Origin of the sequence: Flavobacterium silvaticum, assembly GCF_012911565.1 — a bacterium.
In the GTDB taxonomy this organism is placed as follows: domain Bacteria; phylum Bacteroidota; class Bacteroidia; order Flavobacteriales; family Flavobacteriaceae; genus Flavobacterium; species Flavobacterium silvaticum.
The window spans coordinates 1-115,343 of sequence record NZ_JAAMPU010000105.1; the positions used below are offsets into that span (position 1 = coordinate 1).

General features: G+C 44.7%; 91 protein-coding genes, 2 tRNA genes and 3 pseudogenes (1 of these 96 running past the window's edge). 61 read left to right on the plus strand and 35 right to left on the minus strand.

Annotation, left to right across the window (positions count from 1 at the left end; translation table 11 throughout):
• From G6047_RS09165 to pth, 3 genes are all read left to right on the plus strand, one after another.
• Positions 1–234, plus strand: a 234-nt coding sequence (locus G6047_RS09165) for a T9SS type A sorting domain-containing protein (RefSeq protein WP_169527314.1), incomplete at its 5' end; no start/stop codon positions are given.
• A gap of 710 nt (positions 235–944) precedes the next feature.
• Entirely contained in the window at positions 945–2,681 is a 1,737-nt protein-coding gene (locus tag G6047_RS09170; protein ID WP_169527315.1) for a T9SS type A sorting domain-containing protein, read from the plus strand.
• A 238-nt stretch (positions 2,682–2,919) separates the two neighbouring features.
• Complete coding sequence (pth, locus tag G6047_RS09175) at positions 2,920–3,540, plus strand: aminoacyl-tRNA hydrolase (protein WP_169527316.1); 621 nt, start codon at positions 2,920–2,922, stop codon at positions 3,538–3,540.
• Between the two features lie 227 nt (positions 3,541–3,767).
• Here the strand turns inward: pth and G6047_RS09180 are convergent, their stop codons facing one another.
• A complete protein-coding gene (locus tag G6047_RS09180) occupies positions 3,768–4,634 on the minus strand; it encodes an AraC family transcriptional regulator (RefSeq protein WP_169527317.1) in 867 nt (288 codons plus the stop codon).
• Between the two features lie 205 nt (positions 4,635–4,839).
• Between G6047_RS09180 and G6047_RS09185 the strand changes: the two genes are divergently transcribed.
• Positions 4,840–5,439 carry a hypothetical protein gene (locus tag G6047_RS09185; RefSeq protein ID WP_169527318.1) on the plus strand — a complete coding sequence of 200 codons (600 nt, stop codon included), beginning with the start codon at positions 4,840–4,842 and terminating at the stop codon, positions 5,437–5,439.
• A 357-nt stretch (positions 5,440–5,796) separates the two neighbouring features.
• Here G6047_RS09185 and G6047_RS09190 read toward each other — a convergent pair whose 3' ends face one another.
• Entirely contained in the window at positions 5,797–7,035 is a 1,239-nt protein-coding gene (locus G6047_RS09190) for a T9SS type A sorting domain-containing protein (RefSeq protein ID WP_169527319.1), read from the minus strand.
• Between the two features lie 188 nt (positions 7,036–7,223).
• Here G6047_RS09190 and G6047_RS09195 point away from each other — a divergent pair, with 188 nt between their 5' ends.
• The 5 genes from G6047_RS09195 to G6047_RS09215 all read left to right on the plus strand — a co-directional run bounded on the left by G6047_RS09195 (position 7,224) and on the right by G6047_RS09215 (position 12,315).
• Positions 7,224–8,150, plus strand: a complete 927-nt coding sequence (locus G6047_RS09195; protein ID WP_169527320.1) for a bifunctional riboflavin kinase/FAD synthetase — start codon at positions 7,224–7,226, stop codon at positions 8,148–8,150.
• On the plus strand, positions 8,147–9,481 hold the full coding sequence (locus G6047_RS09200; protein WP_169527321.1) for an HTTM domain-containing protein: 1,335 nt from the start codon (positions 8,147–8,149) through the stop codon (positions 9,479–9,481). The genes G6047_RS09195 and G6047_RS09200 overlap by 4 nt, the downstream gene beginning before the upstream one ends.
• 130 nt (positions 9,482–9,611) lie before the next feature.
• Entirely contained in the window at positions 9,612–10,064 is a 453-nt protein-coding gene (locus G6047_RS09205; RefSeq protein ID WP_169527322.1) for a hypothetical protein, read from the plus strand.
• A gap of 125 nt (positions 10,065–10,189) precedes the next feature.
• Positions 10,190–11,278 (plus strand): biotin synthase BioB, encoded by a 1,089-nt coding sequence (gene bioB, locus G6047_RS09210; protein WP_169527323.1) that lies wholly within the window; start codon positions 10,190–10,192, stop codon positions 11,276–11,278.
• A gap of 161 nt (positions 11,279–11,439) precedes the next feature.
• On the plus strand, positions 11,440–12,315 hold the full coding sequence (locus tag G6047_RS09215) for a cupin-like domain-containing protein (protein ID WP_169527324.1): 876 nt from the start codon (positions 11,440–11,442) through the stop codon (positions 12,313–12,315).
• A gap of 49 nt (positions 12,316–12,364) precedes the next feature.
• On the opposite strand, the gene G6047_RS09220 is transcribed toward G6047_RS09215, so the two are convergent.
• Together G6047_RS09220 and G6047_RS09225 are read right to left on the minus strand one after the other, a co-directional pair.
• Positions 12,365–16,564, minus strand: a complete 4,200-nt coding sequence (locus G6047_RS09220; RefSeq protein ID WP_169527325.1) for a choice-of-anchor D domain-containing protein — start codon at positions 16,562–16,564, stop codon at positions 12,365–12,367.
• A 166-nt stretch (positions 16,565–16,730) separates the two neighbouring features.
• Positions 16,731–22,484: a choice-of-anchor D domain-containing protein gene (locus tag G6047_RS09225; protein WP_169527326.1), complete on the minus strand. Its 5,754-nt coding sequence runs from the start codon at positions 22,482–22,484 to the stop codon at positions 16,731–16,733.
• A 159-nt stretch (positions 22,485–22,643) separates the two neighbouring features.
• Between G6047_RS09225 and G6047_RS09230 the strand changes: the two genes are divergently transcribed.
• Positions 22,644–23,114 carry a regulatory protein RecX gene (locus G6047_RS09230; RefSeq protein WP_169527327.1) on the plus strand — a complete coding sequence of 157 codons (471 nt, stop codon included), beginning with the start codon at positions 22,644–22,646 and terminating at the stop codon, positions 23,112–23,114.
• Here G6047_RS09230 and G6047_RS09235 read toward each other — a convergent pair.
• The 6 genes from G6047_RS09235 to panC form a co-directional block, all read right to left on the minus strand.
• The gene (locus G6047_RS09235) at positions 23,111–25,087 is read right to left on the minus strand and encodes a transglycosylase domain-containing protein (protein ID WP_169527328.1); all 1,977 of its coding nucleotides are present in this window, start codon (positions 25,085–25,087) and stop codon (positions 23,111–23,113) included. The genes G6047_RS09230 and G6047_RS09235 overlap by 4 nt on opposite strands.
• 46 nt (positions 25,088–25,133) lie before the next feature.
• A complete protein-coding gene (radA, locus tag G6047_RS09240; protein ID WP_169527329.1) occupies positions 25,134–26,495 on the minus strand; it encodes a DNA repair protein RadA in 1,362 nt (453 codons plus the stop codon).
• Between the two features lie 60 nt (positions 26,496–26,555).
• Positions 26,556–27,707 (minus strand): alpha/beta hydrolase, encoded by a 1,152-nt coding sequence (locus G6047_RS09245; RefSeq protein WP_169527330.1) that lies wholly within the window; start codon positions 27,705–27,707, stop codon positions 26,556–26,558.
• Between the two features lie 66 nt (positions 27,708–27,773).
• On the minus strand, positions 27,774–28,706 hold the full coding sequence (locus G6047_RS09250) for a lysylphosphatidylglycerol synthase transmembrane domain-containing protein (RefSeq protein WP_317168281.1): 933 nt from the start codon (positions 28,704–28,706) through the stop codon (positions 27,774–27,776).
• A 32-nt stretch (positions 28,707–28,738) separates the two neighbouring features.
• Entirely contained in the window at positions 28,739–29,089 is a 351-nt protein-coding gene (panD, locus tag G6047_RS09255) for an aspartate 1-decarboxylase (RefSeq protein WP_169527332.1), read from the minus strand.
• Positions 29,090–29,157: 68 nt separating this feature from the next.
• Positions 29,158–30,003, minus strand: coding sequence for a pantoate--beta-alanine ligase (panC, locus tag G6047_RS09260; RefSeq protein ID WP_169527333.1), 846 nt, complete (start codon positions 30,001–30,003; stop codon positions 29,158–29,160).
• 152 nt (positions 30,004–30,155) lie between these two features.
• Here panC and G6047_RS09265 point away from each other — a divergent pair, with 152 nt between their 5' ends.
• From G6047_RS09265 to G6047_RS09320, 12 genes are all read left to right on the plus strand, one after another.
• Positions 30,156–30,962: a glycogen/starch synthase gene (locus G6047_RS09265; RefSeq protein WP_169527334.1), complete on the plus strand. Its 807-nt coding sequence runs from the start codon at positions 30,156–30,158 to the stop codon at positions 30,960–30,962.
• 11 nt (positions 30,963–30,973) lie between these two features.
• Positions 30,974–32,533 (plus strand): DUF4270 domain-containing protein, encoded by a 1,560-nt coding sequence (locus tag G6047_RS09270; protein WP_169527335.1) that lies wholly within the window; start codon positions 30,974–30,976, stop codon positions 32,531–32,533.
• A gap of 10 nt (positions 32,534–32,543) precedes the next feature.
• Positions 32,544–34,391, plus strand: a complete 1,848-nt coding sequence (glmS, locus tag G6047_RS09275; RefSeq protein ID WP_169527336.1) for a glutamine--fructose-6-phosphate transaminase (isomerizing) — start codon at positions 32,544–32,546, stop codon at positions 34,389–34,391.
• A gap of 276 nt (positions 34,392–34,667) precedes the next feature.
• Positions 34,668–37,454: a carboxypeptidase-like regulatory domain-containing protein gene (locus G6047_RS09280; protein ID WP_169527337.1), complete on the plus strand. Its 2,787-nt coding sequence runs from the start codon at positions 34,668–34,670 to the stop codon at positions 37,452–37,454.
• Between the two features lie 18 nt (positions 37,455–37,472).
• The gene (locus G6047_RS09285; RefSeq protein ID WP_169527338.1) at positions 37,473–39,095 is read left to right on the plus strand and encodes an SGNH/GDSL hydrolase family protein; all 1,623 of its coding nucleotides are present in this window, start codon (positions 37,473–37,475) and stop codon (positions 39,093–39,095) included.
• A 268-nt stretch (positions 39,096–39,363) separates the two neighbouring features.
• On the plus strand, positions 39,364–40,872 hold the full coding sequence (gene atpD / locus G6047_RS09290) for a F0F1 ATP synthase subunit beta (protein ID WP_169527339.1): 1,509 nt from the start codon (positions 39,364–39,366) through the stop codon (positions 40,870–40,872).
• 116 nt (positions 40,873–40,988) lie between these two features.
• Positions 40,989–41,270, plus strand: a complete 282-nt coding sequence (locus G6047_RS09295) for a F0F1 ATP synthase subunit epsilon (protein ID WP_169527340.1) — start codon at positions 40,989–40,991, stop codon at positions 41,268–41,270.
• A 150-nt stretch (positions 41,271–41,420) separates the two neighbouring features.
• Positions 41,421–42,899, plus strand: coding sequence for an ankyrin repeat domain-containing protein (locus tag G6047_RS09300; protein WP_169527341.1), 1,479 nt, complete (start codon positions 41,421–41,423; stop codon positions 42,897–42,899).
• Positions 42,900–42,902: 3 nt separating this feature from the next.
• Positions 42,903–43,385 (plus strand): DUF2271 domain-containing protein, encoded by a 483-nt coding sequence (locus G6047_RS09305; RefSeq protein ID WP_211165418.1) that lies wholly within the window; start codon positions 42,903–42,905, stop codon positions 43,383–43,385.
• A 6-nt stretch (positions 43,386–43,391) separates the two neighbouring features.
• Positions 43,392–45,572, plus strand: a complete 2,181-nt coding sequence (locus G6047_RS09310; protein ID WP_169527342.1) for a PepSY domain-containing protein — start codon at positions 43,392–43,394, stop codon at positions 45,570–45,572.
• A 166-nt stretch (positions 45,573–45,738) separates the two neighbouring features.
• Complete coding sequence (locus G6047_RS09315) at positions 45,739–46,263, plus strand: hypothetical protein (protein ID WP_169527343.1); 525 nt, start codon at positions 45,739–45,741, stop codon at positions 46,261–46,263.
• A complete protein-coding gene (locus G6047_RS09320) occupies positions 46,256–47,404 on the plus strand; it encodes an aminotransferase class I/II-fold pyridoxal phosphate-dependent enzyme (protein ID WP_169527344.1) in 1,149 nt (382 codons plus the stop codon). Before G6047_RS09315 ends, G6047_RS09320 begins: the two co-directional genes overlap by 8 nt.
• A gap of 8 nt (positions 47,405–47,412) precedes the next feature.
• Here the strand turns inward: G6047_RS09320 and G6047_RS09325 are convergent, their stop codons facing one another.
• Complete coding sequence (locus G6047_RS09325) at positions 47,413–48,483, minus strand: AI-2E family transporter (protein WP_169527345.1); 1,071 nt, start codon at positions 48,481–48,483, stop codon at positions 47,413–47,415.
• Between the two features lie 281 nt (positions 48,484–48,764).
• Here G6047_RS09325 and bioD point away from each other — a divergent pair, with 281 nt between their 5' ends.
• Both bioD and bioA read left to right on the plus strand, forming a co-directional pair.
• The gene (bioD, locus tag G6047_RS09330; RefSeq protein ID WP_169527346.1) at positions 48,765–49,385 is read left to right on the plus strand and encodes a dethiobiotin synthase; all 621 of its coding nucleotides are present in this window, start codon (positions 48,765–48,767) and stop codon (positions 49,383–49,385) included.
• Complete coding sequence (gene bioA / locus G6047_RS09335; RefSeq protein ID WP_169527347.1) at positions 49,382–50,656, plus strand: adenosylmethionine--8-amino-7-oxononanoate transaminase; 1,275 nt, start codon at positions 49,382–49,384, stop codon at positions 50,654–50,656. The genes bioD and bioA overlap by 4 nt, the downstream gene beginning before the upstream one ends.
• Here bioA and G6047_RS09340 read toward each other — a convergent pair.
• Positions 50,653–51,639, minus strand: a complete 987-nt coding sequence (locus G6047_RS09340; protein ID WP_211165419.1) for a hypothetical protein — start codon at positions 51,637–51,639, stop codon at positions 50,653–50,655. The genes bioA and G6047_RS09340 overlap by 4 nt on opposite strands.
• A 150-nt stretch (positions 51,640–51,789) precedes the next feature.
• Between G6047_RS09340 and G6047_RS09345 the strand changes: the two genes are divergently transcribed.
• The gene (locus tag G6047_RS09345; protein ID WP_169527348.1) at positions 51,790–52,380 is read left to right on the plus strand and encodes an SET domain-containing protein; all 591 of its coding nucleotides are present in this window, start codon (positions 51,790–51,792) and stop codon (positions 52,378–52,380) included.
• Positions 52,381–52,431: 51 nt separating this feature from the next.
• Positions 52,432–53,592 carry a beta-ketoacyl synthase N-terminal-like domain-containing protein gene (locus G6047_RS09350; protein ID WP_169527349.1) on the plus strand — a complete coding sequence of 387 codons (1,161 nt, stop codon included), beginning with the start codon at positions 52,432–52,434 and terminating at the stop codon, positions 53,590–53,592.
• 4 nt (positions 53,593–53,596) lie between these two features.
• On the opposite strand, the gene G6047_RS09355 is transcribed toward G6047_RS09350, so the two are convergent.
• Positions 53,597–53,962, minus strand: a complete 366-nt coding sequence (locus G6047_RS09355; RefSeq protein ID WP_169527350.1) for a winged helix-turn-helix transcriptional regulator — start codon at positions 53,960–53,962, stop codon at positions 53,597–53,599.
• A gap of 105 nt (positions 53,963–54,067) precedes the next feature.
• Between G6047_RS09355 and G6047_RS09360 the strand changes: the two genes are divergently transcribed.
• From G6047_RS09360 to G6047_RS09370, 3 genes are all read left to right on the plus strand, one after another.
• Positions 54,068–54,811, plus strand: coding sequence for an SDR family oxidoreductase (locus G6047_RS09360; protein ID WP_169527351.1), 744 nt, complete (start codon positions 54,068–54,070; stop codon positions 54,809–54,811).
• An 88-nt stretch (positions 54,812–54,899) separates the two neighbouring features.
• Positions 54,900–55,322, plus strand: a complete 423-nt coding sequence (locus G6047_RS09365; RefSeq protein WP_169527352.1) for a VOC family protein — start codon at positions 54,900–54,902, stop codon at positions 55,320–55,322.
• A complete protein-coding gene (locus G6047_RS09370) occupies positions 55,322–56,035 on the plus strand; it encodes a phytanoyl-CoA dioxygenase family protein (RefSeq protein WP_211165421.1) in 714 nt (237 codons plus the stop codon). Before G6047_RS09365 ends, G6047_RS09370 begins: the two co-directional genes overlap by 1 nt.
• Positions 56,036–56,155: 120 nt before the next feature.
• Here G6047_RS09370 and G6047_RS09375 read toward each other — a convergent pair whose 3' ends face one another.
• Positions 56,156–62,230, minus strand: coding sequence for an Ig-like domain-containing protein (locus tag G6047_RS09375; protein ID WP_169527354.1), 6,075 nt, complete (start codon positions 62,228–62,230; stop codon positions 56,156–56,158).
• Between the two features lie 426 nt (positions 62,231–62,656).
• Here G6047_RS09375 and G6047_RS09380 point away from each other — a divergent pair, with 426 nt between their 5' ends.
• Positions 62,657–64,033: a PQQ-dependent sugar dehydrogenase gene (locus G6047_RS09380; RefSeq protein WP_169527355.1), complete on the plus strand. Its 1,377-nt coding sequence runs from the start codon at positions 62,657–62,659 to the stop codon at positions 64,031–64,033.
• A gap of 88 nt (positions 64,034–64,121) precedes the next feature.
• Here the strand turns inward: G6047_RS09380 and G6047_RS09385 are convergent, their stop codons facing one another.
• The gene (locus tag G6047_RS09385; protein WP_169527356.1) at positions 64,122–64,652 is read right to left on the minus strand and encodes a DUF1877 family protein; all 531 of its coding nucleotides are present in this window, start codon (positions 64,650–64,652) and stop codon (positions 64,122–64,124) included.
• 2 nt (positions 64,653–64,654) lie between these two features.
• Complete coding sequence (locus G6047_RS09390) at positions 64,655–66,706, minus strand: M13 family metallopeptidase (protein WP_169527357.1); 2,052 nt, start codon at positions 66,704–66,706, stop codon at positions 64,655–64,657.
• A gap of 110 nt (positions 66,707–66,816) precedes the next feature.
• Between G6047_RS09390 and G6047_RS09395 the strand changes: the two are divergent.
• Positions 66,817–67,479, plus strand: a pseudogene (locus tag G6047_RS09395) (SCO family protein); the annotation flags it as partial.
• Here G6047_RS09395 and G6047_RS16975 read toward each other — a convergent pair.
• Positions 67,363–67,656, minus strand: a pseudogene (locus tag G6047_RS16975) (hypothetical protein); the annotation flags it as partial. The pseudogenes G6047_RS09395 and G6047_RS16975 sit on opposite strands and share 117 nt — an antisense overlap.
• On the opposite strand from G6047_RS16975, the gene G6047_RS09400 reads away from it, so the two are divergent.
• Entirely contained in the window at positions 67,541–67,948 is a 408-nt protein-coding gene (locus tag G6047_RS09400) for an SRPBCC family protein (protein ID WP_394352500.1), read from the plus strand. The pseudogene G6047_RS16975 and the gene G6047_RS09400 sit on opposite strands and share 116 nt — an antisense overlap.
• On the opposite strand, the gene G6047_RS09405 is transcribed toward G6047_RS09400, so the two are convergent.
• Together G6047_RS09405 and G6047_RS09410 are read right to left on the minus strand one after the other, a co-directional pair.
• Positions 67,937–68,854: a helix-turn-helix domain-containing protein gene (locus tag G6047_RS09405; RefSeq protein WP_169527360.1), complete on the minus strand. Its 918-nt coding sequence runs from the start codon at positions 68,852–68,854 to the stop codon at positions 67,937–67,939. The two genes, G6047_RS09400 and G6047_RS09405, sit on opposite strands and share 12 nt — an antisense overlap.
• A 59-nt stretch (positions 68,855–68,913) precedes the next feature.
• The gene (locus G6047_RS09410; protein ID WP_169527361.1) at positions 68,914–69,744 is read right to left on the minus strand and encodes an SDR family NAD(P)-dependent oxidoreductase; all 831 of its coding nucleotides are present in this window, start codon (positions 69,742–69,744) and stop codon (positions 68,914–68,916) included.
• Between the two features lie 173 nt (positions 69,745–69,917).
• Here G6047_RS09410 and G6047_RS09415 point away from each other — a divergent pair, with 173 nt between their 5' ends.
• From G6047_RS09415 to G6047_RS09425, 3 genes are read left to right on the plus strand one after another with little or no spacing between them, the layout of a single operon-like run.
• Positions 69,918–70,151: a FeoA family protein gene (locus G6047_RS09415; protein WP_169527362.1), complete on the plus strand. Its 234-nt coding sequence runs from the start codon at positions 69,918–69,920 to the stop codon at positions 70,149–70,151.
• The gene (feoB, locus tag G6047_RS09420; protein WP_169527363.1) at positions 70,148–72,250 is read left to right on the plus strand and encodes a ferrous iron transport protein B; all 2,103 of its coding nucleotides are present in this window, start codon (positions 70,148–70,150) and stop codon (positions 72,248–72,250) included. Before G6047_RS09415 ends, feoB begins: the two co-directional genes overlap by 4 nt.
• Positions 72,250–72,366 (plus strand): FeoB-associated Cys-rich membrane protein, encoded by a 117-nt coding sequence (locus tag G6047_RS09425; RefSeq protein ID WP_169527364.1) that lies wholly within the window; start codon positions 72,250–72,252, stop codon positions 72,364–72,366. Before feoB ends, G6047_RS09425 begins: the two co-directional genes overlap by 1 nt.
• Before the next feature lie 57 nt (positions 72,367–72,423).
• Here G6047_RS09425 and G6047_RS09430 read toward each other — a convergent pair.
• From G6047_RS09430 to rseP, 3 genes are all read right to left on the minus strand, one after another.
• Positions 72,424–72,495 (minus strand) — tRNA-Arg (locus G6047_RS09430).
• A 41-nt stretch (positions 72,496–72,536) separates the two neighbouring features.
• Positions 72,537–72,610: transfer RNA gene (locus G6047_RS09435), tRNA-Asn, on the minus strand.
• Positions 72,611–72,683: 73 nt separating this feature from the next.
• Entirely contained in the window at positions 72,684–74,024 is a 1,341-nt protein-coding gene (gene rseP / locus G6047_RS09440) for an RIP metalloprotease RseP (protein WP_169527365.1), read from the minus strand.
• Between the two features lie 148 nt (positions 74,025–74,172).
• On the opposite strand from rseP, the gene G6047_RS09445 reads away from it, so the two are divergent.
• Genes G6047_RS09445 through G6047_RS09470 form a run of 6 tightly spaced genes read left to right on the plus strand, consistent with a single transcriptional unit; the run spans position 74,173 to position 79,448 of the window.
• On the plus strand, positions 74,173–75,216 hold the full coding sequence (locus tag G6047_RS09445) for a Gfo/Idh/MocA family oxidoreductase (protein ID WP_169527366.1): 1,044 nt from the start codon (positions 74,173–74,175) through the stop codon (positions 75,214–75,216).
• A 1-nt stretch (position 75,217) separates the two neighbouring features.
• On the plus strand, positions 75,218–76,168 hold the full coding sequence (locus G6047_RS09450; RefSeq protein WP_169527367.1) for an aldo/keto reductase: 951 nt from the start codon (positions 75,218–75,220) through the stop codon (positions 76,166–76,168).
• 1 nt (position 76,169) lies between these two features.
• On the plus strand, positions 76,170–77,144 hold the full coding sequence (locus G6047_RS09455; protein ID WP_169527368.1) for a 2-hydroxyacid dehydrogenase: 975 nt from the start codon (positions 76,170–76,172) through the stop codon (positions 77,142–77,144).
• An 11-nt stretch (positions 77,145–77,155) separates the two neighbouring features.
• Entirely contained in the window at positions 77,156–77,671 is a 516-nt protein-coding gene (locus G6047_RS09460) for a cupin domain-containing protein (RefSeq protein ID WP_169527369.1), read from the plus strand.
• The gene (locus G6047_RS09465; protein ID WP_169527370.1) at positions 77,671–78,453 is read left to right on the plus strand and encodes an SDR family NAD(P)-dependent oxidoreductase; all 783 of its coding nucleotides are present in this window, start codon (positions 77,671–77,673) and stop codon (positions 78,451–78,453) included. The genes G6047_RS09460 and G6047_RS09465 overlap by 1 nt, the downstream gene beginning before the upstream one ends.
• 8 nt (positions 78,454–78,461) lie before the next feature.
• The gene (locus G6047_RS09470; protein WP_169527371.1) at positions 78,462–79,448 is read left to right on the plus strand and encodes an alpha/beta fold hydrolase; all 987 of its coding nucleotides are present in this window, start codon (positions 78,462–78,464) and stop codon (positions 79,446–79,448) included.
• Here the strand turns inward: G6047_RS09470 and G6047_RS09475 are convergent.
• The 3 genes from G6047_RS09475 to G6047_RS09485 are packed head-to-tail and all read right to left on the minus strand — an operon-like array spanning position 79,442 to position 82,590.
• Complete coding sequence (locus G6047_RS09475) at positions 79,442–79,747, minus strand: hypothetical protein (RefSeq protein WP_169527372.1); 306 nt, start codon at positions 79,745–79,747, stop codon at positions 79,442–79,444. The genes G6047_RS09470 and G6047_RS09475 overlap by 7 nt on opposite strands.
• The gene (locus G6047_RS09480; protein WP_169527373.1) at positions 79,747–80,649 is read right to left on the minus strand and encodes a T9SS type A sorting domain-containing protein; all 903 of its coding nucleotides are present in this window, start codon (positions 80,647–80,649) and stop codon (positions 79,747–79,749) included. Before G6047_RS09480 ends, G6047_RS09475 begins: the two co-directional genes overlap by 1 nt.
• Before the next feature lie 24 nt (positions 80,650–80,673).
• Complete coding sequence (locus G6047_RS09485) at positions 80,674–82,590, minus strand: M1 family aminopeptidase (RefSeq protein WP_169527374.1); 1,917 nt, start codon at positions 82,588–82,590, stop codon at positions 80,674–80,676.
• A gap of 162 nt (positions 82,591–82,752) precedes the next feature.
• Between G6047_RS09485 and serS the strand changes: the two genes are divergently transcribed.
• From serS to G6047_RS09545, 13 genes and pseudogenes are all read left to right on the plus strand, one after another.
• On the plus strand, positions 82,753–84,024 hold the full coding sequence (gene serS / locus G6047_RS09490; RefSeq protein ID WP_169527375.1) for a serine--tRNA ligase: 1,272 nt from the start codon (positions 82,753–82,755) through the stop codon (positions 84,022–84,024).
• Positions 84,025–84,090: 66 nt separating this feature from the next.
• The gene (locus G6047_RS09495) at positions 84,091–85,869 is read left to right on the plus strand and encodes a tetratricopeptide repeat protein (RefSeq protein ID WP_169527376.1); all 1,779 of its coding nucleotides are present in this window, start codon (positions 84,091–84,093) and stop codon (positions 85,867–85,869) included.
• Positions 85,870–85,984: 115 nt separating this feature from the next.
• On the plus strand, positions 85,985–86,305 hold the full coding sequence (locus G6047_RS09500; protein WP_169527377.1) for a DUF4286 family protein: 321 nt from the start codon (positions 85,985–85,987) through the stop codon (positions 86,303–86,305).
• 3 nt (positions 86,306–86,308) lie between these two features.
• A complete protein-coding gene (rsmA, locus tag G6047_RS09505; protein ID WP_169527564.1) occupies positions 86,309–87,088 on the plus strand; it encodes a 16S rRNA (adenine(1518)-N(6)/adenine(1519)-N(6))-dimethyltransferase RsmA in 780 nt (259 codons plus the stop codon).
• Positions 87,078–88,427, plus strand: coding sequence for a magnesium transporter (gene mgtE / locus G6047_RS09510; RefSeq protein WP_169527378.1), 1,350 nt, complete (start codon positions 87,078–87,080; stop codon positions 88,425–88,427). The genes rsmA and mgtE overlap by 11 nt, the downstream gene beginning before the upstream one ends.
• A 167-nt stretch (positions 88,428–88,594) precedes the next feature.
• Positions 88,595–89,251, plus strand: a complete 657-nt coding sequence (locus G6047_RS09515; protein ID WP_169527379.1) for a hypothetical protein — start codon at positions 88,595–88,597, stop codon at positions 89,249–89,251.
• A 30-nt stretch (positions 89,252–89,281) separates the two neighbouring features.
• A pseudogene (locus G6047_RS09520) lies at positions 89,282–90,217 on the plus strand (2-hydroxyacid dehydrogenase); the annotation flags it as partial.
• Positions 90,218–90,259: 42 nt separating this feature from the next.
• Entirely contained in the window at positions 90,260–90,625 is a 366-nt protein-coding gene (locus tag G6047_RS16980) for a VOC family protein (RefSeq protein WP_394352501.1), read from the plus strand.
• A gap of 46 nt (positions 90,626–90,671) precedes the next feature.
• On the plus strand, positions 90,672–91,010 hold the full coding sequence (locus tag G6047_RS09525; RefSeq protein WP_169527380.1) for a TM2 domain-containing protein: 339 nt from the start codon (positions 90,672–90,674) through the stop codon (positions 91,008–91,010).
• Positions 91,011–91,014: 4 nt separating this feature from the next.
• Positions 91,015–91,419 carry a DUF2752 domain-containing protein gene (locus tag G6047_RS09530; RefSeq protein ID WP_169527381.1) on the plus strand — a complete coding sequence of 135 codons (405 nt, stop codon included), beginning with the start codon at positions 91,015–91,017 and terminating at the stop codon, positions 91,417–91,419.
• Positions 91,416–91,841 carry a DUF4870 domain-containing protein gene (locus tag G6047_RS09535; RefSeq protein WP_169527382.1) on the plus strand — a complete coding sequence of 142 codons (426 nt, stop codon included), beginning with the start codon at positions 91,416–91,418 and terminating at the stop codon, positions 91,839–91,841. The genes G6047_RS09530 and G6047_RS09535 overlap by 4 nt, the downstream gene beginning before the upstream one ends.
• Positions 91,838–92,629, plus strand: a complete 792-nt coding sequence (locus G6047_RS09540; protein WP_169527383.1) for a M48 family metallopeptidase — start codon at positions 91,838–91,840, stop codon at positions 92,627–92,629. The genes G6047_RS09535 and G6047_RS09540 overlap by 4 nt, the downstream gene beginning before the upstream one ends.
• 7 nt (positions 92,630–92,636) lie before the next feature.
• Complete coding sequence (locus G6047_RS09545; RefSeq protein WP_169527384.1) at positions 92,637–93,026, plus strand: energy transducer TonB; 390 nt, start codon at positions 92,637–92,639, stop codon at positions 93,024–93,026.
• Positions 93,027–93,077: 51 nt separating this feature from the next.
• Here the strand turns inward: G6047_RS09545 and G6047_RS09550 are convergent, their stop codons facing one another.
• Complete coding sequence (locus tag G6047_RS09550; protein WP_169527385.1) at positions 93,078–94,883, minus strand: GNAT family N-acyltransferase; 1,806 nt, start codon at positions 94,881–94,883, stop codon at positions 93,078–93,080.
• Between the two features lie 141 nt (positions 94,884–95,024).
• On the opposite strand from G6047_RS09550, the gene G6047_RS09555 reads away from it, so the two are divergent.
• Both G6047_RS09555 and G6047_RS09560 read left to right on the plus strand, forming a co-directional pair.
• Positions 95,025–95,786 (plus strand): exodeoxyribonuclease III, encoded by a 762-nt coding sequence (locus tag G6047_RS09555; RefSeq protein ID WP_169527386.1) that lies wholly within the window; start codon positions 95,025–95,027, stop codon positions 95,784–95,786.
• A 313-nt stretch (positions 95,787–96,099) separates the two neighbouring features.
• Positions 96,100–97,062: an OmpA family protein gene (locus G6047_RS09560; RefSeq protein WP_169527387.1), complete on the plus strand. Its 963-nt coding sequence runs from the start codon at positions 96,100–96,102 to the stop codon at positions 97,060–97,062.
• Positions 97,063–97,263: 201 nt separating this feature from the next.
• Here G6047_RS09560 and G6047_RS09565 read toward each other — a convergent pair whose 3' ends face one another.
• From G6047_RS09565 to G6047_RS09575, 3 genes are read right to left on the minus strand one after another with little or no spacing between them, the layout of a single operon-like run.
• Positions 97,264–98,145 (minus strand): cation diffusion facilitator family transporter, encoded by an 882-nt coding sequence (locus G6047_RS09565; protein WP_169527388.1) that lies wholly within the window; start codon positions 98,143–98,145, stop codon positions 97,264–97,266.
• On the minus strand, positions 98,146–100,587 hold the full coding sequence (locus G6047_RS09570) for a M20/M25/M40 family metallo-hydrolase (protein WP_169527389.1): 2,442 nt from the start codon (positions 100,585–100,587) through the stop codon (positions 98,146–98,148).
• Positions 100,584–100,952 carry a hypothetical protein gene (locus tag G6047_RS09575; RefSeq protein WP_169527390.1) on the minus strand — a complete coding sequence of 123 codons (369 nt, stop codon included), beginning with the start codon at positions 100,950–100,952 and terminating at the stop codon, positions 100,584–100,586. Before G6047_RS09575 ends, G6047_RS09570 begins: the two co-directional genes overlap by 4 nt.
• A gap of 217 nt (positions 100,953–101,169) precedes the next feature.
• Between G6047_RS09575 and G6047_RS09580 the strand changes: the two genes are divergently transcribed.
• Positions 101,170–101,496, plus strand: coding sequence for a single-stranded DNA-binding protein (locus G6047_RS09580; RefSeq protein WP_169527391.1), 327 nt, complete (start codon positions 101,170–101,172; stop codon positions 101,494–101,496).
• 12 nt (positions 101,497–101,508) lie between these two features.
• Here the strand turns inward: G6047_RS09580 and G6047_RS09585 are convergent, their stop codons facing one another.
• The 3 genes from G6047_RS09585 to metG form a co-directional block, all read right to left on the minus strand.
• Entirely contained in the window at positions 101,509–103,014 is a 1,506-nt protein-coding gene (locus G6047_RS09585) for a hypothetical protein (protein WP_169527392.1), read from the minus strand.
• Positions 102,929–103,618 (minus strand): HAD family hydrolase, encoded by a 690-nt coding sequence (locus tag G6047_RS09590; protein ID WP_169527393.1) that lies wholly within the window; start codon positions 103,616–103,618, stop codon positions 102,929–102,931. Before G6047_RS09590 ends, G6047_RS09585 begins: the two co-directional genes overlap by 86 nt.
• Before the next feature lie 120 nt (positions 103,619–103,738).
• Positions 103,739–105,814: a methionine--tRNA ligase gene (metG, locus tag G6047_RS09595; RefSeq protein ID WP_169527394.1), complete on the minus strand. Its 2,076-nt coding sequence runs from the start codon at positions 105,812–105,814 to the stop codon at positions 103,739–103,741.
• A 108-nt stretch (positions 105,815–105,922) separates the two neighbouring features.
• Here metG and G6047_RS09600 point away from each other — a divergent pair, with 108 nt between their 5' ends.
• The 3 genes from G6047_RS09600 (at position 105,923) to G6047_RS09610 (ending at position 109,698) form a co-directional block, all read left to right on the plus strand.
• Entirely contained in the window at positions 105,923–106,885 is a 963-nt protein-coding gene (locus tag G6047_RS09600) for a S66 peptidase family protein (RefSeq protein ID WP_169527395.1), read from the plus strand.
• Positions 106,886–107,051: 166 nt separating this feature from the next.
• Positions 107,052–107,411 carry a YraN family protein gene (locus tag G6047_RS09605; RefSeq protein WP_169527396.1) on the plus strand — a complete coding sequence of 120 codons (360 nt, stop codon included), beginning with the start codon at positions 107,052–107,054 and terminating at the stop codon, positions 107,409–107,411.
• A gap of 85 nt (positions 107,412–107,496) precedes the next feature.
• The gene (locus G6047_RS09610) at positions 107,497–109,698 is read left to right on the plus strand and encodes a M12 family metallo-peptidase (RefSeq protein WP_169527397.1); all 2,202 of its coding nucleotides are present in this window, start codon (positions 107,497–107,499) and stop codon (positions 109,696–109,698) included.
• A gap of 66 nt (positions 109,699–109,764) precedes the next feature.
• Here G6047_RS09610 and mfd read toward each other — a convergent pair whose 3' ends face one another.
• Both mfd and G6047_RS09620 read right to left on the minus strand, forming a co-directional pair.
• Positions 109,765–113,085: a transcription-repair coupling factor gene (mfd, locus tag G6047_RS09615; RefSeq protein WP_394352502.1), complete on the minus strand. Its 3,321-nt coding sequence runs from the start codon at positions 113,083–113,085 to the stop codon at positions 109,765–109,767.
• 47 nt (positions 113,086–113,132) lie between these two features.
• Positions 113,133–113,798: a hypothetical protein gene (locus G6047_RS09620; protein WP_169527399.1), complete on the minus strand. Its 666-nt coding sequence runs from the start codon at positions 113,796–113,798 to the stop codon at positions 113,133–113,135.
• 184 nt (positions 113,799–113,982) lie between these two features.
• Between G6047_RS09620 and G6047_RS09625 the strand changes: the two genes are divergently transcribed.
• Positions 113,983–114,918 (plus strand): L-threonine 3-dehydrogenase, encoded by a 936-nt coding sequence (locus tag G6047_RS09625; protein WP_169527400.1) that lies wholly within the window; start codon positions 113,983–113,985, stop codon positions 114,916–114,918.
• A 235-nt stretch (positions 114,919–115,153) separates the two neighbouring features.
• On the opposite strand, the gene G6047_RS09630 is transcribed toward G6047_RS09625, so the two are convergent.
• Positions 115,154–115,343, minus strand: the 3' end of a protein-coding gene (locus G6047_RS09630; protein ID WP_169527401.1) for a nuclear transport factor 2 family protein. Its footprint extends 296 nt past the window's final position; the window shows 190 of its 486 coding nt (coding positions 297–486); its start codon lies beyond the right edge, outside the window; it ends in the stop codon at positions 115,154–115,156.

The following is a 115,343-nucleotide window of genomic DNA, read 5'->3' on the forward strand; positions in this document are numbered from 1 at the left end:
ACGGTGTTCCCGAACCCGTATGCCGAGAGCTTCTCGCTCGACCTGGATTCCACTTCGGAGGAAGCCGTGCAGGTACGTGTGTACGACATGATAGGTAAACTGCTTGAGGAAAGATCCTTCGGGGCAAGCCGGATCGAACTGGCGCAGTTCGGGGAGAAATACCCGAGCGGTGTCTACAACATCGTGCTGACACAGGGAAGCAACGTGAAGACGCTGCGTGTGATCAAACGGTAAGTAACGATTAATAATTAACAATTAAGCCCCGACTTGCGTCGGGGCTTTTTTATTGGGTAATGGATGACACGAAGGACGGGTGATCGCCTACGGCGCACTTCGTAGCATAAAACCCAGTAAATCCGTGTTGGGAATCTTTGTGGCAATCCAACGTGTGGACTTTTTAAAATCCACACGTTGGATTGCCACAAATTCAAAGGCAGTCAGCAAGGCCTGAACGCGCGTACGCTTTGCGGAATGTCCGTGTAATTAATTTCCCGGCATCACCGCTAAATGGGAGAATGACCGCATCATCCTGATTTGTTTTTAGATGTCCATGTAAAGCGCAAAGCCGGTGCTGACAGGAAAAACCGGACAGATGAATTTTAACAAAAAGTACAGAAAAACTACAGCAAGGAAATCTGCGGATTTCGTAGGGAACACCATTGGCCCCTCCCCGGTGCCAAGGTACTCCCTGGCGCGATAGGTCAGGTACATGAAAAATGTATAAAAAGTTAAATGATCAGGTGAAAGGCCCTAACCTGGAATAGGAATTTCAGCGGCAATCCAAGGTGCGGACTTTTAATCCACGGTTCCGATCTTCACAAAGCGACACAAGCGTATTCTAAATTGCTGGCATCGGGGCAAAAAATCCCATGCATCAAATTATCCGAAAGAAAAAACAATATATTAGCGAAGTGACAACCAATGCGTAAACTTTAAAACTCCGTATGAAGAAACTTTACCTGAGTCTTTGTATCATGGTCGGCGGAATCCTATCTGCCCAAAGCCTTACTCCGCAAATCATCCAGTCTGGAGGCCCCGTATGTTCCACTGGCGGCTGTACCGAATTTACCCTCGATTACACTCCCGCACATGAAACCACTTCTTATACCGTGTCTTCTATTCCATACCAACCTGCCTTTCCATTTACGGGTGGCGTGGAACTTGACGCAAACACAGATGATATCTGGAGTTCGCAATTCAACATTCCGTTTTCGTTTTGTTTTTACGGTCAGACCTATGCTTCTATTTGGGTGGGTTCCAATGGTGTCGTCACTTTTACGCAACCTTCCGCCACGGGTCCGGGAAGCTGCCCATGGAACTTTGACTGGGAAATACCGTATTCTGAATTTCCCATAAAAAATGCTATCTATGGCGTATACCAGGATATTAATACTGCCATTACGACTCAGTTTGGCGAGGCGTCCAATGTCAATTACTTTATCTCAGGCATGGCTCCGAATCGTGCGGTAATTATAAATTACAATCAGATTGCGTCATTTAATTGTGATGAACAGCTGCAAACCAGCCAGATTGTGCTACATGAAACCACAAATGAGATAGAGGTATTTGTACTGAGCCGAACTCCATGTACTACCTGGAATGATGGTTTTGGCTTGATTGGAATACAAAATACGAGCGGAGATTCCGCCGTAGTACCAGAAGGCAGAAACAGCGGTGCGTGGACAGCAACCAACGAAGCATGGAAATTTTCACCAAACGGCAATCTACTATCTACAGTGAGCTGGTCTCTTAACGGCGAAACAGCTGCTTCAGGTAATCCGGTAACACTTTGTCTGGACAATCCCGAAAACACAATCTCCGCAACGGTTGCCTACACCGGATGCGTTCCCGTAGTTGTTTCCCAGAGCATAAATGTCACGTTGGGTAGTTTTGCTTCGGCCGCGCCGGAAGATCTATATCATTGTTCCGATACCGGAACGGCAGTATTTGACCTTACTGCAAATACTGCTAATGTACTGGCTATGCTTGATCCGATGGAATATAATGTGACCTACTTTACTTCTCTGACTGACGCCGAGTTGTTTGCCAATCCAATTGTCAACCCGAGCGTATTCATGGGATTTGGCGGACAGGTAATTTACGCTTCCATAGAATCATTGACAACCGGATGCTATGCAATTGCCGGCTCTTTCACCTTACACGTAGACATTCCTCCAACGGCACCGGTTGGCGCTACGGCCCAGGATTTTACGCTGGGGCAGACGCTTGCCGATCTTGATGTTACCGGAATTGAAATTCAATGGTATGCAGATCAAGAACTTACGCTTCCTATTTCTTTGTACACATTGTTGGAAGACGGCGTTACCTACTACGCACTTGAAACGTATGTTCCACCTGGATGCATAGATTATACAGATCGTGCTGCTTTGAATCTCAACAATGTACTTGCGGTAACAGTTCACGCGGTCCTTTCGACATCAGATTTCGATTCGGCTTCCGTTAGAATATACCCCAACCCGGCTTCCGGTATTATAACCGTTTCTTCTGACAGAATTATTGATGCTGTTTCTGTTTATTCCATCCAGGGACGTTTGCTACTGCATAAAGATTTCCACACGGAATCTGCGGTTATCGATTTGACCGGATTCGCTTCGGGGACTTATTTGCTTAAGGTTTCCGGACAGGACGGGACTCAGGTCGCCAAAGTCGTGAAGCGATAACAGCGTTTGGTGCCCCGCGCTAAGGATGTGAGTGAGATATCCTTTTAACCAAATCCTTTTTTTGGTTAAAAGATATGAGCGGCAGCCTGACGGCGGGTTTACAAAACAAGGTATCGCCGTAGTTTTGTTACCCGGCGGAGCGCCCAAAAAATTAAAAAGCCTTGTCGTTTGATGAGGCTTTTTATTTATGTACGAACGTGCGAATACCAGTAAGTGACGAATTGCCTAAATTCGCCGGATGAAATCCTTCTTCAAACTCTTTTCAAAAAAGACGGAACCTGAAACTGACCCAATGAAAAAATACCTAATCGCCGGCCTGGGAAATATTGGGGCCGAATATGTAAACACGCGCCACAACATTGGTTTCAAAGTGCTTGATTTTTTGGCGAGGGCCGAAGGCATTCCGTTTGAAACGGCCAAACTCGGATTGGTTGCGGAATACGGTTTAAAAGGACGCAAATTCATTTTGCTGAAACCGAATACTTACATGAACCTGAGCGGGAAAGCAGTTCAGTATTGGATGCAGAAAGAAAACATACCGCTCGAGAATTTGTTGGTGATTACAGACGATCTGAACCTGCCGTTCGGAACCATCCGCATCAAACCGAAAGGATCTGACGGCGGACACAATGGCCTTAAAAACATCAATCTGGTTTTAAATACCCAGAATTACACGCGGTTCCGGTTTGGCATATCGGATGAATTCAAAAAAGGCCAGCAGATCGATTATGTGCTTGGTGAATGGAGCGCCGATGAAGAGGCCAAACTGCCGGAAAGACTCGAAAAATCTGTAGAAGTGATTAAGTCATTCGGAACGGCCGGATTGGAAAATACGATGACCGGATTTAACGGAAAATAAAGTCTGTGACTCCGATTGAAATCAGATTGAAACTTTCTTTAGCCGTAATTCCATTTGTGTTGATTGCTGTTTAAAAAAACGTTTAACACATATTCTGTGTTAAATGGATCTCAAATTCAATTTTAACACAGAGAATCACGTGTTAAATGATGCCCGAATTTGAGTTTAGCACACTTCTCATCATGCCTTTTCAAAGGATCGACATTCCTGAAAAATGCTACTTAACCTTAAGCGCCAATCATCGTTTTATATTCCTTGCGGTATTCCGATGCGCTTTTGCCCGTTAATTCCTTAAACGTCTTATTGAAGTAGCTGAAATTGTTGAAGCCGCTTTCAAAACAGATTTCGGTGATGCCGATTGGTTTTTCGGCCAATAGTTTTGACGCATGCACTACACGGTATTCATTGACAAAACGCGTAAAGGTCTTGTTGGTTATCTTTTTGAAATAACGACAGAACGACGGAACAGTCATGCTGACCAGATCTGCGATTTCCTCGAGTGTAATCTGTTTCTGGAAATTATCCTTTACAAAATTGAAGATCAGGTTGATCCTGTCATTGTCCTGCATTTGGGTTTCGACAGCGAATCCGTCGGCGTTAAGGATCTTGAAATCCTCTGAATGCTGGAGTTCATTCAAAACGCCAAGTACGCCGAGCAGTCTGTCAAATTCCGATGCGTCTTGCAATTCGGTTAATTTTACACCTATTTTCTTTCGGGTTTCCGGGCCATAAGCGATTCCGCCTTTTGCCTGGTGGAATAATTTCCTGATGTTTTTGGTTTCGGGTAGATCAAGGAATTGTGTTCCGAGAAAATCGGGTTTCATCTGGATCACCGTTTCATCTATGTTTCCGGTCGTATCACTCGTGAAGCCGCAATGAGGCAAATTGCTGCCAATCAATATAAGGTCGCCATCTGTATAATACGAAACATGGCTTCCTATCTGACGCTTTCCGTTTCCTCCGTTTACAAATACAAGTTCGATTTCCGGATGATAATGCCAGACATGCGCCTTTTGGTTCTGGTTGTTCGCATACTTGCTGAACGAAAACGAACTACCGAACGATGGTTCTATGACTTCAAGTGCAGCTTTCATATATCAAAATTACACACATTAGCGATTGCAAAATTGCGCAATATTACCTTAGAAGTGAACTATTTTAACCTACATCGTTTTCTTTGTGGCATTTGATGTTAAAATAACACACAAACCTGAAAATATGGGTGTAGCGAAAACAGGATGACGCAGGTAATTTTACATCGTCAATTGAAACTATTGTGTATCCTTAAATCTTGACATTATGAAAAAAATGATGAAATTCGGTTTGGTAATGGCGGCTCTTCTTGCTATGGCTGTTACGACTTTTGCAAATACGACAGATTTTTCTGTGCGTGTGAATGATAATATAGGAAAGACGATCCGTTTTTCTGTAGTTGATGCCCCGACTGTTCATTTATCTCTGGTTTCAGATCAGGACGAAATTCTTTTTGAAGAAAATGCTTTTGGTACAGGAGCTATTTCACGTCAGTACGATTTGAAAAGTTTTCCAGCCGGAACGTATTTCCTTAAAGCGGAATCGGCCTCAAAAATATCTGTCTATAAAGTAGATGTAACTGCAGACGACGCCATCATTACTAAAACACCTGCAACGGAAGTGGTGAAACCTGTGGTTGCCGTAAAAGACGCTAAAGTCAGCATCAGTATAATCAACAGTGCCGTTACTCCAATCAGCATTACGTTGCTTGACGCTTCGAATGTGGAACTTTTTACTGAAACGACACCTGAGAAATTAAGCCACATTAAAATGTTTGATTTCAGCAATGTGCCATACGGTGAGTATACTTTTATCACAAAATATGGTGATGAAACATTTATGAACCGGGTTGTTGCCGGTAATTAATCAGCACACAAACAACAAACAACCTCCTTTTGGAGGTTTTTCTTTATGTTAGAGATAAAGAAAAAGCCCTTCTTGAAGATAGAAGGGCTTTTGTTTTTTATTGGTATAAGACAAAATATTTGTGTAGTCTTTTTTTCTGTTACTTTAAGACCTGCGGCTTTACCTGTGTGCTTTAGTTAATCCATGAATTATGATGCTTACAGAGATGTCGATTCTAAATTCAATCAGATTAAATTTAAAGTCTTTTTATCACAGGCCTTACAAGAATATTTATTTCTTTTAAGAACACATAAACAGAAAAAAAGAAGCCGTCTCAGTTTTGAGACGGCTTCTTTTTTCAGATATCTTGCTTTAAGATTATTTCTTGATGAGCTTTTCAGACTTCAGCAACTTTGTTCCGTTGTAGAATCTGGCAAAGTAGATTCCGGCTTCAAAACCGTGCATATCCACTTTGGCTTCGGTTCCGTTCAGCGCTTGTGTCAATACCAATTGCCCGGCAATATTGAACAACTCAACCTTAGTCAATTGTTGGTTGCTTGAAATCACTGAGAATTCGTCAGATACCGGATTCGGATATACTTTGATTTGCGCGGCGGCATGCAAGTCCGGAGTTCCAAGCACACTTGCACGAGGGCCGGCAATGGCGGCGTTGGTCAATAATTTTTGTCCGTTGGTAAAGAAAGCCATACACGCATCGTTGACATAATCCATATAGTTCATGAACATGGAACCGTTTCCTGTAAGTGAACATGCCTGATCATAATCTGGAAAATCAGGGCAAAAATAAGTTGGTCCGCCTACCTGAGGCGTATCGGCAACACCGTCGCTGTTGGCTACTGTTCCGCAAGCTGATCCATCATCACCCCAAGGATGTTCCAATCCGAAATAATGACCAATCTCGTGGGTTGCTGTGCGGCCTTTATTAAATGGAGCCGTCGCTGAAGTACCGATTGTACCGAAATTATTAAAATCAATGCACAAACCGTCAAACGGATAACCGGCAGCGGCAGGCGGATAGGCAAAACCTAAAAGGCTTGTATCACTGAAATTTCCAACCCATATGTTCAGGTATTCGTCCGGATCCCAAGCTGGTTCACCCGTGGTGGTATAATAGTCGTCTTCAAATACATAATCTGTAGCTGTTATGTTTTTACGTGTGATTCCGGTAGTGGCATTTCCATTCGGATCCACAGAAGCCATTACGAAATTGATTTCCATATCGGCCCCAAGCGGTTGCCATACAGCTGGTACCACAGTCGCAAAATCTGCATTGAGTTTTCTGTAATCGTTATTTAAAACGGTCATTTGTGATGCAATCTGGGCATCGCTGATGTTTTGGGCTGAAGTCTTATATAAGATATGGACAACCACAGGCACCGTAACCACAACTGCTGGCTGAGCCACAGATTCAGTAGCCATTGTCTGATTCAGGTTTGAGCCTGCCTCATGCAACTGTTGCCTTACAGCGTTGTAATGCGTTTCAAAATTGGAATCCTGCGCAATAAGCTGTTGGATTTTTTGCGGCGTTCCGCACGTACGTTGGGCCTGGATGAACAGGCTTCCGAAAAGTGCGCTGATAAGTAGTGCTTTTTTCATATAGGTTTTTAAGGACGCTAAATGTAACCATTTTATTTAGAATTATAGCCCAAATTGAGAATTTTCTACTGATTTTGAGGCAGTCACATTGAATGGCTGAGAATTATCGTATAAATGGCCTTGCTTTGTCCAAACCAAAACCGCATGCAATAGCCAAAGTTGCTTACCTTTGCCGAATAGCATTCAAATTGGACTTATTTCCTTCAATATCCGATTATAAAAAAACTGGCGGAACCGTTGTCACGCTTGGCACTTTTGATGGTGTCCACATTGGCCATCGCAAAATAATCAGTCGTTTGACAGCGGCTGCCAAAGAAGAATCGGCCCAAAGCCTTGTCCTTACCTTTTTTCCGCATCCCAGAATGGTTCTTAAATCTGGCGAAGGCGTCAAATTGCTGAGTACTATGTATGAAAAAGCCCGATTACTCGCAGATTTGGGTCTGCAGAGTCTTGTCGTGCATCCATTCGATGCCGATTTTTCACAAATGAGCGCTGAAGAATTCGTATCGGAAGTCCTTGTAAAATCTTTCGGCACAAAAAAAATCATCGTCGGCCACGATCATCGATTTGGAAAAGACAGAAGTGCCAATTTTGACGATTTGGTCCGTTTTGGCGAGCAATTCGGTTTTAAAGTAGAACAGATTCCGGCAGAACAGATAGACGATATTTCAGTCAGTTCCACCAAAATCAGGAACGCATTGGCCCAGGGCGATATTCCGCTGGCGAATTCCTATCTGGGTTATGAATACCTTATTGGCGGTACAGTCGTCCACGGCAAAAAACTCGGGCGCACCATAGGTTTTCCGACAGCGAACATTTCTCTGAATGATTCCGGAAAACTGATTCCTTCCAATGGCGTCTATGCCGTGAAATCAAATATCGACGGGCGTGAGGTTTTGGGAATGATGAACATTGGAAACCGACCGACCGTAGACGGAAACAATCTGTCCATAGAAGTGAATTATTTTGATTTCGATGCCGATTTATACGATAGGGAAATCGAAGTTTTTTTTGTGGAACGCTTGCGTGATGAGCAGAAATTCGCTTCAATTGATGCCCTGAAGGAACAATTGCACGCTGATATGTCATCTGCCAAAAAAATCCTGAGCAAATGATTTCCACGACCAGGCGGCTTTTCAAACCTGTAGATATCGCGCCACTGGTTGTCTTTCGTATATTATTTGGCTTTTTACTGTTCGCCGAAACTTTCGGTGCAATCCTTACCGGTTGGGTTCAACGCAATTTGGTAAAGCCTTCGTTTACCTTTTCACATATCGGTTTTGAATGGCTGCAACCGTTTCCGGGGATGGGCATGTATTTCTATTTTGGGCTGATGGCCGTTTTGGGAATTTGCATCATGGTTGGTTTCAGGTATCGGTTCTCATTGGGATTGTTCACACTATTATGGGCCGGCGCTTACCTGATGCAAAAGGAATCGTACAACAATCATTATTATTTGCTGTTGCTAGTTTGCCTCATCATGCTGCTGTTGCCTGCAAACGGTTATGCTTCTGTCGATACGCGAAGAAATCCCCATATAAAGCGATTGTCGATGCCATACTGGTGTTCGCTGCTCATGATTGTCCAAATCAGCATTGTTTATTTTTTTGCGACGGTTTCCAAATTTTATCCGGGATGGATCAACGGCGATTTTATCCGGATCGTGCTTTCGGGAAAGACACATTACCCAATCGTGGGTCAATTCTTTGACAAGCACTGGTTCCATCTTTTTATTTCATGGACCGGGATTTTTTTTGACGGATCTATTGTCTTGCTGCTTCTTTTTAGAAGGACACGAACCATTGCACTGATTCTGTCGCTCATTTTCCACCTGTTCAATTCGATGGTGCTGCAAATTGGGATCTTTCCGTTTTTCGCCCTAAGTTTTGTATTGTTCTTTTATCCGTCAGATGTTATCCGGAAACGATTCTTCCCTAAAAAACTTCCGATTATTTCAGACACACCTGATTACTTTGGAAAGGATTTGCTAAAATGGATCGTGCTTCCGTATGTGTTGATTCAGCTTTTGCTCCCGATTCGGCATTGGTTCATCAAAGGCGATGTGTTGTGGACAGAAGAAGGCCACAGGCTCAGTTGGCGCATGATGCTTCGACAACGGAATGGGTTTGCACAATTTGAAGTCGTTGATGTGAAAACCGGCCAGACACATATCTATCCGCTGTCAAAACTCGACCAGAAACAAGTAGATTTTGCGACTTCCAAACCCGACGGAATCTGGCAGATGTGCCAACGCATCAAATCGGAATACAACCAAAAAGGAAAAGACGTAAAGATTTTTGTGAAGGCAAGGGTTTCTATAAATTCTGGGCCCTATCTGGAATTCATCGACCCAAAAATTGACATGGCACAAGCTTCATGGAATTATTTTGGCCACGCAGACTGGATTTTACTTTATGATGATCAGGGAAAACGCATAAGCCGATAGATAACGCTTGTTATTAAAGTTATATTAAAACAATACATTCACTCAGATAACCGTAATTTTTTAGTAAATTTATAGTAGAACACCTATTGTCTAACACTTTTCCTGCGTTGGAAAGACAAAAACTACTGTCATGAAATTTACACGAGAACTAACGAACGGAATCATAATTTTCCTCGGAATCGGGGTTTATTTTATCATACTTGAATTACTTGGGCTGTCAGATGAATTCCTGCTTCGGATTTTCAACGTGGCCTTTGTGATTTACGGTGTAAACCGAACCATCAAAGCGAATCAGGCAGACGGCATCCGCGGATACAATACAAACTTGTTGTCTGCCATAATCACGTCAATGATTGGCGCTTTCCTCAGTATCGGTACGCTTTTGGCCTACATCAAATTCAAAGGAGGCGAATCTTATTTGAAAAACCTTGCGGATAATTTCATCTTCGGTGGTGGACATTTGACCATCCAACAATATTGTATAGGACTTTTGTTCGAAGCAACTGCCGCTTCGCTGATTGTTTCATTCTGCCTGATGCAGTATTGGAAAGATAAGGTTGAAGTAATTAATCGGGTTGACTAAAATCCAGTAAACCAGCTCTATTTCCGCAGCAAAAACTGCGGGTTTTTTTTGTCGGTAACTTTGGCGTAATGTAGCACCCGAACTTCGGCAGGAAATCTTTATTTTTGACAGGTAAAATGCAATCCATGAATAACCTCAGACACGACTGGACCCAACAGGAAATAATTGACCTCTACAATAAACCTTTGATGGATCTTCTTTTTGAAGCGGCATCGGTACATAGAAAATCACACGACCCGAATGTAGTCCAGGTTTCAACGCTACTCTCCATAAAAACCGGCGGCTGTCCTGAAGATTGCGGGTATTGCCCACAGGCCGCCAGATATCACACCAACATAGAAGGAAACGATTTAATGAGCGTTTCACAAGTTAAAGCCCAGGCGTTACGTGCCAAATCAAGCGGTTCATCGCGGGTTTGCATGGGTGCTGCGTGGCGGAATGTGAAAGACGGACCTGAATTTGACCAGGTACTCGAAATGGTGCGGACAATCAACAAACTCGATATGGAAGTGTGTTGTACGTTAGGCATGATCACCGAAAACCAGGCGATGCGTCTGGCCGAAGCCGGATTGTATGCCTATAACCACAACCTCGATACATCTGAAGACTATTACAAAGAAGTAATTTCTACCCGCGGATTCGAAGATCGTTTGCAGACGATAGAAAACGTGCGTAAGACCAATGTCACGGTTTGCAGTGGAGGAATCATTGGAATGGGAGAGAGCATAGCAGACCGCGCCGGAATGCTGGTTGCCTTGAGCCGCTTGAATCCTCAGCCCGAATCTGTGCCAATCAATGCTTTGGTTGCCGTAGAAGGAACTCCGATGGAAGATGAAAAGCCTGTTGAAATCTGGGAAATGATCCGGATGGTTGCCACAACACGAATCGTGATGCCGGAAACACAGGTACGCCTTTCTGCCGGACGAAACGGAATGAGCCGCGAAGGCCAGGCCATGTGTTTCTTTGCGGGTGCCAACTCAATTTTTGCAGGAGACAAATTACTTACCACGCCAAACCCTGATGTGAATGAAGACATGAAGATGTTTGCCGCTTTGGGTCTGGAGCCTCAAAAACCGTTCACTAAGATGGTTCAGCCGCAAACGGTAGAAGCTGAAGATTCTGCTTTTGCATCATTGGGCGAAAAACCAAAATGGTCGCGTCCGGGACATAACATAGAACGTAACCTGAATGCTTCCGGAAAGAAAGCAGTTTAAAGAAAAAAACATATTTATGTTTGGGGCCATATTTTTGCGAATATGGCCTTTTTCATTTGTGAAAATTTTAGCAAAACATAGAATTTACAATTTCCCAACACTTCCTAAATTTATATAGGAATCTGATAAAAAGGTTCTGAAAAGCTCAAAACAACACACATATGCCATTAGACCTGACCGAAATTGAACGCGTAGCGATCCTATCCAAAAAAGACTTCTTAGAACGTTACGTAAAACCACAAAAGCCAGTAGTTATTGAAAAATTGACCAGTGATTGGCCCGCTTATAAAAAGTGGAATTTTGAATATATAAAGAATGTGGCCGGAAATCAGACTGTTCCTTTGTACGATGACAGACCCGTTTCCCACAGGGATAAATTCAATGCAGCACACGCTGAAATGAAAATGTCAGATTATGTCGACCTGCTACAGAAACAACCTACCAATTATCGCATTTTTTTATATAATCTGGTGAAAGAAGTCCCTCTTTTAAAACGGGATTTCAAATGGCCTAAAATTGGTTTAAGATTGATCCATCAGTTGCCATTATTGTTCTTCGGAGGAAAAGGATCGCGTGTTTTCATACACTTCGATATTGATTATTCCAACATTCTTCACTTCCATTTCCAGGGTGAAAAACGCTGTATTCTCTTCGCGCCAGACCAGACACCTTATCTATACAAAGTTCCCCACGCTCTTATTTCGAGAGAAGATATCGATTTTGATGATCCGGATTTCCAGAAATTTCCTGCCTTGAAGAAAGCAAAAGGACTGGTCACAAACCTTAAGCACGGTGAAATGCTATATATGCCTGAAGGATATTGGCATTATATGAAATATGTCACGCCGGGATTTTCAATGAGTCTACGGGCATTACCCATACATCCGGCGAATTTGGTTCGTGCAGTATATAATATTTTTATCATGCGTCACTTCGACAATTTAATGCGCCGATGGAAAGGTCAATCCTGGATCGATTACAAAAACGATCTCGCGTTGAAACGAACACACAGGACACTCGGAATACAAACTGCATAAAACAAGAAATCCCAGCCTTGTGCCGGGATTTCTTGTTTTTTAATTTCGTTTAAAACAGAATCTTTTTGGTGACTTTGGTTCCATCAGCGAGTTCAATATTTACCATCAATGCTTGCTGTTGTGCCGCCAATGTGTCAATGCTGTAATCCGTGGTATTCAATCCGGACTTCTGGAAAAGCTGGCGCCCGGTGATATCGTAAATCGTTACCGATGCAATTTCTTGGGAATTCCGGATAGATATGACCTGGTCTTTTACCGCAATCTGCAATCCGGATTGATCGAATTCCGGTTGACCCAATGCTTGTGTTGTGTATACGATTTCAAAACGGTTGTCGAATGTTCCGACCTCTGTGGTGAAACTGTAGGGTGAAGCTTTGATATCGTGTTCAATCTGAAGTAAATTATCTTTCAGATATACATCCTGGTTTTCAAAAAGGCCGTCCATTCCTTCGATTGAAATCGAATACTGTCCGGAAATCGAAGCCTGATAACCCAACAGGAATTTATCTTGTGTACTAAACGGAAGCCCGTGACCTTCAATTACCATTTTTTCGGCATTGAGCAACGAGTAAAAACTAAGGCTTGTATTGACGGAATATATTGCTCCATCATAATCGCGGTCAACGTCATTCGTAGCTCCATCGGCATAACCCAAAAGAACCTGTCTGAATAATCCGTCGGCACCTGCCAAATCAAGCCATAATCTGTGCTTTGCAGCGACGACAATATCATCCCCAACACTCGAAGCTGTTATCGCTGCGTGTCGGTAGAACTGCAAATTAGAAGTGGTTTGACGCATGCTATTGTTGAATGTGACAGTCCCTGGTGTATTTGCTACCACAAAAAATCCCTGGCCGGAAGCTATATCACCAGAAGGAATTGTGTTGTTGACCCCAATATTTGCTGCAGATGCTGTTCCCGAACCTCCAAGTAAATTATAAGATGCATAATCTGAATTCGTGTAAGCATTGTTTGTCATCGCCGTATTGTGCGTCCAGAAATAAAGTGTGCCTCCAATGATATTATTACTGGTCAATTGGAGGAATTTATCTGCATCTATGGAGCTGGCATATGGATTCCCAAGCAAGTTCCACGTCCCGATTGTATTGACTACCGGCTGAGTTATAAAACCATTGTTCGCAGGGCCTGAAAATTGAGCCATATAGACTTGTGGCGTGACGATATCAAAAGTCTGTGGCGCCCGTACAATATATCCTTTACCTGGTACCATTACCGTGGTTACAGGTGGAACACCCTGCCAGGTATTGGCGGCTGTATTGAATTGGTAGAATTTATCTGAAAGGGTCAGCGGAGAAAGGTTAAACAGAGTCTGGTTGGCTACCGGAGATGACCAGTAGGTGTAGTCATATCTGCGTACCGGAGTTGTATTCCGCTTGACAACGATATTTCCGGAGTTTGTAGCGTAGTCGTTTTTCTGGACCAAGCTTCCTCCGTTCTCAATTACAATTGATCCGGCATTATCCAAGTCGCTTTCCACGCTGATGAATTGGCCTGAATTGATTGTAAGTGTGCTTCCTGCATTGACCTGGATTTTACAAGCCTGAACATTACCGTTGGCCGCAGTGCTGTAATTACCCGCAATAATGGCTTTCACACTTGTAGTTGGCGTACCATTGCTCCAACTTGAAGTCCATGTGGTTGTGACTTCTTTTCGCCCAAAAAGGGAAACATCATCAATAGCCCATATCTCGGCGGCATTATTGTTTAAAATAGAAATCCGTACCTGAAGTGCTGTAGATTTAGGCAATGATGACAGCCTGATTGTACTGTTCCCGTCCACGGTCACATAACCTACAGATGGTGTACTCACAGATGAAACGAGGTTATCTCCGTCATACGTTCTGGAAAGAGTTCCGGTTCCCGATGTAAAGCTCCATTTTGAATTGGTATTACCGACCAGTTCCACTTCGTCCGACCAGTTGGTTCCTCCGTTGGAACTTACTGATATAAGAATCCTGTCAGTTGAATCTGAGCCTTCTGCCGTTGTGGTGGAAAGCGATGCCACGCGGACGCTGAGTTCAACATCACTATATGCAGAAGTATTGATTGAACCAAACGTAGTTGTAGAAGTAGCATTATTCACCTGCAGACTCCGCGCTCCCACATATCTGGCAGAGGCGCCTGAATCTCCACTCGCCCCAAAAGCAGTTCCTCCTGCCACTGTTGAACCAGAAGTAGTGTATGCCCACGTAGGCGTTGCCGGAGCGGTTTCAAAATCCTGTATCGCGATGGTTTCGACCGGCAAATAAGAACATGGTGTATAGTCTATACCATAACCGCGAACGGCAAAAGTATATGGGTTTTCATTAAAATCATTATTGGTGAAATTAATTACTGCATCTCTGACACCAGTAGCCGAAGGGTCGAACCGCACCGTAAAAGTAGTCGTCCCATTTATGGCAACAGATGCCGCAGGCGGGGTCAGAATGACAAAATCTGCAGCATTAGGTCCTGTAATAGTTGGTGTGCCGACAGTAAGAGCTACATTGCCAGTGTTTTTAATGGTATAGGTTCGAGTGAGTGTTGCCCCAGTTATATTCAGATAATCAAAAAAGGTATGGTTGACGAGTGTTGGAAGTGTACTTCCACTAACAATGGGTTGATTATTCCCAAAAACATCGGCCTCCGGACTGACCCCTGTACCCTGAATTAAAAACGTATACGGGTTTTCCGGCAAGGATGTAAACGGGTCATTGACGGTGTCATTGTTTAAGATAGTGACGATTGCCGTTCGTATCCCGACAGCAGTCGGTGTAAACGTAATGTAAAAATTAGTACCGAATCCGGCATTGATGGATGTTGCGGTAGGCTGTGTCGTCACTACAAAATCACCAGGATTTGCTCCACTGATACTTACAATCGGAACACCTGTCAATTGTAATAATGCTCCAACATTTCCGGTGTTCTGTATTCTGTAATCTTTAACTACACTTGAGCCCACTACGGTTCCTGCAACCGGCCATAACGTATTGTTAAACGTAGAAGGAATCATGTTCCCACTTGAGATATTACTTGTTCCGCCAGTAAGTCCTTTGACATTTATATCAGGCTTGGGAACGAATCCATAACCACGAATGTCAAACCAATACGGATTCTCATTACTGTCTGTATTGTAGATATTTACCCTGGCAGTATGCAGTCCTTCTATACTCGGATCGAATATTATCGTCAACTCTCTTGTGGATATTACAGAACCGGAAACGGCAGCAATACTTCCGACAGGATTTGAGCCTCCACCTGTATAAACGGTGAAATTCGCAGCATTTGTTCCCGTAATCACGACACTCGATACATTCAAAACCGCCCCTCCTAAGTTTTGGATCTTAAATGTGGTAGAAAGCGTGGCCGCATTTGTAGAGATTGGAGAGCCGATTGGGGCAAAGTCTGTAGATTCGGCTACAGAGGGAGTCGTATCGCCACTTAATACAGTGACTCCTCCAACATTCTGAACGTTGATTTCCGGAGCTGGGGCACCATATGATCCGGTAATGACAATATCGTCCAGACCAAATTCATCCCTGTCACCTGTTCCGGCAACATCTTCTATACTCCATCTCAAATAATAAAATGCCCCGGGAGCAATGTTAAGGCCGGTAATGATTATAGATTTAGTTGGTGTTACACCAACCTGGCCCCATTGAAATGCATCGGCGACATCTGGAGAAACAAAATCCAGCGAAGGTTCATCCTGATAGGTGACATCATCCAGTGAATGTGAAAAATTAAAGCTTGAAGACCTTCCTTCGTCATTCCTCATGTAAATATTATAAGAAACTTCAAGTTGGGTCAAATTGGATGTCCCGTTATTCTTTACCCGTAACACCAAACTTCCGGGATTAAAATCACCAGCAGGCCCGGATTGGATCATAAGTACAGGATTTGCTACGGAACCAGGAGAATCCGTATAGGCATAAAGACCCGGAGTAAGAACAGGGCTTATAACCGAACCGCGTCCAAAATCATCAACAGTTTGCGTGCCTCCGAAAGCCAGTGTTCCGAAATCGAATCCGCGTACACTCCAGGCATTTGAATTAAGCCTGCCGGAAATAGTCGGTGCCGGAGAAAAACCATTACCTGCAAATGCGGAACCAGGGGATGTGCCTACGGTTGCTGGTGTTGTGGCGGAAAAATCAATCGTAACCGGTGTGCTGTTAGACAACATTACCTGAGCGAATGTTTTCTGGAATAGACAGCCTAACAGTATAAAAAAGAGTAATTTTAATCTCATAGGGAAAGTAGGTTTATCTCAGACGTGGTAAATCTGAATTTCCAAACATACAAATAAAAGATTTACAGTGTTTTAGCCGATGTTTAAAATTCGATTAAATGTTGATAATTTCGGTTAAATAATCCTACAAATCCGATTAACTTCATCAATCTCAAATACTTCAGGCTTAAATACGCACCTTTTTAGTCACCTGAGACCCGTCAATCAAATCAATTTTGACCAAAACTACCTGGTCTGAAATCCCGTTTATCGTACTTTCAAAAACTAATGCGTCGATAGATCCGGATTTAAAAACAGACCGACCCAAAACATCATAAACTTCAATATTCTCTATGTTTTGGCCCGAATAAACCTGAAGCCAACCAGGCCTACTGCTGACAATCACATCGTTTTGGCTGGAAATTCCGGGACTTGACAACGGCAGATTATACCTCAACTGGAATCTGGTGTTGAACTCCCCCGTTCCTGAAGAAAAAACATATGGTGTTTCTTTCAGGTTGTGGATAATCCCGAGCAATTTATCTTCGAGATAAACAGGTTGTTCCTCATTGTCGAATACACCTTCGGAATGATCAATTGTAATGGAATATTCCGATGCATATCCAGTCGAAAATCCCAACGGTACAATGTCGGATGAATCAAATGCCGGTCTTCCCTGAATCCTGTATTTTTCATCGTCGAAAACAGAATAAAACGATACTGCATTCTGTGTCGTACTGACCCGTCCGTCATAGCCCCGATCGAATCCTAACGAAGCATCAGGCGTGTAGACAATTAGTTGTTGGCTGAACAATCCGTTTTCATGCATCAGATTAATCCATATCCGGTCCCGCAATAATTGAGGATCGGCTGCAGACATTCTGTAAAAATTCGTATTGGTGGCCACCACATCGCGCATGCTGTTATTGAAAGTGACAGGCGTAGCCGTGATGGCTTCCACAAAGAATCCCTGGCCGCTGGCGACGAATCCGTTAGGTGCCGGCCCTCCGTTTATGCTTGCTGTTCCTCCTCCCAAATTGTACATGGCATAATCGGAAGTGATGAATTGGAACGTTCCGCCAGACGGTGAAATTGGTGTTTTATGCGTCCAGAAATATAAAGTCCCTGAAGTGTTCGTATTGAGGTTGATGAAATCATCCGCCTGTAATGCGGAAGGATATGGATTGCCGATCAGATTGTAATCGTCAGTCGCATTTCCGGTATTTGCACTTAGTGACAGAGGCTGTGTAATAATTCCGTTATTATAAGTTCCGCTAAAAGTCACTCCGGGATTTATAGGATAAGAAGGTGCCGTCGTAGGCCCCATTATCGCATATCCTTTACCGGGCTGCAACAGTCCACTGGCAAGGGTCCAGACGTTTCCGTCATCGTCATATCCATCAGCAGGTCCGCTTCCGCCAGGCCCCGTCATATCTGAAAAATTCGCTGTATTGAACGTAAAGGCATAATCTGTTCTCCAACCGGCAAATGGAGTCGCAAGCATCGCACTTGTGACCGGAGAAGACCAGTAGGTATAATCATATTTGAGGAATGGTGTCGGCGTGCGTTGCATATCCATTGTGCCATTATTGGTCACGATACCAGTATCTTCAACCATAATCAAAGACCCACTGTTCAACACATGCATTATGGCTCCGGAACTTACGGTAAGATCATTCTGGACAGACACGTAGTTTCCACTTGCCACATTTAAAGTCCCGGAAGCAACCGTGAGGCTACAGGCCGAAAAACTGCCATTAACAGCTGTGTTATAAGAGCCATTCAAAACCACAATTGATGTTGAATCAGGTCCCGAAACCGGATTCCAGGCTGACCCATTCCATGTTACCACATTAGCAGCGCTTACTTTGATCGCATTGGTCGCCGTGTAACAAGTCGCTGTATTTTCATTTACCTGACAATAGAACTGGTAACCCGCGAGGGTAGAAACATTGGATATAGAAAGTACGGCTGTATTAACCCCGCTGTAGAGACCTGCATTGGTAAGTAGTGTCCAACTAGCGGTATTTGGCGGTACTGCATACCACTGATAGGTCAGCGCGTTACCGCCTGCATAACCCTCATTCGCAGCAACTGTTATGGTAGCTCCTTTACAACTTCCGGCAACTACAGGCTGTTGGGTTATCACTGGCGGATTACCTGATGGAAAATCATAACTGCCGATATTGGAATAATCGTTCACGGAACAACTGCTGAGCCCGCTTCCGAGCCAATCGCTCACGTTCCAGTCGCTATTGGAATACGTCGGATTCGGTACGGTAGCTGTGTTTTTTCGGCGGAAATCGGCTCCCCTGTCACCTATATTAAGCGGAACGGCCCACGACTGGTTCATATATGTTCCCCAACTGTCTATTTTGACGGCGCTTTTGAAAAGAGCGATATGATCATGTCCAACAGTAGTATCACCCGTAGAGGTATCTGAAAAATTAACCCCCGAAATACTTGTCGCAAGCGTTGCCAATGACCCATTACCTCCCGTTACGGGACATTCCGAGCCGCTGGTCGAGGTGCTGACAACATATGTCTGCCCGTTATTCAATGTTCCGGATAACGCCTGGCTGGAATAACTCGTGCTGTTGCCGTTCGCAAAGAATTGAAGCGAATACGAAGACAGGTTGACCGCAGCACCCGTTCCGTTATAAATCTCTATATAGCTCAATCCGCCGTAAGAGGCATCGGTAACTTCACTGATGAATAATTCAGATGCTGTGTTGGTTCCCTGACAGCCGTTGGTAACATTATTTATAACCGTAAACGGATTGGACGCCTGACACCCCTGGGAATTTGTCGTAATCAACGTACCTGTCGTCGCGCCTGCAGGCACAATCACTTTTATCTGGGTTGAGGAAATTTGAGTTACAGATGCAGAAACCCCATTGAAAACAGCTGTCGCTCCCGTGAGGTTATTTGCAGAAGCTGTAATGGTAACCTCCGTGCCGACAGGTCCTGATGTTGGCGTAATCACATTCGTTGAAGTATTGCAAGTCGCATTTCCGTCAATCTTGAACGTATACGGGTTTTCGTCGCTGTCATTATTGGAAATCGAAACCGTAGCCGTGCGATAACCCTGTGCCGTCGGGTTGAACGTAATGGCAAAAACCGTATTTGCGCCAACTGCTATACTTGACACGGGTGGTTGCGTGCTGACCGTAAAATCCGATGCATTCGTCCCCGAGATACTCACTAACGGTACGCCGGTCAAATTCAGCGCGGCCGTACCTGTATTGCTTATGCGGAAATCTTTAGTGACCGTCGTAGCCAATGCTATCGTACCAAAAGCTGTATTGTTAAGTCCCGAAGTTGTCGTGCTTCCGCTTGCAATCGGATTGGTTCCTGTAGTCGCCCCGTTAAGACCGATTTCCGGTGCCGGATTGTTTGCTGTAACCGTAAAATTGATGACATATGGATTTTCAGATCCGTACGAATCATTGGTCGTAAAGCTGACCGATCCGGAAAAACTCCCCGGAGTAGCCGTTAGAAAACGAACCGTGAAAGTTCTGCTTCCGCCTGGTGCGATGTCCGGTGTCAATGAAAATGCCGGGTTGAAAGAAAAACCGGTTCCTGAAACCGTGCACGGATTTGAAAAGACCAAGTTCTGTCCGCCGAGGTTTTCTATCGTAAAGGTCAGATCGACAGGAATTCCGGTGAGCTGTGTCGGAATTGCATACGCACTGCCTGTGAGGTAAACCGTAGAGGTTAAAGTCTCTTTGATGTTGATATCGGGCGATCGCAACCCTTTGGCAAAATCACTTACGGTCGGATATGTATTGGCACTGTAGGTAAAGAAATTGGTTTGTGCCGATGTTCCGGAATTGACCCAATTGCTGCCGTTCCATTGATTGGACTGCATGGTGCTTTCAACGCCCGTGACATCTGTAGCAAAATAAGTTGCATTGATGGAGTAAGCGGCCGATGGAAACGTACCACTTGAACTTGCCGACCAATATCTGCTGACCAAAGCCGATCCGTCAAAACTTGGATGTGCCAAATCCTGGACACGCAATCCGTACATCGCAGACGTATATGTTCCTGATGGGAACGTCATGCTCGCTGGTGAATATTGAGATCCGTCGGCTGACGAAGCAGCATCGCCTATAGGAAACAAATAGGTTCCCGCGCCCGGAATCTGGCGTTGCAGTTTTCCTCCCGACGACAAATCTGCAATGAGATAACTATTTACAGATCCTGATGCGGCAGCTGGAACGGACGAACCCAAAGTCATCGTCTGCGAGCCCAGATTAATGACTCCCGAGGTCAGTGTAAGTGTATTGTTCACGGTCAAATCTGTACCCAATTGACAGAAAATGGCTGTTGTGCTCCGATTGGCGACAAGGCTTCCCAAAAGCTGTGAACCCGAAGTGAAAGATAACGTTCCGATAGTTCCTGATCCGGTCAGGTTCAACGAGGAAGAAGCACTTCCTTTGAATGTCCCTGAGCCTGTGACCTGGTTTGTTGCAATCGAGGTATTCAACGTCAATGCGTAGCCATTTATATCGAGGATATCGGACGCACTAGCAAAACCGACTTCCCGGTTTATGGTAAGGTTGTTTATCAATTGGACCGTCCGGTTTCCGGTGCTCCCGAATTTGAAATAGTCCAACGCCGATGTGGAACTGACGGTCTGCGTACCTGAAGTTTTTGAGAATACGACAGCTCTTGTATTTGGGTAAAAATTGTTCGTGCTGGTGAAGTTTCCGTAGAGAATCAAATCATCACCGATTCCGGAACCGAGGCTAAGGTTGCCGCTATTAACAACATTTCCGGCAACGGTCAAAGGGCCGTCATTTGTCGCTCCGCCATAATCCATAAAGAAAGAACTTCCTGCATCTATGGTCAGGTTTCCTGCAAGCGCTTTATCATCTGCAGTTCCGCCATTGTTGTAATTTACGGTGGTATTTCCGGTGACCCTGACATTATTCGGATAGCCTGACGTTGTCCCTAAAGTCCCAACTCCCAAAGCACTCCATTCATAGCCGCGGCCGTATATGGTTCCATTGCTGTAAAACAAGGTCGATGAAGCTCCGTAAGTTGGCGAACCGACAAGGAAATAGCCTCCGGAATTTAAATAGAAATCTCCATTTATACGAAAGGTCGAGCCACCGCCCATCGTTATGGAATTTTTGACGAATGCGCTTCCGTCGAATGTCGTTGTCCCGTTGCTCGTATAAGCATTCTGCATATCGAGTGAAGCGGTAGATGAAATGGTAGTGGTTGTACCTGAATTCCTTGTAACAGGCACATCAAGTACCACCGCATGATTAACGGTTACGAGCGCATCGGAAGCTACAGGAACAACACCTCCAACCCATGTGGCTGTATTAGACCAGTTTCCGGGTTGTGCCGTGACGAAACCCACTAAAGTTCCAATAACCTGAACATCATCTAACCTGAAATTATTTGAAGCGTTGTTATTGGCAACAATCGAAAAACGTACGCGAAGATTGGAAACGTTGGCCGCCCCTGCGGGAAGACTGACGGCATATCCTGCCCAAGTTGTCCCAAGGGTGACTGTTCCTGCAGAGGTAAAAGAAGTGCCATCGGTGGAATATGAAATATCAAGATTTGGAACCGTTCCCGATTTTATCCCGCCAAACCGAACTATGATTGTATTATAACCAATAGTAGAAAGCGAATTGTCGTAAGTCAACGTCTTGGTAGCCGTATTTGTACCTAGATTCGTAAAAACATTAGCCCCGCCTGATGCCGAAGCAGTAGGATTTGTCCAACTATAACCGGAACTGGCAGTTGTTGTCCTTAAATCCCAAGCCGAGCCACCCGCAGCATTAGATACGAAACCCGGCGTTGTCACAGTACTTACCGTAGCAGTGCCGAAATTCGTGGAATATAGAGAAACCTGCGCCTCAATCTTAATCGTGAAAAAGATGGCACAAATAAGAAACAGTTGAAATCTTAATTTCATTCGTGGTATTTTAGTTAGACTCGATTCAGGCTACGGCGTATATTCGTAAAAAAATAAAATTTAGATTTTGGGGCTGACAAAGTTAAGATAACATTAAGTTATTAGCCGATTTTAATCGACTAAATTATAAACATTTACAACCACTACATCGTTTTCGTTATGTCCAAAGTATATTCTGTTGAGGAAGCGCGCAAAAAAATGGAGTATTTCTGTTCCTATCAGGACAGATGCCATGCAGAAGTTTCAGCCAGGTTACGCGATATGGGAATGATATCCCAAGCCATAGATGTCATCATGACCAAACTGATCCAGGATAATTACCTCAACGAAGAACGCTTTGCCCGAAGTTTCGCCAGAGGAAAGCATCGCATCAAAGGCTGGGGAATTCCGAGGATAACTTCAGAACTGAAACTAAGAAGCATTTCTTTGGCCAACATCAAAGCTGCATTGACTGAAATACCAGCTGACGACTATCACGAAAACTTTGATAAGCTGGCAGAAAAAAAGTGGCAAACGACACTGGAAAAAGATCTGCTCAAAAAGAAAAAGAAAGTCGCCGATTTCTTATTGCGAAAAGGTTTTGAATCCCAGCTCGTCCTCGACAAAATCCACCAATTGGGAAAATCCTAAAAATCGAATTCGTCAATCGAAAGCGTATCCAGATCGATGGTTTTTTCTTCTTTTTCTTTCTTAACGAAATTCCTTGCCGAACCGTACAACACCACTTTTTTAGTCTGGGCTACCGTATCTTCGGGCGAAATCAGCCCGCGGCGCATCATGATATTCTTGAGGTAGGAATTGTGCTTCACCAGGTAAGGTTTGAGTGTCGCTTCGCCATCGAATTGCCACATGAATTTTTTCGGTTTCGGGACGATGCTCGCCAGAAATAAAGACTCATTCAGGTTGAGCTCTGACGGATGCTTAAGGAAATAAAACAACGACGCTTCACCGATTCCGTAGACATTCGGCCCCCATTCTATAATGTTGAAATACACTTCGAGCATCCGGTTTTTACTCACGATATGGTTGTTCTCCATGATATAAACCAACAGGATTTCCTCGAGTTTTCGCGACAGTGTCTTCTCACGTACAAGGAACACATTTTTTATCAGCTGCATGGAAATCGTACTGGCGCCACGTGCGAAACGCTTTGTCTTGATATTCTGGACGATAGACTGTCGGAATGCATCATTTATAAAGCCACGGTGCGAAAAGAACGACGGATCTTCCGTAGTCAGAACCGCCTTTCGCAAATAAGGGGAAATCTGATCCAGAGGCGTGTAATATATGTTTACGGGCGACACTAAAATAGGCCGTTGCAATCGTCCGTTCTCGACCGCGCGATACGTAAAACTTCCGTTGAGTTTGGCAAGGTTCGCTTCTCCGTACTTGATGATTTTGAGACCTTCTTTATGCAACGAACTATTGAAAACCACCTTATTTGGTTTGTTTTTGTTGTATTCGAAAACCAGGTTGTAGTCAAAAGCACCTTCGGCTTCCATTCCTTTGAAATGCGTGAAAAGTCCGTCAGGCAGCGACGTTATGAAATCCTGGGCCTGCATTTTCGGGATGTTGACGCGAAGCTTGTAAATCGTATCCTGCTCGACATTGTATTGGGCGAACGGATGGAATTTTATTTTGTTCAGGCTTGCTGTGGACGAACTGTCGACCTGCATGAAATCGGCGCCAAACATAAGCTTGTATTTGAAATCGGCATTTTTGATGACGACAGGTTGTGACGCGATACGTCTGTGCTCGACCATTAAATTGGTAATCGAACTGAAACCTTCCACGTGCATTTCGTCTCCATCGAGATCAATGTCTGTTACTTTTAAACGAATGGAATCGAAGCCCGATTTGAGGTTCCAGCGCTCATCAACATAGGGCAAACGGATGCCGCCGGAATCGCGGCTGAAGAAACGGAGATCGGTTTGTTTTTCACGCGGATCGGCAAAACCGGAAATATTCCAGTTCTGAGCCATTGTATTGGTTGTGACGCGGATATCGGAATTGAACTTTTTGTCTGCCAGGCGCAATTTGCTCAAATCCATTGTCAGTTTCCGATCCATATCGAACAACCTGAGCTGGACGTTGTCGATCTGCATATCGGTCGGAATCAGATTGAGTGCCTGGGTCAGTAATTTGTATCCTAATTTGGCGTAATTGGTACGTTCTCCCGGCGTTTTTTCAACCGGTTTTTCTTCGTTCTTCGGATGCAGGAACGCATCGAAATTCTTCCCTTCCTTATTCTTTACCAATTGCACGAAACCGTTGCTGACATTGAGTTTCCCCAATTGCAGGTTTCCGGTAAAGAGTTTCCACAGGTTGACTTCGGTACTGAAATTTTTGATGCTGACCAAGGTATCGCCAGATTTAGGAACCAGCACGATATCTTTCATTTCAATCGAATTCAGGCTCGTGAAATGGGCGTTTTTGACGGAGAATTTACTCTCGTAATCCGTCCGCATTTTATCGGAAACCTTCGCTATCGCTTTCTGCAGCAAGGCATCCCTGAAAATTAAAATCCCGGCCAACGCGAGTACGATTACCGTAAGCAGCGATGCCAGGACTATGAGGATTCTTTTTTTGGCGCGTGGACTCATTCAGGGGCGGTATAAGTGGGGAAGTTACGGTTTTAATATGTTAAATTCAACCGAAAAGTCCTTCGGCCACATCTTCGATACGCGAAACATACCGGATTTCAATTGCCGGATTTTTGATGGCAACTTTGGTATATCTGGAAACGAATATGGTCGAAAAACCCAATTTCGCCGCTTCCTGTATGCGTTGCTCAACGCGGTTCACCGGACGGATTTCTCCCGAAAGCCCTAATTCTCCGGCAAAGCAGCAATCTTTTTTGACCGGAATATCTTCATTTGAAGACAAAATCGCGGCCGCGACAGCCAAATCGATTGCCGGATCGTCTACATTGATCCCGCCTGTGACATTGAGGAAAACATCTTTGGCGCCCAAACGGAAACCGGCGCGTTTTTCAAGGACGGCGAGTATCATGTTCAAACGTTTGGCATTGAAGCCGGTCGTGCTTCGCTGGGGCGTTCCGTAAACAGCGGTACTGACCAACGCCTGTATTTCGATCATTAGCGGACGCATACCTTCAAGGGTCGATGCGATTGCCGTTCCCGACAATTGTTCTTCGCGGTGCGAGATAAGTATTTCCGACGGATTGGCAACTTCACGTAATCCGCTTCCTAGCATTTCATAAATGCCCAGTTCGGCAGTAGATCCAAAACGGTTTTTCAGGGAACGAAGGATTCGGTACACATGGTTTCTGTCGCCTTCAAATTGCAAAACGGTATCGACCATATGCTCGAGGATTTTTGGCCCGGCGATGCTTCCGTCTTTTGTGATGTGTCCGATTAAGATTACCGGAACATTGCTTTCTTTAGCGAATTTGATGAGTTCGGCCGTACATTCGCGAATCTGGGAAATGCTACCCGGCGATGCTTCGATGTATTCGGTGTGGAGTGTCTGGATGGAATCGATGATAAGCACATCCGGGCTCACTTCTTCTATCTGGCGGAAAATATTCTGGGTTTTGGTCTCGGTTAGGATGTAACAGTTCTGGCTGTCCGGATTGATCCGTTCCGCCCGCATCTTGATTTGTTTCTGGCTTTCTTCTCCTGAAACATAAAGACTTTTAAATGGTAATTTGAGTGCAATCTGAAGCAGCAACGTACTTTTACCTATTCCGGGTTCGCCTCCCAAAAGTGTCAGGGATCCGGGAACGATGCCGCCGCCAAGAACACGGTTCAGTTCATCGTCTCCACTATTCAATCGGGCTTCCTGTGACGAATCGATTTCGCCAATAAGCAACGGTTTTGCAACGCGTTTGCTCTCGGTTGAATTGCTTCTCCATATTGGCTTTTCTTCCTTCTGGACAATTTCTTCGACTATGGTATTCCACTCACGGCAGGAAGTGCACTGGCCTTGCCATTTTGGATATTGGGTGCCACAATTCTGGCAGAAAAAAGAGGTTTTGACTTTGGCCACTTTAAAAGATTAAGGACTCAAAGGTAACTGAGGTTGGACTATTTTGAAAGCTTTTTAAGATTACTTCGAGGCTTTGAGTTCATCGGCCTTATCGATCATCATATCCTTTGTCAAATCACCAATCGGCTCCATTTGATAAGCATGCATGTAGGTTTTTATGGCTTTGTCGATCATCTCTTTTTTCTCGTACATCTGTGCCATTTCATAGTCAGCAAGCATTGTTTTAGGATAGTATTTATCGGCAAGCTGTGCGAGTTCGTCGAATTCGTTGTAAGCTTTGTTTTTGATGATGGCCGCTTCGATGGCCTTGAAATCACTGATGCGTATCTTCATCTTCATGCCCATCGCCTGTTCGATTTTGTTGTATTTGTCAATCAGGTATTTAACGTAACCTTCCGGCAAAGGGGCGATTTTTTCATTGTATTCCAGCATGGAAATAGGCTGATATACCGAGAAGAAATAATACAACGCATTCGGGATGGCAAACAAAACCTGCGAATAATGAGAGGCACCTTTGAACTCGTCGAACCTGTAATTAAGTGTCGGCTTGCTTACTTTTTTGGCATCTTCATCGAGTTTTTTGATACGGGCCGTCATCTTCTTGAGGTCGCCATCGGCAACACAGTGATAATACCATATTGGCTTTTCGATTTTCGAAAGCCTGTCCGGAACCTGTTCTTCCATCCCTTTTGGATATTCTGGAGAAATGATGATGTACGCATCGAACAACGGCTGGTCTTTATACAGGAAGTAATTGGCATACGCAGCGGTCACGTCTAATCCCGCGATGATTTTCAATGGTGCTATGCGATATGATTTCTGGATGGATGGCATGAGTTCCATTCCGATAAAATCAAAAAAGTCATTTCCTTTTCCGTCAGGAAGTCCGGTTTCTTTGTCAAATTCCGTATCGGTTTCGCGTTCGTTGTTGGCGTTTTGGTTGATCCCGACGACTATCATTTCCGGAATATCTTCCCAATACGTGCCATATTCGAGCGCTCCGTTGAATGCCGGAACCATGAATTCGCCGTCAAGCAACAACAGCAACGGATACTTTTTGTCTTTTTCCTTTCCGTAAGATGCCGGAAGCGAAATAGAAATAACGCGGTCTTCCTTTAGTCTTTTGGAAGATATGGTATCGATTATAGTCTTTTGGGAAAAGGCGGCCGTCGCCAAAAAGAGACAACAGCATATAGCAAAGATATTTTTCATAGTCAGGCGTTTTGGAAAAGATGCAACCATGGAAACCAACGGGTTGCGGAACGCCAATATAGAAAATTATTTGGTACGATTGAGAATCGGCAAAAGCAAAAAAGAACCAAGTCCAAGTGCGAGCACCACAAGCATTTGGGATGTCCAGACGATCCAGCCGAATGCATTGCCAACCGTTTCCGGTATAGCATAGAAAAGTAAGATCTTGGCAATCAGGAACGGATACGACCCAAAACCTGAATTCGTAAACGCAATGGCCATGCTTCCGACCACGAATGCAGAAATCGTAGCGCCAACGGAAAGGCTTTTAGTCGGCTCAAAAACAAAAAGCGTCACATAAAACGTAAGGATAAAACTGAACCAGATAAATACGGTATGCGCCAGATATTCCCATTTGTGTTCCATTTTCCAGAGACTGAAAAGACCTTCCTTGAGGCCGGAAACTTTTTCTTTCAACGCCAGGATGAACTTTGATTTGGAATAGGCGTAAACCCATAACCCAACGGTACAAAAGCCAATCCCGATGCCGCCATAAAGCAATAATTTATTGAGTGGGATCTGATCGAGTATGAATGCCTTTACAATATCGAACTGAAGAAAAAAGGCGACAAAGATGAACAATAATAATATGATCATATCGACGATGCGTTCGGCTACGATGGTACCGAAACCTTTGTCGAAAGGCACATCTTCATATTTCTTGAGAATCACCGCACGCGAGATTTCACCCGATTTCGGAACGGTCAGGTTGAGCAGATAACCCGCATTCACAGCCATAAAACAATTGGCAAAACTGACTTTGTAGCCCATTCCGGCAAGTGGATATTTCCAGCGCCAGGCGCGTGAAGCATTGCTCAGGACCGAAATGAAACCAGCCAAAAGGATAAATGAATAATCAGCGTCTTTAAAGTAACCCTTGATTTCGTCTATCTGTTCAGGCGTGAAACCGGTATAAGTGTAATAAATAAGGTAAAACCCCAGGCCGATGGGAAGCAGCACAGACAGCCATTTACTTATCTGTCGCTTCAAAATCAGGTAAGGGTGTTATTTGTTTCGTTAGGGAAAACCAGGGTTGGCTTGAACGATTTGGCTTCCTCGAAGTCAAGGATTCCGTAAGAAATGATAATGATGATATCACCTTTATGGACACGACGCGCAGCCGGTCCGTTAAGCGTGACATCCCCGCTGTTCCTGTTGCCTTTTATGGCATAAGTCTCAAGGCGTTCTCCATTGTTTACGTTTACAATAGATACTTTTTCGCCTTCAATAATGTTGGCGGCTTCCATGAGCGCTTCGTCAATGGTGATGCTGCCAATATAATTCAAATCGGCGCCGGTAACGGACACGCGATGGATTTTAGATTTAACAACTTGGATTTGCATGGGACAAAGGTAAATTAATTTGGAACTTCTTTATACTTTTTTGGGCAGATGCGAAAAGCATAAACATATTATAATGATATGGTATCGATGAGCCTTACTCCTTCACAATGGACGGCAATAAAAAACCGATACTTTTTTCCGGGGTCGAATTCCGGTGCAGGTTCTAAGGTTGATTCATTCGCTATTTCAAAATACTCGAGTTCGATATCCGGTATGTTGTCAAATTCTGTTTTTACGAATTCGCGGACGGCGTTGGCATTTTCTGTGCCACTCAGGGTTTTGGCAGATAGCAACGTCTTATATATGACAGCCGCTTTGTGACGCATTTCCGGCGAAAGCCTTTCATTGCGCGAACTCATGGCAAGTCCGTTTGGTTCACGAAGGATTGGGCATTCTACGATACTGACAGGAAGCTGACAGATTTCGACGAGTTTGCGGATAATCTGCAATTGCTGGAAATCCTTTTCGCCAAAATAAGCCTTATCCGGTTCAACGATTTCAAACAGTTTCTTAACGATTGTTCCTACACCGTCAAAATGTCCGGGACGGAATTTACCTTCCATCTGGTTTTCCAATCCGCCAAAATCAAAATGTTCCGATACCGTATTCTCACCGTACATTTCAGATACTTCCGGAGCAAATATGACAATGTCCGGATTGACCGTTTGGATCTTGGCGCTATCGGCTTCAAGCGTACGCGGATATTTTTTTAAATCGTCCGGATTGTTGAATTGGGTCGGGTTGACAAAGATGGAAATCACGGTCACATCAGTATCCGTGACAGACTGTTGCAGCAAAGACAAATGGCCCGCGTGAAGTGCGCCCATGGTAGGAACGAATCCGACGGTTTTTCCATCCTGGCGCAACGGCCACAGAAAATCCCGAAGCTGTTTGCGATTAGTAAATGTCATCATACAGATGCTATTGGCGGTGCAAACTTAAGATTTTAGAATTTATCACCGTAATTTTTAGTACTTTTGCAAAAGTTTTATGCCTTAGCCCATTACCTGTCTGGTTTATGAAGCGAACGGTTAAAAAAACAGCCTAAGAAAAAGACATTTACCCTATGGAGGACAAGAGGATATTGTATGTATCATCAGAAGTGGTACCATATCTTGCTGAGAATGAAGTTTCAATGATGTCTTACGATGTCCCTAAAATGGTCAATGACCAAGGCGGACAAATCCGGATATTCATGCCCAGATACGGCAATATCAACGAACGCCGTCACCAGCTTCACGAAGTGATACGCCTTTCCGGCATGAACCTGGTCGTCAATGACCTTGATATGCCGTTGATCATTAAGGTTGCATCTATACCTAAAGAACGTATACAGGTTTATTTTATAGATAACGACGAATATTTCAAGCGTAAAGCTACCTTCACCAATGAAGACGGCGAACTGTATCCGGACAATGACGAACGTTCCATCTTTTTTGCAAAAGGTGTAGTAGAAACCGTAAAGAAACTCAATTGGGTTCCGGATATCATTCACGTTCACGGCTGGCTCGCATCGATGCTTCCGGTTTACATGAAGCATTATTATAAGGACGAGGCGCTTTTTGCAGATACCAAGATTGTAACCTCTGTGTATTCACAATCTTTTGATGGTACGCTCGACCCGGAAATGATCAACAAAGTGAAGTTCGACAACGTTCCGGAAGAATCGGTTGCGGATCTTGCTTCACCAACTTATGAAAACATCATCCGCACAGCAGTGGCGCACTCTGACGCTGTGATTATTGCATCGGAAAACGTATCTCCAAGTTTAACAAAATATATAGAATCGTCCGGCAAACCTTTTCTACCTTTCGCGCCGAAAGAAAAAGTTGCTGAGGAATACACCGCTTTCTACAAGAATTCGGTTCTATAATTTACACAAACATGCATATCAAGAAGTTTCTATTTTGCCTTGGGGCTATTGCCGTTTTACTGGTTTCCTGTGACCGCGATTATAATGAATTGGGTTCTGACATCCTTGGCGGGGAAAATTATCAGCTAGGTACAAGACACGATTTTAATGTTACCGCATCAACTTTTGCAACCGGAGCAGTGCAGTCAAATAACCTTGCGACCAATCCGCTTGGCGTATACACCGATCCTGTATTCGGAAAAGTCACAGCCAATTTTGTTACCCAGGTTGCGCTTGCTACTGAAGCACCTACCATTGGCACAGATCCGGAAATCGATGATGTAATCCTTAAAATCCCATATACGAGTACTGCGACAGGCGAGACAGATAGTGATGGGAACAATGCTTACACGATTAATTCACTTTACACCAGAGGTACGGGTAAATTCAATCTTGAAATATATCGGAACGGTTATTTTTTAAGGGATAATGAGGTCGACGGATCCAACGAAATTACGAGCCAATATTATTATACCGATCAGAATCAGGATATTGACAATGTCAAGGTCGGTTCCAAGCTGAACGATTTGGAAACGACGGACCATGAGGAAAACACGGCTTTCTTCTTTAATCCGAAAGAAATCGTTACAAACGAATATGCGGACGACGGCGTCACCGTGACAAATACGACACGTGAAGCTCCAGCCATGATAATCCATTTAAATAAGGAATATTTTGCAGAAGCGATCCTGAATACGAATTCAGCCAACCTGGCTTCGAATAATGCGTTCAAGGAATATTTCCGCGGATTGTACTTTAAAGCTACCGGAAACAATGACGACGAAGCACTTAACCTGCTTAATTTCACTGCCGGCACCATCACTATTTCCTACACAGCTGGAGAAACCGAAGATACACGTACCGACAGAACCATCACGCTGAACCTGACCGGAACAACCATAAGCCTGCAGGAAAGACAAAACGCCTTTGCTGTTCCACAGGGAAGATTGGCTGTGTTGGGCGGCCCCGGATATACGTCTCAAATCGATATCCTCAACCCGTCCGACCTTGAAATGATGCGCAATGAAAAATGGATGATCAACGAAGCAAGTCTTTCTTTTTATGTTGACGAATCGATTACGGGAATGCAGCATGCAGATCATACGAATCCGCAACGGATCTATCTGTACGACATGAACCATAAACAGGCCGTATTGGATTATCTTTACGACAATACAACACTGAGTGATGCATCGTTGAACAAATATGTTTACGGCGGAATTTACCTCAAAGACAGTTTGAGCCCAACCGTCATAAGGCATAAATACAAAATACGGCTTACCAACTATTTGAGGAGTCTTATTTCAGACGATTCGACGAATGTGCGCCTGGGTCTTGCCGTGAGCCAGAGTATTGCGAATTCTACCATGAACCGACGTAAATCCGGGGCACCTGATTTTTCTGAAGGCTCAGATTTTATACCTCAGGCATCCGTAATCAGCCCATTGGGAACCGTTTTATACGGAGCCGATGCCACCGATGAAACAACACGACTGAAATTGACCGTATATTACACCATACCTAACCCATAATACCTAACCTATGTGTGGAATAGTTGGATACGTAGGATATCGCGAAGCCTATCCTATTATTATTAAAGGACTCAAACGGTTGGAATACCGCGGATACGACAGTGCCGGAGCCATGATTTATGATGGTGAATCACTCAAACATTCCAAAACTAAAGGAAAAGTAACCGATCTTGAATCCCGTGCCTCTGCCGAAATTTCCCTCAATGGAAGCATCGGGATGGGCCATACGCGTTGGGCTACACATGGTGTTCCTAACGATGTAAATTCCCACCCGCACTTTTCAAACAGCGGAGAAATTTCGATTATCCACAACGGAATCATCGAGAACTACGAACCGTTGAAGAAAGAATTGATCAATCGCGGTTACACGTTTACATCTGACACTGACACGGAGGTTCTGGTAAACCTGATTGAGGAAGTACAACGCAAGGAAAACCTCAAAATCGGGAAAGCCGTACAGGTAGCGTTGAACCAGGTTGTCGGCGCTTATGCCATTTGCGTTTTCGATAAAAAATATCCCGATCAAATGGTCGTTGCCCGTTTGGGAAGCCCATTAGCTATCGGTATCGGGAAAGACGAATTCTTTGTGGCTTCAGATGCATCGCCATTTATAGAATACACTTCCAATGCTATTTATCTTGAAGATGAGGAAATGGCAATTATCCGCAAGGATAAACCTGTAAAAGTGCGTAAGATCAAAGACGATACCTTGGTCGACCCGTACGTTCAGGAACTTCAGATGAATTTAGAGCAAATCGAAAAAGGCGGATACGACCATTTCATGCTCAAGGAAATCTACGAACAGCCTAACGTGATAAAAGACACCTATCGCGGTCGTCTGCACGCCAACGAAGGCATCATCCAGATGGCAGGTGTAGAAGACAATCTTGAAAAATTCACCAATGCCGAACGCATCCTCATCGTAGCCTGCGGAACTTCTTGGCATGCCGGCCTTGTGGCTGAATATATTTTTGAAGAATTCACCCGTATTCCGGTAGAAGTGGAATATGCGTCTGAGTTCCGTTACAGAAACCCGATCATCAATAAAGGTGATGTGCTTATCGCAATCTCACAATCCGGAGAAACGGCAGATACATTGGCCGCCATCAAACTTGCCAAAGAAAAAGGCGCGTTTGTTTTTGGCGTCTGTAACGTAGTCGGATCTTCTATTTCCCGTGAATCTCATGCCGGTGCTTATACACATGCCGGGCCTGAAATCGGGGTGGCATCCACCAAAGCCTTCACCACGCAAATCACGGTCCTGACTATGATCGCCTTGCGTCTGGCAAAAGCAAAAGGAACACTTTCGAATTCAGATTTCCACAGATATCTGCAGGAACTCGAAGTAATCCCGGAAAAAGTAGCCGATGCCTTATTGACCAACGACGTGAGCAAAGAAATCGCCGCCAAGTTCAAAGATGCTCCGAATTGCCTGTATCTTGGAAGAGGTTACAATTTTCCGGTAGCGCTTGAAGGTGCCTTGAAACTAAAGGAGATTTCATATATTCATGCCGAAGGTTATCCGGCTGCGGAAATGAAACACGGACCAATCGCGCTCATAGACGAATCGATGCCCGTTGTAGTAATCGCTCCAAAACAAGGTCATTATGATAAGGTTGTAAGTAACATTCAGGAAATCAAATCTCGTAACGGTAAAATTATTGCGATTGTGACCAAAGGCGACATTCAGGTTCGTGGGCTTGCCGATTTTGTAATTGAAGTTCCCGATACTACAGAAGCATTGACACCCTTATTGACGACAATTCCGCTTCAACTGCTATCTTATCATATTGCCGTAATGCGGGGTTGTAATGTGGATCAGCCTAGAAATCTTGCCAAATCTGTAACGGTAGAATAATTTACTTTTACAGCATCATAATAGTAACGGGGTTTATAGCCCCGTTTTTTATTTTTTTTACTTTCTGTCACTTTTATTGAAAACACAAAATTTTATATGTACGCATACTATTTTCAATAAAGAATGGAGTGAATCAGCCAAAAGCCAAAAAAAAGTTAAAGGAATTTCGTGATATACTGAGAACCTTCTATCTGTAAAAAACGAAAACGATTTAGTTGCGGTTAAAAAGGAAGTCTTTTCTTATTACATTAGCGATATAATCAACTCCTAACACAAATGAAGTTCTACATTTTATTGATCGCGTTATGCACCGGAACCCTTGCATTTGCGCAATCGACACTCAAAGGAACGGTTACCGACAAGGATAATCTTCCGCTGCCAGGCGCCAATGTAAAAGTTGTTGGAACGACTACGGCGACCAGTTCAGATTCAGATGGAAAATTTATACTTCCCGTCACCCAAAACCCACCATTCACCATTGAAATCAGCAGCGTCGGTTTTACTACCCAGACCATGCGCGTCACAAGCCTTTCTGATGTAACCGTGAAAATGGCATCGGAAGACACCAAACTCGATGAAATCGTCATCTCGGCATCAAGAACACCGGAACGAGTCTTGGAATCGCCGGTCACCATAGAACGGATGACGCTTCAGCAAATCAAAAACACAACGTCCCCAACTTTCTATGACGGACTTGAAAATATGAAGGAAGTGCATTTCAACACCAGCAGTCTTTCATTCAAATCCATCAACACCCGTGGATTCTCTACAGTGGCAAACACCCGTTTCCTTCAATTGGTTGACGGTATGGACAACTCATCGCCTGCACTCAACTTTGTTCTCGGGAATCTCGTTGGGCTTTCAGAAGTCGATGTGGCTAACGTAGAATTGCTTCCCGGAGCGTCATCGGCACTTTACGGAGCCAACGCTTTCAACGGAATTTTGTTTATGAACAGCAAAAGCCCGTTTACTAACGAGGGCATCTCAACGTATTTCAAATACGGAAAAACCAGCCAGGACGCAGCCGGTACGAATGATTATTATGATTTCGGAATCCGGATGGCAAAAGCGTTCACCCCTCATTTTGCAGCCAAAGCGAACTTTTCATGGTTGCGCGCTACGGAATGGATTGCCAATGAAACCAGCAGTGTGACCGGCGGTACGAGCCACGCGGACAATCCAAATTATGACGGATTAAACACCTATGGAGATGAAGTGACTACGTTCCTTCCGAATGTGGGCCAGGTAAGCCGTACCGGTTATCGCGAACAGGATGTGAACGAGAATAAGATTGAAAGTGTAAAGGCTGATATTTCGATCCATATCAAGCCAATGGCCGATGACCTCGAAATTATCTTTCAGGAAAAAGTCGGTCTCGGAAGCACGATTTATCAGGGTGCCAACAGATATTCACTCAAGAATTTCCTTATGAACCAGGTTCGGCTTGAGGTCCGTAACCGCAATTTCTTTGTCCGCGGATACATGACTTCTGAAAGCGCCGGTGATTCGTACGATATGCGATTTGCCGCCTGGAATGTGAACCGGGCCTGGAAAACGGATACCCAATGGTTTACAGATTATGCTACGGCTTTTGCTTTGTCACAGGCGAATTTCGGATACCTTCCTCCTCAAGCACATGCCTATGCCCGACAATTCGCAGACTACAACGACTCTCCGGGAATTCCATTGAACCCAAGCGGTGCCTCACGCTATATGCCCGGAACTCCTGAATTCGACCAGGCACTCGCATCGGTAACCGCTAATCCGGATTTGACCCAAGGTGCCAAGTTCAAGGATAACTCAAAACTCTACCATGTAGATGCGAATTACAACTTCAAGGAATTGATCAAATTTGCAGAAATACAGCTTGGAGGTTCGTTCCGTCAATATGCGCTGAATTCAGACGGAACCATTTTTACAGATTACGATGGCATTATCCGTTACAACGAATACGGCGCTTATACTCAGGTACAGAAGAAATTCCTTAAAGACGAACGTTTGAAATTCACAGGTTCTGTACGTTATGACAAGAGCGAATTGTTCGACGGCTTTTTCTCGCCACGTGTCGCCTTGGTCTATTCGGCAGGCGCGAATAAAGTACACAATTTCCGTGCTTCGTTCCAGACCGGTTTCCGTAATCCGACGACACAGGATTTGTTCATCGGGCTGGACCTTGGGCCGTTTGCTCTTATCGGATCGGCCGCAGAAAACCTCAATCGTTTTGTAGAAACACAGCCAGTCAGCGCCGCCGGACAACAATTGCCGGGCGTTACGCCAACGGTGACACTTGACGGAAACGATGCTTATAACAATTCATACACCTTGGCATCGGTACAGGCTTTTGCCCAATCACAAAATCCAGCCGATTTACAGGTTGCCAATATCAAACTGGTAAAACCGGAACGTGTGAAAGCTTTCGAAATTGGTTATCGTGCGGTACTTGAAAGCGGTTTATCAGTTGACATAAATGCTTACTACAATATCTACAATGATTTCCTGAACCAATCGCGTGTCATCACTCCTTATTATGGTCATGTAAACGATGGAACCGCTTCACAAGATCAGGTCAACCTGGGTTATCAGGCACTTGCTTTCGGTGATCGTCGGGTGTATCAAATCTATACCAACTCACAAACCGAAGTGGAATCTTACGGTGTCGGTATCGGGCTTTCCAAAAAAATCTACAAGAATTTTGAACTTGGCGCCAATTACAATTATGCCGGTTTTGAATATGATGCCAGTGAAGATCCATCGTTCATTCCAGGCTTCAACACGCCAAAACACAGGGTAAAGGCCATGTTTGGAAATCCGAATGCCATTGCGAATTTCGGATTCAACCTTAACGTAAGATGGAACACGGAATACCTGTGGCAATCTTCTTTCGGAGACGGTATGGTTCCTGAAAATACGGTTTTCGATGCGCAGGTCAGCTACAACATCCCTGTCATAAAATCAGTCGTAAAAGTGGGAGGTGCAAACCTTTTCGGAAAAGATTACATTCAGGTAATTGGTGCCGGACGCGTAGGCGAAATGGTGTATGTTTCCTTTACTTATAATCCATAATTGCTAAAAAGAACTATCATGATAAAGAATTATAAAGGACTGTTTTTAGCATCGCTCACCATTTTCGCGGCATGCAGCGATGACGATACGGTTGCCACGGTACCAGATGAACCAATTACGGCGGGTTCTGCCGACTTCTCCAAATATGTTTCCGTAGGGAATTCGCTTACTGCAGGCTTTAGCGACAATGCGTTGTTCAAGGCAGGCCAATTGAATTCCTATCCGAACATCCTGGCTTCACAATTCACGCTAGTCGGTGGAGGCGAATTTAAATTACCGCTTTTGGGCGATGACAATAACGGCGGGTTGACTTTGGCCGGAACACCGATACAAGGATTGCGTTACGCGATACAGGGTTTCAACACGTGCCCTTCTGTTACTCCAATAATCGGCCCGATTCCGGGAGTTCCCACGAATGAAATCGGCGTTCCGTTGACTGGTCAGTTCAACAACATGGGTGTTCCGGGAGCAAAAGTTTTCCATTTACTGGCTCCGGGTTACGGTAATGCTGCCGGCGTTTTGACCGGACAGGCGAACCCATATTTTGTGAGGTTTGCTTCTTCTCCAACTACAAGCGTTATTGCAGATGCGGTTGCACAAAATCCTACTTTCTTTTCATTGTGGATCGGGAATAACGATGTGTTGTCTTATTCTACTTCAGGAGGAACAGGTTTGAACCAGGTCGGAAATATGAACCCGGCCACATACGGATCCAATGACCTTACCGATCCGACCGTTTTTGGTGGCGCGTACAACCAACTGGTAACAGCTCTTACGGCTAATGGTGCTAAAGGTGTAGTTGCGAACATACCTTATGTTTATACAATACCATTCTTTACTACGGTTCCTGCGAATCCATTGACATCTGCGCTGATTGGTGGCTGTTCGGAACAACCAGATGGCACAACGGCTCCAAATATCCCTGTTGGAGATGCCACTATCGATCAGTTGAACACGTTATTATACGGGCCGCTTAAAACGGCGTTGACCGCTTTTGGAGCCGGTGATCGTATTGAATTGTTGAGCAAGACTTCGGCTAACGGATTATTGATCAAGGATGAAAGCCTCCCTAACCTGTCGGCTCAATTGACGGCGGCATTCACACCTTCACTCGGTGCTGCAACGGCGGCTTTCTACGGACAGGTATACGGACAGGCGCGTCAGGCCAAAAAAACGAGTTCGGTAGCAACGACAGATTATATTTTGCTGACTACTCAGGGCGTTATCGGGACTAATGCTCCTAGTATTCCGGCTCCGGTAAACGTGTATGGAATTACATATCCGTTGCAGGACCAACACGTTCTGGTTCCTTCAGAAGTAGCCGAAATACAGACAGCGACAGATCAATTCAACCTTGCCATCAAAGCAGCCGCCGATGCACACGGCTTGGCATTCATGGATGCCAATGCACTATTGCAACAATTGCGTTCCACTGGAATCAGGGCAAACGGATTGCAGCTTGGAGCGGCTTATGTTTCGGGTGGAGCATTCTCTCTTGATGGTGTCCATCCGGGCGCAAGAGGGTATGCTTTGATTGCAAACAAATTCCTTGAGGCTATCAATGCGACGTACGGATCGAATTTCAAGGGCGTCGATTTGAACAATTATCCTTCCCAATATCCTGCCACACCATTGAATTAGTTTTTAGTTCGGAAGTTCTTGGTTCGGAAGATCAGAATATCGGAAAACAATATCAGGAAAGCATCTTTAAACTGCTTTCCTTTTTTATTTAAACACCTTGTCATTGAACTTCCGAAGCAGGAACTTCCGATCTGGTTTCGAGACGCTCAAAACACCGAATATTTTTCCGTTAAACTTTTTGGGAATCTCTATTATAAGCCTATCTTTGCACTCGAAAAAAATAAGGTTCGCAAAAAACCTAATCAGCTATAATTAAATTACATAAGCAATGTCGAAAATAACAGGAAAAGTTGCGCAGATCATTGGCCCGGTGGTTGACGTAGTGTTCAGCGGCGAGTCGGCTCTCCCGAAAATTTATGACTCACTGGAAATCAGGAAAGAAGATGGAACGCTGTTGGTTCTTGAAGTGCAATCGCACATTGGGGAAAACACGGTTCGTACGATCTCTATGGATTCCACTGACGGATTGAGCCGCGGATACGAGGTTACCGGAACCGGAAACCCTATCAAAATGCCGATTGGTGCCGATGTTTACGGACGCCTTTTCAACGTTATAGGAGACGCAATTGACGGTCTTGGTGACTTGCCACGCGATGGCGAGAACGGAATTTCGATTCACCGTCCGGCTCCGCGTTTCGACGAGCTTTCCACATCTACCGAAGTTCTTTTCACCGGTATCAAAGTAATCGACCTTATCGAGCCTTATGCAAAAGGTGGTAAAATTGGGTTGTTCGGTGGTGCAGGTGTTGGAAAAACGGTTTTGATCCAGGAATTGATCAACAACATTGCTAAAGGCCACGGTGGTCTTTCGGTATTTGCAGGAGTAGGTGAAAGAACCCGTGAAGGAAATGACTTGCTTCGCGAGATGCTTGAGTCTGGCATTATCAAATACGGTGAGGAATTCATGCACTCTATGGAAAATGGAGGATGGGATTTGTCCAAGGTTGACAAAGCAGGCATGCGTGATTCGAAAGCTACTTTTGTTTTCGGACAGATGAACGAGCCGCCAGGAGCACGTGCACGTGTGGCGCTTTCAGGACTTTCCATCGCTGAGTATTTCCGTGACGGAGCTGGTTCTGACCAAGGGAAAGACGTTCTTTTCTTTGTGGATAACATTTTCCGCTTTACACAGGCTGGTTCAGAGGTTTCGGCACTTTTGGGCCGTATGCCATCTGCCGTTGGTTACCAACCTACATTGGCTACAGAAATGGGTGCGATGCAAGAGCGTATCACCTCTACGAATAAAGGATCGATCACATCTGTACAGGCGGTTTACGTTCCTGCGGATGACTTGACCGACCCGGCTCCGGCAACTACATTTGCCCACCTTGATGCTACAACTGTACTTTCACGTAAGATTGCTGAACTTGGTATTTACCCAGCGGTTGACCCGTTGGATTCGACTTCACGTATCCTTACGCCGGAAATCCTTGGTGACGAGCATTACGATTGCGCTCAGCGTGTGAAAGAAATCCTTCAGAAATACAAGCAATTGCAAGATATCATTGCAATCCTTGGTATGGAAGAATTGAGCGAAGAAGATAAACTGGCCGTATCACGTGCCCGTCGTGTGCAACGTTTCTTGTCTCAACCATTCCACGTAGCGGAGCAGTTTACAGGTATTCCAGGAGTTTTGGTTGATATCAAAGACACTATCAAAGGTTTCAACATGATCATCGACGGAGAACTGGATCACCTTCCGGAAGCAGCGTTCAACCTGAAAGGAACCATTCAGGATGCTATCGAGGCAGGAGAGAAAATGTTGGCGGAAGCTTAATAATTAATAATGAACCCCTGAGCCTGAAGGGCGACAATAACTTCCCGAATAATTAACAATTAGGCTCTCGGTTATCGCGCTCCTTAATTATTAATTATTAATTATTAATTGAACTCATGACTTTAGAAATAGTTTCACCAGAAGCCAAACTTTTTTCCGGAACGGTAACTTCGGTTACATTGCCCGGAGTTGACGGAAGCTTCCAGATACTCAATCACCACGCGCCTATCGTTTCTATCCTGAAAGAAGGTGTCATTAAGATTGTTGCCGATTCTTTTACGTTCGCGAAAGAAGTTTCGAAAAAATTTGTCAAGGTTGACGATAAAACGCAGACACTTGCAATCAACTCAGGAACCATCGAGATGAACGATAACAAGATTATTGTTTTGGTAGATTGATATATCAACACAAATAAAAAAGCCGGACTAGCGTCCGGCTTTTTTATTTGTGGCTGTTTTTCATATCGGTGTAATAAAATGCTAAACTTTTCTCAGCAAATAACTTTATTTAGAATCAGTCTTAGTAATTTTGCAATCCAAACAATCATTATGATCCGCAAAACTCTTATCTGCTTATTGGTTGCATCATTGCCTGTTCTTGGCATAGCACAAAAAAATGTTTTCCTTGATCGTGCTTATTGGAAAACCAAACCGAATGTCGCCACGATAGAAGCCGAAATCAAAAAAGGCAACAATCCATCGGAACTGGATAAAAATGCTTTTGATGCAACAGTCTTCGCCATACTCGAAGATGCTCCAAAAGAGACTATTGAATTCCTTCTTTCCCAAAAAGGAAACGATGTGAATAAGATCACCCACGATGGAAGAACCTATATTTTCTGGGCAGCATACAAAGGCAATGCAGATTTGATGCGCGACCTCATCAAAAGAAACGCAAAAACCGATATCATTGAAGATCACGGTTACACCATCATGAATTTTGCGGCTGCAACCGGGCAAATGAATACTCAGGTTTATGACATATGCCTTGAACAAGGCGCCGATCTTAAAAAAGATGTAGACCATGACGGAGCCAACGCCCTGCTTCTTTCTGCAACCTACTCCACCGACTTCAAGCTCCTCGATTATTTTTCAAAAAAAGGGCTTGACATTGACGGTACCGATAGTAACGGAAACAGTGCATTCAACTATGCTGCAAAAACCGGAAATGTCGCATTCCTTGGAGCATTAATCAAAAAAGGCGTCCCATTCAACAATAATGCGTTCCTGTTCGCAGCTACCGGAACACGCGGAACATCGAACAAACCCGAAACCTATCAATTCCTGGAATCGTTAAAACTAAAACCTTCAGTAATAGGAAAGAACGGCGAAAATGCCCTGCATATCCTGGCCAAAAAAGAAGGCCAACTGGATATAATCAAATGGTTTTTAGACAGAGATGCGAAGGCCGACCAAATGGACAAAGATGGCAATACGCCTTTGTTATTTGCGGCATCCTCGGGTGAAATTCCAGTTATTACGTTGTTTGCCGAAAAAACCGGAAACGTTAACCTGGGAAACAAAAAAAAGGTTATGCCTGTAGCATTGGCCATCAAAAACAATAGCGCGGAAGCTGTGGAATTGCTTCTTTCCAAGGGCGCAAAACCAAATGTAATGGATTCGGATGGAAACAATCTTGTCGCTTACCTCATCCAATCCTATGATGCTAAAAAGAGCGATGTTTTTGATGCAAAATGGAAGCTCCTTGAAAAAGCAGGAGTAAATCTCACGGCAAACCAGCAGGATGGAAACACGTTGTATCATTTGGCAGTGTCAAAAAACGATCTGGATTTACTCAAGCGTCTGTCCAAATATAAAATCGATGTCAATGCCAAAAACAAAGAAGGATATACAGCACTTCATAAAGCAGCGATGATTGCAAAAGATGATACCGTACTCAAATACCTCATTTCAATCGGGGCCAAAAAAGACATCACGACCGACATGAAAGAAACAGCGTTCAGCCTTGCCTCAGAAAACGAATTTCTTTCCAAAAACAATATCTCTGTACAATTTCTCAAATCGTAACACATGAATTATTTACGCCTATTCTTTCTGCTGACATTGCTTTCTACAGTGATGAATGCCCAGAAAACAGGAACCACAAAATACAAATGCATGGTCCAGATGACCAATTATCCGGGTGAAGGCGCTTATGTCGTGGCCTCATTGATAGATCCGAAAGGTGCTTATGAAAAGACACTTTTGGTTTTAGGACAGGATAAAAAATGGTATCACGATTTAACGGAATGGCATAAAAACCTCGGCAAGAAAACACCTCCAACGAGCGCTATTACAGGTGCGTCTGCGGCTGGAGGCGACCGAAAAATCCAGGTTGTTGAAATTGACAACGCACAACTTGACGCAGGTTATACTATTCGCTTCGAATCGGCAGTAGAAAACCAGGACCACCATATCAAAGACGTAGAAGTTCCGTTGACGACCGAAAATGTTTCGGGAAAAACCGACGGAACTGGCTATATTCGCTACGTGCGATTTATGCCGAATAATTAATAACCCATGACGATTTCGATCTGGAGATACAGCCATCTCGCGTTGGCCGTATCTTCTTTTCTATTTATAACGCTTGCCTCCGTGACGGGCATTATCCTGGCTTTCGAACCTGTTTCCGAGAGCCTTAAACCATATGCTGTTTCCAATCTGGGCTCGGTTACGCTTTCGCAGACGATAACCTCGGTCCAAAAGGAATACGATGAAATCCTTGAAATCAAGGTAGGTGATAGATTTGTTTCTGCAGATGTCATAACCAAAGACGGCGACAGCAAACACGTTTACATCAATCCAAAAACTGGAAAATCGCTTGGGGAAGTCCAAAAGAAAGATGCGTTTTTCGAATGGGTGACTACGTTGCACAGATCGCTTTTCCTTCATGGTTTCGGCCGGTTTTTTATGGGCCTGACGGCATTTTTACTCCTGCTCATCGCGCTCACCGGAAGCATTCTGGTCATCAAACGGCAACGCGGCATCAGACACTTTTTCTCCAAAGTCATCCGCGAGGACTTCTTTTCATTTTACCATGTGCTTTTCGGACGGTTCTGGTTGGTCCCGATACTCATCATTGCACTCACCGGAAGTTTCCTGACACTCGAGGAATTCAACCTGTTTCCCAAACAAAAAATTTCACATAACGTCGATTTCGAGAAGATAAGGGAAGTGCCGAAACTTGCCATTAAAGATTTTCCAATCTTCAACAACACCGAACTATCTCACGTAAAAGCTGTCGAATTCCCATTCTCACCAGATCCGGAAGATGCATTCACCATAAAGCTTGATGACCGCGAAATAGTCGTCAATCAATTCACCGGCGACATTCTGAGCGACCAGAAAACACGAGCTGTTTCCTATTGGAAAAACCTCAGCCTCGATTTACATACAGGAAGAGCCAACACAATTTGGGCACTTGTCCTCGCAATTGCCGCACTGAATATCTTGTTCTTTATCTACTCCGGATTTGCCATGACGCTTAAACGGATTGGCGGAAAAATCAAAAACAAGTTCAAAAAAGACGAATCGGAATTCATCATATTGGCCGGATCTGAAAACGGCAGCACGATGCAATTTGCAAAATCGGTGCATCTGGCATTGATCAAAGCCGGCAAAAAATCGTTCTTGGGCGAACTCAACAATTACGATGCATTCCCAAAAGCACAGCATCTGTTGTTCTTCACGGCGACGTACGGAAACGGTGAGGCGCCGGCAAACGCCACAAAAGCCCTGAACCAGATTTCTAAGATAACACAGTCTAACCAGCCTAAATTTTCAGTCGTCGCTTTCGGTTCGCATGCGTATCCTGATTTCTGCAAATTCGGGTTCGATCTATTCAACAGGCTTTCGAACCGTGAAGATCTCGAGCCGTTCCTTGAGATAAAAATCATTAACGACAAATCGATACAGGCGTTCGGGGAATGGGTCGCCGATTTCTGTGCCAAGACCGGAATCGCACTTGATGTCGATTTCAAACAACTGTCGTCGGCACCAAAAAAACGTACAGAATTTACCGTCGTTTCAAAGACGGAAGCAAGTGTCGAAGAATCATTCCTGATTCGATTAAAAGCTAAAAACGTCAAATTTCAATCGGGTGATTTGTTCAACATTTATCCGGCGAACGATCACAGGTTACGGCAATATTCGATAGGTAAAATTTCAAACGAAATCCAGCTCAGCGTCAAATACCACAAAAACGGATTGGGTTCTGAGTTCCTGTATAACCTGAATATCGGCGACACTATTTTGGCATCCGTCGACAAAAACCCGAACTTCCATTTCCCCAAGAAAGCTACTTCTGTCGTACTCATTTCAAATGGAACCGGAATCGCGCCTTTTCTTGGAATGATTAGTGAAAACCCGAATATCCCGACTTCGCTTTACGCCGGTTTCAGGGATGGAAAATCGTTCAGTCCGTACCGAAACGATTTGGAAACGTATCGCGAAAATGGCAAACTCGAATTCCTGAACCTCGCCTACTCTCGTGAAAAACAACGGCAATACGTGTGGGAACTGGTTTCACGCGATATGGAAAAACTCACGCTGCAATTGCACAACGGAGCCGTTTTCCTTATTTGCGGTTCGCTTTCGATGCAGAACGACGTGCTCAAAATATTCTCTTTAATGGCCGATGAACTCGGTGAGCCGCTGAGTCATTTCCAGGCAAACGGTCAGATAAAGATGGATTGTTATTAGAAGCTTGATCCCGCTGCCCACTTCCAGCTTTTTCACCGGCCTTTGTTTTTGCAACCGCCGCAAAAAGCTTCTAAAGTCGCTTTCCGCATCGGGCAAAAACCGCGGCCGGTTTCAAAAGGCTAACCGCTCGCATCGGGGCTAAAACTACTTTTGCTACATTTACCCAATGGAATCAAAAACCATCGTTGTTTCACAAGGCAGGCTCCCTATTTGGCGCGCCATATTGGCCGCGGGTTGTTTTTCGTGGATACTTTATATTTTAGGACTGGACGCCTGGGCCATTTATCAGGTAGGCTATGACGAAAAACTTTGGACAGCGTGTGCGAAGTCAATGAATAGTGTGGGTTATTTTTTTGCAGCCGGCGTATTGCTTTCCTTAAGGCGCACTGTGCGGATCAGTCCGGCAGAAAACCTGTTGCAAACAGATTTACAAGTAGGACCTTTTAGAAAAACTATTACACAATCTGCTCCCGAACTTGAATACATGTCGGTCTTCAAAAATCAAAAAGAACAGTTTGAGGCCAATTTGTGGTATAAAGGCAACAAACACTATAAGATGTGTGCGTTCGACAAACCGGCCGAGGCATTTTCTTTTGCAAGAGACATTGCCAAAAAGCTTAACATCGACCTTCTTGACGCCACCCGAAAAGGCGATTTCACCTGGATTGAAATGAACGAGACGAATGCCTGATTTCCCTAAAAAATTGTCGGCAAAATTGGAACAGCGCGCTACTTCGAATGCATTGCGTAGCTTTAAACCGCAATCAAATCTTGTTGATTTCTCGAGCAACGACTACCTTGGATTTTCACAATCCGAAACCATCTTCCAAAAAGCCCATGAGCTTCTTACGGAAACCAAAAATACCAAAAACGGTTCCGGCGGATCGCGTTTGCTTACCGGTAATTACGCCCTCATAGAAAAAACGGAAAAACACATTGCTGCTTTTCACAACGCACAATCGGCATTGATATTCAATTCGGGTTATGATGCCAATGTGGGTTTCTTCCAGTCGGTTCCGCAACGCAGTGATGTGATTCTTTTTGATGAATTGTGCCACGCTTCCATACGCGACGGCATTGGTCTTTCCAACGCGCGTTCGTTCAAATTCGGGCATAACGATGTGGAGGAACTTGAGAAATTGCTGGAGAAATTTACCACTGATGGAATCGACATCTATGTAGTGACCGAGTCGGTTTTCTCCATGGATGGTGATTCGCCAAACCTCGAAGAACTTGCAAAAATCGGAAGAACACACAACGCGTTTTTGGTCATTGATGAAGCCCACGCCCTTGGTGTTTTTGGGCATCACGGTAACGGTTTGGTCCAGGCACTTGGCCTCGAAAACGAGTTTTTTGCCCGGATCATGACCTTTGGCAAAGGCCTTGGCTGTCATGGATCGGCTATTTTGGGATCGATTGAATTACAATCATACCTTATCAATTTTGCCCGAAGTTTTATTTATACCACGGCTTTGCCGCCTCATTCCGCTGCCGTGATTTCATGTGCGTATCGTCAGTTGGAAATCGATGGGGAATCTTTGGGGAAACTTCGCGAAAACATCTTGCATTTCAATCGTGAAAAGAATCGGCTTGGCCTGAAACCGATTTTCGTCTACAGCAAATCGGCCATCCAATGTGCTGTAATTCCCGGAAATGATTCGGTGAGATCTGTAGCCAAATTGCTTCAGGAAAAAGGTTTTGACGTTCGTCCCATCTTGTCTCCTACAGTTCCTGAAGGCCAGGAAAGGCTGAGGATTTGTATTCATGCATTCAATTCCGAAGACGAAATAACAAGGCTTTTAATTGAACTATCTGCTAAATTATTTGGCTGATTGGACAATTAATTATCACTGTGCTTTCGGAACCATCGCAAATCTTCTTCTCCGAATAAGTAAGCATAAGGCTCTGTTTCGGGACTCAATTCGAATAATTTCTTCAGGATGGCTATCGTTGGAATTATCAGTATCATTCCCACGATTCCCCAAATGGCGCCTCCAATCAACAAGCCCAGGAATGTGATGAACGCATTCAAATGTACATTCGCACCCGTAATTTTAGGCGTCAGATAAGCACTTTCAAGAAACTGAATAAGCGTGAACGAAACGACTATTGCGAACGGATAAAACAAACTGTCTTTCGTTACCAGTGCAAATACGAACGGAAGCGTTGCACCCAAACCGGGCCCGAGATAAGGAATGATGTTCAAAAAACCGGCGAGCATTCCAAAAAAAATGGCGTGTTTGATCCCGAGGGCGAACAAAACACCTGTATTCACGACACCCAGAATCAACATGACCTTTCCGGCTCCGGTCAGGTAGGAATGGATGACTTTTCGGATAGATCCCATTTGATCGAGAAGCTCTGAATTTTGTTGCTTTTTGAAAACTTTGGTTACGAAAATGGCAAAATGGTCGCGGTAGATCAACAGGAAAAACACAAAAACCGGAAGCAGGATTACGTTGGAAAGTGTCCCAAGCGCCGTAATGACAAAGCCTATTTCATTTTCACCATTAGAAATCAATGTCATGACTTTTGGAATATCGAAGCCTTTTTCCATGTGGAGATCGAACGCGATGTTGCGTTGACAGAATGCATCTGCGTTTATTGCAAAATCATTTAGTTTTTGGGCTAACCCACCTTTGAGATCATCGCTGAAATTTTTGAGCTGGCTCACTACAAACCACACAAATGCCCCTAAAATTACCGTCATCAGCAATAATGCAATAAAGGCTGCCAGCGATCTTGGAACCTTAAATTTCTCAAGCCGGTTACAAAATGACGTAAGTAACATGGCAATATATCCGGAAACCATCAACGGAACCAAAATTGGCTTTGCCATGATCATTACGAAAATAATGATGATAATGAGCAGTGAGAGAAAAACCGCTTTGATGTAGCCGGGAATAACCATCGTTAATCTTTACTACAAATTAGGGAATTAATTTGACAATTTCAGATAAGGAAGATTTTGAAACAGACGAATTTCATTGAAATAAGAAGTATGTTAATTAACAAAATATACATTTTTTATGTACCGTTGATGTGTTTTTTTGCTTGACTTTTACACCTAACAAGTTTTGAAAACTTGTTAGGTGTAAAGCCAGCAATTTTGATGGGGTAAAACAAACTTCATTTCTTTCCAAAAAGCACATTCTATTTGTTCCGTATCTTTACATCACCAAAAAACTACGCATGCCCACCTATTTCATCACCGGAATTTCTACCGATGTAGGCAAAACCATCGCCTCCGCCATCCTAACCGAAGCTTTACAAGCCGATTACTGGAAACCAATCCAAGCCGGCGATCTCGATAATTCAGATACGCATAAAGTCCAGAGATACATCAGCAATAAAAAAACCGTATTCCACCAGAATGCTTTTTCGCTGCATACACCAGCAAGCCCGCATCTCGCTGCAGAAATAGACGGGATTACAATTGAGGCCAAAAACATAACAGTCCCAAGCACTAAAAACAATCTGGTGATTGAAGGTGCCGGCGGATTACTGGTTCCGATAAACGATTCAGAAACCATCGCAGATTTGATCCAACCCAATTATAATGTAGTAGTTGTTTCGCGACATTATCTGGGCAGCATCAGCCATACTTTGCTGACGATCGAGGCTTTGAAACATCGGAAACTCAACATTGCAGGAATCATTTTCTCGGGAAACGAAAACGCATCTACGGAAAAAATCATCCTTGAGAAAACCGGCGTTCCCTTAATCGGACGCATTGAAGAAGAACCGTTTTTCGACAAAAGCGTAATCTTGGAATACGCCGAACTCTTTCTGCCACAACTCAAAACCACATGACACTCCAGGAAAAAGACGCTGCCTATTTATGGCATCCATACACACAACATAAAACCGCTGCGACACCAATTGTGATCTCAAAAGCCGAAGCTGCGTTGGTTTGGGACGAGAACGGAAAAGAATATATAGACGCCATCGCATCGTGGTGGGTCAATCCGTTCGGGCACAGCAACCGGTTCATTGCAGATGCGATCTACAAACAGTTGACATCTCTCGAACACGTTCTTTTTGGCGGATTCACGCACAAACCGGCGATTGATGTTGCAGAGAAATTGTTGCAGATGCTTCCGTCGAACCAGCAAAAAGTCTTTTTTTCAGATAACGGATCAACTGCGGTTGAAGTCGCTATCAAGGCATCGTTGCAATATTTTTACAATAAAGGTGAATCAAGAAAGACGATAATCGCGTTTGAGGATGCATTCCACGGAGACACTTTTGCCGCGATGGCAGCCAGCGGAATTTCGTTCTACACATTGGCTTTCAAAGGTATGTTCATAGACGTAGTCCGGATTCCGGTTCCGGTTGCAGGGCGTGAAGAAGACAGTATTTCGACTTTGAAACAAGTGATTTCTGAACATTCGTGCGCCGCGTTCATTTTTGAACCGCTTGTGCTTGGTGCCGCCGGAATGGTGATGTATGAACCGGAAATTCTGGATCAATTGATTACCATCTGTCGGGAAAATAACGTGCTGACGATTGCCGATGAAGTCATGACCGGCTTCGGAAAGACAGGAAAGACTTTCGCCTGCGATTATCTCAGCGTTTCGCCAGATATTTTCTGCCTTTCCAAAGCACTGACCGGCGGAACGATTCCCATGGCGATTACAACTTTTACTCAGGAAATTTTTGACGGATTCTATTCGGATGACATCAACAAAGCGCTTTTCCACGGACACACTTTTACGGCAAATCCGACAGGTTGTGCGGCGGCATTGGCGAGTTTCGAATTATTGGGTTCAGATGAGATGCAGGCAAATATCGCTCGGATCCAAAATAATCACAAAGCCTTTCTTTCCCGAATTGGAAATCATCCGCGTGTAAAAACGTCACGTACACTCGGAACGATCCTGGCTTTGGAAATCAAGACGGAATCCGAAGAAGCTTATTACGGTACGCTTCGAAACAAACTGTATGACTTTTTCATAAGCAACGGAATCATTATGCGGCCTGTGGGAAACATCGTCTACATTTTACCTCCTTATGTCATTACTGATTCGCAATTGCAGACCGTTTACCAAACCATAGAAAAAGCATTGGCCGAAGTCTATTAATGCTTGGTTTTTTGCAATGGAGACCAATCACCCGTATCGCCGTGATTCGGATTGGCCGACGCATCGTTCGTCCCCAGGATCTGTCCTTGCTTATTGCTCCAATAGTATTGGTATTTAGTCGATAATTCTACTGTCGGAGTTGAGCTGTTTGGATTATCGTATGTTTGGACAGCGCCAAGATTTTCACGGAATTCCGTATTCTGCCTGTCGGTTACGGCATTTTTGTCATCGGTGACCTGTTGCCAGTTCTTTTGCGACCAATCGCGGTATTGTTTGGCGGCATCGGCATAAGCCATCGAGTTACGAAGATTCTGCTGCATCAACCCGCGCATCCCGAAAGCCGCACCGTTCGTAGCCGAAACCTGTTGTGACACCTGAGGCAACCATTGGCTATATTCAGCCCATTGTGAACTTTCTGAGATCGCGGCCGTCATTGCCATCACACAGCCGTCATAATACGGTATGATTTGAGCAGTCGCCACACCGCGATAGGAATTCCCATTCGATTGGTAGTGCAGCTCCATCGCATAGGCCTGTTTGAAACCGTTAATCGGATTGATTTGCTGCATCTGCCCAAGCTGAAGGTTCTGGACCTGCATGGCACTTAATTTCTGGTAGACGAATTGTGCCGGATTGGTATTCGGCATCAAACCGGAATTTCCTACCAAGATAGTCAATGCCTGGTTATCCGGAGCGAGAAGCGTCAATGCGAATTGCCCGTCTTCACCTACACGCCAGCCCGGAGGCAAAGCGTAGGAAAAGAACTGGGTTTGGGAAATTTGCAATTGGGCCGGGGATGTGCGGTTTTCGTGATTTTGATTTGAATGATTTTCATTCGACCGAATCGGTTCCGCTTCGACCAAAAACATATTTTGAGGAATTTCCATAGCATCAGGTTTTTGAATTTCAGCTTTTGGATCCTGCTGTTTACAGGAAGTGATTGTCAGGGCTGAAAGCAGGAGAAAGACAGACTGGATTTTCATATCGGTTAAAATTATCATTCTCCGAAAATACCTTATTACAATCGAAAAAAGTCCGCAACAACAACTATCCGTACCTTTTGTAAATATTCGGGACGTTTTGCTGAGCATTTTCAAAAATTGGATACCTTTAAGTAAGAAATCCTCAGGCTTATGATTCATCCGGATACTGAACTTCGCTTTATTTCTGACACCATAGGCTATGGTGTCGTGGCCAAAAAATTCATTCCGAAAGGAACCATAACCTGGGTTCAGGATGATCTCGACCGGATTTTTACGCCACAGGACGAAAGCCAGATCAGCGACCGCATGAAGGTGTATCTCGAAACCTATTGCTTCACCAACCACGACGGAAACAAAGTACTGTGCTGGGACAACGCCAAGTATGTAAACCACAGTTTTCGCCCCAGTTGTATGTCAACGGCTTACGATTTTGAGATTGCGATCCGCGACATTTATCCAGGAGAAGAACTGACCGACGATTACGGGTATTTGAATGTAGAAGAACCGTTTGCCGCCGCCGATGAAAACACGTTCCGTAAAGTGGTCTATCCGGACGACCTGATACGGCATTATGAGGAATGGGACGAATTGATCCGCCAAAACCTAAACAATATCAATACGGTAAGCCAGTCGCTCAAAGCCTTTATCCCAAAGGAAACCTGGAAAGAATTCCAAAGCGTGATTGACGGGGAAATTCCGTTGCGGTCGTTGCTGCATTGTTACTTCGATCGTTCGGCCTGATGGAAATATTGGCGTATTTTTGCGGCGTTGATTCCTTTAAGATTTTCCTCCGTGGCTCAAATTGTTTCCATACGTTCCATCGCTTCCGTTTCTTCATTAGGCGACAATCCTGAAAAGATTTGGACGGAATGGCAAAAACAAAATCACTTATTTCAGTTCAGGCACATTGGAAACACGAAAGCGTGGGGCGGATTTCTTGATTCAAATGCACGCGAACAGATTGAAATATTGCGTGAATCAAGCGATACATACAAACACCTTGACGATTCGGTTTTGCTTGCCATTGCGGCTTCACGCCAGGCTGTCGAAAAAGCCGGTTGGAATTCAGCCGATACTTTTGGAATAAACATTGGTTCTTCGCGTGGTGCAACATCACTTTTCGAGAAACATCACGAAGAATTCCTGCAAACGGGAAAAGCGCCTTTACTCACCTCACCCGTCACAACCTTAGGAAATATTTCGTCCTGGGTCGCTCAGGATCTAGCATCAAACGGCCCGGAACTTTCTCATTCGATTACGTGTTCGACTTCGTTACACGCCTTACTTAATGGTGTGGCCTGGCTTCGTTCGGGAATGGCCGATAAATTCCTTGTCGGAGGAAGCGAATCCCCATTGACAGCGTTTACGATTTCCCAGATGCAGTCGCTCAAAATTTATTCACGCGAACCTGAAACCGCTGAATTTCCCTCACGTGCCTTGGAGTTTGATAAGAAATTCTCATCGATGATTTTGGGAGAAGCGGCCTCGATGTGTTGTCTGGAAAGCGGGGTTTCAGATGAATCTATTGCAATTGTGGAATCGGTCGGATATGCCACTGAAACATTGGAAAGCAATACCTCGATTTCTGCAAACGCCGATTGTTTACAGCGTTCGATGAAGATGGCTTTATCTGATATACATCCGTCTGAAATCGATGTGATAATCATGCATGCACCTGGAACGGTAAAAGGAGATTTCTCTGAATTCAGGGCCATTGAAGCGGTTTTCGGAAACCACAAACCGTTGCTGACGACGACCAAATGGAAGAACGGGCATACGTTTGGTGCATCCGGAATGATCAATGTGGAACTGGCTGCCTTGATGTTGCAGCACCAATATTTTATCGGGTCACCATTTGGACCGGAATCAAAACCGGTGTCGCTTAAAAAGATTCTGGTGAACGCGGTTGGATTTGGCGGGAATGCGGTGAGTGCGGTGATATCAATCTTTTAAAAACTTACACAGCCATTTCAGTTTCCCCAATAATCACTTTCCGGTGTTGCTTTCCCCATTCCGAAAGCTGGTCGATAATGGTTTGCAGTGAACGCCCGTATTCGGTGAGCTGATACGTTACCGTTACCGGATGTGTATCTTGTACTGTCCGTTGTATCAACTTGTTTATTTCGAGTTCCTTCAATTCCTTGCTTAACATCTTATTCGAGATTCCGTCAACATCGGTCAGTATATCTGTAAACCGTCTTTTGTTGTAGAAACAGATGGACGAAATGATGTTGATCCTCCATTTGCCGCTCAACACATACATGGCGTCATGAACCGCCCGAAGCTCTTTCTTGTGGCAAGCCACGCTGTTAATTTCTGTCATAAGTTACCTTGTTACCCAAACGTTACTGTTACTTTTGGTTACAAAGTTACCAAAATAAATTACTTCGCTGTAGCTTTGCATCACAAAATGATAAAAAATCATAACATGAACTTCACAAATAAAAATGTAGTTATTACTGGCGGAAGCACCGGAATTGGATTTGCATCTGCCAAAGCATTCATCAACGCAGGCGCAAACGTCTGGATTACGGGCAGAAACGAAGCAAGCCTTCAAAAAGCAGCAGCCGAGATCAACAGCCCGAAATTGAAAACGCTGGTTTCCGACACTTCGAAACTAGAAGACATCGCTATTCTCGAAAAAGCGATTTCAGATAACGGACAGAAGCTTGACGTACTGTACCTCAACGCCGGAATTGCCGTATTCGCTCCTTTGGCACAAGCTACCGAAGCCGATTTTGACAGCCAGTTCAACATCAATGTCAAAGGACCTTACTTTACATTGCAACGATTGCTTCCACATTTGAACGATGGCGCTTCGGTACTGTTCACTTCATCGACAGTGGCAACCGCTTCTATGTTGGGCGGCAGCGTATATTCCGCAACAAAAGGCGCATTGAATAAAATCGCGACGATTGCAGCGAATGAATTTGCCGAAAGAAAAATCCGTGTGAACATTGTAAGCCCGGGCCCGATTTCGACACCTGGTTTGGAAAATGCCGTCCCTGAAGAATTCAAAGGACATTTGGCAGCGGCAACGGCTTTGCAAAGAATCGGGCATCCGGATGAAGTGGCAAAAGCGGTTTTGTTTCTGGCTTCTGAAGATGCGAGCTTTATTTCCGGAACCGAACTTTTGGTTGACGGCGGATACATTTCGTACGGCCTCAAATAAACCAAGCCACAACATATTCCAAGTTTAAATAAAAGCGGTCTAATGCCGCTTTTTTCATTTTCGCTACTTTTACCTCAAACAGCAAAAAATGGAAGAGCAAAAAAATCCAGCAGGTCAATCAGCCGAAGACACAACACCTAAAGTCACCGGAATAGGCGGTGTTTTCTTTTATTCAGACAATCCAAAAGAAACCAAAGACTGGTATGCCAAGAACTTAGGTTTTGAATTCAATGCCTGGGGTTCGTCTGGCTTCGATTCGAGAAATATGGAAAAACCGGATCAGGTCGACTCGCTTCAATGGAGCCTTTTCAAAAACGGGGACGATTATTTTGCCCCATCCAAAAAGGAATTCATGATCAATTACCGCGTGCAGAACCTGGAAGGGCTTATTGAAAAATTCAAACAGAATGGTGTCACTATCCTGGATGATGTCACCACGTATGACTTTGGCAAATTCCTGCATATTATGGATGCGGATGGAAACAAGATCGAGCTTTGGGAACCGGCGTGATGGAACTGGAAAAACATAAAGAGCAAATAACTGAAATCGGTTTTTCCATTATCCCGGATATCTATTCCCGCGAGGAAACCGACACCCTAATTTCAATAATAGAAGATGTTGATACTTCTAAAGAGAATTTTAGGAAATCTGCCAATTTATTCGCCATTAGACAATTCCTTAAAGAAGTTCCCAAAGTTGAAAATCTGGTATTCACCGACGCTTTAAAACAAGTGATCACGGACATTTTTGGAACAGATTTTTTTGTAGTCAAGAGCATTTATTTCGACAAACCCGAAACCTCGAATTGGTATGTGGCTTATCATCAGGATTTGACGATTTCTGTCGACAAAAAAATAGGGATCGACAACTTTGGCCCATGGACCGTTAAGCAAAATCAGTTTGCTGTGCAGCCGCCGATTAAAATCCTGGAAAACAATTTTACCATACGGATCCATCTTGATGATACCAATGAAAACAATGGCGCACTTAAAGTCATTGAGAAATCCCATTCACAAGGCATTTATCGTCCTGAGACTATCAATTTTAAAACGGAAACCGAAACCATCTGCTCTGTTCCTGCGGGCGGAATTATGATTATGAAACCATTACTCCTTCATGGTTCAAACAGGACTGCGAACCAAAAAAAGAGACGTGTCATTCATGTGGAGTTTTCGAATGTGGAGTTGCCTGGCGGATTGAAATGGTCTGAACGATTGAATTAACAGCTATTCCCGAATTACCGAAACAGTTCCCTTAAATCCTTTCCTGGAGTCTCCCTAAAAAGAAAAAAGCCCCGGATCTCACATTCCGGGGCTCATTCTCAATAACATTTATAACAAAATCTAGAAACTTACTTTTTTGGTGACGATCACGTCGTTTTCGAGTTCGATCTTGACGATGACGACCTGGCTCGCGATGTTGATGTCTTTTGAAACGAACAGATTGCTGTTGATGTCTGATTCCCAATAGATTTTCTTGCCCGTTACATCATACAGCGTCACCGATTTCATTGGCTGGCTGCCGGAACTGATTTCGATATGGTCAGCATTTTTGATGACGATGACGTTGTTTTCATCGGCCACATGACTTCCGGTTCCCAAAGTCGATTCCGTGTAATGGATTTCGAAACGATCATCGAATTGACCGGTTACAGTAGTGAACGTGTAATCTGACAATTTGAGGTTGTGGTAGGTATTGTCCGCTTTATCCAGAAGGAATACATCCTGGCTGTCGAACAAACCGTCAAAGTGCTCCAACGCAATATGGAATTCTCCGGCAACGGTCACTTTATAACCCATTGGCACCACATCCTGGTTGCTGAACGGCAGTGTGCGTCCCTGTATTGAAAGTTTATCCGGACCGAGTATCGAATAAAGGCTTGCGGCATTTCCGGCAGGGAACGTGGTTCCGTCAAACAACGGATCTTTTTCGTTCGTAGCTCCGGCGACATAACCTACAAGGGCTTCGTCATACGCTCCGGTTGCATTGGTCAGGTTTACCCAAATGCGGTGCTTTTCGATTTCCTGATCGGCTGGCATTGCGGTGGATTCATCTGTTTGCGCCATACGGAAGAACTGGTTGTTGTTGTTCGCCACACGCATGCTGTTGTTGAATCTTGCGGAATACGTTCCGTTGGCAAGACCGGTGCGGCCTTCAATAAAAAATCCTTGTCCCGATGCAATTTTACCTGTTGGCTCCGCACCTCCCGTAATAGCGGCTGATGCTGTTTTGACACCCCCGGTGAGGTTGTATTTTGCATAGTCATTATTCGTGTAGGTGTACACTCCGCCCGCCGGGTTCAATGGTGTATTGTGTGTCCACAGATAAACGGTTCCGTTTACGACGCCCTGGTTTACGGCATCTGTAATGAACAGGTCTATGTCGATAGCAGACGGATACGGATTCCCAATCAGGTTGTATGGGCTTGCACTCTTTATGATTGGCGTATTGATGACACCGTTGTTCGGCACTCCCTGGAATTGTCCTGTATAGACACCGTTGCTGGTGTTCGTCAAAGCCCAGCCTTGAGGTGCACGTATGATGTATCCGACACCCGGTGCCATTACCTGGTTTCCTCCCGCAATGGAAGACCAGTTTCCGATTGTTGGGTTAAAGCTGTAGTACTTATCACTTAAGGTGTTTGGCGAAAGAGAGTTCAGCGTAAAGTTTGTAACCGGAGACGACCAGTAGGTGAAATCATACGTACGCATTGGGGTTGTGTTGCGTTTGGCAATTACATTTCCGATATCTGTAGCATCATCATCAACTTGTACAAGACTACCTTTATCTTCTATGATGAAAGTTGATCCGGCATTTACTTTCACTTCCCTTTTCACGATAAGGCTTGCGTTGTTATTGATGGTTATGATTGCATTATTGGCTAATTCACAAGCACAAACAGTAAGGTTCGTATTCAGGGCCAGGTTTGAATTTATGAGTACCGGTGTGGTAGCAGTTGGTGTTCCGCTCCAGGTTCCGTTGTAGGTTACCGCAGCCGGAACAGTAATGGTCAGTACATTGGTGTATGCAACTGCACAGCTTCCGCTTTGGACTACGGCACGATAGTAACGCGTCGCCGGTACAGACCCGATTTGAGCCCCGCTTAGTGTGGCTGTCGTCACAGCGATATCGGTAACACCGGTTGTAAAAGCCGCATTGGTAGCATATTGCCATTTTACGACAGATCCTGTCTGGCCGGTCAACGTAAATCCTGAATTCGGTGTTGAATTACGGCAGATTTCATTCAATGACGTACTGATAGTTCCTGCCACAGAAGCAGATACGGTAACGGTCATGGAAACACCTGATGTAGTGGTCCCACAGAATGAATCCAGGAATCTCACCCAGTATGTTGTAGTACCCGTTGGTGAAACACTGTATGTGTTTACAGTCGAAGTACCAAGTATGGTTGATCCTACGGCTCCTGTTCCCCACTGATACACACCGTTGGTTCCTTTGGTTCCACCGTTGGCAGTAAGCGTAACTGCAGTTCCTGAGCAGGTAGCTGTGGTTCCGGTAACAGATGTAGGAGCGACTGAAGCAACATCTGTCTTAACAATAGTCATGGCCATGTTTGAATTTCCGGTATTTTCACGGATACGGATTTCGATCTGGCTTGATGAATCGAGGTTATAACTTCCGATAAGTGTAGTTGTGGTTCCATATGATCCTTGCGAATGAATCAGTGTTCCGTTAAGATACACCTGAAGCACATCGTCCCAGTTATTCATGGTAAGTGAATACGTTCCGCAAGGGAAACCTTGTCTTTTATAAACGAATGTATGGGTATCGTTATTGACCGTACAACCGTTCCATCCTGCTGAAGCCGATGGTGAAAGCGAGCTGCTCCAGCCGTTGTTCGCCGTATCCTGAGAGTTCGGGCTAAGTGTGTTCTGTACATAGTAACCACGGTAGACCAAAGATGATCCCAAGTTGATATCGGCACCATTGTATGCGTACACATTCCATTGATTTGTTCCAAAGACAGACGGTGTTCCCGGAGCGGCACCCACAGTAACCGTAACATAAGCAGCAGCCGTATAATTACAAGGAGCGGCATCTACGCGACGTACCCAGTATGTTGTAGTGGTGGTTGGAGATACGTTCAAGGTACTTCCGGTACCTGCCACAGCATTTGTTCCTGCAACACTTCCGGTTCCCCATTGGAATGTATTCGATCCGCTTCCGCCTGATGCCGTTAGGGTTATGGCTGTTGATGGACAAGTTGTTGAAGCTGGTGCTCCCGTAATGGAAGTCGGTGCCACAGATGGTGTATTGACAGTAATGGTAACAAATTGTGCCGATGTGTAGGCATTACAAGGCGATCCGTCATATCGGCGAACCCAGTAGGTTGTGGTTGAGGTCGGGCTGACGCTGATCGAAGCTGTGTTGCCTGAAATCGTATTTGACCCGGCACTCCATCCGGTTCCCCATTCGTAAACGGAACCTGTTGCAGCATATCCTCCAGTTGCTGTTAGCGTAGTTGACGATCCTGAACATATGGTTGTGGCTCCGGCAGTGATTCCGGTTGGTGCCGTAGACGAAATCCCCTGGGTAAATGTCACTCCAGATGTATAGGTGTTACAAGTAGAATCATAGGCACGTACCCAATAGGTCGTTGGAGTTGTCGGCTGCACCCACAATGTCTGGCTGTTGCTGTTTGCAATTGGGTTTGTCCCCACGACAGATCCGGTTCCCCATTGGTATTGACCGCCTCCGTTGCCAAACGAAATTCCGTTGGCCGTCAGGTTTTGTCCCGAACCATTACATAAGGTCGCGTTTCCGGAAATAGATGTCGGAGGGGTAGATGAAGTGTACACTTGCAGATTGTAGGTTATGTAATTTGAATTCCCGCACGTTCCCGCCCCTACAATCCTTACCCAATATGTAGTTGTTGCAGATGGAGCAGTTACCGTAATTGAATTGGTAGTCGCACCAGAAATAATATTCGATCCGGATGAACCAGTTCCCCATTGATAGCTTCCAGCTCCGGGAGTTCCGTCGGCAGTAAGCGTCACACTTGAACCGGCACAAGACATCCATGGGCCTGAAATATTGTATGGCCCTGCACTTCCTTTGTAAACTGTTACCGTAACTCCGCCAGTGTAATTGTTACAGCTCGAATCGTAACGGCGTACCCAATAGGTTGTAGTTGTAGTCGGGTTTACATAGGTACTTTGATTGGTCTGGCCGCTTATTGGGTTTGTCCCGATGACAGATCCTGTTCCCCATTGGTATTGTGCGTTAGGCGCGCTGGTTCCTCCGTTGGCATACAGATTTATCCCGTTGACACTGCAAAGTCCGTTGTCCCCTGTTATTGATGTCGGAGCTGTAGACAGACTGTAAATATCTACGTTGACCGATACGGCATTTCCTGCCGGGCAGCTTCCTCCGTTTATGATGCGTACCCAATACGTCGTGTAAGCCGTTACTGCAACCGTTCTGGTCGTAGCAGTTCCTGTACCTAAAACAGTAGCTCCAGCCGAGGCTCCGGTAGACCATTCATATACACTGCCTGTAGGTAGATTTCCTGCATTGATAGTCAGGGTCACATTTGCACCAGAACAAACCTGAGAGGCGGAAGAAGACAAGCCCCAAGGTCCTGTCCCAACCGGATAAATTGTTATGGTCTGTCCTGTCGTATAATAATTACAGGTTGAATCGTAACGACGAACCCAATATGTAGTCGCAACCGTAGGATTTACCCACATATTCTGGTTTGTCTGTCCGCCTATTACGTTGCTTCCCACGGTAGAGCCTGTTCCCCATTGAAAAGTCCAGCCGTTACCTCCGTTTGCATATAGGTTTGTACCGCTAGTGCTGCAAACTGTATCTGCAGTCAGGGATGTCGGGGCCGTAGCACCACAGGTTGTATAGGTAAATGAAACACGTGAATCTGTAGCATTTTCGTAATATTCAAGCACAAAATTTGTATTTGCATTCAATGTCACGGCCGCAGAAGTAGATGTGGTGTAACTGTGGTCGCCCCAGTTGTTGATGAGCCAGGTAGCACCGCCGTCAATACTCAATCTATATCCGTCATCACCTCCAACCGTAAATGTGAAAGTTCCGGACATATATTTCGTCATTTTATAGCGAATGGCAAATTTATCTGCATAAGATCCGCAGATGTTTGCTCCAGAAACCGAACCGGTAGCGAGATTCTGGTCAAACGTTTCAGATTGGGTCAGATATCCCCGATATGTTGTGGTAAATGCATCTGTAGGAGGCGGGCCTGCTGTCCATGAAGCATAAACGTAGCCTATCCACGAGCCTGAACCGTAAGAAACTTGATCCCCGGGAGGTGGTGTCACTGTAACCTGGACTGAAACACCGCTAGTTGCCCCACATGAATTCGCACTCACACGGCGCACCCAATAGGTTGTTGTTGTCGAAGGTGTAACAGTAATAGAAGCTCCCGTTTGTCCAGATATGACATTAGAACCTACAACGCTTCCCGTTCCCCATTCATATGAAGACCCAGTGGCCGTAGAGCCGCCGGTGGCCGTAAGCGTCGTACTTGCACCTGCACAAACAGATGTCGTACCGCTTATGGAATCAGGAGCCGTAGGCATAGGTGTTACAGAAATGGTACGTGTAGCAGCATTAGTTGTCTGTGTACAAACTCCGGAATCTACGCGCCGAACCCAATAAGTTGTGTTGGCAGTAGGATTGACTGTTATGGATTCTGTAGTATCTGGCAGGATATTCTGGCCTGTAGTTCCTGTTCCCCATTGGTAGGTTCCGGTTGTCCCGAGAGTTCCTCCGGTTGCCGTAAGCGTAGTACTGCTTCCACTACATACTGTGGTTGCGGTTGCAGTTATTGAACTCGGTGCTGTAGACGGTGTACCGGGACAAGAATTATAGGCGAAAGATATGCGGAAATCGCCGCCCTGATCATAAGTCTCCAGTACCATATTTTGTACGCCGCTCAGGTATATTACAGCTGTAGTTGTTTGGTAAGAATGGTAATTCCAGTCTGAAATTGCCCAAGTTGCTCCACCATCGGTACTCAATCTTACACCATCATCTCCTCCAACTGTTATGCTGTAGTAGCCTGCAGGGTAATTCCGTTGCATGCGAAAGCGTATGGACATTCGGTCGCTATAGGATCCACAAACATTAGTTCCAGATACGGCACCCGTTGCAAGATTGTAATTGAACTGTTCTGTTTGAGTAATATAGCCTTTGTAGTTAACAGAAGCCAGAGCATTCTGTGGCGGGTTGTTTCCGTCAAGATCAGAATAGACATATCCAATCCAGGAATCGACTCCGTAAACTGTAGGATCACCCGGTGGTGTAGGACATTGTGCCTGCGCAGCCGTTCCTATGACCACAAGGATCAAAAAGACCAGTATTAATTTCAGGCGTAATCTAAAACGAACGGATTCCTCATTTCCGTAGTACAGATTTTTCATAGTGGTTAAATGTTTTGTTTTTTGGGACAAGTAAATTTGTTTTGTTTCTGACAATGCTCAAACGATGATTCGTTTAAAACATCGACCAAATGTATAAAAACATCGATTAAGTGCACAAATAAAAATGCATCATATTTTTTTTCCTACAAATAAAAAAATGCAGTTCGTCGATGAAAGTCAACAAATAGAATTGAAAATCAGATAGTTAAGTATTAATATTTTTTTTATAAACAAACATGGGAATTGTGTAAAACATATGAATATTCCTACTTTTAATTTTTGTTAAAATTCATTCTGCTAGAGACTTAGCGAATTTTGAATGAAACTGCAAACATGAATGTCTTACATATTTTAAGCAGAATTGAGTAATCTACATAGTGTAAAAATTCCTACTTTTAGAAACATAAACCTTTAATAACGAATGCTATGAAACGACTTTACCTATTTTTATTTTCAACTTTAGGCCTTTGTTCGCAGGGACAGACCATAGCGGTCACTTCTTTTGCAACGGGCTTCTCAAGTCCCGTGGAAATCACTCACACCTCAGATGACAGATTGTTTGTAGTCCAGCAAGGCGGAACTATTAAGATCCTGAATGCAAACGGCACGACGAATACAACACCTTTCCTTACACTTGGGCCTTCTGTCATCGATTCCGGAGGTGAACAAGGTTTGCTTGGCCTGGCATTCCATCCGGATTACGCCAACAACGGATATTTCTATGTTAATTACACCCGTGATGGTGATGGAGCAACCAACATTGCACGCTACTCCGTAAGCACGACCGACCCTAACGTTGCTGATGCCACAAGCGGAGTCGTCCTGCTTACCATAAGCCAGCCTTTCAGTAATCACAATGGAGGTACGCTTCGGTTTGGTCCGGACGGTTACCTATATATAGGAATGGGTGATGGTGGAAGCGGTGGCGATCCTGGAAACCGTGCACAGAATCTTTCGCAGAATTTGGGTAAAATGCTTCGGATTGATGTAGATTCAGCCTCACCATATGGAATACCTGCTACGAATCCGTTTGTGGGAATTGACGGAAACGACGAAATTTTCTATTACGGAGTCCGCAATCCTTGGAAGTTTTCATTCGACAGGCTCAACGGGGATTTATGGATTGCAGATGTTGGCCAGAATGAAGTGGAAGAAATCAATAAACTTACGGCTCCGTTGACTCCGGGTCTCAATCTTGGATGGCGTTGTTATGAAGGCACACAACCATATAATATTTCAGGTTGTCCGGAAGAATCTACCATTACGATGCCTTTCGCCGAATATACGCATGCAGCCACTTCCGGTTGTTCCATAACAGGTGGTTACGTTTATCGTGGTGCCATGTACCCGAATTTCTACGGAAACTATTTCTTTGCCGATTACTGTAAAAGCGAATTGGCAACCGTTGTACCGGACGGAACGCTTACGTTTACCACGAATCTTTCGTTTGCAGGAAACATAACCACTTTGGGCGAAGACAATTCTGGAGAGTTATATGTAGCAGGCGGCGGAACGATCTATAAGATTTCAGACCTGGACTTATCATCGGCAGATTTTACGCGCAATGGAATCAAAATGTATCCGAATCCATCAAACGGCGAGGTTTTCCTTGATGCACCAGATAGCATGTATCCGCTCAATTTCACTATTATCGACGATGCCGGACGCGTTGTCTTCAACCAAAAAATCGAAGCCACTTCCGGAAATCACTTCCAGACATCAGACTTGGCCCGCGGTGTCTATTTGGTTAAAATGACAGATAAGGAAGGCAAACAATTCAGCAGCAAACTCGCCATACAATAAGTTGCAACCGAATACAAAAAGCCCCCATTAGTGTCCAACTTTTGGGGGCTTTTTAAATACGGGTTCCATATCAAAAGAATTATCTCAATCAGCCAATAAAATACAGAATGTAATTGCCTTTTGAATCGGCATCGGCAAGGGTCTTTTTCAATAAATCGAATCCTTCGGCCAAATGTCGTTTGTTGAACGCCTGATCCGGACTTTCATTAGTGTGCCACACAGTCGGATAAATATCGTTTTTGTTGAAACTGTCGGCATCATACAATCGGAGCACATCATCAGCATCAAGCGATTCGAGGATTTTATTCGCGTGGGAAATCACCTCCGGTTTTAGAAAATACGTCGCCGTCGATTCCGGAAAATCTTCAGGATCTTCAAAGTCAAGTGCATCGAACTCTATTTCCTCACCCACAAATTCCGTCGGATAAAAAACCTCTTCCAACGATTCCGGGAATTCGCCTGCAAAATACGTCTCGAGCAAAAAATTCAAGCCTTCGTAATTCTGGTCGAAAACCGCTGAATTAGTGTCGTCGAACTTAAAATCATAAGCTTCCTGATTTGCCGAAAATTTCCTGAATTCCACAGCATCTATCTGATACAAATTTACACTTTGACTCATCCTTACCAGATTTTTACGCGTTTCTCAGGAACAACATATAGTTTGTCGCCAGGCTTGATGTCAAACGCCTGATAAAACACATCCACATTCTGCAACGGTACATACGAACGGTACATTCCTGGTGAATGAGGGTCAGTCTTAACCTGATTTTTGATAGCTTCGTCACGCATTTTGGTACGCCAGATGGTTCCCCACGAAATGAAGAAACGCTGTTCCGGTGTGAAACCGTCGATTTTTCCGGGATTTCCATTTTCTTTCAAATACAGTTCAAGGCCGTCATATGCCGCAGTCACACCGCCTAGATCACCTATGTTTTCACCAAGCGTGAATTTACCATCCACAAAAATCCCGGGCAACGGCTCAAGTGCACTGTATTGTGCCGCCAGATCGTCACCTAGCTTGGTAAATTTTTCCAAATCCTGATCGCTCCACCAATTCACCAGGTTTCCGTCTGCGTTATAACGCGCACCCGAATCATCAAATCCGTGCGAGATTTCATGCCCGATTACAGCTCCAATACCACCAAAATTCACGGCTTCATCCGCTTTATAATCATAAAACGGAGGTTGCAAGATGGCCGCAGGGAACACAATTTCATTGAACGACGGATTGTAATAGGCGTTGACGGTTTGAGGCGTCATGCCCCAACGTGTTTTATCTACCGGTTTTTTGAGGTCTTTGAGATCTTCATTGAACCGCCATTTGGCCGAAGCCTGAGCGTTTGAAAAGTAAGATCCGCCTGCTGTCGGCGACTTCAAATCCAGTGCTGAATAGTCACGCCATTTGTCCGGATAACCTATTTTGATGCTATACTTTTTGAGTTTTGCAATGGCCATGGCGCGGGTTTTTTCATCCATCCAAGGCAGTTCGTTGATACGTTTTTCATAGGCGCGGAACACATAGGAAATCATCTTTTCACATTTTGCCTTCGCTTCCGGCGGGAATTTTTCAGCCACATATAGTTTACCGAGTGCTTCGCCGATTGATCCGTTTACGCTTTGTAACGCGCGTTCGTCACGAGGTCGTTGCTTGATGGCACCCGTGAGTGCTTTTCCGTAGAATTCCCAGTTGGCGTTTTCGAGATCTGTCGATAAGGTTCCTGCGTAACGGTTGAGCAACGTCCATTTCATGTAGGCCTTCCAGGTATCGACATTGTTTTGAGTGAATAAATCCTGAAGTGCCTTCATGTATTTCGGTTGAGAGACATTAAGCGAATCGAGGTTAGTCAATCCGATGCCATCGAGATACATTTTCCAGTCGATTGCAGGTGTCATGGCCTGTAAATCCGAGACCTTCATCGGGTTGTAACTTTTGCGTCGGTCGCGTCTTTCGACCCGGTCCAAACGAGGCTCGCTCAACTTGGTTTCAAATTCGAGGATCGATGCTCCGTCTTTGGCAGCAGCATCTTTGGAAACGCCGACCATTTCAAGCATACGTGCCACATGGTCTGTATATTTTTTACGTTTTTCCTGTGAATCGGCATCCGAAGAAACATAATAATCCCGATCGGGCAATCCGACCGAACCTGGCCCGACACTGACTATATTGCGATTGCTGTTCTTGGAATCAGGTCCAATCCCGACCCCAAAAAAACCAATGCCGCCAAGCGGTTCCATTTCGGTCAACAACTTTTGAAGGCCTTTGATGTCTTTAACTTCGTCTATTTTTTTGAAATACGGTTTAAGTGGCGCATATCCGTTCTTGTTGCGCGAAACCGTGTCCATTATGGTTTGGTAAAGCCCAATGGCTTTTGCCTGGTCGGTTCCGGTTTTGTACTTACCGGAAGCGGAAGCCGCTTTCAGGATATTCAGTGCATCAGTGTCTGTATTCTGACGCAATTCGTCGAAGCTGCCCCAACGCTGGCGGTCGGCGGGAATTTCAGTATTGTCGAACCAGGTTCCGTTTACGTATCTGAAAAAGTCGTCTCCGGGTTTGACTTTGATATCCATGAGAGACATATTGATTCCGGGTTTTGTCTGTGCTTTTTGGGCGGAAAGACTGCCGGAAGCGAAAATGGGCAACAGCAGTAATAAAGATCTTTTTGAGTTTTTCATCTGGATTGTAGTTTTCGGTCATTGTAAAGCCGGATTTAAATATACGCCTTTTGCACATTTTTAACCTGATTAAATCAACTGCGCTGCACAAAACACGGTATTTTTGCCGCATGATTTTGTTCTTTAAAAAGTACAAGCCGTTTTTTATTGCCATGTTCGTGGTTTCGGCTGTGGCCATTACGCTGTTTTATTTTGCACTGAGGCCCCAAAAGATGCTTCCAATCTATAATCCGGCCGATGTGAATCCGGAAATGGTCGACAGCACCGTTCAGCACATTGGCAACAAACACCATATTGCCGATTTTTCACTAACGAACCAAAACGGCAAAACCATCACTCAAAAAGATTACGAGGGAAAGATTTATGTAGCCGATTTTTTCTTTACGACCTGCCAGTCGATCTGTCCAAAAATGACGCATAATATGGCTGAAATCCAAAAAGCGATCAAGGACAATCCGAAAGTTTTATTACTTTCTCATACTGTAATGCCAGAGGTCGACAGCGTACCCGTCCTCAAAAAATACGCTCTGGAAAAAGGTGTGGATGACACAAAATGGAACCTGGTCACGGGAAGCAGGAGGGAAATCTACGATCTGGCAAGAAAGTCTTATCTGGCGGTCAAAATCGGTCGGCCGGAAGAACAGGACGATATGGTCCATACTGAAAACTTTGTGCTCGTCGACCAAAAAAGGCGTGTCCGCGGATTCTATGACGGAACGAAAGAAGAAGATATCAAACGCCTGATAGAAGATATTGTCTGGCTCAGTGAAAAATCTGATGACTAAAATCGAACTTTCCACGGCTATCGATGCGCCTTTAGAACGCTGCTTCGATTTGGCGAGGAATGTCGATTTCCATAAACTTTCTGTAGCAAATACCAATGAAGAAGCTGTTGCTGGCCGAACTTCAGGATTATGTGAATTGGGCGACAGAATTACCTGGGAAGCCACACATTTTGGAATCCGTCAGCGATTATCCGTTGAAATCACCAAATTCGAAAAACCGTATTTTTTTGAAGACACCATGACCAAAGGCGCCTTCAAAAGCATGAGGCACGAGCATCATTTCTCTTTCGAAAATGGTCTGACTGTAATGAAAGATGAATTCTATTTTGAAGCACCTTTTGGAATCATTGGTAAGATTTTCAATGCCTTGATCCTTAAAAAGTATATGATGACGTTTTTGCTTCAGCGAAATGCGTTGCTAAAGGAGCTTGCCGAAAAAGACACATCAATTAAATGATTTCCGGAATTCCAAAGGCGACAATTGCGTCTTGGCCTTGAATAATTTACTGAACGATTGCGGGTGCTCGAACCCAAGTTCATAAGCGATTTCACTTACCGACAGTTGCGTCACCGATAATTTTTCCTTCGCCTTTTCAATCAATTTGTTGTGGATGTGTTGCTGTGCGTTCTGGCCTGTGAGTGACCGCAACATATCACTGAGATAACTCGCAGAAATATTGAGTTTTTCAGACAGAAAATGAACTGTTGGAATTCCGTTTTTTACAGATTCCGATTCAAAAGATTCATCAAGCAATTCTTCCATTTTGACCAATAAATCATTGCTAGCGACCTTTCGTGTGAGGAATTGGCGTTTGTAAAATCGATTGGCATAATTGAGCAATACCTCGATTTGGGATATGATGACATCCTGGCTGAAATCGTCTATTCGGCTGTTGAGTTCTTTTTCGATGATCCTGAAGATGGAAATCACGGTTTCTCTTTCTTCTTCGGACAAATGCAATGCTTCATTGGCCGAATAAGAGAAAAAACCGTATTGCTTGATTTTTTTGGCAAGCGGATAATTCCACAAAAAATCCGGATGGATCAGTATCGTATACATCGAACTGTCCTGCCGACCGGGCTCGTTCGGGCTTCCGATGACCTGATTGGGAGAAGCGAACATCAATCCGCCTTCGTCGAAATCATAATAACCCTGGCCGTATTTGAGTTTTTCGCTGACCGTTGATTTATATGAAATCTTGTAAAAATGAAGTACATGCGCGCCTTGCGGCAGACAAATCCGGATGTCGTTGTCAATACCGTTGAGCAGGCTGATGAGCGGATGCTGCGGATTTGGCAAACCTAAAGTGCGATGTACTTCCGTCAGCGAATTTACCTGAGTTTGCACGGGATCTTTTTTCATACTTAAATATAAGAATGAAGACCGATAGTTTTGATATCGGTCTTCCGGATTTTACTTCATCAATTCTGGGCTGCATTGGAAACGGTTGCCCATTCTTCCCAGATAGCCAAACGTTCAGCGTAATCTTTTTTGACCCATGGCAGGTTTTGGTTTCCGAGGAAAAAACGCAACGGTGGATTTTCGGCATCGGCGATTGCGAAAATGGCATCAGGCGTCGCTTCCGGATTTCCTCTTTCGAGATTCTGGAGCGTTCCGAAGAATTCATTTTTGAAGTCGTTGTAAATATCGAGGTTGTTTGAGAATTTGAGCGATTCCTGGCTTCCAAATTCGGTGGCATACGCACCCGGCTCAATTATGGTAACGTTGATTCCGAATTGTTTCACTTCCAGGGCCAGACTTTCATGTATGGCTTCGAATGCCCATTTAGAAGAGCAATAGTAACCGATGACGGGCAAAACGACGTGACCTAAATTGCTCGATGTGCCCATGATGTGGCCGTAACCTTGTTTACGCAACAACGGCAGTGCGGCTTGTATGACCGAAACAGGTCCTAAAACATTCGTTTCATAAAGCGCCCGGATTTCTTCGGGTTTGGCTTCCTCGATGGTTCCGACGAGTGAATAACCTGCGTTGTTCAGGACTATGTCCAATCTTCCGAAATGATCGTAGGCTTGTTGGACGGTTGTTTTGACTTGTTCCGGATTGGTGACATCGAGTTCGAGCGTCAGGACATTGTCGCCGAATTGTTCTTTCATGTGTGAAATGCCCGACAGATTTCGGGCTGTTGCGGCAACTTTATCACCTCGTTCCAACGCGGCCTGTGTCCAGACTTTTCCAAAACCCCTTGAACTTCCTGTTATGAACCAGACTTTTTCTTTTTGTTGTGACATGATTGTTTTTTTTATGATGAAGCAAAGTTCCGGACATCATAGATTTTGGCCGAAGCCGAATTGAGGTACTTTGTAGCCAAAACGAGAAAGCAGCTTCTTATAATAACAACTTAAAAAGCCGGCTAACTCAACAATAAACCTTAATTTTGCGCTTTATTCAATCTAAATAAGCGTTGCATACAACTGTCGGTCAACTCAGGAAAGGGGAAAAAGGCATCATCACGGAAATCGATGTCGATTTGCTTCCGTTGAAACTTCTCGAAATGGGTTGCCTCCCCGGAAATACGGTTGAACTATTGCAGATTGCGCCGCTTGGCGATCCGGTTTATCTTGATATCAACGGAGCGCGCCTGGCAATCCGCAAAGAAACGGCCCAGCTGATCCAAATTGAAAGAGCGCCCAAATGAGCAACGAGAATATCAACGTAGCCCTGATTGGGAATCCGAATACCGGAAAGACATCTGTTTTCAATGCGCTGACCGGCCTGAATCAACAGGTTGGGAATTATCCGGGAATTACCGTCGAGAAGAAAATCGGGTTCTGTAAACTTCCAGGAAATGTCCGAGCGAATATCCTGGATTTGCCCGGAACGTATAGTTTGAACGCGAGTTCGATGGACGAAAATGTCGTGATCGAATTGCTGTTAAACAAGAACGACAAATTGTTTCCGGATGTCGCCGTCGTGATTACCGATGTCGAAAACCTCAAGCGTAACTTACTGCTTTTCACCCAAATCAAAGACCTTGAAATCCCGACGGTGCTGGTCATCAATATGGCTGACCGCATGGATTACAAGGGAATTTCACTTGACATTCCATACCTGGAGGAACGTCTGAATACAAAGATTGCACTAATCAGTACGCGTAAAAATTCGGGCATTGACGAACTGAAAAATTTAATTGCTTCTTACAAGACGCTTTCGGCTGAACCTTGCCTGAATGCTTCGTCAATCGATCCGGAATATTTCGATAATCTCCGAAAAACGTTCCCTAACCAACTCGTCTATAAGCTTTGGCTTGTGATTACACAGGATGTGAATTTCATGTTGCCGGAGAAAAAACAAATCCAATCGACGTTTACCAAACCGAATTCCGAACTCAAGCGGATGCAGCAAAAGGAAACGATCAAACGCTATCAATTCATAAACGATGTGCTTCGCATCGGTCAGGTCGTAGACAGTACAAAAGCAAAAGATTTCGGTAGCAGATTAGACAAAATACTCACGCATAAAGTCTGGGGTTATGTAATTTTCCTGGCTATTCTGTTCCTTATTTTCCAGTCGATATTCTCGTGGTCGAGTTATCCGATGGATTTTATCGACGAGCAATTCGCCAACCTGAGCCAAATGGTTTCCGAGAGTTTTGCACCAGGAATCCTGACCGATCTGGTTTCCCAGGGAATCATTCCCGGAATTGGTGGCATCGTGATTTTCATTCCGCAAATCGCCGTGCTGTTCTTGTTTATCTCGTTACTTGAAGAAAGCGGTTATATGAGCCGTGTGGTATTTTTGATGGATAGGATCATGAGACGGTTCGGGCTCAGCGGAAAAAGCGTCGTGCCTTTGATTTCAGGGACGGCTTGTGCCATTCCGGCGATTATGGCGACACGTAATATTGAAAACTGGAAGGAACGACTGATAACGATACTTGTCACGCCCTTTACGACTTGTTCAGCGCGGTTGCCGGTATATTCGATTATTATTTCTTTGGTGATTCCGGACAGACGCATCGGTGGTATCATGAATCTTCAAGGTCTGACGCTGATGCTATTGTATCTCGCCGGATTCTTTATGGCGGTGGTTTCTGCCTGGCTTTTGGACAAAATTTTAAAGCTCAGGACCAAAACGTATTTTGTGGTCGAAATGCCGAATTACAAATTGCCGCTCGCCAAAAACGTCGGCATCAATGTACTTGAAAAGACCAAAGCTTTTGTGGCCGGCGCCGGAAAAATCATTTTGGCCATTTCGATTGTGCTGTGGTTTCTGGCATCGTTCGGGCCGGGAAATGATTTCCATAACGCGGAAACTATCGTAACCCAAAAATTCGAAAAGACAGGTACGTTGCCGGAAGGCGAAACGTTGGAAAGCGAAATTGCGTCATACAAACTGGAAAGCTCCTACATTGGGATTGCCGGAAAAGCCATTGAGCCCGTAATTAGCCCATTGGGTTATGACTGGAAAATTGGGGTAGCGATTATCAGTTCATTTGCAGCCCGTGAAGTTTTCGTCGGCACTTTAGCCACTATTTACAGTGTTGGCGATGCAGATAATGATGCTACGATCAAGTCTAAAATGGCTTCTGAAACCTGGCCGGACGGAACCAAAATCTTCAATCTGGCAACCGGAGTTTCATTGCTGTTATTTTACGCCTTCGCATTACAATGTGCGAGTACATTGGCCATCGTCAAAAAAGAAACGAATTCGTGGAAATGGCCGCTCATCCAATTGGTATTCATGAGTGCATTTGCCTATCTCACCGCGTTCATCGCCTATCAAACCTTAAGCTGATGCAGACTATAATCGCCATAGGATTGCTTGTTGTTGCCGTTGTCTTTCTGGCTCGGAAGTTCGTATTCAAACCTAAAAAGAAAGACGGTTGCGGACCGGATTGCGGATGTAATTAGCGTTATGATTACGATATAAAAAACCGGACAATCCATAAGTTTGGTTTGTCCGGCAAGTAGCCCCGCCAAGAATCGAACTTGGATCTAGAGTTTAGGAAACGCCTATTCTATCCGTTGAACTACGGGGCCGATAAAAAAAAGCCACTCGTGAGAATGGCTTTCGTTTTTTGCTCCCCCTCTTGGGCTCGAACCAAGGACCCTCTGATTAACAGTCAGATGCTCTAACCAACTGAGCTAAGGAGGAAGATGTTTTATCTTTTAAGCGGTGGCAAAGATAACTCGAAAAATCATCTGTGCAAATAAAACTTTAAAAAATTTTACTTCGCTATGGCCTTATAAATATCGTTGCCGTTTGCGAACAATACCAGTCCAATCAGCATAATGAAACCAGCCAATTGTGCATACTCCAAAAACTTGTCGCTCGGCTTGCGTCTTGAAATCATTTCATATAACAAAAACAGCACGTGTCCGCCGTCTAATGCAGGAATCGGAAGCAGGTTCATCACGCCAAGCATGATCGAAAGCAAGGCCGTAATGTTCCAGAATGCTTCCCAGCTCCACGAATGCGGGAAAATGTCGTAAATGGCCTTAAAACCACCAACGCCTTTGTATGCACCGGTGCTTGGGGTAAAGATTGCTTTAAGCTGGCGTCCGTAAGAAGCGATTTGTTCTTTTCCGTGAGAAAGCCCAACCGGAATCGCTTGGAAAAACCCATACTTCTCCTCACTGATTTTATACAATCCCAGTTTTTCAAGATTGTCCACAGGCAGTTTCCACGGATAAACCACACCTAATTTTGCACTGTCGTTTACCTTAAGATTCACTGCAACCTGTTTTTCATCGCGAAGCACGATCGCCGGAATCGTTTTGCCTTTATTGGCTTCGAGTTCCGCAGGCATCTGGTCGGCGTATTGGAGTGCTTTTCCATTTACAGATTGAACGATATCGCCAACTTTCAGCTCTTTGTTCTGGGAAGATGCCGGAATATCTGAAACCACGAACGGAATACGCAGTTCTACTACGGAACGTTTGCCTTCGTCAAGCAATTGTGAAATGAAATTCACCGGAAGGTTGATGGTTTGGTTTTGTCCGTTCCGATTGACCTCGACCGTTTTGGCCATTGAAATCGCTTCGTTCAAATCATGGAAATGTGCAATTTTCTGGCCGTCGACAGATACGATTTTGTCTCCCGTTTTAAGCCCGATTTTCTCCACGGCAGGATTTGTCACCCAAATTCCGTCTTTCACTTCATCGTTCGAAATATACAAATCACCATAAGCGAAAGCCATCCCAATATAAATCAGGAACGCCAATATAAAATTCACGGTAACGCCGCCAAGCATGATAATGAGACGTTGCCAGGCTGGTTTGGAACGGAATTCCCACGGTTGGGGCGGAAGCGACATTTGTTCCGTGTCCATGCTTTCGTCTATCATTCCCGAAATCTTTACGTAACCGCCAAGTGGCAGCCATCCGATTCCATATTCCGTTTCACCGATTTTTTTCTTGAGCAGCGAAAACTTCACGTCAAAAAACAGGTAGAATTTCTCCACACGTGTCTTGAAAAGTTTTGCCGGTATAAAGTGCCCGAATTCGTGCAAAACAATGAGCAACGAAAGGCTCAGCAGGAATTGGGAAAGCTTGATTACTATGTCCATTAGATATTTTTACTGAATCGCGGACAAAAATAGAGATTTAAAACCAACGTCGGTTCGAGTAGCGCAAATTCAATTGTAAATGTTTGTTAATAGTTCTGATTCTTGGGCGGCTCAGGGGTAAATTTACAGGAAACCGAAACAAGCACTCATGCAGAAAATCGCTACAGCACTCTTATCTTACGGAATGTCTGGAAAGGTTTTCCACGCGCCTTTCCTCGAACTTCATCCCGGATTTGAATTGATTGGTGCCTGGGAACGATCGAAAAAGAAAATCCACGAAGATTATCCGCTGGTCAAATCATACGGCACTCTGGATGAGGTTCTCGCCGATCCCGAAGTAGAACTCATCATAGTCAACACGCCCACAGAAACCCACTTCGATTACGCCAAACAAGCGCTTCTCGCCGGAAAAAATGTCCTTGTCGAAAAAGCGTTTACCACAACTGCCGCCGAAGCCGAAGAACTTCGCGACCTCGCCATAGAAAGCAAACGCAAACTCACCGTTTTCCAGAACCGCCGTTGGGACAGTGATTTCAAGACCGTCAAAGATATTTTCGACAAACAAATCCTCGGCTCAATAGTAGAGGCTGAAATCCATTTTGACCGTTTCAATCCCAATTTAAGTGCAAAACCGCATAAGGAAGTCAAAAGCCCCGGATCTGGCGTTCTCAAAGATTTAGGCCCGCACATCATTGATCAAGCTTTGGTGCTGTTTGGTTTTCCGGATAGTTTGTTTGCCGATGTCCGAAGCACCAGGCAAAATTCTGTTGTCGATGATTGGTTCGATATTACTTTGTTTTACGACACATTCCGCGTCCGTGTCAAAAGCAGTTATTTCGTTCGGGAACCGTTGCCGTCTTATATTCTTCACGGCAAAAAAGGTTCGTTCCTCAAAAGTCGTGGCGATGTCCAGGAAGATGATCTGAAGGCAGGCAAAAAGCCGATGGTGACCGATTGGGGCAAAGAACCCGAATTCCGCTCCGGTGTGCTCCATACGGAAATCGAAGGCCTTGAAGTACGCGAACATGTCCCGACGCTCCAGGGAAATTACTATCACTTTTTTGAAGAGTTATTCCAATACGTCAAGAAAAGTGGCAAGAATCCGGTTCCGGCAGATGATGCTGTGAAGACCATGAAAATCATAGAAGCGGCCATAGAAAGCAGCGAAACCAAAACACACATCACTTTTTAAAATGGAAAAAAGACAACTCGGAAATTCCGATTTACATATTTATCCCGTCGTTTTTGGCGGAAACGTTTTTGGCTGGACGATTGACGAAAAACAATCGTTCGAAATTTTAGATCATTTTACCGGTTCAGGTTTCGATGCGATCGATACGGCCGATGTCTACTCGCGATGGGCGCCGCAAAATTCCGGTGGCGAATCTGAAACCATCATCGGCAACTGGCTTTCCAAAAGAGGCAAACGCCAGGATTTGGTGCTCATGACAAAAGTCGGTTCCGATATGGGCGACGGCAACAAAGGCCTCAAAAAAGAATACATCCTCAAAGAAGTCGAAGCATCACTCAAAAGACTCAAGACAGATTACATCGATTTGTATCAGACCCATTTCGATGAAGAAGCCACGCCGGTCGAAGAAACGTTGTCGGCTTACGACGAACTCGTAAAGTCAGGCAAAGTCCGTTTCATCGGAACTTCGAATATGTCGCCTGACAGAATCTCGGAATCGCTACAGACAAGTACCGACAAAAACTTCCCGCGTTACCAGACGCTTCAGCCGCATTACAATCTATATGCCCGCGAAAAATACGAAACTCAATATGAACCTTTGGCATTAAAGGAAAACCTGGGTGTCATTACGTATTTCTCACTCGAAAGCGGCTTCCTGACCGGAAAATACCGAACCAATGCCGACCTTGGCAAAAGTCCGCGCGGTGGCGACATGAACAAATATTTCGACAAACGCGGCCTTGCGATTTTAGATGCACTCGATAAAATTTCTGTTAAATACAATACAGATCAGGCAGCCGTTTCCCTGGCGTGGCTTATCAATCGGCCATCGGTCACGGCGCCAATCGTAAGTGCCACGAAAGTCCCGCAACTTTCGAGCATTATATCGGCTCCGAACCTGAACCTCGATACGGAAGACATCAACCTGCTCAACTCCGCAAGCGCTTACTGATATGAACGTTTTCTCGACCCGCATTTTACCGCAAAAAGGAATCGAGGTTTTCGAAAAGGCCGGGATTATGGTAAACTGCTGGCGTAAAGAAAGATCGCCGACAAAGCAGGAATTGTACGACGGTAGCAAAAATGCCGATGGTTTACTCGTTCTCGGACGGACGGAAATAGACCGTGAATTCCTCGAGGCCAACCGGCATTTAAAGGTCATTTCATTGTTTTCCGTCGGATATGATCATGTCGATATCAAAACTGCAGACGAACTGGGAATTCCTGTCGGACACACGCCTGATGTCTTGAGCAAAGCCACAGCCGACACCGCTTTTTTGCTGATGCAGATGACGGCGCGCAAAGCCCTTTTCCACCACAAAAGAATCCAGAAAGGCGATTGGGCTGTCTTTGATCCTGAAGCCGGATTGGGCCTGGATCTGAAAGACAAGACCATCGGGATTTTCGGGTTGGGAAACATCGGATATGAAATGGCCAGATCCTGCCGTGGTGCCTTCGACATGAAAGTCATTTACCACAACCGCAGCCGCAATGAAAAAGCAGAACACGCATTTCAGGCCGAATTGGTATCGTTTGATGAACTGCTTCAAAAAAGTGACGTGATTTCGGTCCATGCCAATTTATCATCTGAAACTAAAAACAAATTCAACCGTGAGGCATTCTCCAAAATGAAACCGTCAGCCATTTTCATCAACACGGCCCGCGGCGGAATCCACAATGAGATCGATCTGACCGAAGCATTGCGATCCGGAACAATTTGGGGCGCCGGTCTAGACGTCACAAATCCTGAACCCATGCAGCCAGGAAATCCATTGCTCGAAATGGAAACGGTTTCGGTACTGCCACACATCGGCTCTGCCACCAGGGAAACAAGGGATGCCATGGCGATTCTGACTGCCCAAAATGCCATTGCAGGTTTGAAAGGCGAACCGCTTCCGGCTCGGGTAACATTTTCACGAACAAACTAAAACACAACTATATGGAACCGATTCAATTGACATTCAAAGACGACGGGAAAATCCCGAACAGTAAATTGCCGCTACTTATTTATCGCGGCGTTTTCCTTGAAGATAAAGCCGATGCCGACGCCATGATTGCCCATTTCAAAAACTACGGATGGCGCAATGCCTGGAAAAACGGCGTGTACGACTATCATCATTACCACAGCATCACGCACGAAGTCATTGGGATTTACCAGGGTTATGCGACACTACAGTTTGGTGGAGAAAATGGCGAACGCGTCTCTGTTGAAGAAGGCGACGTAATCGTGATTCCGGCCGGCGTGGGGCACAAACGCGTCGATCAGTCTGAAGATTTCGCCGTGGTAGGTGCTTATCCGAATGGCTGCGATTACGACATCATGAAAGGTGAACCCGGCGAACGTCCGAAAGCCGATGAAAATATAGCTAAAGTCGAATTGCCCGAAAACGATCCGGTCTACGGAAAAATGGAAGGCTTGCTTTACATCTGGCACAATCAATTACAACTACACTGATGGATTTACAATTAAAAGGAAAAACCGCTTTGGTCACGGGATCGACGGCGGGAATAGGTTATGCCACTGCAAAATCATTATTGGCAGAAGGTGCTATAGTCTACATCAACGGACGCAAACCTGAAAGTGTCCAAAAAGCAATCGAAAAGCTAAAATCGGAAGTGCCAAATGCGGATGCACGTGAAGCAGCCTGTGATTTTTCTGATGTTTCAGATATCGATGCTTTGTTCAAGAAAGTTCCGAAAGTCGACATTCTCATCAACAACGTCGGGATTTTTGCTCCTGTTCCTTTTACGGAAATCAAGGACGAAGACTGGTTTAGATTTTTTGAAATCAATGTGATGAGCGGCGTTCGGTTGTCGCGTCATTATTTCCCACAGATGATTGAGCAAAATTGGGGGCGTATTATTTTTGTCTCGTCTGAAAGTGCACTCAATATTCCTGAGGAAATGATTCATTACGGTATGACAAAAACGGCTCAGTTGTCAGTCGCAAGAGGTTTGGCAGAACTTACAAAATCTACCGGAGTCACCGTGAACAGTGTGCTTCCCGGCCCAACGGCATCCGAAGGATTGGTCGATTTTATCCAGCTCGACGATGCCTCGAAAGCCCGGAAAGAGAAGGATTTCTTTGACAACGCGCGCCCGTCATCATTGATCCGTCGTTTTGCGGAACCGGAAGAAATCGCGAACCTGATTGTCTATGTCGCCAGCCCAAGATCGTCCGCTACTAACGGGGCTTCGCTACGTGTTGATGGCGGCCTTGTGAAAACCATCGCTTAAATATCATCATGAAGTATCTGTTCTTTTTGCTGACTACACTAGCTGCTTTTGCTCAATCGGGCAAAGTCAACGGACTGCAGTTGGAGAATATCACGTATCCGTTTCCCGTATCTGAAATCACCATCGATTCACAGGGCCAGAAATTACAGATGGCCTACATGGATGCCAAACCACAAAAGGCGAACGGGAAAACCATCGTCTTACTTCACGGAAAGAATTTCGCGGGTTATTATTGGGAACAGACGGCCAAAGATTTGAACAAAGCCGGTTATCGCGTGATCATGCCGGATCAGATCGGGTTCGGGAAATCGGGCAAGCCGACGAATATCCAATACAGTTTCCAATGGCTCGCTCAAAATACCAAAGCTGTTTTAGACAAACTTAAAATTGATAAAGCGATCATTCTGGGTCATTCAATGGGCGGTATGCTGGCGACACGTTTCGCATTGATGTATCCGGAAACGACAGAGAAACTGATCCTTGAAAATCCAATCGGGCTCGAAGACTGGAAAACCGTCGTGCCGTATCCGTCGATAGATGATTGGTATGCGAACGAAATACACCAGACAGCCGAATCCATCAAGGAATACCAGCTCAAATTCTACTTTGACAACAAGTGGAAACCGGAATACGACAAAGGTGTCGAAATGCTTGCCGGCTGGACACGCAACAAGGATTATTCCATCATCGCCAAAAATTCGGCATTGACGTACGACATGATTTTCACGCAGCCGGTCGTATATGAATTCCAAAACATCCAAGCACCGACGTTGCTTATCATTGGCCAACGTGACCGCACGGCTTTAGGCAAAAGCAACGCGTCGAAGGAAGTTCAGGCCACATTAGGCAATTATCCGAAGCTTGGGAAAGAGACCCAACAAAAGATCAAAGGCTCCAGACTCGTTGAAATTGAAAATGTCGGCCATTTGCCTCATATTGAAGCGTACGAAAAATTCATTGCGCCTTTGCTCGAATTCCTAAAAGTTGGTCAATAGATTGCCCGATAAATCTCTATGGCATTTTTTACGATGACGGCAATGAAAAGCGAAGGGATCGAAACATTCAGGATCAAACCGAAGATTTTTTTGAACGTATTCGGTTCCCTGATGCCTTTGACCGAATAAACCAAGCCAATTACAGCCAGTATTGGGGAAATCAGCATTGGGAACAGAAAAAATTTTCCCGCAGAAAAATACCTGTTCAACATCAGCACTATAAAAAGAAACCACGATATCAGCAGCAATAGCAAAGCGAATATAGCATAGCTGAAACCGTGGTTTGTTTTTGAACTCATTACTGCTTCGAGAATTTTTTGGTTCCGGCAGATCCGTCTTCAAACTTCATCTGCAACACATAAGTGCCTGAAGCCAAATCTGACGTATTTATTTTATTCCCGGAAAGCAAACCAGCTTTTATCTTTTGTCCGGAAAGCGAATAAATTTCAGCTGATTGGACATTTGACGGCGCATCTATAAAAAGCTCATTCACGACCGGATTCGGATACAGGGAGATTTTATTTTCCGAAGTTACGTTGGAAACGGCCAGGTCTTCAAAGTTCAAGGTAATGATTGGCCGCGTTGTTTTGGCCTGTACCGATTCCGCCGCAAAACCGCCCGTGTAATTCAACGGTGGGTTCAACGGATCGGCATTGTCAGCTGCCTGATCGGTGCGTATCATGATGCATTTCACGGCTGGATTTGACGCTCCTTGAAGAAAAAGAATCCCGCTTCCGTCATCGCCCGGTTCGTTCGCGTCAACGGTGATCACAAGGTTGTCTGTCCCATTGTAGGCAAACGGTTGTGAAAAGGTAAATTTGACGGTGCTTCCGGTTTGTGTCAGGCTTCCGTTGGCAAGCACTTGCGTATGATCTGCGACACTGACCCAATCGGCACCGCTCGCACTGATTGTTGGTGTGTATGCCGATTTTGTCGAATGTCCGACCCAAACACTGATCATGTCATTTGAATTGGTCAGTGCGGTGGTTCCGTTGAGCTTGAATTCAATCGAGGTCAGATTTCCCGATGTATTTATTTCCGATGCCAGGTAAATCATCTGCGCCAGAGAGGAAGCATACCAGTTTGAAATAGGTGTCGACAATCCGGCGTTTGAATCGACCGCCGTACCGCTGCCTATGGTGACTTGCCCAAACGACATTCCGGTCATTATCATTGCTAAAAAGAGTAGTGCTTTTTTCATAGGTTCCGATTTTAAGATTTGTGTTTATTCCTTGATGAACTTGAATGTTCGTTGGCGCCCATCGGCAAAAACCGTCAGGAAATGCACGCCGGTACTTAGTGATGAAACATTTATCTGTGAGGTTTCCCCAACCAATAGTTCCGTTTGTCCCAAAACATTGGTAATCTTTATTCCAGAAACAGAAAAACGTTGCGGAACCGAGATGTTGATTTGGGCCGATGCCGGATTCGGATAGACCGAAATGCCACTCAATCCGTTCGCTGTGGAAATGCCTAATGTCGCCGAATTATCCAAAGCCAGGATATGTTTGTCCGGATCGAATTCCAAAGATGTCACCACGAACGGAACGGCAACGTCAAAGCCTTGTCCGTTCACCGTATTTTCAAGGACGACATCCAATTGTTGTCCGCCGGCACCAAAAACCCGCACCGGAACCGGCATTTCAAAAAACGTCACTGAGGGATGCGATTGGGTTTGGTTTACCGTAAAATGAACCATTCCCGGAGCCGTGTTATGGGCGGTGATGTCATAAGACGGATAGCCCTGGTTGTAGATCCAGTCGCTGAAGAATTCATCGAGTTCCATGCCTGAAGCCGCTTCCAAATGGGTTTTAAGATCTTCTGTCAGCGCATAACCGTACGCATGGTCCGGATCTGTCAGGTAAGCCTGAAGGCCGGCAAAGAAATTGGTGTCGCCGAGTTTCCATCGCAGCATCTCGATTGCCATGGCACCTTTATAATAGCTGAGCCGGCTGCTGAAGATACGATCGGTGTTCAGGGCTTCGGAATCAGTCATGTAAACGGATCCGCCGGGTTGGGAACAGATATAATTGATAAGCCCGTCTTTGTAATTTACGAAAGCGTCGGCCCCGTCGAAACTTTCAATGATCATGGCGGCCATATAGGTAGCAAAACCTTCGTTAAGCCAAATGTCTTTCCAGGTTCCGCACGTTACTTTATCGCCGAACCAATGATGGCCAAGTTCGTGGGCAATGAGTTCGCGGTTGAACCCGCCCATGAACGAAACGGTCTGGTGTTCCATTCCGCCGCCCCAACCGAATTGGGCATGGCCGTATTTTTCATCGGAAAACGGATACGTACCGAATGTCTGTTCATAAAAATCCATGATATCCGGCGTAATGGCGATGTTGTTTTGTGCCGAACCCAGATTTTCAGGATATACATAGTTAATGATCGGGAATTCATTCGGAGCCGTTCCCGCGTTGACCGTAAACACAGAATAATTGGTGACGGCAATCGCAACCAGATAAGCTGCAATCGGGTGGCCGTGGTGGAAATGCGTGGTTTTGTTCGTGCCTGAAACCGTCTGTTCGACTTCGAGGCCGTTGGAAACACTCACATAATCGGAAGGTGCTGTGATGTAGACATCAATCGAATCTGCCTTATCGTTCAAATCCTGTTTACAAGGCCACCAATCCTTGGCACCGAAAGGTTCCGACAATGTCCACAAAATTGGAGAACCGTTATGCGAACTCGTCGAAAATCCCTGATTGTCGAAAGGAGGCATTCCGGAATAGGTTATTTCCACTGTCGCCGAATTTCCGGTTGTAAGTGTCGATGGTAACGTGATGACGAGTTCGTCCTGGAAATTCTGTGTGAACGTCAGGTTCGTCGTGCCTTGTTTGACCGAACTTACATCGAGTGCATCGGCCAGATCAAAAATCACCTGGTTCATGTTTTCCAAAGCCGTGAATGTCGTAGTGACTTTTCCGGAGATGAAATATTCGTTCGGATCAACGGTAAATTCCAGTTTGTGGTACGTGACATCGTAATTGTACGTATCCGGATTTACCTGTACGAACAGGACTTGGGAGGCCGATCTTCTTTCTGCTTCGGCAATCCCGAAAACACCGTCGTTGTGTTTTTGGGCAGCAAGCGGCAATGCGGCAAGAAGTAAGGGCAAGAGGTATTTTTGGAACATGATAGCATTATTTTTTGGCGAATTTAATCAATATAAAGGCAGCCAATTGTTAATCTGTTGCATAGCAGCTGAAAAAAGGGCTTTGATTGCGAAATTTGGCTTGTCCGGATTGCTTGAAGCACCAAACATTTTAGCTATTTTTGCGACTTTAAAAAACACGCCATGTTACAAATCGCCTACATACGCGAGAACCAGGAAAAAGTAATTGCAGCGCTTGCCAAGCGGAATATAGATGCTAGCCAATTGGTTGCAGATGCCGTTTCGGTTGACGAAAAAAGACGCCACACACAAGTCGAACTGGACAATATCCTGTCTGAATCGAACAAACTTTCCAAAGACATTGGCGAATTGATGAAAGCCGGCGAAAAACAAAAAGCCGCCATCCTCAAGGAAAAAACGGTTTCGCTTAAAGAAAAAAGCAAGGAACTTTCAGAACAACTCGAAGTGTATGCTTCAGATTTGCTCCACAAATTATACGCAATCCCGAATGCGCCGGCGGATATCGTCCCGAACGGAAAATCTGCCGACGACAACGAAAATGTCTTCCAAAGCGGGGAAATCCCCGAATTGCATGGTGAAGCGTTGCCGCATTGGGAGCTTGTCAAAAAATACGACATCATCGACTTCGAACTGGGGGTCAAAATCACGGGTGCGGGTTTTCCGGTGTATAAAGGAAAAGGTGCGAAGTTACAACGTGCGCTCATTTCGTATTTCCTCGATAAGAATACAGATGCCGGTTACAAGGAATTCCAGGTGCCGCATTTAGTCAACGAAGCATCCGGTTACGGAACCGGACAATTGCCTGATAAGGAAGGGCAGATGTATCATGTTGGTATCGATGATTTATATTTGATTCCGACCGCAGAAGTTCCGGTGACGAATCTATATCGCGACGTGATTGTTGCTGAAAACGAACTTCCGGTTCTCATGACCGGTTATACACCGTGTTTCCGTCGTGAAGCCGGTTCTTACGGAGCACACGTTCGCGGGTTGAACCGGCTGCACCAATTCGATAAAGTCGAAATCGTCCGTATCGAAAAACCGGAAAATTCATACGCTGCCCTCGACGGAATGGTCGATCACGTAAAAAATATCCTTGACGAACTCAAATTGCCGTATCGCGTGTTGCGTCTGTGCGGAGGCGATATGGGCTTTGCATCGGCACTGACCTATGACTTCGAAGTGTTTTCTACGGCTCAGGACAGATGGCTTGAAATATCGTCTGTTTCCAACTTTGAAACGTTCCAGGCGAATCGTCTCAAATTGCGTTACCGCGACAAAGACGGGAAGAATCAATTGGCCCACACGCTCAACGGAAGTTCATTGGCCCTGCCTCGTGTGCTTGCCGGAATCCTTGAGAACTACCAGACACCGGACGGAATCGAAATTCCCGAAGTGCTGCGCCGTTACACCGGTTTCGATCGCATCGATTAATAGTTCTGCCATAATTTTCAGGGGAAAATTGTGTTATCTTGTTGAGGTTTAAAAAGTACCCCGAATATGAAGTTGGTTTTTTCATTCATCCTGTCATTTTTCTCTTTGGCTTTGTTTGCGCAGAACGAGCAATTGGCGCAGAATTATTTCGATAAAGGTGATTTTGAAAAAGCCAGACTCATCTATGAAGACCTGCTTAAGGGGCAACCTTCAAATACCGTTTATTTTCAGCGGGTCGTAGAATCAAACCAGCAGTTGCAGCAATTGGATGTAGCCGAAAAACTACTTTTGGATCGATATTCCAAATACAAACAGGCCGGTTTGCTGGTGGAGATCGGGTATAATTACCAACTCAAAAAAAACGAGGCCGAAGCCAAAAAGAAATACGAAGAAGCCATTGAACGCATCGGTACAAATGCAGGCGAAGTCTACTCCGTTGGGCCGGCTTTTGAAAAACACAGTCTTTTGGATTATGCCCTCCGTTCGTATCAACTTGCCAAAGAAAAGGAACCAAAGTTGAACTTCAATTTCCAGATGGCACTCTTATATGGCCAGCAGGGAAAGACAGATCAGATGATCAATATGTTCCTCGATGAAGCGTTTGCAAATCCACAGAATTCCATCATCATCCAAAATAGATTGTCGCGTTTCATGGCCGAGGACGGAAGTCCTGAGTTCAATGAAACGCTCAGAAAAGCATTGCTCATTCGTGCCCAAAAGGATCAGGATATTTTCTGGAACCAATACCTGAGCTGGTTTTATGTGCAACAGAAAGAATACGGGAAAGCATTCATCCAGGAAAAGGCGGTGTATCGCAGGAATCAGGAAACGTTTGCCAATATTGTCAACCTGGCACAATTAGCTGTTCAGGAAGGCGATTCAGATACGGCGAAGGAAATCTATCAGTTCGTACTTGAAAACACCCAGGATCTTGACATTCGCATTGATGCCAATTACAACCTGATGAAAATCCGGATAGCCGTTGCGACTTCAAAGGATAATGCGCTCATCGAATCGGATATGAAGAAACTGCTGGACGAATTCGGCATCAATCCGCAGACGCTTCCGTTGCAATTACTCAATGCACATTTCGCTACGTTCAACCTGTCGAATCCAGAACTCGGAAAACAGATTATCCAGGATGCATTGAAGCTGAACCTGAACAAATACCAGCAAGCCGACCTCAAAATGGAACTCGCCGATATCTATCTGTTCGAACAAAAATTCAACCAGGCATTATTGTATTATTCGCAGATAGAGGACGAGTTGAAAAACGATGCCGTCGGCCACCAAGCCAGTCTCAAAGCGGCAAAAACCAGTTATTTCAAGGGTGATTTCGATTGGGCACAGGCACAGTTCACGACGCTTAAATCGGCTTCGACACAACTAATCGCGAACGATGCACTCGAATATTACCTGCTTATAAACGACAATACGGTTGCCGATTCCACACGCGTTGCCCTGACCCAATTCGCCAAAGCCGATTACCTAATGTACCAGAATAAAGTGTCGGAAGCCAAACAGAAATTCTCTGAAATCCTGACCCAATTCAAAGGCAATGAAATCGAGGCCGTAACCGAATTGCGTTTGGGTCGCATCGATGAAAAACTGGGCGATTACAACGGCGCTTTACAACGCTACAAAAACATTCTGGATTTCCATAAGGACGGCATTTATTCAGATGAAGCGCTTTATTTTTCAGCCTGTATTTACAGTGAAAAACTAAACGATCCCGAAAAAGCCAAACCGTTGTTCGAGAAAGTCATCTTCGAGCATCAGGACAGTATTTATTTTGTCGAAGCCAGAAAGAAATACCGGACTTTAAGAGGAGATTCTAACCTTTAAGACTAAAGTCGTAATGAGTAATGATGAAGGACTGGACACCGTATTTTAAAAATTAATATCCCTCAAAGAACGCCGTTTGTCTTTTGTCATTCGTCATTCATAAAATTTCTATCACATGATCATCTACAACGTCACCATAAACATAGACGATTCGGTTCACGAACAATGGCTGAACTGGATGCAGCATAAACACATAGCTGATGTTCTGGCGACAGGCAAATTCACCGGCGCCCGAATGGTCAAAGTGCTGGTAGAAGAACAAATGGGCGGACAGACCTATTCGATCCAATATACGGCCGAGAACCACGATTTGCTCAAAAGATATTATGCCGAAGACGCACCTCGACTGCGCGAAGAAGGCATCCGGTTATTCGGGGATAAGATGCTTGCTTTCCGTACGGAGCTGGAGCATATTTCAGATCATTCAATCATCTAAATGATGGATCAGGTAAAAGCCAAAAAGCACCTCGGGCAGCACTTTTTGACCGATGAGAACATTGCACGTAAAATAGCCGAAACGTTATCTGGGGAAGGTTATGACGACATACTTGAAATCGGGCCCGGAATGGGTGTCCTGACCAAGTACCTGCTTGAAAAAGACTGGACGGTGCATGTGATTGAGATCGATACGGAATCTGTCGAATACCTGAACGGGCATTATCCGAAACTCCATGGGAAAATCGTTTCGGAAGATTTCCTCAGATATGATCTTGGAAAGACTTTCGGCGACAGGCCGTTTGCCATCATCGGGAATTTTCCCTACAATATTTCATCCCAGATCGTATTCCGGATGCTCGACATTCGTGAACAAGTGCCCGAATTCTCAGGTATGTTCCAAAAGGAAGTAGCCGAACGGATCTGTGAGAAAAAAGGCAGCAAAACCTATGGAATCCTTTCGGTTCTGGTTCAGGCATTCTACAAAGCCGAGTATTTGTTTACCGTAAGCGAACAGGTTTTCAATCCGCCGCCAAAAGTCAAATCGGGCGTGCTTCGTTTGACCAGAAAGACTGATTTTGAATTGCCTTGCGACGAAAAACTGTTCTTCAAAGTCGTAAAAGCGGCATTCCAGCAAAGACGAAAAACAATCCGTAACAGTTTAAAAACCTTCGGACTCAGTGATAAGTTGCGTGAAGATACTATCTTTGACCTGCGTCCGGAACAGCTGGACGTGGCCCAATTCATAGATTTGACCCAAAAAATCCAGGCCGATGGAGTTTAAAATCAGCAAGCAACTTATAGCGGAAATCGAGCAGCTTATCGAAAGCGGCCAGGACGGGCAACTCGAAACCCTGCTCAATGATTTGCACCACGCTGATATTGCGGAGATTCTCGATGAGCTCGATGTAGCCGACGCGACCTACATCTTCAAAATTCTCGATACCGACAAAACGGCCGAAATACTGCTTGAACTCGACGAGGAAACGCGCGAGGATATCCTGGAGCAGCTTTCGCCAAAGGAAATCGCAGAAGAACTTGACGCGCTTGACACGAACGATGCGGTGGACATTATCTCCGAACTTCCGCAAAGTATCAAAGAGGAAGTAATCCTTGAACTACAGGACGTCGAACATGCCAAGGATATCGTTGAACTTTTGCGTTACGACGAACATACGGCCGGTGGTTTGATGCATAAAGAGCTCGTGAAAGTCAATGAGAACTGGAACGTGCTGACTTGCGTAAAGGAAATGCGCATCCAGGCCGAAAATGTCACACGCGTGCATTCGATTTATGTGGTAGATGATGAAGACCGTTTGAAAGGTCGTCTGTCACTCAAAGATTTGTTGACTACATCTACAAAAACCGCAATCGGCGATATCTACATCCGGAAACTCAATTCGGTCAAGATCGATACGGAGGACGTTGAAGTTGCCCGAATCATGCAGAAGTACGATTTGGAAGCGATTCCCGTAGTCGATGAAATGGGAATTCTCGTGGGTCGTATCACTATTGATGACATCGTGGACGTAATCAAGGATGAAGCCGATAAAGATTACCAGTTGGCGGCGGGTATCACCCAGGACGTCGAAGTAGGCGACAGCGTCCTCGAGATGACAAAGGCGCGTTTGCCATGGCTTTTGATTGGCATGGTCATCGAACTGATCGCCTCTGTCGTGCTCAAAGACAATGAAACCGCGTTCAAAAAATACGAGACACTTATCCTTTTTATTCCGTTGTTGTCTGCAACGGCCGGAAACATTGGTGTTCAGGCTTCGGCTATCGTGGTTCAGGGATTGGCAAACGGAAGCGTGAAGGAATTCAACCGCAATTATTTCAGCAAAGAAGTAACCGTCTCGATGATTTCAGGAATCATCATCTCACTTTTGCTGCTTGCTTATCACAGCTTTATGTTCGGGGAATATATGGTTGGGATAGCGATTTCCATTTCGATGATCTCCGTCATTATGATTGCGGCGACATTGGGCACTTTGGTTCCGCTGATCCTGAATAAATACAAGATCGATCCGGCCATCGCGACCGGCCCGTTCGTAACCACGACCAATGATGTGGTGGGAATCATGCTTTACTTTTTTATAGCCCGGACGATTTTGAGCGTCTGATACAATCACCTCAAAAAATCGACAGCCCATCGACGTTTTTGCCTGTTTAGGTTAATACTATGTGAATTCGTTTTTAAAAATCCCACACCCATTTTACTTTTACGCCCGAAGCAGCTCGGTAAACCAACTTTTTTTACCTTGCAACTTCCTGAAATTTCGATTCATAGATGAAAAAATTGCTTCTGCTCGTGTTGCTTCCGTTTTACATGACGGTTTCCGCCCAATTCGATACAGGCAATAATTCGTTGAATCTTCCCCCTATCACAAATACGCCTCCGGTTTCGGCATCTGTTCCGCTGCCGGAAACGCCAAAGGCAGATCCGCGGGATGTACCGCCTTCTATTTTCGGTGCGCCGTCCGAAAGCAAATCGCTAGTCATTGAAAACGATAATGCGTTCACTTCCAAAAAACCGGAATTCGTCAATCCGGGCGATGCCGTTGCCAAAAAGCTCAACAAGCGAGGCGATGGCGAATTGTATAAAGTGTTGCGACAGAACCAGTATTTAGGCGATTTCAAGACGACTTCCGGTACGGTTTCGGTTTCGTATCGCGACCATGAATTCGTAGACGGAGACATGATTCGGGTTTGGGTCAACGATCACGTTTTCCGTGAAGTCATTTATCTCGACGGCGCTTTCCAGGGTTTTGATCTGGTGCTGCAGCCGGGCTTCAACAAAATAGATTTCGAAGCGCTGAACCAGGGAACTTCCGGCCCGAATACAGCCGAATTCCGCGTCATAGACGAAAAAGGCAAACTCATTTCCTCAAACAGATGGGATTTGGCGACCGGATTCAAAGCGACAATCATTGTCGTAAAAGAATAGCTTAGTACCTTTGGGAAAACGCATCACGTGATTCCTTCCAAAGTTCTTCATCTCGACAACAACCATCCTGTTTTACTGGAACAACTGGCCGCGGCCGGATTTGAAAACAATGAAGATTATTCGTCTTCGAAACAGGAAATCGAGGCTAAAATCCACCAGTACCAAGGCATTGTCATCCGCAGCCGGTTCAAGATAGACCGCGAATTCATCGACAAAGCCGTTAACCTCAAATTTATCGCACGAGTCGGTGCCGGATTGGAAAGCATCGATATCGATTATGCCGAATCCAAAGGCATCGCATTGATCGCGGCGCCAGAAGGTAACCGGAATGCCGTCGGCGAACATTCGCTGGCTATGTTGCTGTCGTTGTTCAACAAACTCAATATGGCAGATCGTGAAATACGTTCCGGTCATTGGAACCGCGAAAAGAACCGTGGCCTGGAACTCGACGGAAAAACGATCGGTATCATCGGTTACGGCAATATGGGAAAATCGTTCGCCAAAAAACTGCGTGGGTTCGATGTCGAGGTATTGTGTTACGATATCCTTCCGAATGTGGGCGATGCCAATGCGAAACAAGTCTCATTCGAAGAACTTCAATCGAAAGCCGATGTATTGAGCCTTCATATTCCGTGGACGCCGCAAACCGATAAAATGGTAGATTCGGCTTTTATAACCGGTTTTGCCAAACCGTTTTGGCTCATTAATACATCACGTGGAAAAAATGTAGTGACCGCTGATTTGGTTGCTGCACTCGAATCTGGAAAAATCCTGGGAGCAGGCCTCGATGTACTCGAATATGAAAAGCTGTCTTTTGAAAGTTTGTTTTCAGATGACATGCCTGATGCGATGAAGTATTTGATTCAGTCTGATAAAGTGATCCTGTCGCCACATATTGCGGGCTGGACGGTCGAAAGCAAAGAACGGCTCGCGCAAGTCATCGTCGATAAGATCAAGGCACTTTTCTTTGGCCCATCGGAACAACCTGAACCCAAGCGTGTAACCGGAATTGGAGGTTTTTTCTTCAAATCAAAAAATCCCGATGCACTCAAAGACTGGTATCACAAACATTTGGGATTGGCGACAGATGCGTACGGATGTACCTTTTGGTGGAAAGATGCGGCCGGTAACGATTGTTCAACCCAATGGTCCGCATTTAAAGAAGACACAACCTATTTAGAGCCTTCCCAAAAACAGTTCATGCAGAATTTCCGCGTTGAAAATCTCGATTACTTAGTTGAAAAATTGTGGGAAGAAGGTGTTGAGGTACTAGGCGAAATCCAACGATTCGATTACGGGAATTTTGGTTGGATCATGGATCCGGAAGGCAATAAAATAGAATTATGGCAACCGATTGATTCGGCGTTTTTGTAAAAGTCATATATTAGGCGCATTAATCAACCTTTACCAAATAAATAAAATGGAAGCACAAAAAGTAGACATGTTCCTTATGATGAACAGCAAGTTTTTTGAAGGACATCAATTAGGACACGTTCGTGAAAAACTATCTGATCTTGACGATTCAAAAAGTACGCTGGTACAAAGCCTTCAATTCAAAGACCCAACAACGGTTCTGATTATTTCATTACTTGCCGGCGGATTGGGTATCGATCGTTTTTACATTGGAGACACCGGTCTTGGAATTGCAAAATTGCTTACGTGCGGCGGACTCGGAATCTGGTCTATCATTGACTGGTTCCTGATCATGGGCGCGGCTCGCGAGAAAAATTTCGAGACATTCCAACAATCAATCTATTAATTGAATGACACCGGGCAAGTTATATTCGATAGTCGGATTGACTTGTCTGGCGGGATATTCCTGGCTGGCATTTGCTGAATTTTCACCGGAACTTTCGGGTTTCGGAATCTGTTTATTCAAGCATGTAGTGGGAATTCCATGTCCTTCCTGTGGCGTTACGCGTGCGGTTCAGTTGCTTTTGCAGGGAAACGTACGCGATTCGCTGCTTATGAATCCGTTGGGAATACTCGTGGCACTGCTGGCTTTGGCCACTCCCATTTGGATTGTCCTTGATTTATTACGACGCAAACAAACATTTTTCCGGTTTTACCAAAAAACCGAAAGCATAATCCGGCGACCGACTGTGGCGACAATTTTCATATTGCTCGTCTTGACTAACTGGTTCTGGGGAATTTCAAAAGGGTTATGACCACAACATTTCCATATAAGCCTTTCGAGCATGAATGCGAAAAGGCATCCAACAGTTACCTCATGTCGCTTGTGGCTATAGTGGCAGGTTTACCCATGCCGATTGTCAACGTTATCGCGACATTTTTTTACTGGGTCGCCAATCGCAAATCGACCTTCTTTGTGCGCTGGCATTGCACGCAGGCATTAATTTCACAAATCGCATTGATGCCGTTCAACAGCGTCTTGTTCTGGTGGACCATTTCGCTTATCATGGGCGAGGAAACCATCTCAAACGAATATTTTGCCTATTTGTTTACGCTGCTTCTTTTCAATGCGGTCGAATTCGGGTCGACGATCTACTGTGCCGTCCAGACCCGCAAAGGAAAACATGTCGAACTGTGGTTTGTGGGCGGAATCACCAATATGATCTGTACGAAATGAAAGCGCAAAAAACCATATTCCAGGGATTGCTATTCTTTGCCATTGGTGTCGCACTGTGGTTCGGATTGTCCCAGTTCGATTTTATGTCGCTGTTTTCTGTCACCGAAAACAAAGGCAAGACCGAAGAGAAACTTGGCGAATTGATCTGGGAATCGATTGAAAAAACCGAGACCATCATCCACGATGATTCCGTCGTAAAACCGATGGACAAATTGTTCACCCATATCTGCAAAGCCAACGACATCAATCCCAAAAGCATCAAAGTGCACATTGTGGAAAAAGACGAAATCAATGCGTTTGCACTTCCTGCCGGACATTTGATTGTCTATACCGGATTGTTACAGGATTGCAACAACGAATCGGAACTCGCGGGCGTAATCGGTCACGAAATCGCGCATATCGAGAAAGACCACGTGATGAAAAAGCTCGTCAAGGAGTTAGGACTTGCCGTAATTGTCTCCATGACCACAGGCGGAAAAGGCGGCGGCATGGTTCACGAAGCCTTAAAAACATTGTCATCAAGCGCGTATGACCGTTCGCTCGAATCTGAAGCCGATATGACATCTGTCGACTACCTCGAAAAAGCAAACCTCAATCCGGCCAAATTCGCCGATTTCATGTACAACATGTCGCGCCAGACCAACTTGCCGAACGCCGTCTATTACATCAGCACGCATCCGGAATCAGAAGAACGCGCATTGGCCATCCTGGATAAAATCAAAGGCGAAAAATTCAAGGTGAAGAAAATTCTGACCGATACCGAATGGAAATCGTTAACCAATCCGTAAATCAGAAATGAAGAAATTTCTTGTCATTTGTTTCACCGCTTTTTCATTCTGTGCCTATTCCCAGCAAAAAGTGGTTATGGACAGTATCTATAATGCCCAGGATGTAGATATCAAACCTGAATTCAAGGACGGCACCATAAATTTCTACAAATTCGTGGGTAAGAACTTCAGGACTCCGGAAGAAGATAAAGCACAGGGAAAAGTCGTATTGGATTTCATTGTAGAATCTGACGGGGCAATCTCTGATATAAAGGTTACAGACGGTGTGGGTTACGGAGCTGGAGAGGAGGCGGTACGTGTCATGAAACTTTCACCGCCATGGATTCCGGCCATGAAAAATGGAAAACCCGTACGCTGCCGATTCAAAATGCCCATAACAATCCAGCACGGTGATTGATCCCGGATGCCGTCTGGGATAATCAGGCAACAGTTTTTAAAAAGCTGGAAATTAAAGTTGACCCTTCTTTAAAAGTTTCTTCTCAAGTTCTGCCTGGAATTCTTCGATTACCGGTTTCACGGTAGAATCGGGTAAATCTGCAATTCGTATGTACATCAATCCATCGACGGAATTGTTGAACAACGGATCTACGTTAAACGCGACCACTTTCGCATTCTGCTTGATATACTTTTTGATCAAAACGGGCAGACGCAAATTCCCCGGTTCGACCTCATCGATGATCTTGTCGAATTTATTGAGGTCGGCTTCGGCTTCATTGAAAACAAAATCCTTATCGGCATCTTTGAGTTTGACGCGGAATTCCTTTTTAGGCGTGATGTACTGCGCCACATATGGATCATAGTAATGCGACTTCATGAACTCGATCATCAACGATTTGGAAAAATCGGAGAATTGGTTCGATATGCTTACGCCGCCAATCAGCACTTTGTGATCCGGATAACGAAGTGTCAGATGCACAATGCCTTTCCATAACAGAAACAGCGGCATAGGTTTTTGCTGGTAATCGCGAATGATGAACGCACGGCCCATTTCAATCGACTGGCTCATCATGGGGAATAATTCCGGCTCGAATTTAAACAGTTCGTGCAGGTAAAAGCCTTCTATGCCGTACTTGGGATAAATTTCCGTTCCCATTCCCATTCTGTAGGCGCCGGCGATGAGCTTGGCATCGTCATCCCACAAAAACATATGGTGATAGTACTTGTCGTATTTGTCGAGGTCGATGGAATTGTTGGTGCCTTCTCCTACTTCGCGGAACGTAATCTCGCGCAGACGTCCTATTTCGTGGAGTATATTCGGGATTTTCTCGGCTTCGGTAAAAAAGATCTCGTAATTTTTGGAATGCGTGATGCGACTGTCTGTGTTGCGCAGCATTTCCACTTCGTCAAGCAATTGCTGCTGGTTGGCTGGGCGCACGATTTCCTGAGGGCTTTTCTGTTGCAGCTTCATGGTTTGGTTCTGCAGAAAGTTTCCTTCTTTCTCGAACGCATTGGCCAGCATATACGTTTTGGTCCTCAAAAATGTAGAATAATCTTCGATGGATTCGTATTCGTTCTGTTCCGAAACAGGGATAGGTTTTCCAATACGGACTTTGATCACGCGCTTCTTTTGCGTAAGTAGTTCCGATGGCAATTTCGCAGTCCGCAACGTATCGCTTATTTTGGAAAGCAGGTAAAAAAACCGGCTGTTCTTGGCATGGAAATAAATCGGGACAACAGGAACCTGTGCCTTTCGGATCACTTTTATGGCGCCTTCTTCCCACGGTTTGTCCACCATGAGCTTGCCGTCTTTATACGTAGAGACTTCACCGGCCGGGAACATACCCAGCGGTTTTCCGTCGCTCAAATGCCGCAAGGTTTCCTTGATGCCAATCACACTCGATTTCCCTTTGTGGTTTTCAAACGGATTTACCGGCATGATGAACGGCTTCAACGGTTCGATCCGATGCAAAAGGAAGTTGGCGATGATGCGGAAATCCGGTTCGCGATCGAGCATCAGCTTTAAAAGCAGGATTCCGTCCACGCCTCCGAGCGGGTGGTTTGAAATGGTGATATACGGACCGTCTTTCGGCAGTCGTTTGAGGTCTTCCTCCGGTATTTCAAATTTGATCTGGAATTCGCCTATTACGGAGTTGAGGAACTGCATTCCATCTTCTTCCTTGTGGCGCGCATAGATTTTGTTCAGGGTCGATATTTTAAGCGCCTTCATCAGCAACCACGCCGCGAAAGTCCCAAAAACACCGTATTTCTCCGCATTGATTGCCTTGGCAACCTCTTTTGCAGTGACAAGCCCCATTGAATTTTGTTTGATGGCAAAGATAACAAAATAACTAAGGTGTCAGGGAAACCCTCAGGCTTGTGCGTAACTTTTTAGGATTAGTTCGGTGATATTTTATTTACTTTATCATCTGCAATAAAATCCGCAACAAAAACTGCAATGAAGGTCATTTCCTATAACGTCAACGGCATCCGCGCCGCTATTTCAAAAGGGTTTTTATCATGGCTCGTATCGGCAGATCCGGATGTCATCTGCCTGCAGGAAATAAAAGCGATGGAAGACCAGATTCCCAAAGTCGACATCGAAATGGCCGGTTATCCGTACCAATATTATTTTCCGGCCCAAAAGAAAGGCTATTCCGGTGTTGCGATTCTATGCAAAAAGGAGCCGAAAAACGTCGCTTACGGAACCGGAATTCCATATATGGATGACGAAGGAAGGACGCTTCGGGTTGACTTTGAAGACGTTTCCATCATGAGCCTCTATCTTCCGTCAGGAACCAACATCGCGCGTCTCGATCACAAATTCCAGTTTATGGATGATTTCCACGATTATATTGCAAAACTGCGTCAGGAAATCCCGAATCTCATCATTGGCGGCGATTACAACATCTGCCATCAGGCCATCGACATTCACGATCCAATCCGCAACGCCAATGTTTCGGGGTTTTTGCCGCGCGAACGCGAATGGCTTGGGATGTTCATGGAAAGCGGCCTTATCGATTCGTTCCGCCATTTCAATAAAGACCCGCATCAATACACGTGGTGGACGTATCGTGCCGGCGCAAGAGGCAATAACAAAGGCTGGCGTCTCGATTATTTATTGGTGTCGAGGCAAATGGAGAATCGGCTCAAACGAGCGGTTATTTTGAATGAGGCGTACCATTCAGATCATTGTCCGGTATTGGTGGAGATTGATTAATGTTGATTTGTTTATCTGTCGATTTGGGAGTCCGGATTCAATCAACAAAAAACAATTTGTGGAAATCGAGTGAATAACTTTTTCCCGTCTTCAGGCAAGGCCGGCTTATCTTTTCTATTTTTCGCCTGAATTTTTCTGGAGCTATTTCCGGCTGTCCGCTATTAGCTTTCTCGAAAAACCTGGTAATTGCTCAATTTCTTCGGGGCTTCCGTTGGTCGCCCTCACAAATTTGCAATTGCAAAGGTTTTTCTTCAAAAGGCTAGCCGCTTGCATCCGGGCTAAAACCATCTTCGGAACAACCAAAACGAACAACATGATAAAGAGAATCTCATTGGTACTTTTGATTGCAGGCCTTTCAACCGGCTGCGTTTCCAAAAAACTGTACACCGAACTCGAGGACAAATACGCGACCCTCAAAAAAGACAACCGCAAACTATCCGATAAAAACTCCGAACTCGAAAAGGCCAAAAATCAACTTGATGCCGATTATGCCAAACTACAGGACGAACTCGCCAAGACCAAATCCCAACGCGACAAGCTTCAGGGCGACCTTACCGCATCGACAAACAACCTAAACAACCTGCAATCTTCTTATGACGCGCTCGAAAAAAACAGCAGCGCCGAATTGCAATCGAACCTCAAAAAGAACCGCGATTTGCTCGATAAGCTTGAAGCCAAAGAGAAAGCACTTGCTGCAGAACAGGAACGCCTGAACAAACTAAAAGCAGATTTGCAATCTAATTCCGCACGCCTTGCCGAACTCGAAAACATGATGGCGCAAAAAGACGCGGCCATGAAAAAGCTCAAGGAAACGCTTTCAAAAGCACTCAACAGCTTTGAGGGAAAAGGGCTTACGGTGGAGCAAAAGAATGGAAAAGTCTATGTTTCCATGGAAAACAAATTATTGTTCAGTTCCGGAAGCTGGGCCGTTGGGACAGAAGGCCGCCGCGCTGTGGTTGAAGTCGCAAAAGTTCTCGGCGACAATCCGGATATTACGGTTTTGATAGAAGGACACACCGATGACGTTCCGTACGGAGGTTCAGGCCCGATTGCAGATAACTGGGATCTTTCAACCAAAAGAGCTACTGCAATCGTAAACATCATCGCGGAAAACAAAAAAGTCAATAAGCAAAATCTTACCGCAGCGGGACGAAGCGAATATGCGCCCATTGCATCAAATGACAATCCGGAGGGTAAATCGAAGAACCGTCGCATCGAAATAATCCTCACGCCAAAACTCGATGAGATTTCAAAGATGCTCAACGATATAAACTAAAAGAAAAGCCCTCAAATCTGAAAAGCCCCCAAAAACGTTAGACACTATTGGGGGCTTTTTGTAAAAGAGAGTTGAAACTTTCCGGTTTGGATTGACTTCGCAAGTTTGGCATGGGCCTCGTGTAAGATGGAAGTGGTTAGCCCGAAGGAGGTTCGTTATCCGGTTCCTTTTTAAACGAGATTCCAACCGCCGAAAAACAATTTATGATTGTTGTAAATGATCCGGCTCCACATGGATCAGAACGTCGTGAATCTCCGGAATTTCATGTTGCAACGTATCCTTTAAATGGTGGGCGATATCGTGGCCTTGGGTAACCGAAATAGTTCCGTCTACGGTTAGATGCAGATCTACGAGATACATCATTCCCGCTTTACGCACATGGCATTTTTCAGTATCGATGACACCCGGAACGGTTTGGGCGACTTGCCTGATCTTGATCACCATGTCATCGTACACATGCTCGTCAAGGATTTCGCCGAGTGCCGGCCGGAAAATAAGCCAAGCGTTGTAAATGATAAAGCCGGAAGCGAGCAATGCGGCCCAGTCATCGGCGGTTTCATAACCCGGGCCCATGAACAATGCAATCGAAATTCCTATGAAAGCCATGAGTGAAGTGATGGCATCGCTGCGGTGGTGCCAGGCATCGGCTTTTAAGGAAGTGCTGTTTACATCGTCGCTTTTTTTGGAAACGATACGGTAGAAAATTTCCTTTATGGCTATGATAACCGCCAAAATGATGAGAGTATACGCCTCGGGGATTTTATGGGGCGTCTGGATGTGCTGAATGCTTTCATACGCGATGACAGTAGCAGAAATCACCAGAAATCCGACGACGGCAAAGGTGACCAATGCTTCCGCTTTTCCGTGACCGTATGGGTGGTTTTCATCTGGCGGGCGCGTGGAATATTTGAGTCCGAACAAAACCAACACGGTGGCAAAAACATCCGCAGTAGATTCGATGGCATCGGCAATCAACGCATAGGAATTCCCAAAATATCCGGCGATTCCTTTTGTCAGTGCAAGGCCGATATTCCCAAAAAGACTAAAAAAAGTGGTCCGTATGGCCTGTTCGCTTTTTTCCATTTATTGTATCGATGTACTTTCGGGTGTCGGTGAACCGACTGGTTTTGTGATGGTTTCGTTTTCCATATCGGCATCGGGAATGGTATCGTTTGCCTGGGTCTGGATTACAAAATTACGCTTTACGGCCCGTACATCTGAAATGGTTCTGGTATTTGTGATTTTTTTGCGGATCAGGATGGCATCGGTCAACACGAATGGTTTGGGCATCATCCAGTTGGCACGTTTTCGCATGGAGAAAGCCGGATGCTTCATTAAATCGAACGACGCTTCGAGCAATTCCATATCGAGGACGGCAGTTTTAAGCGTGCTGAATTGCAACACGAGCGGTTCGTTATCCACGACATAATAACTGAGTAGTTTACGGTCGTCACGTTTATACAGACTTCCCGTTTGGGAAGAATTTGCAACTCCGTTCGCTTTCAGGTTATAGATGTTGGCTTTTACGGATGCAAAAATATCGTAACGATTGACCGGCCTTTTCGGGGTAATCCGTATTGTCAGATGGCGGTATTTCCCGATGACGGTATCACGTTCAAAAGTAACTTCCGGTTCGCTCAGTTCACGGTTCATCGCTTCGGTTTCATACGTGAATTTTGTGTTGTATTTACTGAAAAGCGGAAGTGTATTTATTTGTGATGCTTGTTTCGGATCAGATCCCAAATAGGTTTTGGACCATTCGTCGAGGGTATTGTCATACGTTGCCCAATACGATTGATCTTTTTCGGCATCATATAAAAAAACCAGGCTGTTCGGTTTTGCTTCACCTTGGCTGAATCCAGATTTGAAGTGCGCTGTTATCAAAAGCCCCACGGAAACACATAATAGAAGTATTGCGGAGACTGGCTTGAATTTGAATTGTCCGAAAAGAGGCAACAACAATCCGAAACCAAGTGTCAGCAATACTGCCGATCCGGCCAGGAGTTTAAGTCCGAGGCCAATCGGGAACATAACCAGGAACGGAAACACAATGAGTACTATGGGAACCGAAAGTATGGAAAACAAAACGATCGAAAACCGTTGGGTCAGCATATAATAGCCGAACATAAAAATAGCCGCGAAGACCGGGATGATAAGAAAGCCGGCTCCCGGCAGATATAATGCGATTCCAAGATTGATCAAAAGCCAGATAACTAAAGGAGCGACTACATAATCACCGGATTGGGATTCCGGTTGGTTCCGCGAATAGAAAAGCAGGCAGATTCCAAGAGCCAGCACTAAAAATGCGGCTATGTAATAATGTCCGTTGTAGGTAAAACCCTGGAGTATTTCTGAATATTCGGGATACAGCAATAGCAGGCCTTTCCATGATAAAAAGACAACAACTCCTGTGGTTGCCACTGTCGTCAGGAACAAAACAAAACCCTTTCCGATTCCTTTGAGATGCAATACCCGTTTGCCCAGACCTATGAAAACAAAGAATGCGAACACGAAGGCCGCAATTCCCAACAGCACGAAGTTCCATGAAAACGGATAGTGGATAAAGGCGAACGGCGTATTGAAATAGATCTGGTCGTTATCCGAATTTAAACGGTTAAGATCGGCATTCGCGAAATGGCTTAACAACGGAACAAGGTAATCGCCCTGATGCTTAAGTGTCTGTTTGCTCAGATGATCGATGTCATCCTGAGCGGTGTGGTAATTGAAATGAGAGTCGATGAAGGCGAAGTTGAATCCCTGTATTTTTCCTTTTTCACGAAAGACTGTCAAATCTGTATCGTTCGGCAACATTTTATAGATGCTGTACATCAAGGAATTACTGATGGGTTTCGACACATCGGCATCGGCAAAAGCATCGACCATTTGCGAGTTTCCGGAATTGACTTCCATCAGCATATAACCCGGACCGGAAGTTCCGCGCGCCTCAAAGTTCAATACGACACCGATATCTTTTGCCCAGTTACTTTTTTCGACAAAAAGGGCGGCTCCGTTCAATCCGAGTTCTTCCGCATCGGTGAACAGGATGATGATATCGTTTTTATGGGCGGTTTTGTTGTGCAGATAACAGCGGATGCTTTCGAGGATCACAGCCACGCCAGATGCATCGTCCGAAGCTCCTTTTGAATACGAATGAGGCGCACTGTCATAGTGGGAAAGTAGCAACAGCGCTTTTCCTGAGCCAGAACCTTTTATTCGCGCCATTATATTTTTGGACTTCACCAGATTACCCCATTCTGTCAACGTAAATCCTTCCTGAGATTGTACTTCCAGTCCAATTTGGCGCAACTCTTTCTCGAGATATGAAGCAACCTGCCCATGCTCTTTCGACCCGACAAAATGAGCCGATTGGGATATTTTGGTAACGTGGTCCAATGTTCTTGCCGTTGAGAATTCAGATAACGGAACAGGCCCCGATGATTCCCCCGGAAGCTGTGAAAAGTAGGACCAGCAAAGTACCAGGATGAGGAAAAACGCAGAAACGGTTGAGGCAAATTTTTTATTCATTCCTGTAATTTATTACGCTTGGGAACTTCCTTCCGAATCAGCACATATGACCCGTTTGATAAAGGAAAATAACCCTGATCATAAAGATAAAAAGTAATGCCATGGGAGGAATGCATGGCCTGGGTAAAAAAATCGAAATCAAAACCTTTGGAAATCAGCTTCTTTTTTGAGGCAGTCACTTTTTGTCCGGTATTAAGTTCAGAAAGGATCTTGTAATTCCGGCGCAAACGGCTGTTTATCTGTCGGATATTCCGATCTCTTTGTTTATTGATACTGTTATTGTATGCGCTGCGGCAACCGTCACAGCAGAATTTTTTGTCGACGCGGCCAACAATGGCATCGCCGCACCTTACACAGGTTTTCATGGCGTTTCAATTTAGGTTTTATGGCTTATATATATGGTTCGCTGTCAGGCAAAACCTTTCAAATATAGTGATTCTGATGTTGCATTCGATTGCCCGATTTGAATAGAAACGTATTTAAACGGTTAATTGCCGGATAATTCGAATCAGATGTATCACATTTGCCAAACGGTTGCAACCTTAAATCAAAATTTATAAACCATTTAATTTTTTACACGCCATGAATAGTATACGCAACAATGTACGCCTGATAGGCAACGTGGGACAAGATCCCGAAATCAAGAATTTGGAAAATGACAGGAAGTTAGCCACTGTGACCCTCGCCACGACTGACACTTACAGGAATGACAAGGGTGAAAAGGTCGAAGACACGCAATGGCACAGGATTGTCGCCTGGGGTAAGCAAGCGGAACTTATAGAAAAATATGTTACCAAAGGAAAGGAACTTGCGCTTGAAGGACGACTGATTCATCGATCTTACGATGATAAGAACAACGAGAAAAAATACATTACGGAAGTCGTGGTAAACGAACTGCTTTTTATTTGACGTGAACTAGATCTAATCCAGTATTTTGGAATCGCTGAATTTACGCATCACGAGTTTTTTGGTCGCTTTATCATAGTAACTCAGCACAAAGAAGTTTCTCAAATGTGATATCGCATACAATTCCGGTTGTTCTTTTGTGAGGTAACGATTCAGTACATCGATATACAAGGAAGGCTGCTCCGCAGACACGTGTTCGAAATTTTTATCGAAGATGCCTTCGAAGAAAACGGTTTGGAGTAATGGCTCCTGAATGAAGCGGTCAATATCACTACCTGCTCCTGCGACAACCATTCCGATTCCCAAAGTTGTTCCCAGGATAACGTCTCCGGTCGAAATGTAATCGTATGTAGCTCCGGCGGTAACAATCAAACGCCCGTCTTTGTGTCTGTAAATACTTACGCCTATAGGTCTTTGATTAATTCTTCTGAGAAATTTCTTTGTAGAACTAAGGGTTGAGAGTTTATCATCTGGTGATTGTACCAATAGTGGACTGTTCTTGAATGATATGGTATCTTCTGAAGTTACCCGATATGTTTTTATCGGCTGTTTGCTTTTCAGATCAAATGCCGATAGAAGCATTTCGTTTTTATTGGCTTTGAACTGAAGCAACGTATTTTGGTTTATGAATGAATTGGAAGAGGCTTCATCTGTAAAAGACTGCTGCGGAACTTTGGATTCGGTAATCGAAAAGTCGCTCAGTTGTATTTCAAAAATTCGGGTTTGGGTTGGATTGTCATCAAAAGTCAACAACAGCTTGTCATCAAATGCGTATAACTTGCATTTTTCGGTAGCCATGTAAAGTGATGACAATGCGCTTTGATCTATATATTGCATGGGGTATCGATCAAGAAAACGTGAAAGCAAAAAGTTTTGTCCCCGCGGATTTTGGAAAGGGAAAGCAGTGAAATCCAAGACATGCATCTCCGGAACGCCATTTTTAAAATCGTACAGGACAAGTTTGCTGGAATCTTTTACCGAAGTCAGCAGGCAAAACCGACCATGGTCATTAAATGAAACCAGCAGGTCTTCATTTTCAAAGTCGAACAGATACGATTTACTGACCAGACTGTGATTTTTTTGATTTAATGTTTGGGTGAAAATACGTTTTGAATCGGCAGACGACCAATAAATAGTCGGGTTTCCGGAATCATCGAAGCTGCAGCCTGCAATATTTTCGAATTTGCTGTCAGGACGAGCGAAAGAAACGGAATCGCGTTGGAATAATTCTTTGTTGAATGTAAATGCAGTGGTGGTCGATTTGGATGCCATAAAGACCCAAAACTGTTTTGACGGTTCATCGGTTGCTGACCATATGTCATTGACGTCTGTTTCAAAGTTAACATCGGTTGTAGTCAGCAAACTTTGTGAGTGTGCGTTCCAGATGTTGTATATGAGAAACAGAAAAAGGAGATACCGATTCACGATAAAAGCATTAGGCGTTGAAGATTTCAGGCACTTGAGAAATGGAATCCAAAGTACGGAATCTTTCGTGATGTACTTCATGGTCAATACGCTCATGAAGCCAGGTTGTATGAAAAGGAATGTGTACTGAGTGGCCTCCAATGGCAAGAACGGGAAGAACGTCAGACTTGAGCGAGTTGCCGATCATGTAAAACTCCTCGGGTAAAATATCCAGGCGTTTGACAAGATCTGAATAATCAGCTTCCTGTTTATCGCTCATAACCTCAATGTGATGAAAGTATTTTCCAAGACCGGAGTTATGCAATTTGCGTCTCTGGTCGAGCAAATCTCCTTTCGTCGCTACAACTAATTTATAATTGCTGTGTAGTCTTTGCAATGTTTGTTCTGTTCCGTCCAGCAGTTCGATTGGCTTTTGCAGAAGTTCTTTTCCGAGATCAAGTATTTTCTCAATAGCGGCAATGTTGAGAGTTCCTTCAGAAATTTTGATTGCCGCTTCGATCATTGACAATATGTACCCTTTAATTCCGTATCCGTAAAGTCGAAGGTTTTCTATCTCGATCCTGAAAAGCTCCTGCGACAGTCCCTGATGTGACAGATAATCCTGCATGAGAATCAAAAACTGTTTTTCAGTTTGTTCAAAATAAGGTTCATTAACCCACAGGGTGTCGTCGGCATCGAATGCAATTACTTTAATCGCCATAATCTAATCACTAACAGGATTGCAGTTAAGATAAATAAGTATTTCTTTATCCAATAACCACTTTTTTGAAAATTATTGTTCAATCGATATTGGAAAACCAGGATTAGTTTGAATAGCCCATTAACTTATACTTGTTCCATTACTCACGCCAACCGTATCGGGATTCACAAAAACAAGTTTTCCATCGGTGTCTTTAGCCATTAGAATCATGCCCTGGCTTTCTACGCCTCGCAGGTTTCTCGGTTCCAGATTAGACAATACGGTTACTTGTTTCCCTATGATTTCTTCAGGAGAAAAGCTTTCGGCGATGCCTGAAACAATGGTTCGGACATCAATTCCTGTATCAACCTTGAGAATGAGGAGTTTGTTTGCCTTTGGCATTTTTTCGGCTTCCAAAATGGTTCCGACACGCAAATCCATTTTTGAAAAGGAATCGAAGTCAACATTCGGCCTTTGTGGCTCGACGATGCTGTTCTTCGCTTTTTCATTTTGGGATTTTGATGCTTCAAGCCTGTCGATTTGCTTTTGGATGGTATCATCTTCAATTTTGGTGAACAACAGTTCCGCAGCACCAATTTTTGTTCCTGCTGATAATATGGTTTGATCCTTGGAAACTTCAAGCCAATCATTTACTTCCGAAGGACTTGGATGAATGCCTAACATATTTTTGAGCTTTGCCGATGTGTATGGCAAAAATGGTTCACTCAGGATTGCCAAAGCAGTCGCAATCTGAAGTGCTACAAACATTTGAGTCTTGACTCGTTCTGGATTTTCTTTGACGAGTTTCCAAGGCTCCTCGTCTGCAAGGTATTTGTTTCCTAAACGCGCAAGGTTCATGAGTTCACCGAGTGCCTCACGGAACCTGTATCTTTCAACAGAACTTGAAATGACATTTGGATAAGCCCTCATTTCGGCTAATGTTTTTTCATCGACCTCCAAATATGAATTTGGTTCAGGAACCAATCCGTCGTAATACTTATTGGTAAGTACAATCACGCGGTTGATGAAATTTCCAAAAACGGCTACCAACTCATTGTTGTTGCGCGCCTGGAAATCCTTCCATGTAAAATCGTTGTCTTTTGATTCGGGAGCATTTGCCGTAAGTGCGTATCGCAGCACATCTTGCTGGCCGGGAAAATCTTCCAGGTATTCATGCAGCCAAACAGCCCAGTTTTTAGAAGTGGAGAGCTTGTTGCCTTCGAGGTTCAGGAATTCATTCGCTGGCACATTGTCCGGAAGGATGAAACTACCTTCGGCTTTTAGCATTGCCGGAAAAATAATGCAGTGAAAGACAATATTATCCTTACCGATGAAGTGAACCAGTTTGGTATCGGCATCTTTCCAGTAAGGTTCCCAGTCTTTTCCGTTTTTCTGTGCCCATTCCTTGGTTGACGATATATAACCGATAGGTGCATCAAACCACACATAAAGCACTTTGCCTTCAGCTCCTTCGACGGGAACGGGAATTCCCCAATCAAGGTCACGTGTCACGGCACGTGGTTTTAACCCATCATCGATCCAGGAACGCACTTGTCCCAGTACATTCGGCTTCCAATCTTTGGCATGCTCGGTTAATATCCATTCGCGCAGGAATTCCTCATACCGATCCAAAGGAAGGAACCAGTGTTTTGTAGATTTCAATATGGGTGTTTCACCTGACAGGGTCGATTTTGGATTGATAAGATCCGTAGCATTCAGGGATGTCCCGCATCTTTCACATTGGTCGCCGTAAGCTTCTTCGTTCCCGCATTTCGGACACGTCCCGATTACAAAACGGTCGGCCAGGAATTGTTCCGCTTTAGGATCATAGAGCTGTTCGGTGACTTCTTCAATGAAACTTCCTTCATCATACAGTTTCCTGAAAAATGCCGAAGCGGTTTCGTAATGAACCGGAAGCGACGTCCGTGAGTAATTGTCGAATGAAATACCAAAATCATCGAAAGATTTCCGGATAATGCCATCATATTTATCGATAACCTCCTGAGGCGTAATTCCTTCCTTACGGGCTTTCATCGGAATTGCAACACCGTGTTCATCGCTTCCGCAGATAAATACGACGTCGCGATTCTGTTGTCGGAGGTAGCGGGCATAAATATCAGATGGAACATACACCCCGGCCAGATGGCCAATATGGATTGGGCCGTTGGTGTAAGGCAAGGCTGCCGTAATGGTATATCGTTTTGGATTTTGGATCATGACGTATGAAATTGGGCGTAAAAATAAGCATAAACTATGGAAAAACGTTGGTTGTTGGCCAGGCAATAGAAGTCATCATTTTAAGTAAAGCCACGTATCTTTAGGCCTATGAAAAAATCATTTTTACTACTGCTGTTGTTACCCATCTGTTTTTTCGGACAACTAAAACCAATCGCTCCTCCGTACCTAAAACCCGGAGATACCGTTGGAATAGTGACTACGGCCAGAAAAATAGATATTGCAGGCATTCAGGCTGGAATCGATTTGCTAAAAAGTTGGGGGCTTACTGTGGTCGTCGGAAAAACCATCGGCAAAGATGAAAACCAGCTTGCCGGTCCGGATTGGTTTCGTGCTACCGATTTACAACAGATGCTCGACGATCCTAAAATAAAACTGATCTGGTCGGCAAAAGGTGGTTATGGCACGGTTCGAATCATAGACCGTATCGATTGGACAAAATTCAAAAAACATCCAAAGTGGATTGCCGGTTTCAGTGATTGTACGGTTTTACATAGCCACATCCAGACGCTGGGCTTTCAAACCATACACAGTTTTATGGCTTTAAGTGCCAAATCGGCATCGGCGGAAGCGATACAAAGTTTCAGGACGGCGTTATTTGGCGGAATCAGGGATTACACCATTGCTCCGAATAGCCTGAACCGGACAGGTTTTGCTGAAGGAATCATAACTGGGGGAAATTTATCGGTGTTGTATAGTTTGATGGGATCAGCATCTGAAATAGACACTAAAGGGAAAATTCTTTTCATTGAAGACCTCGACGAATATCTGTACCATATAGACCGCATGATGATGAACCTCAAGCGGAACGGTTATTTTAAAAATATAAAAGGATTGATTGTCGGCGGAATGACCTCTATGAACGACAATGATATTCCTTGGGGTCATACCGCCGAAGAAATCATAAAAGACATTGTCAAGGATTATGATTTCCCTGTAATTTTTAATTTTCCGGCTGGACATATAAAAGATAATCGGACACTTGTCCTTGGAGAAATGATCCGAATGGAAGCAGAAAATGAAAAAGCCGAAGTTCAAACCCTGAAAAAGTGATGTGGAATGTGATTTGGCAACAATAAAAATCCGATTAAATGTAAATTAAATCGACAAATTACATTTAAAATTAAAAATTTAAAGAAAAATACTACAATAAATTTTTACACCTATTTATCCATTCCGGAACGAGAATCTGGAACTTCTTTCTTTACAATTTTTCAATATGGCGACACACAACGAATTCGGAAAAGAAGGCGAACGTATAGCCATGGAATATTTGATGGACAAGGGTTATATTATTCTCGAAAGAAATTGGAGATATAAAAAATTAGAAATTGATTTAATTGCTGAATATCAGAATATTACAATTATTATTGAAGTTAAATCAAGATCAAACGACAGCTTTGGTAAGCCTCAGGAATTCGTCCGAAAGAAAAAAATTAAGCTGGTGCTAGAGGCCGTAAATGCCTATGCCAATACAAAAAACCAAGACCTAAATTTTCGTCTTGATGTCATTTCAATACAGAAAAAAAATGGCTCGTATACCATTGAGCATTTGCAAGATGCATTCTATTATTTTTAAAAAACAATGTAGTTAAACGTTAAAAAATGCATTTCGTCGATTAATTGACTATGTTTGTGGACCCTTAACCTACAAAATGTTTATTATGAAACGAATTGCTACCCTAATTGCCATTCTTGCGACTTTGGGATGTTTGGCCCAGCAAAAAGTTGCAGAAAGAATACAGGAACTGAAATCCATGAATACCAATTTCAAACATTTCTCGGTTCTTGATGTTTCGAGCCAAATTCCACAAGATGGACTCGGAGATGTAGTCAGAAATGCTACACTTGCAAAAATCCGCCTTGCGTCTGTCAATACCATTGTCAGCCAGGCAAACGAAACCATCGAGCTTGAAATTCCGTTCAAAGGCCAGACTATTATAGTGCAACTCTATAAAGTGAAGGTTTTACATGACAGTTTCCATCTGGATACGGACAAAGCAAAAAATGTCCCTTTTGAGCGTGGCGTCCATTATCGTGGTATCGTAAACGATGATATGAACTCCATTGTTTCAATGAACTTCTTCAACGGCCAGTTCAACGGTATCATCGCGAGCCAGGAACTGAATAATGTAGTGGTAGGAAAACTTGACAGAGTCGGAAACAGCCAGGATTATATCGTGTATTCCGATGCAGACCTTTTGATTGACAATATAAGCGGATGTGAGCTTCCGGATGAAGCTGCTTACGCACCTGCTGCAAACCAAACACAGTCGGAACAATCGATCCAGTCTGTTTTGAGTTCACGTTGTGCAACGGTTTATCTCGAATTGGATAACCAGTTGTACATTCAGAATGGAAACAACGCCGGAACTGCGAATACCTGGATTACATCTGTATTCAATAACGTCCAGACTTTATATGCGAACGCTGATATCAATGTCGCCCTCAAAAGCGTATTTGTGTGGACTACGGCCGATCCGTTTACCGGAACAACATCTACGGCAAGAATGAACTCTTTCAACCAGTTCCGCCCTGTATTTGATGGAGACATCGGACAGTTGGTCGCAATCGACCCGGGATCTTTGGGTGGTGTAGCTTCTGCCGTAAATGGTATCTGTGGCCCGAATAATTTCTCCTATGCCGATATTGACTTCGGATACAATGCTGTACCGACCTATTCCTGGACCGTGCAGGTAATCACTCACGAACTTGGTCATTTGATGGGTTCACCACACACCCATTCATGCGTGTGGAACGGAAACAATACAGCGATAGACAACTGCGGCCCATCTGCAATCCCGAATTCAGAGGGAGCTTCATGCATGACATCGCCTCCAACCATTCCAACAGCAGTGGTCAAAGGAACCATCATGAGTTATTGCCACTTGGTAGGCGGAGTTGGGATCAACTTCAGCAACGGTTTCGGCCCTCAACCAGCTTCGCGAATCCTTACAACTGTAAATGGGGCTACTTGCCTTAGCGTGGATTGTGTCAATACCTGTATCAACACGGCTGTTAATATGCATGTCGATACCGTAACAAGTACAACGGCTAACCTAAGTTGGGATGATATAGGCGACGTTGGCACATGGCAAATTGCCGTGAGCCCACTGAGCGGAAGTTCTTCATGGACAACTGTAACCTCTAATGCCTATTTAGCTTCGGGCCTCCAACCAAATACCTATTATAAACTGCGTATCAAGCCGTCTTGTGATTCCGGAATGACGTCATCCTACAGACAGTTGGTTTTTGCTACAGGTGCCGATTGGTGCAGCGGCGTTACCATTACCGATACCGGAGGCGCAACGGCAAACTATTTCGATAGCCAGGAATTCGTACGTGTAATCATGCCGACACAGGCTAACAAAAAAATCAAGATCACGTTCACGTCATTCGCGACTGAAACCAACTACGACTTCCTTTGGATGTATAACGGTTCTTCTACCAGTTCGCCTGTAATGGGAACAACGACAGGATACACCGGAAACGTTAGTCCTGGAACGTTTACTTCATCGGCTGCCGATGGCGCACTGACCTTGAAATTCCGTGCCGATAACAGTACCAATGCCGCAGGCTTCGTAGCCAATGTAGTTTGTGAAAGTACGTTGGGAACAGGCGATGTTTCGCGTAACATTGACTTTACCTATTACCCGAACCCGGCCAACAACATTGTCAACATCAGTTCAGCATCAGAAGCGATCACACAAATCCAGGTGTATAGCGTAACAGGTCAATTGTTGTTCGACAAGAAACTGAACGGTCTTGAAGAGAAAGTAGACGTATCGTCTTTCGCAACAGGAACCTACTTCTTCAAATTGAAATTCGGTTCTACCGAAGCCAACTTCAAGATCCTTAAACAATAGTAAACGATAATAAACAGAGTTGTTATTTAAGTGGAAATTGCCCTTCGAAAGAGGGGCTTTTTCATTTTAAGCAGGAGTGTGCGAACCCCACATTTTCTGCATCAGATCCAAAGCAGTTTTGACAGACTTGACGTTTTCAAACGTGAACAACAATCGCAATCCGTTAGCCGTCTGTTTTTCCTTCATCCGACCGAGTTGTGGATTCCGCTGGGCAAACTGGAGCACTTTATCAAAATGTGCCGATTGATAGAATGCAGAATCGTGGTCCGAAATAAAATAAGCGATCATCTTGCCCTGTTTCATCACCAGTTTCTCCATACCGAGTTTTGATGCAATCCATTTTATGCGCATGCTATTGAGCAACGCGTTTGCCTGCACCGGAAGTGGTCCGAAACGATCCACGAGCCGTTTTTCATACAAAAACAACGCTTCTTCATCCTTGATCTGGCTTAGTTCGTTGTACAGGATCAGCCTTTCGGAAACCGTATTGATGTATTCATCCGGGAACAGCAATTCAAAATCGGAATCGATCTGGATGTCTTTGACATATTCCTTTTCTGTCTGGTCATCGACTTCCTGATACAAATCCCTGAACTCGTTTTCCTTGAGCTCTTCTATGGCCTCGTTCATGATTTTCTGATAGGTTTCAAAACCGATGTCGTTGATGAAACCGCTTTGTTCGCCACCGAGCAAATCACCTGCGCCGCGAATTTCCAAATCCTTCATCGCAATGTTGAAACCGCTGCCGAGTTCGCTGTATTGGGCCAGCGCATGAAGCCTTTTGCGGGCATCGTCGGTCATGGCGGAAAAAGGAGGCGCTATAAAATAACAGAATGCCTTTTTGTTGCTTCGCCCAACTCTACCCCGCATCTGATGCAAATCGGAGAGCCCGAAATTATTGGCATTGTTGATAAAAATCGTATTCGCATTCGGAACATCGAGACCGCTTTCTATAATCGTGGTGGCAACCAGAACATCGAATTCACCGTTCATGAAACCAAGCATCAGTTCTTCGAGTTTCTTTCCTTCCATCTGCCCGTGCCCTATCCCGATTCTCGCCTGTGGCACCAATCGCTGGATCATTCCCGCTACTTCGCGTATGTTTTCGATTCGGTTGTTTATAAAGAAAACCTGTCCGTTGCGCTGGATTTCATACGAAACCGCATCCCTTATAAGTTCTTCATTGAAACCGACAATCTGCGTTTCTATCGGATAGCGATTCGGCGGAGGTGTGGTGATGACCGACAAATCCCGGGCTGCCATCAAAGAAAATTGCAACGTCCTCGGAATCGGGGTTGCGGTAAGTGTCAATGTATCGATGTTGGCGCCTAAGGTCTTTAGTTTGTCTTTGACGTTGACACCGAATTTCTGTTCCTCGTCCACAATCAGCAAGCCCAAATCCTTGAACTGGACATTTTTATTGACCAGCTGGTGCGTGCCGATGATGATGTCGAGTTTTCCCTCGGCCAGATCTTTTAGCGTCTGTGTTTTTTCCTTCGCAGACCGGAACCGGTTCAGATAGCCAATCGAAACAGGCATTTCTTTCAATCGCTCTGAAAAAGTCCGGTAATGCTGATACGCGAGAATTGTAGTCGGAACCAAAACCGCAACCTGTTTCCCATTGTCGACGGCCTTGAAAGCGGCACGGATTGCGACCTCCGTTTTTCCGAAACCAACGTCCCCGCAAACCAGTCGGTCCATCGGGCGTTCGCTTTCCATATCGGCTTTGACGTCCTGTGTCGCTTTGGTCTGATCCGGCGTATCTTCATAGATGAATGACGATTCGAGTTCGAGTTGCAGGTAACTGTCCGGATTGTATTGATAGCCCTTTTCCAAACGGCGCTTAGCATACAGTTGGATCAGGTTGAAGGCGATGTTCTTGACACGGGCTTTGGTTTTCTGCTTCAGTGCTTTCCATGCACCCGAACCTAGTTTATAGATTTTTGGCGGCGCTCCGTCTTTGCCGTTATATTTCGAAATTTTGTGAAGTGAATGGATGGAAACGTAGACGATGTCGTTATCGGCATACACCAACTTAATCGCTTCCTGTGTCTTGCCTTCAACCTGGATTTTCTGCAACCCGCCGAATTTCCCGATGCCGTGATCGATGTGTGTCACATAATCACCAACCGACAATGAATTCAATTCCTTGAGCGTCAGGTTCTGCTTTTTGGAATAACCGTTCTTGATGCTGAACTTGTGGTATCGTTCAAAAATCTGGTGGTCTGTGTAACATGCAATCTGCAATTCCTCGTCAATGAAACCCTGATACAACGGCATCACGACCGTTTCGTATGTATTATGGATATTGGAATTTCCCGATTCATCCATCGAGGCAAAAATATCGTCGAACCGCTTGGCCTGGGCTTCATTGGAACAGCACAAAAAGTTGCGCATCCCGTTCGAATGATTGTCGGCCAGATCATTGAGCAACAAATCGAATTGCTTGTTGAACGCCGGTTGAGGCCGGGTATGAAAAGACGTCTGTAATGACGGTTCAAACACGGGTTGCAAACCGGTTTCGATCACGGCAAAAAGTTCCGCCTTATGCAAAAATTCTTTGCTATCGACGAACAATTGCTTCGGTTCCAGGTGTTTTATAGTCGAATCAAGCGAAGCAAAAATTTCCTTTGCCTTCTCGAAGGATGTGGCGAGTTTCGATAACGTAATCGATGCATCCTGCAAAACGAGAACCGTCGAATCGCCTATGTAATCCAGAAAATTCTGTCGGTTTTCCTCGAAGAATTTATTCTCAACATTCGGGATAATCGTAATCTTTTTCTTCTTTTCGATCGACAGTTGCGTCTCTACATCAAAGCTTCGGATACTGTCTACTTCATTACCGAAGAATTCGATCCGGTATGGATTGTCGTTCGAAAAGGAAAACACATCGATGATTCCGCCGCGAACCGAAAATTCACCCGGTTCGGTGATGAAATCAACTCTTCTGAATTCATATTCGTGAAGCACTTCATTGATAAAGTCAATTGAAATCTGGTCGCCGACAGCAATCTTGAGTGTATTTTTCTCAAGTTCTTTGCGTGTAACGACCTTCTCGAAAATTGCCTCGGGATAGGAAACGATAAAGGCTGGTTTTTTCCGCGAATTGATTCTGTTGAGCACTTCGGCCCGAAGCAACACACTGGCGTTATCGGTTTCTTCAATCTGATAAGGCCTGCGGTACGATCCGGGGAAAAACAATACGTCTTCCTCGCCTATCAATTGCTCAAGATCGTTTAAAAAATACGCCGCTTCCTCTTTTTCAGTTGCGATGAACAAAAACGGTTTTTCGGTCTTTTTGAATAGTGAACGCAATACAAATGACAGGCTCGATGCGACCAATCCGTTTGCCTGGATTTTTGCGCCGGGTTTGATTGCCGATGCCATTCGCGAGATCGGTGCGGAAGAATCGTATTTGGTGATAAGAGTTTCGATCATTGACGCTCTTGTAATTTTTTACGCCTGTCGATCATCATGCCTGGTTTTCTGTTCAATTGTGACGGCGGTGGCGTTTGTAAAGCCCGGTTTTGCACAGGTGCAGGTGGTGTTGAAGACGAAGGGAATACGCCACCGGTCGGAACAGCTCTTGTGGTATCAAGCATCCGGATCATATCTGCTTCTCCCTGTTCGGTTGGGATTTTAGATTTGCGTACAATCTCATCGAATTGCATCTGGAGCGAGATAAGCGATGCATTTATGGCGTCGACTTCCGTATTGACTTTTTTGGCCGGAATATCGTCAAGGTGCAGGAACAGATTTAGTGCATTGATACGTGCCGTCAACACCGAAATACGGCTTCGGACCTCCGGTTTTGCATACTGGGACGGAAGCTGGGCCGGTAATTCAAGCGCCTTTGCCGAAAGCACTTCTGATTTTTTCTGGAATGCTTCAATACTGCTCTGCGGTTTTTGCGAAAGCTCCCGAAGCAAATCCCGCCAGGGCGCCCAGGTCGCCGTAAGTTGCTGTGATGAAGGATTTATAGGGGTGGAATTGAATTTCCAATGTGCATTGACCTCAGAAAAAATCTGCTCTTTCTTTTTGGCTTCCTTCAACTGGATTTGCTCTTGCTGATCGTCTTTGCAGGATATCAGTAGCATCATGAAAAAAACCAGGGATAATGTCTTTCTAAGCATCGGGTTGGAATAGTGACGCAAATTTAAGTACGAACCGACAAATTCCCACAAACAAACAGGAATTATTAACTCTCGTAAAGAAGTTCGCAAAACCAATCTATCTTTGTTTAAAAGTCGGCAATTTTTTGCCCTTTATTTAATCTTCTGCACTATGCCCAAAATTCTGATTATTGGAGCCTGTGGCCAAATCGGCACCGAGCTTACACACAAACTACGCGAGAAATACGGTGAGGAAAATGTCATCGCGTCCGATATCCGCAAACTCAATAATGACATTGTCAACAACGGTCTTTTTGAAGTAGTCAACGCACTCGATTTCAACCAGATCGAACATATCGTCGAACAATACCACATTGAAGAAGTCTATCTCATGGCCGCTTTGCTGTCTGCAACCGCCGAAAAAAATCCGGCCTTCGCCTGGGATTTAAATATGAATTCGCTGTTCCATGTACTCAATCTGGCCAAAGCCGGAAAAATCAAAAAAATATTCTGGCCATCGAGCATCGCCGTTTTCGGGCCCACGACACCAAAGCATCAAACGCCTCAATACACGGTCATGGAACCATCAACCGTTTATGGGATTTCCAAGCAATGCGGTGAACGCTGGTGCGAATATTACAACCATATTTATGGCGTCGATGTCCGCAGCATCCGGTATCCGGGCCTGATTTCGTGGTCGACTCCACCCGGCGGAGGCACTACTGATTATGCCGTCGATATTTATCACAAAGCATTGTCAGACGGCAAATACGAATGTTTCCTGTCTGAAGAAACCGAACTCCCGATGATGTACATGGACGATGCCATTCGCGCGACTATCTCCATCATGGAAGCTCCGGCGGAAAATATCAAAATCCGATCTTCCTATAATTTAGCCGCGATCAGTTTCAATCCGGAACAAATCGCCGGTGAAATCAAAAAACACATTCCGGAATTTGAAATTACCTACAAACCGGATTTCCGCCAAAAAATCGCCGATTCGTGGCCCGCTTCGATAGATGATTCCGAAGCGAGGAAAGACTGGGGTTGGAAACACGATTTTGACCTCGATAACATGACCAGCGATATGCTTGATCATTTGAAATAGCTTTTTTGGGGCGTGCCGGCGGCTGGTAACTTCCGTTTTGCGATTGACTTTATTCTTGCCGCCGTCGGGCTGTCGGCACTCGCTACCGTTTCCGCTGCGCTACAACGGTGAGCTCAAACAAAAATGCCTTCATCCCTCACGCGACAGCAATCTCTGTAAACACCCTTGTTGCCTGTTTTTCGCGCCTTTCGTTATTGTACACAAAAAAGCAGACTGGGAAACTCGGGAACGTCCCTTATTTTTTCTGGCGTAAATCCAATGTCTGCTTTTCTTCGAGGGATTTCTTTATCGAAATGGCTTCTTTAACCTTGTCATTCGGAATCGTCATGGACAACACATAATGTGCAATTTTCCATTTTCCGTTTTCCAACCGCAATACGCCCGAACCACGACAAAGGCCCATTTGAGTATCCAGAAGTTCATCG

Excerpts from the sequence above, each read along its gene's own strand:
- G6047_RS09575 (WP_169527390.1), bottom strand. The coding sequence starts at position 100,952 with ATGAAAACCTGTGTAAGGTGCGGCGATGCCATTGTTGGCCGCGTCGAC.
- glmS (WP_169527336.1), top strand. The coding sequence starts at position 32,544 with ATGTGTGGAATAGTTGGATACGTAGGATATCGCGAAGCCTATCCTATT.
- G6047_RS09580 (WP_169527391.1), top strand. The coding sequence starts at position 101,170 with ATGAATAGTATACGCAACAATGTACGCCTGATAGGCAACGTGGGACAA.
- G6047_RS09605 (WP_169527396.1), top strand. The coding sequence starts at position 107,052 with ATGGCGACACACAACGAATTCGGAAAAGAAGGCGAACGTATAGCCATG.
- G6047_RS09185 (WP_169527318.1), top strand. The coding sequence starts at position 4,840 with ATGAAAAAAATGATGAAATTCGGTTTGGTAATGGCGGCTCTTCTTGCT.
- G6047_RS09535 (WP_169527382.1), top strand. The coding sequence starts at position 91,416 with ATGACCACAACATTTCCATATAAGCCTTTCGAGCATGAATGCGAAAAG.
- G6047_RS09480 (WP_169527373.1), bottom strand. The coding sequence starts at position 80,649 with ATGAAAAAAGCACTACTCTTTTTAGCAATGATAATGACCGGAATGTCG.
- G6047_RS09485 (WP_169527374.1), bottom strand. The coding sequence starts at position 82,590 with ATGTTCCAAAAATACCTCTTGCCCTTACTTCTTGCCGCATTGCCGCTT.
- G6047_RS09530 (WP_169527381.1), top strand. The coding sequence starts at position 91,015 with ATGACACCGGGCAAGTTATATTCGATAGTCGGATTGACTTGTCTGGCG.
- G6047_RS09550 (WP_169527385.1), bottom strand. The coding sequence starts at position 94,883 with ATGGGGCTTGTCACTGCAAAAGAGGTTGCCAAGGCAATCAATGCGGAG.
- G6047_RS09470 (WP_169527371.1), top strand. The coding sequence starts at position 78,462 with ATGAAGTATCTGTTCTTTTTGCTGACTACACTAGCTGCTTTTGCTCAA.
- G6047_RS09315 (WP_169527343.1), top strand. The coding sequence starts at position 45,739 with ATGGAATCAAAAACCATCGTTGTTTCACAAGGCAGGCTCCCTATTTGG.
- mfd (WP_394352502.1), bottom strand. The coding sequence starts at position 113,085 with ATGGCATCGGCAATCAAACCCGGCGCAAAAATCCAGGCAAACGGATTG.
- G6047_RS09365 (WP_169527352.1), top strand. The coding sequence starts at position 54,900 with ATGGAAGAGCAAAAAAATCCAGCAGGTCAATCAGCCGAAGACACAACA.
- G6047_RS09215 (WP_169527324.1), top strand. The coding sequence starts at position 11,440 with ATGCCATTAGACCTGACCGAAATTGAACGCGTAGCGATCCTATCCAAA.
- G6047_RS09235 (WP_169527328.1), bottom strand. The coding sequence starts at position 25,087 with ATGAGTCCACGCGCCAAAAAAAGAATCCTCATAGTCCTGGCATCGCTG.
- G6047_RS09385 (WP_169527356.1), bottom strand. The coding sequence starts at position 64,652 with ATGAGTCAAAGTGTAAATTTGTATCAGATAGATGCTGTGGAATTCAGG.
- G6047_RS09515 (WP_169527379.1), top strand. The coding sequence starts at position 88,595 with ATGAAAAAATTGCTTCTGCTCGTGTTGCTTCCGTTTTACATGACGGTT.
- G6047_RS09390 (WP_169527357.1), bottom strand. The coding sequence starts at position 66,706 with ATGAAAAACTCAAAAAGATCTTTATTACTGCTGTTGCCCATTTTCGCT.
- atpD (WP_169527339.1), top strand. The coding sequence starts at position 39,364 with ATGTCGAAAATAACAGGAAAAGTTGCGCAGATCATTGGCCCGGTGGTT.
- G6047_RS09445 (WP_169527366.1), top strand. The coding sequence starts at position 74,173 with ATGCAGAAAATCGCTACAGCACTCTTATCTTACGGAATGTCTGGAAAG.
- G6047_RS09465 (WP_169527370.1), top strand. The coding sequence starts at position 77,671 with ATGGATTTACAATTAAAAGGAAAAACCGCTTTGGTCACGGGATCGACG.
- G6047_RS09525 (WP_169527380.1), top strand. The coding sequence starts at position 90,672 with ATGGAAGCACAAAAAGTAGACATGTTCCTTATGATGAACAGCAAGTTT.
- G6047_RS09555 (WP_169527386.1), top strand. The coding sequence starts at position 95,025 with ATGAAGGTCATTTCCTATAACGTCAACGGCATCCGCGCCGCTATTTCA.
- G6047_RS09300 (WP_169527341.1), top strand. The coding sequence starts at position 41,421 with ATGATCCGCAAAACTCTTATCTGCTTATTGGTTGCATCATTGCCTGTT.
- serS (WP_169527375.1), top strand. The coding sequence starts at position 82,753 with ATGTTACAAATCGCCTACATACGCGAGAACCAGGAAAAAGTAATTGCA.
- G6047_RS09325 (WP_169527345.1), bottom strand. The coding sequence starts at position 48,483 with ATGGTTATTCCCGGCTACATCAAAGCGGTTTTTCTCTCACTGCTCATT.
- G6047_RS09475 (WP_169527372.1), bottom strand. The coding sequence starts at position 79,747 with ATGAGTTCAAAAACAAACCACGGTTTCAGCTATGCTATATTCGCTTTG.
- G6047_RS09230 (WP_169527327.1), top strand. The coding sequence starts at position 22,644 with ATGTCCAAAGTATATTCTGTTGAGGAAGCGCGCAAAAAAATGGAGTAT.
- panC (WP_169527333.1), bottom strand. The coding sequence starts at position 30,003 with ATGATGACATTTACTAATCGCAAACAGCTTCGGGATTTTCTGTGGCCG.
- G6047_RS09405 (WP_169527360.1), bottom strand. The coding sequence starts at position 68,854 with ATGAAAAAAGATCCCGTGCAAACTCAGGTAAATTCGCTGACGGAAGTA.
- G6047_RS09460 (WP_169527369.1), top strand. The coding sequence starts at position 77,156 with ATGGAACCGATTCAATTGACATTCAAAGACGACGGGAAAATCCCGAAC.
- G6047_RS09355 (WP_169527350.1), bottom strand. The coding sequence starts at position 53,962 with ATGACAGAAATTAACAGCGTGGCTTGCCACAAGAAAGAGCTTCGGGCG.
- G6047_RS09245 (WP_169527330.1), bottom strand. The coding sequence starts at position 27,707 with ATGAAAAATATCTTTGCTATATGCTGTTGTCTCTTTTTGGCGACGGCC.
- G6047_RS09170 (WP_169527315.1), top strand. The coding sequence starts at position 945 with ATGAAGAAACTTTACCTGAGTCTTTGTATCATGGTCGGCGGAATCCTA.
- G6047_RS09370 (WP_211165421.1), top strand. The coding sequence starts at position 55,322 with ATGGAACTGGAAAAACATAAAGAGCAAATAACTGAAATCGGTTTTTCC.
- G6047_RS09310 (WP_169527342.1), top strand. The coding sequence starts at position 43,392 with ATGACGATTTCGATCTGGAGATACAGCCATCTCGCGTTGGCCGTATCT.
- pth (WP_169527316.1), top strand. The coding sequence starts at position 2,920 with ATGAAATCCTTCTTCAAACTCTTTTCAAAAAAGACGGAACCTGAAACT.
- G6047_RS09280 (WP_169527337.1), top strand. The coding sequence starts at position 34,668 with ATGAAGTTCTACATTTTATTGATCGCGTTATGCACCGGAACCCTTGCA.
- G6047_RS09190 (WP_169527319.1), bottom strand. The coding sequence starts at position 7,035 with ATGAAAAAAGCACTACTTATCAGCGCACTTTTCGGAAGCCTGTTCATC.
- bioA (WP_169527347.1), top strand. The coding sequence starts at position 49,382 with ATGACACTCCAGGAAAAAGACGCTGCCTATTTATGGCATCCATACACA.
- G6047_RS09565 (WP_169527388.1), bottom strand. The coding sequence starts at position 98,145 with ATGGAAAAAAGCGAACAGGCCATACGGACCACTTTTTTTAGTCTTTTT.
- G6047_RS09375 (WP_169527354.1), bottom strand. The coding sequence starts at position 62,230 with ATGAAAAATCTGTACTACGGAAATGAGGAATCCGTTCGTTTTAGATTA.
- G6047_RS09360 (WP_169527351.1), top strand. The coding sequence starts at position 54,068 with ATGAACTTCACAAATAAAAATGTAGTTATTACTGGCGGAAGCACCGGA.
- G6047_RS09305 (WP_211165418.1), top strand. The coding sequence starts at position 42,903 with ATGAATTATTTACGCCTATTCTTTCTGCTGACATTGCTTTCTACAGTG.
- rseP (WP_169527365.1), bottom strand. The coding sequence starts at position 74,024 with ATGGACATAGTAATCAAGCTTTCCCAATTCCTGCTGAGCCTTTCGTTG.
- G6047_RS09225 (WP_169527326.1), bottom strand. The coding sequence starts at position 22,484 with ATGAAATTAAGATTTCAACTGTTTCTTATTTGTGCCATCTTTTTCACG.
- G6047_RS09345 (WP_169527348.1), top strand. The coding sequence starts at position 51,790 with ATGATTCATCCGGATACTGAACTTCGCTTTATTTCTGACACCATAGGC.
- G6047_RS09560 (WP_169527387.1), top strand. The coding sequence starts at position 96,100 with ATGATAAAGAGAATCTCATTGGTACTTTTGATTGCAGGCCTTTCAACC.
- G6047_RS09410 (WP_169527361.1), bottom strand. The coding sequence starts at position 69,744 with ATGTCACAACAAAAAGAAAAAGTCTGGTTCATAACAGGAAGTTCAAGG.
- G6047_RS09380 (WP_169527355.1), top strand. The coding sequence starts at position 62,657 with ATGAAACGACTTTACCTATTTTTATTTTCAACTTTAGGCCTTTGTTCG.
- G6047_RS09455 (WP_169527368.1), top strand. The coding sequence starts at position 76,170 with ATGAACGTTTTCTCGACCCGCATTTTACCGCAAAAAGGAATCGAGGTT.
- G6047_RS09500 (WP_169527377.1), top strand. The coding sequence starts at position 85,985 with ATGATCATCTACAACGTCACCATAAACATAGACGATTCGGTTCACGAA.
- G6047_RS09340 (WP_211165419.1), bottom strand. The coding sequence starts at position 51,639 with ATGAAAATCCAGTCTGTCTTTCTCCTGCTTTCAGCCCTGACAATCACT.
- G6047_RS09585 (WP_169527392.1), bottom strand. The coding sequence starts at position 103,014 with ATGAGCGTATTGACCATGAAGTACATCACGAAAGATTCCGTACTTTGG.
- G6047_RS09540 (WP_169527383.1), top strand. The coding sequence starts at position 91,838 with ATGAAAGCGCAAAAAACCATATTCCAGGGATTGCTATTCTTTGCCATT.
- G6047_RS09495 (WP_169527376.1), top strand. The coding sequence starts at position 84,091 with ATGAAGTTGGTTTTTTCATTCATCCTGTCATTTTTCTCTTTGGCTTTG.
- G6047_RS09620 (WP_169527399.1), bottom strand. The coding sequence starts at position 113,798 with ATGATGCTACTGATATCCTGCAAAGACGATCAGCAAGAGCAAATCCAG.
- G6047_RS09285 (WP_169527338.1), top strand. The coding sequence starts at position 37,473 with ATGATAAAGAATTATAAAGGACTGTTTTTAGCATCGCTCACCATTTTC.
- G6047_RS09590 (WP_169527393.1), bottom strand. The coding sequence starts at position 103,618 with ATGGCGATTAAAGTAATTGCATTCGATGCCGACGACACCCTGTGGGTT.
- G6047_RS09320 (WP_169527344.1), top strand. The coding sequence starts at position 46,256 with ATGCCTGATTTCCCTAAAAAATTGTCGGCAAAATTGGAACAGCGCGCT.
- mgtE (WP_169527378.1), top strand. The coding sequence starts at position 87,078 with ATGGAGTTTAAAATCAGCAAGCAACTTATAGCGGAAATCGAGCAGCTT.
- G6047_RS09625 (WP_169527400.1), top strand. The coding sequence starts at position 113,983 with ATGCCCAAAATTCTGATTATTGGAGCCTGTGGCCAAATCGGCACCGAG.
- G6047_RS09610 (WP_169527397.1), top strand. The coding sequence starts at position 107,497 with ATGAAACGAATTGCTACCCTAATTGCCATTCTTGCGACTTTGGGATGT.
- G6047_RS09570 (WP_169527389.1), bottom strand. The coding sequence starts at position 100,587 with ATGAATAAAAAATTTGCCTCAACCGTTTCTGCGTTTTTCCTCATCCTG.
- G6047_RS09295 (WP_169527340.1), top strand. The coding sequence starts at position 40,989 with ATGACTTTAGAAATAGTTTCACCAGAAGCCAAACTTTTTTCCGGAACG.
- G6047_RS09545 (WP_169527384.1), top strand. The coding sequence starts at position 92,637 with ATGAAGAAATTTCTTGTCATTTGTTTCACCGCTTTTTCATTCTGTGCC.
- G6047_RS09450 (WP_169527367.1), top strand. The coding sequence starts at position 75,218 with ATGGAAAAAAGACAACTCGGAAATTCCGATTTACATATTTATCCCGTC.
- feoB (WP_169527363.1), top strand. The coding sequence starts at position 70,148 with ATGAGCAACGAGAATATCAACGTAGCCCTGATTGGGAATCCGAATACC.
- G6047_RS09600 (WP_169527395.1), top strand. The coding sequence starts at position 105,923 with ATGAAAAAATCATTTTTACTACTGCTGTTGTTACCCATCTGTTTTTTC.
- G6047_RS09425 (WP_169527364.1), top strand. The coding sequence starts at position 72,250 with ATGCAGACTATAATCGCCATAGGATTGCTTGTTGTTGCCGTTGTCTTT.
- G6047_RS09220 (WP_169527325.1), bottom strand. The coding sequence starts at position 16,564 with ATGAGATTAAAATTACTCTTTTTTATACTGTTAGGCTGTCTATTCCAG.
- panD (WP_169527332.1), bottom strand. The coding sequence starts at position 29,089 with ATGCAAATCCAAGTTGTTAAATCTAAAATCCATCGCGTGTCCGTTACC.
- G6047_RS09265 (WP_169527334.1), top strand. The coding sequence starts at position 30,156 with ATGGAGGACAAGAGGATATTGTATGTATCATCAGAAGTGGTACCATAT.
- G6047_RS09200 (WP_169527321.1), top strand. The coding sequence starts at position 8,147 with ATGATTTCCACGACCAGGCGGCTTTTCAAACCTGTAGATATCGCGCCA.
- metG (WP_169527394.1), bottom strand. The coding sequence starts at position 105,814 with ATGATCCAAAATCCAAAACGATATACCATTACGGCAGCCTTGCCTTAC.
- G6047_RS09205 (WP_169527322.1), top strand. The coding sequence starts at position 9,612 with ATGAAATTTACACGAGAACTAACGAACGGAATCATAATTTTCCTCGGA.
- G6047_RS09180 (WP_169527317.1), bottom strand. The coding sequence starts at position 4,634 with ATGAAAGCTGCACTTGAAGTCATAGAACCATCGTTCGGTAGTTCGTTT.
- G6047_RS09270 (WP_169527335.1), top strand. The coding sequence starts at position 30,974 with ATGCATATCAAGAAGTTTCTATTTTGCCTTGGGGCTATTGCCGTTTTA.
- bioD (WP_169527346.1), top strand. The coding sequence starts at position 48,765 with ATGCCCACCTATTTCATCACCGGAATTTCTACCGATGTAGGCAAAACC.
- rsmA (WP_169527564.1), top strand. The coding sequence starts at position 86,309 with ATGGATCAGGTAAAAGCCAAAAAGCACCTCGGGCAGCACTTTTTGACC.
- bioB (WP_169527323.1), top strand. The coding sequence starts at position 10,190 with ATGAATAACCTCAGACACGACTGGACCCAACAGGAAATAATTGACCTC.